Below are 110389 nucleotides of genomic sequence, written 5' to 3'. Positions count from 1 at the left end.
TACCGATGACGACGAGATCGTAGGACATGAGGCTTCGCTTCCGCTCGGTCGTGCCGCGTGTGGGACGGGCAGGGAATGTCAGGTCGGGCTGAGGCTCAGCGGCCGCCGCCGATGTCGAGGATGGCGCCCGTGGTGTAGGAGGCCTCCTCCGAGAGCAGCCACACGATCGGTGCGGCCACCTCCTCCGCGGTGCCGGCCCGCTTCATCGGGACGCCCGGGCCGAGGCGCTCCACCCGGTCGGGCTCGCCGCCGCTGGCGTGGATCTCGGTGGCGATGATGCCGGGCGCCACCGCGTTGACCCGGATGCCCTCGGCGGCGACCTCGCGGGCGAGCCCGACCGTCAGCGAGTCGATGGCGCCCTTGGAGGCGGCGTAGTCCACGAACTGACCGGGGCCGCCGAGGCGCGCCGCCACCGAGGACAGATTCACGATCGCGCCCCCCGCCCCGCCGCGCTTGGTCGACATGCGCCGCACCGCCTCCCGCGCGCAGAGGAAGCTGCCGACCACGTTGGTGGTCATCATGCGCTGCAGGCGGGTGACGCTCATGTCGGCGACGTCCGACTTCACGTCGACCACCCCGGCATTGTTGACGAGCGCCGCGAGGCGGCCGAGGCCGTCGGCCGCCTTGAACAGGGCGATGACGTCGGCCTCGTCGCCGACGTCGCCCTTCACGGCGAGCGCGTGTCCGCCCTGGGCCGCGATCGCGTCCACCACGTCCTGCGCCGCGGCCGCGTCCGACACGTAGCTCAGGCACACGGTGTAGCCGCGCTCCGCCAGGAGCAGCGCCACCGCGCGGCCGATGCCGCGGCTGCCGCCGGTGACGATCGCGACCCTGTTCTCAGCGCCCGACATGGCTGCCTCAGAGGTCCAGCACGAGGCGCGCCGGATCCTCCAGCGCCTCCTTGACCCGCACCAGGAAGGTCACGGCCTCCTTACCGTCGACGATGCGATGGTCGTACGACAGGGCGAGGTACATCATCGGCCGCGCCTCGATCTTGCCGGCGCGGACCACCGGGCGCTCCTCGATGCGGTGCATGCCGAGGATGCCCGATTGCGGCGCGTTGAGGATCGGCGTCGACATCAGCGAGCCGTAGATGCCGCCGTTGGTGATCGTGAAGGTGCCGCCCTGCATCTCCTCGATGGACAGCTTGCCGTCGCGGGCCTTCTTGCCGAAGCCGGCGATCTTCTTCTCGATGCCGGCGATCGACAGGTCGTCGGCGTCGCGCACGACCGGGACGACGAGGCCCTTATCGGTGCCGACCGCGATGCCGATGTGGTAGTAGTTCTTGTAGACGAGGTCCTGCCCGTCGATCTCGGCGTTGACCGCCGGCACGTCCTTGAGGGCGCCGATCACCGCCTTGGTGAAGAAGCCCATGAAGCCGAGCTTCGTGCCGTGCTTCTTCTCGAAGATGTCCTTGTACTGGCTGCGCATCGCCATCACGGCCGACATGTCGACGTCGTTGAACGTCGTCAGCATCGCCGCCGTGTCCTGCGCGTCCTTGAGGCGGCGCGCGATGGTCTGGCGCAGCTTCGTCATGCGCACGCGCTCCTCGCGCGCGGCGTCGTCCGGCGCCGAGGGGGCCCGCGGCAGGGTCGGGCGCGCTTCCTTGGCAGGGGCGGCGGTCGGTGCCGGGCCCTTGGCGATGGCGCCGAGCATGTCGCCCTTGGTAACGCGGCCGTCCTTGCCGGAGCCGTTCACGCTCGACGGATCGACACCGGATTCGCGGGCGAGCTTCGCCACCGCCGGGCCGTTGTCGCCGACCGGGCGCTGCTGGGCCGCGGGGGCGGCGTCGCCGTGGTTGCCGTAGCCGGCAGAGGATTCCTGGGCCGGCGCCTCGGCTTTGGCGGGCGCTGCGGCCTTCGGGGCCTCGCTCCGGCTCTCGGCCTTGGTCTCGGCGGCCTCCTTCGGGGCGGCCTTCTTGCCGGCGCCTGCACCGGCACCGGCCTCGACGATCGAGCCGAGCAGGGCGCCGGGCTCCACGGTCTCGCCGTCCTTGACCAGGATCTCGCCGAGCTGGCCAGCCGCCGGGGCGTTCACCTCCAGCGTGACCTTGTCGGTCTCGAGCTCGACGATCGGCTCGTCGGCCGCGACCGTGTCGCCGGGCTTCTTGAACCAGCGGCCGATGGTGGCCTCGCTCACGGATTCGCCGAGGGTCGGGACGAGGATGTCGGTTGCCATGCTCTTCTGCCCCGCGGGGGGCCTCCTCTGGATGTCGGGCCGCGACGTCAGCGCCGCAGGATCAGGGATGGAACGGGCGAGACGGTGTACCGGAAGCCTGCCTGCGCCATCAGGACGGGATCTGCTTCGCCGAGCGCCTCGGCCCCGGCCGCGTCGTCGGCCTCGACCAGGGCCAGGCCCCAGGTGCCGCCGGACTCGAAGACGGGCCCGACCGCGATGGCGGCTCCACGGGCCGCCTGCTCCATCCAGTAGCCGGAATGCGCCGAGAACAGCGCCTTCTCGGCCTCCGTCGCGTCGAACGGGAAGCTCGGGCGGGGCGGTTCCAGACGGAGCAGGAAGTAGGCCATGGCCGGACGATCAGACCGCCAGGGCCTCGTTGAGGAAGGCCTGGAGCTGCGCCTGGTGCTTCGACATCTGGCCGACCGCCGTGGAGGCGGAAGCCGGACGGCCGACGTAGCGGGCGCGCTTCACCGCGGAGCCGGCCTGGCCGAGCACCCACTCGAGATAGGGCTCGACGAAGGACCAGGCGCCCATGTTCTTGGGCTCCTCCTGGCACCAGATCACGTCGGCGTTGCGGAAGCGGCCCATCTCGTTGGCCAGCGCCTTCAGCGGGAACGGGTAGAGCTGCTCGACGCGCATCAGGTAGATGTCGTTGAGGCCGCGCTTCTCCCGCTCCTCCAGGAGGTCGTAGTAGACCTTGCCGGAGCAGAGCACGACGCGGCGGATCTTGTCGTCGCGCACGAGCTTGTTCTGCGCCCCCTCCTCCTCGGCGTCGTCCCACAGGACGCGGTGGAAGGTCGAGCCCTCGGCGAGCGCGTCGAGGTTCGAGACGGCGCGCTTGTGGCGCAGCAGCGACTTCGGCGTCATCAGCACCAGCGGCTTGCGGAAGTCGCGCTTCAGCTGCCGGCGCAGGATGTGGAAGTAGTTCGCCGGCGTCGTGACGTTGGCGACCTGCATGTTGTCCTCGGCGCAGGCCTGGAGGTAGCGCTCCAGCCGGGCGGACGAGTGCTCGGGCCCCTGCCCCTCGTAGCCGTGCGGCAGCAGCAGGACGAGGCCGGACATGCGCAGCCACTTGCGCTCGCCGGACGCGATGAACTGATCGATCACCACCTGGGCGCCGTTGGCGAAGTCGCCGAACTGGGCTTCCCAGAGGACCAGGGCGTTCGGCTCGGCGAGCGAGTAGCCGTACTCGAAGCCGAGCACCGCCTCCTCGGAGAGCATCGAGTTGATGATCTCGATCGAGGCCTGCCCCTCGCGGATCGAGTTGAGCGGCGTGTAGCGCTGCTCGTTCTCCTGATCGATCACCACCGCGTGGCGCTGCGAGAAGGTGCCGCGCTCGACGTCCTGGCCGGACAGCCGGACCCGGTTGCCGTCGAGGAGCGTTGCCCCGAAGGCCAGGGCCTCGGCGGTCGCCCAGTCGACGCCGATCCCGGTCTCCACCGCCTTGGCGCGGTTGTCCATGAAGCGCTGGATCGTGCGGTGCAGGTGGAAGCCCGGCGGCACCTGGGTAATCCTGCGGGCGATCTCCTGCAGGGTCTCGGCCGGAACGGCGGTGCGGCCGCGGCGCGGATCGTCCACGTCCTCGTGCACGGCCTTCACGCCGGACCAGCGGCCGTCGAGCCAGTCGGCCTTGTTGGCCTTGTAGTTGTTGGCGACGTCGAGCTCGCTGTCGAGCATCCCGCGGAACTCGGCCTTGCGGGCGTCGAGCGCCTCCTGGGTCACGGAGCCGTTCTCGACCAGCTTGCGGCCGTAATTCTCCAGCACCGACGGGTGCTTGCGGATCCGCTGGTACATCTTCGGCTGGGTGAAGGCCGGCTCGTCGCCCTCGTTGTGGCCGAAGCGGCGGTAGCACAGCATGTCGATCACGACCGGCTTGCCGAACTTCTGGCGGTACTCGACCGCGACCTTCGCCGCGAAGGTGACGGCCTCGGGGTCGTCGCCGTTGCAGTGGAAGATCGGCGCCTCGACCATCTTGGCGACGTCGGACGGGTAGGGCGACGAGCGGGAGAAGCGCGGATCGGTCGTGAAGCCGATCTGGTTGTTGATGATGAAGTGGACCGATCCGCCGGTGCGGTGGCCCTTCAGGCCCGACAGGCCGAAGCACTCCGCGACCACGCCCTGGCCCGCGAAGGCCGCGTCGCCGTGGATCAGGAGCGGCAGCACCGTGCGGCGCTCGATGTTGGGCTTGGCCCACTGGTCCTGCTTGGCGCGGACCTTGCCGAGCACGACCGGGTCGACGATCTCGAGGTGCGACGGGTTGGCGGTCAGCGACAGGTGAACGTTGTTGCCGTCGAAGGCGCGGTCCGAGGACGCGCCCAGGTGGTACTTCACGTCGCCCGAGCCCTCGACCTCGGCCGGGGAGGCCGAGCCGCCCTTGAACTCGTGGAACACCGCCCGGAACGGCTTGGCCATCACGTTGGTGAGCACGTTGAGCCGGCCGCGATGGGCCATGCCCAGCACGATCTCGCGGACGCCCAGCGCGCCGCCGCGCTTGATGATCTGCTCCAGCGCCGGGATCATCGACTCGCCGCCGTCGAGGCCGAAGCGCTTGGTCCCGGTGTACTTGAGGTCCAGGAACTTCTCGAAGCCCTCGGCCTCGATCAGCTTGTTGAGGATGGCGCGCCGGCCCTCGGGGGTGAAGGAGATCTCCTTGTCCTTGCCCTCGATGCGCTCCTGGATCCACGCCTTCTCGGCGGGGTCGGAGATGTGCATGAACTCGACGCCGAGGGTCTGGCAGTAGGTCCGCTCCAGGATGTCGACGATCTCGCGGATCGTGCCGAACTGGAGGCCGAGCACGTTGTCGAGGAAGATCGGGCGGTCCCAGTCGCTCTCCTGGAAGCCGTAATGCTGCGGGTGCAGCTCCTCGTGGTCGCCGCGCGGCGCGAGACCCAGCGGGTCGAGCTTGGCGTGCAGGTGGCCGCGCATGCGGTAGGAGCGGATCAGCATGATCGCCCGCACCGAGTCCTTCGTCGCCTGCTCCACCGAGACGCCGGTGGTCGCCGTGACGCTGTCCTGCGGCTTGCCGGGCTTGGCGTCCTTGCCCTCGCGGGCGACGATCTTGTCGCCGATCGCCTTCTCCAGGGCGCCCCAGTTGCCGTCCAGCGCCGAGACCAGCTCGCCGTTGAGCGGCACCGGCCAGTTCGGCCGCTCCCAGGAGGCGCCGGCGGCGTTCTTCTCGACCAGGGTCTCGTCCTCGCCGAGCCCCTTGAAGAAGGCCTGCCACTCCGGATCCACCGAGGACGGGTTGCGGGCGTAGGCCGCCTGCAATTCCTCGATGTAGGCGGCGTTGGCGCCGTAGAGGAACGAGGTTTCGAGGAGCGCTTCGTTCACGTCCTGGCGTGCCATGGTGCGTCCATCCTGATCGCGCGGGCAGGCTCCCCTGCCCTCCGGGCTCCCCGTCCGCGCGGCGGATCGCCCTCAAACCGAAACGGGGCGGGTGACCGCCCCGCTGAAATCGTCTGCACGCCCGATATGGGCGTCGCGGCCCTGCGATGGCCGCAACGCAGGCGCGCTTGCCTCAGCCCTTCAGGACCTCGACGAGCGTCGAGCCCAGCCGGGCCGGCGACGGCGACACGCGGATGCCCGCGGCCTCCATGGCGGCGATCTTGTCCTCGGCGCCGCCCTTGCCGCCCGAGATGATCGCGCCGGCATGGCCCATGCGGCGGCCCGGAGGCGCCGTTCGGCCGGCGATGAAGCCGACCATCGGCTTCTTCCGCCCGCGCTTGGCCTCGTCCTTCAGGAACTGCGCGGCCTCCTCCTCGGCCGAGCCGCCGATCTCGCCGATCATCACGATCGACTCGGTCTTCGGGTCGGCGAGGAACAGCTCCAGCACGTCGATGAACTCGGTGCCCTTCACCGGGTCGCCGCCGATGCCCACCGCCGTGGTCTGGCCGAGGCCGGCATTGGAGGTCTGGAACACCGCCTCGTAGGTCAGCGTGCCCGAGCGGGACACGATGCCGACGGAGCCCGGCCGGAAGATGTTGGCCGGCATGATGCCGATCTTCGACTCGCCGGCCGTGACGATGCCGGGGCAGTTCGGCCCGACGAGGCGCGACTTCGAGCCGGTGAGCGCCCGCTTCACCCGCACCATGTCGAGCACCGGGATGCCCTCCGTGATGCAGACGATCAGCGGCACCTCGGCGGCGATCGCCTCGCAGATCGCGTCGGCGGCGCCGGGCGGCGGCACGTAGACCACCGAGGCCTCGGCGCCCGTGGCCTCGCGGGCCTCCGCGACCGTGTCGAACACCGGCAGGCCGAGATGGCTGGAGCCGCCCTTACCGGGGCTCGTGCCACCGACCATCTTGGTGCCGTACGCGATGGCCTGCTCGGAGTGGAAGGTCCCGTTCTTGCCGGTGAAGCCCTGGCAGATGACCTTGGTGTTGGCGTCGATCATCACCGACATGGTCAGGCTCCCTTCACGGCGGCGACGATCTTCTGGGCGGCGTCGTCGAGGTCGTCCGCCGGGATCACGTTGAGGCCCGAGTTGCGGATGATGGCCTTGCCCTGCTCGACGTTGGTGCCCTCGAGGCGCACCACCAGCGGGACCTGCAGGCCCACCGCCTTCACGGCCGCGATCACGCCGTTGGCGATCACGTCGCACTTCATGATCCCGCCGAAGATGTTGACGAGGATCCCCTTCACGTTCGGGTCGGCGGTGATGATCTTGAACGCCGCCGTGACCTTCTCCTCCGAGGCGCCGCCGCCGACATCGAGGAAGTTCGCCGGCTCCTCGCCGTAGAGCTTGATGATGTCGAGCGTCGCCATGGCGAGGCCGGCGCCGTTGACCATGCAGCCGATCGTGCCGTCGAGCGCGATGTAGGCGAGGTCGTACTTCGACGCCTCGATCTCCTTGGCGTCCTCCTCGGTCTCGTCGCGCAGGGCGACGATGTCGGCGTGCCGGTAGAGGGCGTTCGAGTCGAAGGCCATCTTGGCGTCGAGGCACTTGAGGTGCCCGTCGGCGGTCAGCACCAGCGGGTTGATCTCGAGGAGGCTCATGTCCTTGGCCACGAAGGCCGCGTAGAGCTTCTCGGTGAGCGCGGCGGCCTCCTTGGCCTGGGCGCCCGACAGGCCGAGCGCCTTGGCGACGGCGCGGCCGTGGTGGGGCATCACGCCGGTGGCCGGATCGACCGCGATCGTGTGGATCTTCTCGGGCGTGTCGTGGGCGACCGCCTCGATGTCCATGCCACCCTCGGTGGAGACCACGAAGGCGACGCCGCCCGTGGCGCGGTCGACCAGCATCGAGAGGTAGAATTCCTCGGCGATCTGGGCGCCTTCCTCGATGTAGAGGCGGTTGACCTGCTTGCCGGCCGGGCCGGTCTGGATGGTCACCAGCGTCTGGCCGAGCATCTCGCCGGCGAACTGCTTGACCTCGTCGATCGACTTGGTGACGCGCACGCCGCCCTTGGCGCCCTCGGGCGCGCCCTTGAAGGTGCCCTTGCCGCGGCCGCCCGCGTGGATCTGGCTCTTCACGACCCAGACGGGACCGCCAAGCTCCTTGGCGGCGGCCTCGGCCTCCGACGGGTTGAAGATGGCCACGCCGCGGGAGACGGGCAGGCCGAACTCCTTCAGCACGGCCTTGGCCTGATATTCGTGGATATTCATCGGAGCCTCGTAGGGAGGAGCGAATAGGTGGCAGCGGGCGGCGCGTAGAGGTATCGAGCGATCGAGAGTCGAATCTCCGAACGCTACGCGCTGCCCGGTATCCGCTTACCGGTCAGGCGAGGTTGCTGTCGACGCCCTTGCAGGCCTCGATGAGGCCCGTCACCGAGGCGACGGACTTGTCGAACATGGCCTTCTCGGCGTCGTCGAAGGTCACCTCGAGCACGCGCTCGACGCCGTTCGCGCCGATCACGATCGGCACGCCGATGAACATGCCCTTCACGCCGTACTGGCCGTCGAGGTAGGCCGCGCAGGGCAGGACCCGCTTCTTGTCGCGCAGGTAGCTCTCGGCCATCGCGATGGCGGAGGCGGCGGGCGCGTAGAAGGCCGAGCCGGTCTTGAGCAGGTTGACGATCTCGCCGCCGCCCTTGCGGGTGCGGTCGACCATGGCGTCGAGCTTCTCCTGGGTGGTCCAGCCGAGCTTGACGAGGTCGGTCAGCGGCACGCCCGCGACCGTGGAGTAGCGGGTCAGCGGGACCATGTCGTCGCCGTGGCCGCCGAGCACGAAGGCCGTCACGTCCTCCACCGAGACCTTGAACTCCTCGGCGAGGAAGTGGCGGAAGCGCGCCGAATCCAGCACGCCGGCCATGCCGACGATCTTGTTGGTCGGGACGCCGGAGAACTTCTGCAGCGCCCAGACCATGGCGTCGAGCGGGTTGGTGATGCAGATCACGAAGGCGTTCGGCGCGTGGGTCTTGATGCCCTCGCCGACGGCCTGCATCACCTTGAGGTTGATGCCGATCAGGTCGTCGCGGCTCATGCCGGGCTTGCGCGGCACGCCGGCGGTGACGATCACCACGTCGGCGTCCTTGATGGCGGCGTAGTCGCTGGCACCCGCGTACCGCGCGTCGAAGCCCTCGACCGGGGCGGCCTCGGCGATGTCGAGGGCCTTGCCCTGCGGCACGCCGTCGACGATGTCGAACAGCACCACGTCCCCGAGATCCTTGAGGCCGGCCAGAAGGGCCAGGGTGCCGCCGATCTGGCCGGCACCGATGAGCGCGATCTTGTTGCGAGCCATGTCGGATGTGTCTCCGCTGCGTTCGACTTCGGTGATGCGTTGCGCGAGGCCGGGGCTGCTCGTCCGTCAGGGTCCGAGGCCGGATTCGCCACTCTGAAATCTGCGCGGCTGTGTGGCCGAAAAGCACCGTGGCTTCAACCCGATGCGGGCCGCGCGAGCGACCCGTCCGGGACGCCGGAGCGCCACCGGGGAGCCCGACGGTCCTTCGGAAACGTCAACGTCGCGAAGGTTTTAGGTGCAGTGCACCCTGCCGCGCGGCCGCTCCAAAGGCGCGATGACAGATCTGAAAACCTGTCATTTCGGTTCGCGCCGGGCGTGAAGAAGCGCGTCGGGCCGCGCGAACGACGAAGGCCCGGACGGGGTGTCCGGGCCTTCGGAATATCCTGTTCTGGGAGCGGCGGATCAGAGGATGCCGGAGCGCAGAACCCGCTGGATCGCGTGGATGACGGCGCCGAACCGGGCCTCGATCAGGTCGCGCGGCACCTCGGCATCGTGCTGGATCGCCAGGGGATGGGTGAAGCGGTAGCTCGCGTCGAAGATGTAGGCGATCGCCCGCTCCCGGTCCCGGGCCGAGAAGATCCCGGAGGTGATCCCCTCCTCGACCACGCGCTCGACGAGGCTGCGCAGGCGCACGCGGTGCCGCCGGGCGATCGGGCGGGCCGACACGGTGGCGTCGAGATGGACCGCGAACAGGTTCGGCTCGTCGAACAGGGCGTCCCGCTGGACCGTCGCCAGGGCGGTCAGGAGCCGCTCGATCTTGTCGTCGGCGGGGTCGGGCGCGTCGGCGATGCCGGCGAGCCGGGCCTCGACCTCGCGGAGCCAGCGGCCCGCCACCGCGTCGAGGAGCGCGTCCTTCGACGGGAAGTAGCGGTAGACGTTCGCGTGCGTCATGCCGGCCTCGGCGGCGACGGCCACGACCGTCACGCGCTTGGGACCGAGCCGCGAGAGATGCTCGGTGGCAATCCCGAGCAGCCGCACGTCGGCCGCGACCGGCGCCCGCGGGCGGGCAGGACTGACCGCCTCACCCGTCTCGCGGAGTGTGCCGGATTCGGCGTCGGCGACGGTAATCTTGGCCTTGGCGCTGAGCGCCTCCTCCTTGGACCCGTCGGACTCTGGCTTGAGGAAAGGAAGCGGAAGGCGGGAAGTGGACAGGTGGTAGGGCGAGACGGACCCCCATCATACCGGCTGAAGCGTCCCGGCGCTTCGCGTTGACGTTACGGCTTCCCCCCGGGAGCCCGGTTACCTGAGCGGATTAGGACCGCTTAAACACCCCTATGTGTCAGTTTGCCTTGAGAAGGCAACAAATTTTTCTCGTTATCACCTGCGTCAGAAGCGGTTCTTCCACGCCCGCAAGGCGACGAACACGGCCTCGGGATCGCTCTGCGGCGGCAGGTCGACGGATTTCGCGAGGGCCGGCTGCCCGCTCCGCAGGAACGGGTTGGTCGCCCGCTCCGCACCCATGGTCGAGGGGATGAGGAAGCGGCCCTCGGCCTGGGCGCGCTCGGCCTCGGCGAGGCGCGCCCTCAGGTCCGGGTTGTCGGGATCGGCCGCCAGGGCGAAGCGGGCGTTGGAGAGTACGTAGTCGTGGCCGCTGAAGACCTGCGTCGCGTCGGGCAGGTCGTCGAAGCGGCGCAGCGAGCGGTAGAGCGTCTCCGGCGGGCTCTCCATCACCCGGCCGCAGCCCAGGGTGAACAGGGTGTCGCCGGCGCAGACGAGGCCGGCCTGCGCGAACCAGTAGGTCACGTGGTCGGCGCAGTGGCCGGGCGTCTCCCAGACCTGCGCCTCGAGGCGGCCGACCGTGACCGTGTCGCCCTCCCGCACGGTCACGTCCACCTGTGGGACCGCGTCGCCGGCCTTGGCGGGGGCGACCACCCGGGCGCCGGTCGCCCGCTTCACCTCCGGGATGCCCTCGACGTGGTCGCCGTGCCGGTGCGTCACGAGGATGTCGGTCAGCCGCCAGCCGGTCTCGTTCAGGGCCCGGAGGACCGGTCCGGCTTCCGGCACGTCGATCGCCGCGCAGGCGCCCGTCTGCGGATCGCGGATCAGCACGCCGATATTGTCGCTGCGGCAGAGGAAGGTGCGAATCTCGGTCTCGGCGGCCATCGGACGGAGTCTCCCAGGAGCGCGAACGGGCGCGGGGCGGCGCGAAAACTGTTGCCGTGAACAGGTGATGGTCCGGCCGGGTTCCTCCGGCGCTTGCCGCGGCGCGCGCGGCTCACCATTGAGTACGACGACCGTTCCGTCCGCGATCTCCTGTTCCCTCATGCGTCTCGACGTCAACGGCTTGCGGGCCTTCTACGCCAGCCCTCTGGGCCGCACGACGCACCGCGTGGTCGGCCGCGCGCTCCACGACTTCCTCGGCTCGGTCTCGGGGCTGCGCGTCCTCGGGATCGGCTACGCCACGCCGTATCTCGGGCCGGTCCACTGCATCGCCGAGCGCACCCTCGCCTTCATGCCGGCCTCGCAGGGCGTGGTGAACTGGCCGAGCACCGGGCGCTCCTGCGCGGCGCTCGCCGATCCCACCATGATGCCGCTGCCGGAGGCCGCCATCGACCGGGTCATCCTGGTCCACGCCCTCGAATCGGTGGAGAGCCCGACGGAGCTGCTGCAGGAGGTCTGGCGGACCCTCACGCCGGGCGGCCGCATGATCCTCGTGGTGCCCAACCGCCGGGGCGTCTGGGCCCGCCGGGAGGCGACGCCGTTCGGCCACGGGCAGCCCTACAGCCGCTCGCAGCTCGGGCGGCTCATGCGCGAGACGCTGTTCTCGCCGGTGAGCTGGGCCGAGACCCTGTACATGCCGCCGGCCCGCTCGCGCCTGATGCTGCGCACCGGACCCGCCTGGGAGTGGCTCGGCACCGGCCTGTCCCTGCCCTTCGCGGGCCTGCACGTGGTCGACGCGACGAAGCAGCTCTACCGGCCGGTCGCCGTGCAGCAGGTGCGGCGCGCCCGCCGCCTCGCGCCGGCCCGGGTGCTGGTGCCGGCCCCCTCCCCGGGTTGACCCCGATGAGCCTCGACTTCACCACCCAGCAATTCCTGCTGGCCCTGTCGGCCCTGTTCTCGATCGTGAACCCGATCGGGGGCGCCTTCATCTTCGCCCAGGTGGCGGGCGCCTTCAGCCACGCCGAGCGCGTGCTGCTGTCGCGCCGGATCGGCGTCTACGCCGCCCTGGTGATGCTCGGCGCCCTCTGGGCGGGCACGCCGATCCTGAACTTCTTCGGCGTCACCCTGGGGGCGCTGCGCATCGCCGGCGGCCTCGTGGTGATGTCGTCGGCCTGGACCCAGCTGAACCGGCCCGAGGCACGGGAGGCGCGCAAGCAGGCCGAGGCCTCGGGCTCGGCGGGCCGCGGCGCGGCTCCGGCGGAGCCGCCGGGCGATCCCGCGCCCGGTCCCCTCGCCGACATCGCCTTCTTCCCCCTGACGCTCCCGTTCACCACGGGGCCGGGGACGATCGCGGTCGCCATCACCCTGGGGGCCAACCGGCCGGCGGCCTACGCGGAGCGGTTCGGCTTCTACATCGGCGTCACGCTGGCGGCCCTCGCGGTCGCCGCCACGGTCGCGGTCCTCTACGCCTCCGCCGACCGGGTGGTGGCGTTCATCGGCCCGGCCCGCGCCCGGGTGATGGGCCGCCTCTTCGCCTTCCTGCTCCTGTGCGTCGGCACGCAGATCCTGGTGAACGGCCTCGTCGACGTGTTCGCCCCCCTCGCGGCGGCGCGCTGACGTCCGGAAGACTGCCGGAGACGGCCGACCGCGACCGTCGGCCTGTCGAGCAGATCGGGCCTGAGGACCACGGCGCGGCACGCGTTCCCGTTTTCCGGCCAGGCGAATCGCTCGAATTGCCCGGTACGTCCGCGATGTTCCGTATTAAATCGCAGATACTGGCCAATATCGGCTAATATTATCGAGTTTTACAAATATATAAGTTTGTTAAGGATCTCATTTTAGAGCATCCGCCGGGATCAAATCTGATCTGATCGGGCTTGCGTCCGGCAAGGGACCGGGCAACATCTTGCCGGTACTCGGCCGCAGTGGGGAAAGCTTCCGGCCGATCCGCCGGCGAAGCAGATCCAGCAACGGAGTGCAGATCGTGGCGACGGACGTCATCGCGAGCCCCCATCGTCGGCGGTCCGCGCCCGGGCCCCGACCGAGAGGCGGCCGAACGGCCGCGACGCCGTCGGCGGTCGATCGGCAGGCCCGCGACCGCGGCCCTGCCCGTGCCGGCCCGGGCCCGATCGGATTCCGCGCTTGAGAAGACCCGGCAGCCCCGTGCGCGATCGCGCCGTCGAGGATTCCGGCCCGCCGCCGCGGACCGTGCGTCCGGGCCCGGCCCCGTGAGCCCTCGAGATCCCGCAGGCCGGTGCCGCGCGCGCCGCGGCCAACAGGCACGTATCAGCAAGGAGACACCGCATGACCGACACGACGCAGATCAAGGTTCCGGCCTGGTACAGCCCGGACGAGATCCAGGACATCCAGCGCGATCTTCTGGGCGCCGCCGCGAAGGTTCTCGTGCTCTGCCTCGGCGGCAAGGGCGGTGTCGGCAAGACGACCATCGCCCTCCAGGTGGCCGATCTCTGCGCGGAGGTCGGTCCGGTGCTGGCGATCGACACCGACCCGGCCAACCGGCACTTCCACACCGCGCTCATGCAGGAGACCATCCCCGGCAGCGACAACTTCGTTCCGCGCCGCCCCGGACTCACCGCCGTCCGGCAGCGCCTGCGCGCCGAGGACAGCACGGGCCGCGTCGACCCGACCCTGTGCCAGGACCTGATCGAGCGCGTGACCGAGGCGGCCGAGCGCTTCGTCGTGGTCGACTTCCCGGCCGGCGACACCGAGACGACCCGCCGCTGCACCGAGATCATCGTGGAGAGCTGCCGGGAGGCGAATGTCCGCCTCGCCGTGGTGGTCGCGGCCGGCGCGGTGGATCCCACAGCCCTGGAGGTCCTGCGCGAGCTCCGGCCCATGCTTATCGAGTGCGACCGGGCGATCCTGGCGAAGAACACCGCCCAGGCGACCAATTTCGACTATCTCGAATCGTCCGACCTCGTGCGAGCTCTGCGGAAGCAGTCGAACTTTCGCGTCATCGAGATCGAGCGGATCGGCGAGCGGCTGATCGAGGCCCTGCGGGTTCAGAACATGACCTGGCAGGCCTTGGCGAACAGCGCGCCGATGCGCCTGCGGGTCGAGGGCCGCCGCCTGCGGCGCAACTTCCACACGGCGTGGCGGGATGCCCTCCGGCCGTGACCAACCTCGAGCGGTTCTACCGGTCGGTCCACGGCCGCGATCTCCAGCCCTGGGAGCGTCAGCTCGCGGTGCGGATCGCGGCCGCCTTGAACACCACGACGGACGACGACTTCGTCGTCCACCTGTTGCTGGTGTACATGTCCACCAACGCCATCACGAACATGTACAACGAGCTGGTGGCGGCGCGGAACGGTCTCGCCGAACACAACCGGGACCTCATCCAGGCGCTGACGGCCGATCTGCGGCGCAACCGGCTGGTCACCGCCGTGCTGCTCGGCGCGGCAGCCCTCGGCGTGCTCGTGAGCGTCGGGATCCTCGGCACCGTCCTCAACCTGTCTTACGGGTCCGCCGCCAGCGCGGCGCGCCTCGCCGCGGCGCTGGAATCCTGCGAGTCGCGCGGCCCGGCCGGCGCCCAGCGCGGCCTCGGGATCGGTCGCTGAGCCGAGGGACCCCGCCGTGGGCTCACTCCAGTCGGACGGACACGCTGTCGCTGGCGCCGGTCGCGTCGAGGACCGAGATCCGCGCGAAGCCCGCGCCGCCCGGGGCCCACTCGGCCCGGCGCCGCGGCGTCTGGACGACCGGCTGACCGTCCACCAGCCACGTGAGCGGCGGCACGCCGCCCAGGGCCTTGAGGGCGAGGCCCGGGCCGCCCTCCGCGGCGCCGTGCCGGTCCGCCGCGAGGCCGAGATCGATCCGCGCCCCGTCCGGCGGATAGGCGATCCGCAGCGCCGGTCCCGCCGCCTCGGCCGCCTCGCGCCGCAGGTGCCGCAGCGGCGGCGGCAGGCTCCCCGTCCCGACCACCAGCGCGTCCCGCGGCTGGGGGACCGGCTCGGGCTCGGTCCCGAGGCGCGCGAAGGCGTCGAACAGGATCGGCGCCGCGACGGTGCGGCCCACGAGCCCCGGCACCGCGGCCCCGTCCGGGCGCCCGGCCCAGACGACGATCGTCGCGTGACGGTCGAAGCCGGCGGCCCAGGCGTCGCGGTAGCCGTAGGACGTGCCGGTCTTGTAGGCGATGCGGTTCGGCAGGGCGTTCTCCGGCGGCGGCGTGCCGCGCAGGATGTCGGCGACGTACCAGGCCGCGACGGGCTCCGCGACGCGGTGCCGGGATTCGGCCGCGACCCCGTCGGCGCGGCGGAGCAGGTCCGGAACCGCGCCGCCGCGCGCGAGTCCGGCGTAGAGCCGCGCGAGGTCGGTGACCGTGATGCCGAGGCCGCCGAGCGCGACCGGCAGCCCCGGGGCAGCCTCCCGCGGGAGCTGGACCCCGGCACCCGCGGCGCGCAGCCGGGCGATGAAGCGGGCGGGACCCACCGCATCCATCAGCTCGACCGCGGGCACGTTGAGCGAGAGCTGCAGGGCCCGCCGGGCCGTGACTGTACCCTGGAAGGTCAGGTCGAAATTCTCCGGCGCGTAGCTCGCCGAGAAGCGCGCCGGACGATCCTCCAGCAGGGTCTCGGGATGCGCGAGGCCGTCCGCGAAGGCCATGGCGTAGACGAAGGGCTTCAGCGCGGAGCCGGGCGAGCGCACCGCCAGGGTCATGTCGATGGCGCCGCGCCGCGCCGGATCCAGGTAGCCGGCGCTGCCGACCTGGGCGAGCACCCGACCGTCGCGGTTGTCGAGGACGAGGATCGCGGCCGAGAGGTCCGGACCGGCGGCGGCGGCGCGCTCGGCCGCCAGGACCTCCAGCCGCTCCTGCAGGCGCCCGTCGATCGCGAGGCGGATCGTGGCGGCACCGGGATCGGCCGCCACCGCCTCCTCGGCGGCGTGCGCCGCGAGCATCGGGAACGGCCTGCGCGCCGTCGGCACCGGCTCGGCCCGGGCGGCGTCGGCCTCCGCCGCCGTGAGGATGCCCCGCGCGACCGCCACCGCGAGGACCCGGTCGCGGGCGGCGCGGGCGCGCTCGGGGAACCGGTCCGGACGGCGGGTCTCGGGCGATTGCGGCAGTGCGACGAGCAGGGCCGCCTGCGCGGCGGTCAGCCGGACCGGCTCGCGCCCGAAATACGCGACGCTCGCCGCCCGGACGCCCTCGAGCGGGCCGCCATAGGGGGCCAGCGCCAGGTAGAGATCGAGCAGCCCGGCCTTGCCGAGGCGCCGCTCCAGCGTGACCGCCCGCACCATCTGGCGGAGCTTGGCCTCGAGCGACCGCTCGCGCCGCGGCTCGACGAGGCGTGCCACCTGCATCGACAGGGTGGAGGCGCCGGACACGATGCGGCCGCGGGTCAGCCACTGGCCGGCGGCGCGCAGCACGGCGGCCGGATCGATGCCGGGATGCGCGGCGAAGCGGCGATCCTCGTAGGCGAGCAGCATCGCCCGGTAGCGCGGATCGACCGCCTCCGCGGTGACCGGCAGGCGCCAGCGCCCGTCCGCCGTCGCGAAGGGGCGCAGCAGCGTGCCGGACCGGTCCAGCACCACCGTCGAGCGCGATTCGGCCCCGGCCAGGTCGAGGGGCGGCAGCGCCTCGGCGTAGCGCCAGAGCGCAACCGCGCCGGCCCCCAGCAGGCCGAGCCCGAGCGCCGCCGCTCCCAGCGCCGCGCGCAGGCCCCTCGCCCGCTTCCGAGGAGGCGCCGGCGCGCGCGGATCCGACCCGTCCTGCGGCACGCATCCTCCCGGTCTCGGCTCCGACAGCGCAGGATCCCGTGTTCCCGCGCGATCGACAAGCCCCCGGACCAATCGGCGTCCCGGGCGCCGGCCCGGCTGCGGCCGGACCCTACGCCGTCCCGACGCCCCGCAGGTCCTCGAAGGCGGGGCGATCCGGGCGATTCACCCGGACCGGGAACGGCACGACGTTCGAAGGCATCGGGGCGGTCGCTGTCTCAGGGGGCTGCGCCGCCTTGTGCGCCTTGCCGGGCTTCGCCCACCGCTCGATCCGCTTGAAGTAGGTCCGCCTCGCCAGCCAAGCCGGAACTCGCCTGCTCTTCCGCATGATCTGTCCCTCGCCGTTGCGCCCCGAGCCCCCTCCAGCCCCGCGCCCCGAACGCGTCAAGCGGTTCGAATCGCGGCTGTATTCACGATACGAGCGGATCCCGGGGAGCCCCGCATCCCCCGTTTGGGTGACGCGCGCGCGGGCGCGACCGTCAGGCCGCCGCGTTCTCCTTCGCCCGCTCCAGCGCGAGCTTCGTGACGGCCACCTGGTCGACCTTGCCGGTGCCGAGCATCGGGATCGCGTCCAGCACCGCCACCTCGGCGGGGATCGCGACGTCGGAGGCGCCGCGACCCTTGGCGAAGCTCTGGTAGGCGGCCCGGGTCGCGCCCTTCTCCTGCGTGAACAGGATCAGCCGCTCGCCCTTGCGCGCGTCCGGCACCGCCGCCACCGCGCTCGGCCGGTCGGGCCAGAGTTCGGCGGCCAGCGCCTCGATGCCGGCGAGCGACACCATCTCGCCGGCGATCTTCGCGAAGCGCTTGGCCCGGCCCTTGATGGTGACGAAGCCCATCGCGTCGATCGCCACGATGTCGCCGGTGTCGTGCCAGCCGCCCGGCGGCGGCTCCAGCACGCCGGGCTTCTCGGCGCGCAGGTAGCCCAGCATGATGTTCGGCCCGCGCAGGGACAGGCGGCCGCCCTCGTCGATCCCCGGCACCGGCTCGAGGCGGGTCTCGATGCCGGGCAGGATCCGCCCGACCGTGCCGAAGCGGTTGAACATCGGCGTGTTGAGCGCCACGACGGGCCCGCACTCGGTGACGCCGTAGCCCTCCAGGATGCGCAGCCCGAACTTCTCCGCCCAGGTCTTCCGGGTGGTCTCCTTCACGGCCTCGGCGCCGGCCACGACGTAGCGCAGGGAGCGCAGGTCGTAGGAATGGGCCGCGCGGGCGTAGCCCGTCAGGAACGTGTCGGTCCCGAACAGCACCGTGCTGTTCGAGCCGTAGATCAGCTCCGGCACGATCCGGTAGTGGAGCGGTGACGGGTAGAGGTAGACCGGCACCCCCGAGACCAGGGGCAGGACCAGCCCGGCCGTGAGCCCGAAGGCGTGGAACACCGGCAGGACGTTGAACACCTTGTCCATCGGTCCGAAATCGATCCGGGCCGCCACCTGCGCCACGTTGGCGAGCATGCAGCGGTTGGCGAGCACCACGCCCTTCGGCGTGCCCTCGCTGCCCGAGGTGAACAGGACCGCCCCCGGATCCTCGCCGGAGCGCGCCACCAGGGGACGGCGCGGCGCCAGGAGGCCGCGGATCTTGTCCCCCGTCGTGATCCCGGCCCGCACGTCCTCCAGGTAGATCAGCTCGACCGATCCGCGGATCGCCTCCACGAGCGGCCCCAGGCGCCCCTTCTCGATGAAGGCCCGCGAGGTCAGGATCTTGCCGACCTCCGCTGCCCGGCAGGCCGAGAGCACGTTGGCGGGGCCGGCGGAGAAGTTGATCATCGCCGGCACCCGGCCCGCGGAGGCCAGGGCGAACAGCGTCACCGCGGCGCCGTTGGCGTTCGGCAGCATGACGCCGATCCGGCCGCCCACGGGCGCCAGCGGCATCAGCTTGCGGCCGAGCACGTTGGCGCCCATCACGAGCCGGCTGTAGCTGAGGCGGCCGCCGACCGGGTCCTCCAGGGCGTTGCGGCCCCAGCCGTGGCGCTCGCCCGCCTCGATCAGCGCCGCCATCAGGCCGCGGTCGATGTCCGCGGTGCGGAACACGAGGTCCGACATGATCCCGTAGAGGGCGGCGCCCGCCGCCTGCCGCCGCGCCTTGCCCTTGAGCGCGGGGTCCACGGTCAGCCGCACCGGCGGCATGACCGTCACGGTCACCTTGGGCCACCAGCGGCGGCGCACCTGCCCGCGCGACAGCCGCGAGAAGACCGTGCGCTCCAGGCCGTCGAGCTTCACCGGGACGACCATCGCGCCCGACTTGTCGGCGATCAGCCCGGCGCCGTCGTAGACCTTCATCAGGCTGCCGGTGACCGTGAGCCGGCCCTCCGGGAAGATGATCAGGGTCTCGCCGCCCTTGACCGCGTTGATCAGCGTCCGGGTGGCGAGCGGCCGGGTCGGGTCGAGCGGCATCGCCTTGGTGACGCGCAGGAACGGCCGGACCCACCAGCGCTGCGCGATGCCGCTGTCGATGGCGAAGACCGGCTCCTGGTCGAGGAGCGACAGGGCGAGCGGCGCGTCGAGGAACGAGACGTGGTTGAGGGCCACGATGGCGTTCGGCCCGGCCGCCGCGAGGTTGTCGAAGCCGCGCACCTCCAGCCGGTAGAACGCCCGGAACAGGATCGACAGGGCGTCGCGGAACGGGCTGGTCGGCAGGGTCGCGAACACGACTGCGCCGACGATCAGGTTCAGCACCGCCACCACGGCGAGCAGGCTCGCGATCGTGAGGCCCGCGCCCTGCAGCGCCGCCAGTGCCAGGGTGCCGGCGACCATGAAGGCCGCCGTCATGACGTTGACCGCGCCGATGATCCGCGCGCGCATCGCCTTCTCGGCCCAGGCCTGCACGGCCGCGAAGGACGGGACGATGTAGAGGCCGCCGGAGATCGCCAGCCCGAGGAAGTCGATGCCGGTGCGCAGGCCGTGGCCGGTCTGCAGGAAGCCGAGGGGGCCGATCGGCTCGGCGGGCGGTGCCGGCAGGTGGCCGACCGTCCAGGCGAGGTCGAGGCCGAACAGGCCCATCAGCACCGCGCCGACCGGCGTCGGCAGCAGCACGATCCGGCCGCTGGCGAGCCACGAGGCGAGGCCGGACCCGACGGCGATGCCGATCGAGAACAGCGCGAGCAGCAGCGTGATCACCGTCTCGGTGCCGTTGAAGGCGCCCCGCACCAGCACCGGCAGCAGCGACAGCACCACCACGCCGACCAGCCAGAACCAGCTCACCGTGAGCGAGCCGCGCCACAGCCGCGTGTCGGCCCAGAGGTCGCGCAGCAGCGCGTAGGTCGAGCGGGCGACGTTCGGGTCGACGCGCAGGTCCGGCGCCCCCTCCCCGGTCGGCGGAATCATCCGGGCCGAGAGCCAGCACAGGACGGCGAAGCCCATCACCAGGGCGCCGAACAGGAGGCCCGAGCCGCCCATCGCCGAGGCCGCGCCGGCCGCGATCGTGCCCAGCAGGATCGCCAGGAAGGTCGCCGCCTCCACGAGGGCGTTGCCGGCGGGCAGCTCCTCGCGGCGGAGATGGTCCGGCAGGATCCCGTACTTGATCGGGCCGAACAGCGCCGCGATCGTCCCGAACAGGCCCAGAGCCACGAACAGGACCGGGATCGAGTGCAGCAGGAAGCCGAGCACCGCGGTGCCGGCCGCGAAGATCTCGGCGAACTTGAGCCGCCGCGCCATGAGGGCCTTGTCGTAGCGGTCGGCCCACTGGCCGCCGAGACCCGACAGGATGAAGAACGGCCCGATGAACACCGCGCTCGCGAGCGTCACCAGGACACCGGCATGGGCGTCCGCCTGGCCGCCGATCCCGAACAGGATCAGGAAGGCGAGCGCGTTCTTGAGGAAGTTGTCGTTGAACGCCGAGAAGAACTGGCACCAGAACAGCGGCGCGAAGCGCCGCGCAGTCATCAGGGTACGGAACATGGCGATCTCTCGGTTCCGAACCTGACTGGCCCACGAGAGACGGTCAGGTCAAATCGGACCGAGACGAACGCACAGGGATCGCGGGCGTCGCGTGGTCGAGCCGTGCGGGCCGGCACCGCCGGCCGCCGCGCCGCCCGGCCGCGGATCGGCGCCCGCGCCGTCAGGCCTTGTGGACGAGGCGGCCCCTCCGCGCGGCGGCGGCCCCGGCGTGCCGGGCGATGAACGTGTGCAGGGCGGCGCCGAGATCGTAGGACCAGTAGACGTGGGCCGCGACGGCCGAGATCACGAGGAGCGCGGCACCGACCGCGCAGGCCGGCACGAGCAGCAGGCCGGTCAGGACCATCCCGACGGCGGTCCGCTCGGCCAGGGACGCCTGCGGCCACGGATCGATCGGGAGCGAGAGCAGGGAGAAGCGTCGTCCAGTGCGCATGGCTGCGACCCTCGATGGTTCGGCATGACGCGGTACGACCAGTCAACAGCGGCCACCGTCGGACGTTGCGTCCCGGACCGCGAAATCGGCGGCCCCCGTGACGTTCCGGACCGGTCCGGCGGCGCAACCGAGCGCGCCGCACCGGGTTGCCGGTTCGGTCTCTCGAGGATGAGGTGGGTATGGCACGGGTTGCGGTCGTTACCGGGGGCACGGCCGGAATCGGTCTCGCCACCGCGCATGAATTCGCCGCGCGCGGCTGGTCGGTGGCGGTGATCGCGCGGGATCCCGGCCGTCTCGCCGCCGCCGAGCGGGCGCTGGCCGCCTACGGCCAGCCGGTGCTGGCGATCGGCGCCGACGTCGCCGAGCCGGAGGCCGTGGACGCCGCCGCCGAGCGGGTGGAGCGCGAACTCGGCCCGATCCGCGCGTGGGTCAACAACGCCATGTCGACGGTGGTGAATCCGGCCGACCGAATCACTCCGGACGAGTACCGGCGGGTCACCGAGACCACCTATCTCAGCCAGGTCTACGGGACGCTCGCCGCCCTGCGCTTCATGAAGCGCCGCGACCGCGGCGCGATCATCCAGGTCTCGTCGGGACTCGCGATCCGGGCGGCGCCGCTGCAGGCACCCTACTGCGCGGCGAAGTTCGCGGTCTCGGGCTTCACCGACGCCCTGCGCTGCGAGCTGCTGCACGACCGGGTCAATGTCAGCCTCAGCGTGATCTACCTGCCGGCGGTCAACACGCCCCAGTTCAACTGGGCGCGCAACCGCACCGGCCACCGCCAGTACGCGCCGGATCCGGTCTTCGACCCGCGGCTCTGCGCCGAGGCGATCCTGTACGCGGTCGAGCACCCGCGCCGCGAGGTCTGGGTCGGACGGTCGTCGGCGATGATGGCGGCTGCCCAGGCGCTGGCGCCGGCGCTCGCCGACCGCAAGGCCGCCTCCATGTGGGCGGCGCAGCTCTCCGACGAGACCATCCCCGAGATGGACGGCAACCTCTACGAAGCTGTGCCCGGCCCGGTCGGGATCGACGGGCGCTTCATCGGCCGGACCAAGGCGAGCCGCGGAGAGTTCGTCACGAGCCGGACCCGCGACGTCGTGGTCGGCGGCCTCGTCGGGCTGGCCCTCGTCGGCCTCGCCGGCACCGTCCACGCCGCCCGCTCGGCGCGCCGGCGGCCGGAGCGGATCTGACGGCTGCGCCCGTGCGCGCCGCCTGCTAAGCCCGTTCCGATCGATAGGCCCGCCGCCGTCGTCGCGAGCGGTGCGAAGCCATCCCGTTGCGCCGCCCCCGCCGAGGTCGCGCTGCCCTGGGTCGCTTCGCTCCGCTCGCGGCGGCGGAGAAGGCGACTGCGACTGCGGCCGCATCACACGCGCCGCCCCCGAAGAGGTCCACGACGATGCCCGGCTATCTGCCCTTCGCGGGCGCCCTGAAGCTGCCCGCCTATACCTGCGACAATTGCGGGTTCTGGCAGCGGCACTTCGAGGCGCCGGCCGCCTGCCCGATGTGCCTCGACGCCCGCCACGTCGTGCCGCAGGACGGGTGGCGCTTCCGCACCGCCCGCGAGGCGCAGGAGGCCTTCCCCTGCCACTGGCAGGAACTCGAGCCCGGCGTCTGGCGCTTCTGGAACGAGCCGGTCTCCGGCATCGGCCCGTCCGCCTACCTGATCCAGACCGAGCACGGGAACATGGGCTTCGAGGGCTGCCCGGTCTTCAGCGAGGCCGCCCTCGACCAGATCGAGCGGCTCGGCGGGATGGCCGTCCTCTCGGCCTCGCACCCGCACTCCTACGGGGCGCTGCCGCAGCTCCAGGACCGGTTCGACCCGGAGCTGTGCCTGCCGGCGGCCGACTTCACCTGGAGCGCCGCGCTCCAGGTGAGCTGGCCCTACGACGATTTTCTGGAGCCGCTGCCGGGGTTGGAGCTGCACCGCACCGCGGGTCATTTCGATGGCCACGCGATCCTGTACGACCGTGGGCGAAAAATCTGCTTCTGCGGCGACGCGCTGAAGTTCGAGCTCGACCCCGCGGATTTCCGCCGGGCCACCACGATCTCGGCCCACAAGGCCTTCGTGCGCGGGGTGCCGCTCACGCCGAGCGAGCGCTGCGCCGCTACCGCGACGTGTTCGAGCGCCTCGACTTCGCCCAGACCTGGACGCCGTTCGAGCCCGCCCGGAATTGCGGGCGACCCGAGGTCCTGGCCCTGCTCGACCAGCTGATGAGCGGCCGGTCGCACGCCGCGCCGGTGCCGCTCGACAGCCTGCGGGTTCAGGGCCGGTAGAGCGGGTCGTTCTCCAGGCGGATCGGCTGGCCGTGGGGCGTCGCCTCCGCGGCCCGCAGGAAGGCCTCGGTCCGCGCCGCGACGCTCTCGGGTCCCGCCACGCCGCGCTCGGCCAGGAGCGCCTCCAGCGTCGCGAGCCACGCGCCGTAATCGGCCGCCTGCTCGGGAGACTCGGCCGGCCGGATCTGCCGGCCGAGCCGGTCCGCCCATTCCGACCACGTGAACAGCCCGGATTCGCGCAGGGAGACCACCAGCGCGAAGACCTGCGCCTCCCAGGGCGCCGCGAAGGGGCTGGGCGACGGCGCGGTCACGCGGGGTCCAGGTACGGTTCGAAGGCCGCCACCGTGACGACGCCCCCCGGGTCGCCGCTCTCGCCCCACAGCTCCCGCGCCGTGAAGGCGACCGTGTAGAGCCAGGTCGGGTTCTCGCCCGCCCGGTAGGCGTTGGTGTCGGGGAAGACGAAGACCCCGTCGACGCGCACGATCCGGCCGCGCTTGCCGCGCACGTAGCGGGGCAGCCGCGTGTGGCCGGTCGGGTGGATGTTGCGGGCCAGGACGGCGTCGTCCACCGCGAAGCGCGCCGGGGCGTCGGCGGCGCGGCTGCTCGGGAAGCCGGCCCGGAAGCGCTGTTCCAGGCCCTCGCGGGCCAGGACCCGCGCGACGGGCTTGGCCGGCTCCGCGGAGCGGCCGGACTCGATCTCGGCCGGCGTCGCCAGCCCCGTGGCGACGACCTGCTTCTCCAGGGCCTTGAGCCAGATCTCGTAGTAGCTCGACGCGAGGTATTCCGCGGGCGGCAGGGATTCGCGGTTGGCCCGGCTGCCGTCGAGGTTCCAGGCGCCCGTGTAGCCCATGGCCATCGCCAGCGCGAAGACGCGGCGCTCCCACGCGGCGTGGAAGACCGGCTCGTCCGGCTCCGGCACCACCGGCCCGAAGCCGTGCGCGCCGCCGAGATCCTGGGCCCCGTTCATACCGGCATCTCCGCGGGGGCGGCCGGGATCGCTTCGGGCAGCCCCGTGCCGATCATGGAATCGCGCGTGACGAGGGCGGCCAGGGCCTCCTCTGAGAAGCCGTCGGTCCCGGCCGGCCGCATCGGCAGGACCATGTAGCGGGTCTCGGCCGTCGAGTCCCAGACGGTGATGCGGGTCGTTTCCGGCAGCGTCACCCCGAACTCGGCGAGCACGCCGCGCGGGTCGATCACCGCCCGGGCCCGGTAGGGCGGCGCCTTGTACCAGACCGGCGGCAGGCCGAGCACCGGCCACGGGTAGCAGGAGCACAGGGTGCAGACGACGAGGTTGTGGATCTCCGGCGTGTTCTCGACGACCACCATGTGCTCGCCGCCGCGGCCGCCGATCCCGAGTTCGGCGATGGCCGGCGTGGCGTCGGCCAGGAGCCGCGCCCGGAAGGCGGGATCGGTCCAGGCCCGGGCCACGACGCGGGCGCCCGCGTGCGGGCCGACCTTGGTCTCGTAGAGCTCGATCAGGGCATCGAGGGCCGCCGGGTCGACGTAGCCCTTCTCGGTGAGCAGCGATTCCAGGGCGCGCACCCGGGCCTCGACCGGCGACAGGTCGCTGCCGTGGTGGTGATCGTGATGATCATGCGAGTGCTGCGCGTGATCGTGACTCATCCCGCTCTCCTGACTGCCCGCAATCTGCATCGCCCGGCCCGCCGCCGCCAGCCCGGGAAGGCGGATCCGGCCGGCGTTGTCACCCCGGGCACTCTGCCTAAATTCCCTGTCACACTCGGGAGCGTTTGGCATAGGTTCAGAATTTTATCGCTACCGACGTTAGAGCTATTCTAGTATGCCAGCGTGGGAGGCGGAAACGTTCATGACTGAGGACGTTGCGGACCGGCCAGATGCAACTGCGGGCACCCGGGACGGGGCCGGCTACGCCGCGTCCATCGGCCAGCACCTCGCCCTGCCGATCCGGGAGTATTTCAAGGTCGTCGAGCTGGAGCCCCTGCCGGCGCAGCTCGCCGCGCTGGTATCGCGGTTCGAGGCGGCGGTCACGGCGCACGGGGAGACGGTGCCCTTCGACTTCCGCGGCGACATCATCAAGGCGCTGCCGGCCCTGCGCACCTTCGCCCTGTCGCTCGTGGGCGACGTGAGCCGCGCCGACGACTTGGTGCAGGAGACCTTCGTGAAGGCCTGGGCGAACCAGGAGCGGTTCCGGCCCGGCACCAACTTCACCGCGTGGCTGTTCACGATCCTGCGCAACCAGTTCTACACCGATCTGCGCAAGACGCGGCGGGAGGTGGAGGACGTGGACGGGACGCATGCCGGTCAGATGACCAGCCCGTCCGATCAGGAGGATGCCAGCACCCTCAAGGTCGTCTGGGAGCGTCTCGGCGACCTGCCGTCGGCGCAGCGCCAGGCGCTGCTGCTGGTGGGCGCCGAGGGCCACACCTACGAGGAGGCCGCGATCATGCTCGGCTGCCAGGTCGGCACCGTGAAGAGCCGCGTGAGCCGGGCCCGGTCGTCGCTCCTCGATACCCTCGGCGTCGTCGTGGCTGGGCAGGCTCCGGCCGCGTGATCGGCCGAGCCCCCGGCGGCACGGCCTGACGCGGCCTCGTTCCGGCGCCGCCGCACCCTGGACGTGGATCAACCGCAGGACCTGCGCCGGTCCTGTGCGCGTCCTCACGATGGCCGGAAGTCGCGGCCCGTAGGATCGATGTCAGTCATCGATTCGAGGTGGGCCCATGCAACACTCGTCAGCAGAGAACGGCCGGGTGGCGGCGTGGTGCGCGAAGCATCCGGTCTTCCTCGCCTTCGGTCTGTGCGCCTTCGGCCTCGCCGTCGCCGCCGCGGTCTGGGGGCTCGGGATCCTCTCGTCGGCCACGGCCACGGTTGTTGCCGCCCTCTATGGTGTCTTCCTCGGCGCCTTCCTCATGGAGTACTTCAGGATCAACGAAATCGTCAGAGCGGTGCGATCGATCTGGTCCGCACTGACGGGCCTCTGGTGGCTGTTGACCTTCTGGCGGGCGTGACGGGACCGCGGATCCCGCCTCACCATCAGCGGACGCCGGAGGCGAGAGCCTCGCGAGTCTCAGACCGGGGGCCGACGCAGGTGCCAGTCCGTCACCCTCTGGTAGGCCTGTCCGATCCGCAGGGCCGTCGTCTCCTCGTAGCCGCGGCAGACGATCTGCAGCGAGAGCGGCAGCCCGGACGCGGTGAAGCCGTTCGGCAGCGCCAGGGCGCAGAGGTCGAGCAGGTTGCCGAACCGGGTGAAGCGCGACGGCAGGTGCGCCTCGTCGACGGCGTCGAGCGCGACGGCCGCGCTCTCCGTGGTCGGCGTCAGGAGGGCGTCGATGCCCGCGAGGGCGGCGTCGTACTGCTGCTTCATCGCGGCCCGGCGGTGGAGCGTGCCGAGATACTCCTGGGCCGAGACGTTCGCGCCGGCCAGGATCCGCGCCCGGACGGCGTCGCCGAGCTCTGCGGAGGGATCCTCCGCCAGGGTCCCGTTGACGAAGTAGGCCTCCGCGTTGGTGATCTGGCTCATGGCCACGCAGTCGCTGAAGCGGAACGGCAGGGCGACGTCGACGATCTCGGCGCCCTGACCGGCCAGGAGGTCGAGGGCCGCGTCGTAGGCGGCCAGCATGTCGGGGGCGACCCCGTCCCGCTCCGAGGCCGGCATCCGGCCGAGGCGCAGGCCGCGGACTCCGCGGTTCAGCGCCGGCCAGGGCGCGTCCGGCGCCACCCCGCGGGTCGTCGGATCGCGGGGATCGGGGCCGGAGATCGCCTCGTAGAGCAGCGCGGTGTCCTCCACGGTGCGGGCCAGCGGCCCGGGCGTGTCGAGGGTCATCGAGAGCGGCACGATCCCCCAGGTCGAGACGCGCCCGACCGTCACCTTGAGGCCCGTCAGCCCGCAGAACGAGGCCGGCAGGCGCACCGAGCCGCCGGTGTCGGTGCCGATGCCCCAGGGCGCCATCCGGGCCGCCACCGACACGCCGGTGCCGCTGCTCGACCCGCCGGGGGTGCGCGGCGTCTCCGGATCCCAGGGATTCCACGGCGTGCCGAGATGCTGGTTCGTGCCCCAGCCGCCGTAGGCGAACTCGACCGTGTGGGTCTTGCCGAGCACGATCATGCCCTGGCCGATGAGGCGCCGGGCGATCGTCGCGGTGCGCTCGGCCCGGCGCGCCCGGTGGGCGGCCGAGCCGCCCATGGTGATCCGGCCCTCCAGGTCGATCAGGTCCTTGAGCACGACGGGGACGCCGTGGAGCGGCCCCACGGCGTGGCCCGACCGGATCGCCCGGTCGGCCCCCTCGGCGGCGAGGCGGGCGTCGGCGGCGAAGACCTCCGTGAAGGCCTGGAGCCTCGGCTCCAGCCGCTCGATCCGGCTGAGGAGGGCCTCGACGGCGTCGACCGGCGAGAGGGTCCGCGCCTGGAGCGACCGGGCGAGCTCGGCCGCGGAGGCGTGTACGGGATCGATGTCGGACATGGGTTCTACTGCACGCTGACGAGGGTGAGGTCGACGAACCAGGATTGCGGCGAGACGAATCCCTGGACCTTCTTGGACATCCCGCGGGGATTGAGGTCGTGGACGACGAACAGCCACGGCGGATCGTCCACGAGGCGCTCGTGGGCGGCCTTGGTCTGCGCGTCGATCACCTTCGCGTCGGTGGTCTCGGCGAGCGCCTTGAGGGCGGCGTCGAACTGGTCGTCCTTCCAGGTGGGGAAGTTGAAGCCGTTCGGCGGGAACCGGTCGCCCGCGAAGTAGCGCGCCATCACGGCGGCGTCCGACGAGGGCGAGGAGACGTTGAGCGCCATCGCGCCCTGGAGGCTCGGGGCGTCGGGGAGAGCCCGGCCGGCGTTCAGGAGGACCTGCCACTCGACCACGTTGAAGGTGAGATCGACGTTGCAGGCCTGCTTCAGGTTCTCCTGCAGGTACTCGTTCATCGGCATCGGCAGCATCTGCCCCGAGCCGGAGGAGGAGATCATCACCTTGAGGCTCACGGGCTTCTTGTCGGTGTAGCCGGCCTCGGCGAGCAGCGCCTTCCCCTTGGCGGCGTCGAAGGTGTAGCGATTCTTCGGGCTGCCGAAATTCGGGTCCTTGTCGTTCAGCCATCCGCTCGCCGGCTCGGCGGTGCCGTTGAGGAGCTCGACGATGCCGGCCCGGTCGATGCAGTAGTTCAGGCCCTGCCGGACGCGCACATCCTTCAGCGGGCTGTCCTTGGCGCCCATGTTGAAGAAGTAGGGCCAGACGTGCGGGTACGAGCCCGTGGTGATGGTGAAGCCCGCCTGCTTCAGCGACGGGATCGCGTCGGGCGCCGGCACCTCGATCCAGTCGACCTGGCCGGCCCGCAGGGCGGCGACGCGGGCATTCGCCTCCGGGATCGGCAGCAGCCGGACCTTGTCGACCTTGGCCATCCGGTTCGGATCCCAGTAGCCGTCGAACTTGGCGAGATCGACCGCCTCCCGCGGGGCCACGCGGGTGATCCTGAACGGGCCCGTGCCGGCCGCCGGCAGCGCCGCGACCTTGCTCCAGTCGCGCCCGGCCTTCTCGAAGGAGGCGGGCGAGGTGAAGAGCAGGTAGACCACCATGTAGGGGAAGTACGAGGCGACCTGGGTGGTGGTGATCTGCACGGTCGAATCGTCGACCTTCTTGTAACTTCCGACCAGCGGCGCCCGGGCCCGGGAGATGCCGGCGCCCTGCGGCTCGAACTGCGGGCTGTCGTTCTTGAAGTAGCGGTCGAGGTTCCAGATCACCGCGTCGGCGTTGAACGGCGTCCCGTCGTGGAACTTCACGCCCTGGCGCAGGTGGAAGGTCCAGACCGCCTTGTCGTTCGGATCCTGCTCCCAGCGCTCGGCCAGCGCCGGAATGATGCCGGCGAGCTTGGTGGTGCTCTTGAGGTCCCACTGCACCAGCCCCTCGAAGATCGGGTAGCCGAGGAAGCGCATCCCCTCGAAGCCGTTGTTGGGCATGCCCGTCGTGGTGGGGATGTCGCTCGCCGTCATGGCGATGCGCAGGACGCTCTCGGCGCTGGCCGACCCCGTCAGGGCTACGGTACCCGCCAGGGCGGCGGCAATCAGGCGGCGAAATGTCATCCGGATCCCAATCGTCGAAGTTGCGGCGCGCCAACCGCAATTCCCGCGCCACGCCCAGGCTTAGGCCCTGCGTTCGGCGAACAGAAGATGCCGGACGTCGCCTCTTGCGCGTGGCGCCGGCTGCGTCACGATAATACAAAATGCGAGTCGCCAGCCGGGACGGCCGGCCCCTGAAGGAGACGCCCGTGACCGACGAGACGCCGCGCGCCATGAACGGGGCCGAGAGCTTGGTCCGGACCCTGGTGGAGGGCGGCGTCGAGGTCTGCTTCACCAATCCCGGCACCTCCGAGATGCACTTCGTCGCCGCCCTCGACCGCGTCGAGGGCATGCGCTGCGTCCTGTTCCTGTTCGAGGGCGGGGCGACCGGCGCCGCCGACGGCTACGCCCGCATGGCCGACAAGCCGGCCTCGACCCTGCTCCATCTCGGGCCCGGCCTCGCCAACGGGCTGGCCAACCTCCACAACGCCAAGAAGGCGCGCACGCCCGTCGTCAACATCGTCGGCGAGCACGCGACCTACCACCGGGAGTACAACGCGCCGCTCACCTCGGACATCGAGGGGCTGGCCCACCCGATGTCCTCCTGGGTGCGGACCGGCATGAGCGCGACCGAGATCGGCTCCGACGGCGCCGCCGCCATCGCGGCCGCCCGCACCGCCCCGGGTCAGGTCGCGACCCTGATCCTGCCGGCCAACACCGCCTGGGATCCCGGCACCGGCCCCGAGCCGGTGCCGCCGATCCCCGAGCGGGCGCGGGCGAGCGACGACGCGATCGCGGCGGCCGTGCGGGCCCTGCAGAGCGGCGAGCCCGTGCTCCTGCATCTCGGCGACCGGGCCGTGCGCGGCGAGGGCCGGGTGATCGCCGACCGGATCGCCCGCAAGACCGGCGCCCAGCTGATGGCGATGACCTCGAACGCCCGGATCGACCGCGGCGCCGGCACCGTGCCGATCGAGCGCCTCCCCTACCCGATCGACCAGGGGATCGCGGCGCTCAAGGACTTCCGCCACATCGTCCTGATCGGCGCGACCCCGCCGGTCGGCTTCTTCGCCTACCCGGGCAAGCCGAGCCTGCTGGCGCCGGAGGGCAGCACCACGATCACGCTGGCCACGCCCGAGGAGGACCAGATCGACGCCCTGGAGCGGCTCGCCGAGGCCGTCGCGGCCCCGCCCGCCGAGCCGGTCGCTATCGGGCCGCGGCCGAAGCTCCCGACCTCCGGTCCCCTCGACCAGGACACGATCGGGCAGGTGCTCGGCGCGCTGATCCCCGAGGGCGCGGTGATCTGCGACGAGTCGATCACCACGGGCCGCAACTTCTTCGCCCTGACCCGGGACGCCGCGCCCCACACCTGGCTGCAGCTCAGCGGCGGCTCGATCGGCCTCGGCATCCCGATGGCGACCGGCGCGGCCGTGGCCTGCCCCGACCGCAAGGTCATCAACCTGCAGGCCGATGGCAGCGGGCTCTACACGGTGCAGGCGCTCTGGACCCAGGCGCGCGAGCACCTCGACGTGGTGACGCTCGTCTGGTCGAACCGCTCCTACGCGATCCTGCGGGCGGAACTCACCAATGTCGGCGCGCTCAATCCCGGCCCGAAGGCGCTGGGCATGCTGAGCCTCGACGATCCGGCCGTGGATTGGGTGAGCCTCGCCCGCGGCTTCGGCGTCGCGGGACGGCGGGTCGAGACCCTGCCCGACTTCATCGAGGCGTTCCAGCACGCGCTGGCCAACCCGGGACCGCACCTCATCGAAGTGGCTCTGTGAGCGTGGCGACCTACGCCCTCCCCGGCCTCGACGGGCCGGTGGAGATCCGCGTCGACCGCTGGGGGCTGGCGCATATCCGCGCCGGCACCGCGCTCGACGCCTTCCGCGCGCAGGGGTTCAACGCGGCGCGGGACCGGCTCTGGCAGCTCGACCTGTGGCGCAAGCGCGGGCTCGGCCTGCTGGCGGCGGATTTCGGACCGGGCTACCTCGCCCAGGACCGGGCCGCCCGGCTGTTCCTCTACCGCGGCGACATGGCGGCCGAGTGGGCGGCCTACGGGCCGCAGGACACGCGGGCCATCGTCGCCGCCTTCGTGTCGGGGATCAACGCCTACGTCGCCCTCGCCGAGGCGCGGCCCGACCTGCGTCCGCCGGAATTCGCCCTGACGGGCACGCGCCCGGCCCTGTGGCAGCCGGAGGACGTGGTGCGCATCCGCAGCCACGCGCTGATCCGCAACGTCCTGTCCGAGGTCGCCCGCGCGCGGGTCCTCGCCCGCGGTCGCAGCCCGGCGGACGGGCTCGCCACGGACGATCTGCGCAAGCGGATCAGCCCGCCCCATGAGCCGGTCGTCCCGGACGGCCTCGACGCCGCCGACTGGCCGGACGACCTCCTCGATGCCTTCCGTCTCGCCACCGCGCCGGTCGGGTTCGGCCCGGACCGGGTGGCGGCGACCCGCGCGGAGGCCTGGGACTGGTCGAGGGTCGACGCGCACGGGGCCGTCACGCGCGGTCCCCGCAGCGCGCCGAAGGAGCCGGCCGAGGGCTCGAACAACTGGGTGGTCGGGCCAGCCCGCACCGCCACCGGCCGGCCGATCCTGGCGAGCGACCCGCACCGGGTCTACCTGCAGCCCTCGCTGCGCTACGCCGTCCACCTCACCGCGCCGGGACTCGACGTGATCGGGGCCGGCGAGCCGGCCCTGCCCGGCATCTCCATCGGCCATAACGGCCACGCCGCCTTCAGCCTCACCATCGCGCCGATCGATCAGGAGGACCTGTTCGTCTGCGAGACCGACCCGGCCGATCCCGACCGCTACCGCTCCGGCGACGGTTGGGAACCGATCGCGCGCGTCGCGGAGCGGATCCCGGTGCGCGGCGGGCCGGACGAGACCGTGATCCTCGGCTTCACCCGGCACGGGCCGGTCCTCCGCGAGGAGAGGGGCCGCGCCTTCGCGCTGCGGACCGTCTGGTCGGAGCCCGGCGCTGCCGCCTATCTCGGCAGCCTCGCTTATCTCGGCGCCACGACGCCCGAGGCCTTCGGCGACGCCCTGCGCCACTGGTCGGCGCCCTCGGTGAACCAGCTCTACGCCGACGCGGCGGGGCGGATCGCGTGGTTCATGGCCGGCAAGGCGCCGGTGCGGCCCGGCCATGACGGGTTGCTGCCGGTGCCGGGCGACGGGCGGTACGACTGGGCCGGCTTCCACGATCCCGGCGCCCTGCCCCGGAGCGTCGATCCGGAAGCGGGCTGGCTCGCCACCGCCAACGAGATGAACCTGCCGCCGGACTATCCCGCGGAGGACCGGAGGGTCGGGTTCGAGTGGGCCGAGCCCTGGCGGGCCCGCCGCATCCGGGCCGTCCTCGGTGGGCAGGACCGGCACAGCCTCGCGGATTCGCGGGCGCTCCAGGGCGACGTGGTCTCCGAGCCGGCCCGGCGGCTGGCCGACCTGGTGCGCGCCCTGCCGGCGGCGGACGATCCCGACGCCGCCGCGGCCCGGGCCGTGCTGGCCGCGTTCGACGGCGCGCTGCACCACGGCTCCGCGGCGGCCGCCCTCATCGAGGTGGTCTGGGTCCGGCACCTGCGCCCGGCCCTGCTCGCGGCGCTCGTGCCCGATGCCGGCACGCGCCGCCTCCTGCCGCCCGGCGACACGCAGAGCCTGCTCGAGCGGCTGGAGACCGGTCTCGACCCGGCGACGCGCGCCGGCCTGATCAGCGACGCCCTCGGCGCCGGCCTTCGCACCTGCCGGGAGCGGATGGGCGCCGACCCGGCGCACTGGTCCTGGGGCCGCCTGCACCACGCGCTGTTCGCGCATCCGCTGACGGCCCAGGCGCCCGGATCCGGCTGGGACGTCGGCCCGCTGCCGGTGGGCGGCGCCGCGGCATCGGTCATGCACGCGGAGTACCGGACCGACACGTTCCGGCTCACCCACGGCGCCTCGTTCCGCATGGTCGTGGACGTCGGGGACTGGGACCGCTCGGTCTTCATCAACGTGCCGGGCCAGTCGGGAGACCCGGGAAGTCCGCACTACGCCGACCTGGCCCCGGTCTGGGGGCGCCAGGACTACGTGCCGATGCTCTACGGCCGCGCGGCCGTGGACGCGGCGACCGAGACGGTCATCACGCTGACCCCGAGCCCCGCCTGACCCGGCGGCCGGGACGGATTGGGACAGGACCTTGAAGATCTTCATCGCCGGCCTCGCCACCGAGACCAACACCTTCGCGCCGCTGCCCACCGGACGGTCGGCGTTCCACGCCGACTACGCCCGCCGGGACGGCAGCCGGAACCCGCCGAGCCTCAGCAATATCGGCCTCAAGGCCTGGCGCACGATGGCCGAGGCGGACGGGCATACGGTCGTCGAGAGCCTCTCGACCTTCGCGCAGCCCGGCGGGATCACCCTGCGGGGCGTCTACGAGGAGCTGCGCGACGCCCTGCTGGAGGACCTGGAGGCCGCGATGCCGGTCGACGCGGTGCTGCTGTTCATGCACGGCGCCATGGTGGCCGAGGGGTACGACGACTGCGAGGGCGACACCCTGGAGCGGGTCCGCGCCGTCGTCGGCCCGGACGCCACGATCGGCGTCGAGCTCGATCTCCACTGCCACCTCACCGAGACGATGCGGACCAGCGCCGACGTCATCGTGATCTACAAGGAATACCCGCACACCGACATCGTCGACCGCGCCCGCGACCTGTATCCGCTGGTCGTCCGGACCGTGTCGAAGGACATCCGGCCGGTGATGGCCTACGCCGACTGCCGGATCGTCAACATGTGGCGCACCAGCCGCGAGCCGGTCGCGGGCTTCGTGCGTCGGATGGAGGCGCTGGAGGGGCGCGACGGGATCCTGTCGGTCTCCTTCGGGCACGGCTTCCCCTGGGGCGACGTGGCGGATGTGGGCGCCAAGATGCTGGTCGTCGCCGACGGCGATGCCGCCCGGGCGCAGGCGCTGGCCGACGAGCTGGCCGGCGCCGTCTGGGCCATGCGGGAGGAGGCGGCGAGCCGCTGCGATACGATCGACGCGGCGATCGATCGCGCCCTCGCTTCCGACGACCCGCGCCCGATGGTGCTCGCCGACTTCGCCGACAATGCCGGCGCGGGCGCCCCCTCCGACAACACCGCGATCCTCGCCCGCCTCGCCGAGCGGGGCATCGCGGACGTCGCGCTCGGCCTGATCTGGGATCCCGGCGCGGTCGGCATCTGCCACGAGGCCGGCCTCGGGGCGACCTTCACTCTGCGGATCGGCGGCAAGTGCGGCGTGGCCTCCGGGGACCCTGTGGACCTGCGCGTCACGGTCCGCGGCCTCTCGGACGACCACAGCCAGACCGGCCTCAGCGGCGGCCGGGCCCATCTCGGCCCCGCGGCCTGGGTGGAGGCGGACGGGATCCACGTGGTGCTGACCCACAAGCGCCAGCAGGCCTTCGCGCCCGACGCGTTCACGGGCCTCGGCCTGAGCCTCGACGACAAGCGGATCGTCGTGGTGAAGTCGATGCAGCACTTCTACGCCGCCTTCGCGCCGATCGCGAGCGAGGTCCGCTACGTCGCGGCGCCGGGCGCCGTCCCGCCGGATTACGGCGCGATCCCCTACACCAAGCGGTCCGGCCTCTACTGGCCGCGGGTCGCCGATCCGTTCGCCGAGGAGAAAGCCCGATGATCCCGGAGATGATCCCGGAGATGATCCCGGACCTGCGCTTCGACGCGCGCGACATCCTCGCGACCCTGGAGCCCTGGGTCCTGTGCGAGAGCCCGACCCACGACGCGGCGGCGGTCAACCGCATGATGGGCGTGGCCGCCCGCGATCTCGCGCTCCTCGGGGCCACCGTCGAGACGATCCCGAGCCGCATGGGCCTGAGCGACTGCGTCCGCGCCCGGTTCCCGCACCGGGACCGCGACGCGCCCGGCATCCTGGTGCTCGGCCACCTCGACACGGTGCATCCGGTCGGCACCCTCGGCAGCCTGCCCTGGCGGATCGAGGGCGACCGCGCCTACGGTCCCGGCATCCTCGACATGAAGGGCGGCAACGTCGTCGCGCTGGCGGCGATCCGCGCCCTGGCGGCGGCCGGGATCGAGACGCCGCTGCCGGTGACCGTCCTGTTCACCGGCGACGAGGAGGTCGGCAGCCCCTCCACCCGCGACCTGATCGAGGCGGAGGCCGCCCGTCACGCCTTCGTGCTGGTGCCCGAACCCGGCCAGCCCGAGAACGGGGTCGTCACCGGGCGCTACGCCATCGCCCGCTTCGAGCTCGAGGCCCTGGGCCGCCCGAGCCACGCCGGCGCCTCGCCCCACGAGGGGCGCTCGGCGATCCGCGCGATGGCGCGGAAGATCCTCGCCATCGACGCGCTGTCGGATGCCGACTGCACCGTCTCGACCGGGGTCGTCTCGGGCGGGCAGTGGGTGAACTGCGTCCCGACCGTCTGCCGCGGGCAGGCGCTCAGCATGGCGAAGCGGCAGGCCGACCTCGACCGCGGCGTCGCGCGGATGCTGGCCCTGTCGGGCGAGGAGGACGGCGTCCGCTTCACCGTGACCCGGGGCGTGACCCGGCCGGTCTGGGAGCCGGATGCCGGCTGCATGGCGCTCTACGAGCGGGCGCGCGCGCTGAGCGAGGCGCTCGGGCAGCCCCTGCCGCATCGCAGCGCCGGCGGCGGCTCGGACGGCAACTTCACCGGCGCCAACGGCATCCCGACCCTCGACGGGCTCGGGCCTCTGGGCCAGGGCTACCACACCCTGGAGGAGCACGTGCTGATCGAGAGCCTGCCGCGGCGGGCGCGGCTGTTCGCGGCCCTGCTCGCCAGCCTCGGCGCCGCCGGCCGGGCGTGAGCCCGGCCGCGCCGCGGTCAGGCGCGACCCCGGCCGAGGGCCGCGACCGCCAGCGCGCCCAGGAGCCCCCCGGCCGTGCCGCCGCCGAAGAAGCCCGCCAGGGCGAGGAGCGGCCCCGACGGCAAGGCCAGCAGACAGGTCAGGGTGCTTCCGAGGCACCCGCCGGTGGCGATCATCGACATGCCGCGCTCCATGCCGCGCTCTCTGCAACCAATGGTTGTAAAAGCGGGGCCGCCACGGTTCGGTTCCGGCGGAGGCGGTTCGGCGTCAGGCCGGGTCGACCGGCATCTCCGGCACGCCGCCGGCCTCGATCGCCGCGCCGGCCGCGAGGCAGAGGTCTTCGCGGTAGCGGGCCGCGACCAGCTGGACGCCGACGGGCGTGCGCCCGACGAGGCCGGTCGTCACCGTGAGCGCCGGGACGCCGATCGGCGCCAGCCCGACCTGCAGCAGGTTCGCCTCGAAGGCCCGGGCGATCCCGGCATCGCCGGTGCGGTCGAGCCCGTCCGGGAAGGGCAGCTCGCCCGACACCGGGACCAGCAGCACGGGGTTCTCGGCGAGGAACAGCGCCCATTCCCGCGCCAGCGTCGCGCGCCGCGTCAGCGCCCGCGCGATGGCGTCGGGCGCCATCGCCTCGGCCCGCGGCCGGAAGCTCTCCAGGAGACCGATCGCCGCCGGATCCCCTTCCCGCTCGGCCGCGGCCCGGACCGCCGCGTAGCCGTCGCCGAGCCAGAGCTGGAGCTGGAGTTCGCTGGCCTCCCGGATCGGCGGGGTGTCGGCGATCTCGGTGACCGCCCACCCGGCCTCGACGAGGCGCCGCGCGGCCTCGCGCAGGGCGGTCTCCACTTCCGGTGCGGTGGCGAGTCCCCCGGGCCGCACGCAGAGGGCGACCTTGCGCGCGACCGGCGGCCCGTCCAGCGGTGCCGGCACCCACCACGGGTCGCGCGGGTCGGGCGCCGCCATGACCTCGAGGCCGAGGCGCACATCGGCGATGCTGCGGGCGAGCGGACCGGAGACCGCCATCAGCTGGGGGCCGATGCCGCGCTCGGGCGAGGACGCGTTCCAGGCCGGGATCCGGCCCAGGCTCGGGCGCAGCCCGTGCACCCCGCAGGCGTAGGCCGGGTAGCGCACCGAGCCGGCGATGTCGGTGCCGTGCGCGATCGCCCCGATCCCGGCCGCCACCGCGGCGCCGGCGCCGCCGGAGGAGCCGCCGGGCGTCAGCGCCGGGTCGCGGGGGTTCTTGGTGTCCCCGTGGAGCTGGTTGGTGGTGAACCAGCGGAGCGAGAAGGCCGGCGTGTTGGTCCGCCCGAGCAGCACGGCGCCGGCCCGGCGCAGGTTGGCGACGACGGGGTTGTCGTCCGTCGCCACGAGGTCGCGCTGGAGGCGCAGGCCGTTCGTCGTCGCGAAGCCGCGCTGGTCGGCGTTGACCTTGATGGTGACCGGTACGCCCGCCAGCGGCCCGGGGGCCTCGCCGCGCGCGCGGGCGGCGTCCACCGCCTCCGCCTGCGCCAGCACGTCCTCGGGGCGATGCTCGACCACGGCGTTGATGCGCCCGTTGACGGCGTCGAGCCGGTCGAGGGCGTCCCGCGCGGCCTCCCGGGCCGAGACCTGGCCGGAGCGGATCAGGGCCGCGAGGTCGGTCGCCGTGAGACGCCAGAGCTGCATGGGTGTTCCTTTCGCGCGCCCGGACGGGCGGGATCCATCCTACGATTCGCACCGCCCGAGCGGCTCTCGGCCGGCGCGCGCAGCATATTCAAAATGCAAGACGCCGGCCGCTTTTTTGCGCATCCGCGGATCGCGAGCCCGGCCAAGGCTTTGCCGCATTGCAGCGGAAGGGCCTAAGCATTTCGACGTATACGACCCTTGCCACCCTCGGAACGACTGATAACCTCGCCCTCGTTCGCGCGTTCGACCGGCCAATCCAGCGAGAAGGGACGATTTCCTCAGACGAAAGCAGGCAACCTCCAGCATAAGGCAGGCTCCCATGGCAGAGGTGATTCGCGTCAGGCCGACTCACGACGGCACCTATACCGTGTATCGCGGGACACTCGCGTTGATATGCGGTCTCACCCGCCTCCAGGCCGAGCGCTACGAAGCAAGTCTCAGCCGACAGCAGCGCGCCGACCTCGCGGTCGCCGGCATCTGAACCGCATCCGTGCTGAACATTGACCCGGCACGGCCGTGATCGCGGCCGCGCCGGGTCGCGCCCTCAGGCGCGATCCGGCGCGTCGAGGTCCAGCGTGCCGAGGTCGGTCACGGTGCCCGACGCGTCGAGGCCCCGCCGGCGGGCCGTGACCTCGTATCCCTGTTCCGCCCGGCCGATCTCGAACAGCAGGTAGGACGCCCGGCGCGACGCGATCGCCCCGTGCCCGTCCGGGCGCGCCGAGGCGGAGGGGGCGCCGATGACCGGAACGGTCCGCCCGTCCGGCCCCGCGATCCGGGCGGTGCTGGTGACGTGATTGTGACCGTGCAGGATCAGGTCCGCGCCGGCCCGCCCGACCATCGCGGTGAACGCCGCCGCGTCCTTGAGCTCGCGCCCCGGCGAGGCTCCGCCGGGCTGCGGCGGATGGTGGATCATCACCACCCGGAACGGCCGACCGGGCTCGGTGGCCAGGGCGCGGAGCAGGGTCTCGGCCGCGGCGAGCTGCGACGCGCCGAGGCGGCCGGTCGCCACGAAGGGCTTCGTCGGGATCGCGCTGGACAGGCCGACCAGGGCCAGGGGCCCGCGCCGCCGCAGGTACGGGAAGTGGCCCCACGAGCCCGAATCGTCCCCCGTGTAGCGGCCGCAGGCGGCGAGCAGGCCCTCCAGGGAGCCGCGGACATAGGCGTCGTGGTTGCCCGGCACGAAGCTCACCGCTTCGGGGGAGCCCAAAGCCTCCAGGAAGGTGCGGGCGGTCTCCCACTCGCTGGGCAGGCCGATGTTGCACAGGTCGCCCGTACAGGCCACGTGCCCGGCGCCCTGCGCCTTCAGGTCGGTGACCAGCGCCTCCAGCACGGTCATGTCGTGGCTGCGCGAGCGCCCGCGCCGCCAGTTGGCGTAGCCGGTGGCGCGCTTGCCGATGAGCTGGCGGAGGCGCACCCGGCCGAGGGGGCCGACATGCGGGTCGCTGAGATGGGCGAGGCGGAAGGTCAACGCCGGTGGTCACCCTCGACACGGGGAAAGGCGCCCCGCATCGCGGGCGCGGCGCGTCCCGTCAAGCGCTTCCGATCAGCATCCCGACGACCAGCACCAGCGCGCCGCCGAGCATGACCTGCAGGGCCGCGCGCCAGAACGGCGTCGCCATGAAGCGCGTGCGGATCGCCGCGATGACGGCGAGTTCCACGATCACCACCAGGATCGCGAGGCTCGTCGCCAGGACGAACGGGTTCGGCCAGCCGGCCGGGAGCGTGTCGGGGATCGCGTAGGGCAGCGTGTGGCCGAGGCCGCCGAGGGTTGTCATCGCCCCGCAGACCAGGCCGCGCAGCCACGGGTCGCCGCGGCCCGTGACGGCGCCGTCGTCCGACAGGGCCTCGGTGAACCCCATGCTGATGCCGGCGCCGACCGAGGCCGCGAGCCCCACCAGGAAGGTCGCGCCGTTGTGACCCGTGGCGAACGCCGCCGCGAAGATCGGCGCGAGGGTCGAGACCGAGCCGTCGATCAGGCCGGCGAGGCCGGGCTGAACGTAGCGCAGCACGAAGGCGCGGCGCGCTTCGGCGTGCAGTTCGGCAGCGCTGTTGAGAGCGGCAGCCATGGGAAGCTCCTTCTTTTGATCCATTCCAATCTATACTCTGGAATTGATCTAAACAAGGAGCGCTGCCGTGTTTTCGCCGCGCCGCGGGAGCATCCGCGGCGCCGCGATGCCCGCCGACCCCGGCGGCCTATCCGTGTGGTTGTGGACGAGGCCGATTGTCTCGTCTCCGGAGCGGGGGCTAGACCATGCGCGGTCGAATTCGATCCGGACCCGATCGGGCGGCGGCGCGCCGGCCCGACCCAAGCGTGACATGAGCCTCGGTAAGCGTCTCCTCCGTAACCCGCCCGTGCAGCGCCTCCTCGGCCGCCTCGCGGCGGCCTATCTGCGGCTCGTGCGCCTCACCAACCGCTTCGAGATCCACGCGGGCGAGGCGCCCGCGGGCGCGGCGGACGGGTGGATCGACGCGCGCACGCCGCTGATCCTCGGCATGTGGCACGGCCAGCACATCATGATGCCGCTCCTGCGCCGGCCGGGCGACCGCGTCGCGACGATCATCTCGCGGAACCAGGACGGGAACATCAACACCATCGCGCTGGAGCGATTCGGCGTCCGCGTCATGCGCGCCTCGGGCGCCCGCGGCCGCGGGCGCGCCACCGATCAGCGCGCCAAGGGCGGCGCGGAGGGCCTGCGGGCGATGCTGCGGGCCCTGAAGGCCGGCGAATCCGTGGCGTTCAGCGCCGACGTGCCGAAGGTCTCGCGCCGGTGCGACGCCGGGATCCTCACCCTCGCGCGCTTCTCCGGCCGGCCGATCGTCCCGGCGGCCGTGGTGACGAGCCGGCACCTGCGCTTCAACTCGTGGGACCGGGCCTGCCTCGGGCTGCCCTTCGGCCGCGGCGCGATCGTGCTGGGCGACCCGATCTACGTCCCGCGGGACAGCGAGGGCGAGGCGTTCGAGGCGCTCCGCCGCTTCGTCGAGGCCGAGATGAACCGGGTCCACGCCCGCGCCTACGCGCTCGTCGGGCGCGCCGACCGGGCGGCGCTCTACCGCGACCCGCTCCCCGAGACGCGGCGCGCGCCGGTGGGAGACCTCGCGTGAGGCGCCCCTCCGTGACCCTGCCGCTGCAGGCCTACCGGACCGGCCTGCGCATCGGCGAGCCGGCGCTGACCGGTCTGCTCGCGTGGCGCGCGCAGCGCGGCAAGGAGGATCCGCGCCGGCTGCCGGAGCGGCGGGGCCTGCCGGGGCGGGCCCGGCCGGTCGGGCCGCTCGCCTGGATGCACGGCGCCAGCGTGGGCGAGGCCCTGTCGTTGATCGGGCTCGTCGAGGGCATGATCGCCCGCGGCTTCTCGGTCCTCGTCACCACCGGCACGCGCGCGGCCGCCGAGCTGGTCGGCGGCCGGCTGCCCCCGGGCGCGGTGCACCAGTACATGCCCCTGGACGCGCCGCGCTGGGTCGGACGGTTCCTCGATCACTGGCAGCCGGACCTCGCGGTGATCGCCGAGTCGGAGATCTGGCCGAACACGATCCTGGCGCTCGACGAGCGCGAGATCCCGCTGATCCTGGTCAACGGGCGCATGTCGGAGCGCTCGTTCCGGGGCTGGGAGCGCTGCCCGCGCACCGCGAAGGCGCTCCTGGCGCGGATCGCGATCTGCCTCACGCAGACCCAGGAGGACGGCGAGCGCTTCGCCAAGCTCGGCGCGCCGCGCGTGAGCATCGCCGGCAACCTGAAGTTCGACGCGTCGGTGCCGCCGGCCGACGCGCAGCAGCTCGCCTATCTGGGATCGATGGTGGCCGGCCGGCCGGTCTGGGTCGCGGCGAGCACGCATCCCGGCGAGGAGGCCATGGTCGCCTACGCGCACGCGATGCTGAAGGCGCAGTTTCCCCAGCTCCTGACCATCATCGCCCCGCGCCACCCGGCGCGGGGCGGCGAGGCCGTCGCCTGCGCGAACGCCGTCGGCCTGCGCAGCGCGCTGCGGTCCACCGGCGGGCGGCCCCATCCCTCGATCGAGGTCTACGTCGCCGACACGATCGGCGAGCTGGGCCTGTTCTATCGCCTCAGCCCCCTGGTGTTCCTCGGCGGCTCCCTGGTCCCGCGGGGCGGCCAGAACCCGATCGAGCCGCTGCGTCTCGAATCAGCGGTGCTGCACGGGCCGCACACCGAGAATTTCGGCGTGATCTACCAGGCCCTCGACCGCGCCGGCGGCGCCGTGCCGGTGCGCGACGGCGTCGAGCTGGCGGCGGTCGCCGCCGAACTTCTCGGTGACCGGCAGCGCCTCGCCGACATGGCCCGCGCCGGGCAGCGCGCCCTGGAGCCGTTCGAGGGGGCGGTGGCGCGCACGCTCGCGGTCCTCGACCCGTTCGTGGCGCAGATGAAGCTCCAGCGCCTCGACCGCGGCAGCCCCGCGCGCCCGCTCGCGCGGGCCTGATGCGACCGCCGGCCTTCTGGGCCGCGGGGCCGGACCATCCGGCCGCGCGCGGGCTGGGGCCGCTCGGCGCGGTCTACGGGGCGCTGGCGGCGCGACGGATGGACCGACCCGGCGCGCGGGCCGGCTGCCCGGTCCTGTGCCTGGGCAACTTCACCCTCGGCGGTGCCGGCAAGACGCCGGCCGCCCTGGCGGTGGCGGCCCTCGTCGCCGAGCTCGGCGCCGCGCCGGCCTTCCTGTCGCGCGGATACGGCGGCCGGCTCGCGGGTCCGGTGCGGGTCGATCCCGCGCACCACGCCGCCGCCGAGGTCGGCGACGAGCCGCTGCTCCTCGCCCGCCGCGCCCCCGCGGTCGTCGCCCGCGACCGCCCGGCCGGGGCCGCCCTGTGCCGGAGCCTCGGCGCCGACGTCATCGTGATGGATGACGGCCTCCAGAACCCGAGCCTCGCGAAGGACCTCAGCCTCGCGGTGGTCGACGGCCCCGCCGGCCTCGGCAACGGCCTGCCGTTCCCCGCGGGGCCGCTGCGCGCGCCGCTCGCCCGGCAATGGCCGCATGTCGGCGGCCTGATCGTGATCGGGAACGGGGCCGGAGGCGACGCGGTCGCCCGGGCGGCCGAGCGGCGCGGCCTCCCGGTCCACGGGGCGCGCCTCGTCCGTGAGGCGGACGATCTGGCCGGCCGCCGCTGCCTCGCCTTCGCGGGGATCGGCCGCCCGGAGAAATTCTACGCGACCCTGGCCGAGGCGGGGGCGGTGATCGTCGGGACGCGCCCCTACCCCGACCATCATCCCTACCGGGCGCGCGAGCTGGCGGCCCTTGCCGAGGCGGCCCGGCGCCTCGACGCCGAGCTCGTCACCACCGAGAAGGACGCGGTGCGCCTGCCTCGGGCCTTCGCGGCGGGCGTGCGGGTGCTGCGCGTCCGCCTCGCGTTCGACGACGCGGAGGCGCTGCGCCGGCAGATCCGCGGCGCGCTCGGTGCGCCGTGAGCGTCAGGGGCGGCCGGTTTCCTTCAGCCGCTTGAGGATCGCCTCGGGGGAGACGTACGCCTCCTGGCGGGCGGCGCTCCAGTAGCGCAGGGCGTCGAGCGGGATCGGCTCGCCGGTCACCGCGCAGCGCACGAAGCTGCCGGGCTTCACCACCCGCATGGTGCCGTCGCCGTACTCGACGACCGCCTCGCCGTTGTTCGCGCGCTCGTAACGACCCAGCACGTCCGCCTCCTGCTCGATGGTACCTTCTACACGATCCGCGCGCCCCGCGATGCCCGCAAGGCTCAGGTCAGCATCGACGGGGTCTCGTCCCGCGCGAGCATGGCCCGGGCCGCGGCCGCATCGACGTGCATCCGCTCGACGAGCGCCTCGGCGCTGGCGAAGCGCTCCTCGCCGCGGATATAGCCGACGAACTCCACGGCGACGTCCTGCCCGTAGAGATCGCCGGAAAAGTCGAACAGGTAGGTCTCCAGCAGCGGCGCCCCGTCGTCGAAGGTCGGGCGACGCCCGTAGCTCGCCACGCCGTCGCGGAACGCGCCCGAGGCCAGGCGGACCCGCACCGCGTAGATGCCGTGCGCGAGCCCGCAATCGGGCAGCATCACGTTGGCGGTGGGGAAGCCCAGCTGGCGGCCGCGCTTGTCGCCGTGGCGGACCGCGCCGAGGACGAACCAGCGATAGCCGAGAAGGGCGTTCGCGCGGGCGACGTCGCCGGCCGCGAGGGCCGCGCGGATCGCGCTCGAGGAGACCGGCGCGGTCTCGCCGCCGAGGGCGACCGGCGCCACGATGCGGCAGCTCATCCCCGCCTCCCGGCACAGGTCGGCCAGGATCGCGGGCGTGCCCTCGCGGCCGCGGCCGAAATGAAAATCGTGCCCGACGACCACGCCGGACAGGCCCAGGGATCCCTTCAGGAAGTCGAGCACGAAGGCGCGGGCGCCGGTCTCGGCCAGGGCCCCGTCGAAGCGGCGCACGATCAGCCCGTCGAGGCCGAGATGCGCGAACACGATCTCCTTCGCGGCGGGGCCGGTCAGCCGGAACATCGGCGCGTCGGGCATGAAGTACGCCCGCGGGTGCGGCTCGAAGGTCAGGATCGCCGACGGGCGGCCGGCCGCGCGGGCGGCGGCGCGCACGCTGTCGACGAGCGTCCGGTGCCCGAGATGGACGCCGTCGAAGTTGCCGATCGCCGCCACGGCCCCGGCCAGGGCGGGTGGGACGGGGGCGTCGGCGCGGCAGATCGTGAAGGGTCGCGCGGCCGTGTCGTCGCCTGGGGCCATCGGTTCGGGGTCGAGTGCTCGGAAGGGTCGGATGGGGTCGCCTGACATGTCCGCGAGGGGCCCGACGCGGCCGGACCCTGCCCAAAGGCGCCCGGAGGGTCAAGCGACCGAACCCCGGTCGCCTGCCGGCCACGCGCCGGCCACGCCGATTAACGGCTTCGCAATGCGCATGCCCTATTTGAAATGCTGTGCAGCGCAGCTAAATTGCAGCGTTAGCGAAGCGTTAATCTATCCGGGAGCCGCCGCGGCTTCCCGCCGGGCAATACGGAGCAGTTGTTCGATGGCTCTCGACCTGAGCATGCCGATCCTCGTTGTCGACGATTACCAGACGATGGTCCGCATTATTCGCAATCTACTGAAGCAGCTCGGCTTCGAAGAGGTCGACGACGCTTCCGACGGGACCGAGGCCCTCGCACGGCTGAAGGGTCGCAAGTACGGGCTGGTCATCTCCGACTGGAACATGGAGCCGATGACCGGCTACGAGCTGCTCCGTCACGTGCGGGCCGACGAAAATCTTCGCACGACGCCGTTCATCATGGTGACGGCCGAATCGAAGACCGAGAACGTGATCGCGGCCAAGAAGGCCGGCGTGAACAACTACATCGTCAAGCCCTTCAACGCGGCCACGCTGAAGTCGAAGATCGAGGCGGTCTGCGGGAGCTGATCGCTCCCCGTCTTCGTCCCCCGCACCGTCCGGGCGGATCGCTCCGGCGCCGCTGGGCGCCGAGACGTGGCGTGGCCGGCCAGGACGGCCACAGATCCGAGGAGGAGAGCATGTCGACAGCCGCCGCGCGGCAGACCGATCTGCGGCTTCGGGAGCCGCAGACGGTCATCGCCGAGCTGATCGAGATCGCCGATTACATCGCCCATCTCCGCGAGGAGATCGGGGCCTTGCGCGCGAACGAGATGAGTCGCGACCGGATCCCCATGGCGCACGAGGAGCTCGGCAGCGTCGTGCAGGCGACGGCCGGCGCCACCAACACGATCATGGAGGCCGCCGAGGCGATGCTCGGCCTACCCGACGGGCCGGGCTACCGCGACGCGGTCGAGGAGCGCATCAACACGATCTTCGAGGCCTGCGCGTTCCAGGACATCACCGGCCAGCGGATCGCCAAGGTGGTCGAATCGCTCCGCCTGTTCGAGCAGCGCCTCGCCCGCTTCGTCGGCGCCGTGAAGGCCCGCGACGCGGCCTCCATGGATCCCGCCGAGCGCGCCCGGCGGACCCGGGCCGAGGACCTCATGCTGAACGGCCCGCAGGCCGTGGAGGCCATGCCTTCCCAGGACGACATCGACGCGCTGTTCGCCTGACGCGATCCGGGCCGGCACGGGGCCCGTCGTCCGGAGGTCGGCCGCCGGCGCGGCGGTCGACTCGGCGGCCGCCTGCCGGCTAGATCGCCTCCCGGACCCGCCCCGACGCGGGTCGGGAGGAGGCCGCGGCAGGATGACGGCGCAGTTCTGGTCCGAGCTGACCACCGATGACTTGGCCCGACGCGACATGGGCCGCGCGATCGCCGTCCTGCCGGTGGCTGCCACCGAGCAGCACGGTCCCCACCTGCCCCTCGCGACCGACACCCTCATCGCCGAGGGCTACCTCGCCCGGGTGCGCGACGGCGTGCCGGCGGATCTCGACGTGCTGCTGCTGCCGGTCCAGCCCGTGGGCAAGTCCGACGAGCACGACGCGTTTCCCGGCACCCTCTCTCTGGAGACCGGCACCGCCCTCGCCGCCTGGACGGGGATCGGCGCGGCCGTCCACCGCGCCGGCTGCCGCAAGCTGGTGATCGTCACGAGCCACGGCGGCAACAGCGCGCTCATCGATCTCGTGGCGGGCGAGCTGCGCGCCCGGTTCGGCATGGTGGCGGTCACGACCTCCTGGGCGCGGCTCGGCTATCCCGACGGCCTGTTCCCGGCGGACGAGATCGCCCACGGGATCCATGCCGGCGGCATCGAGACGGCGCTGATGCTGGCCCTGCGGCCGGATCTCGTCCGGACCGACCGGGTCGCGGATTTCCCGCCCCGCACGCTGTCGATGATCCGCGATTTCACCCACCTGCGCGCCGGCCGCCCCGCGGCCTTCGCCTGGAAGGCCGGCGACCTCCAGGCTTCGGGTGCGATGGGCGACGCGCGGCTCGGCACCGCCGAGGCCGGCCGGGCGGCGCTCGACCACGGCGCCCGGGCCTTCGTCGCCCTGCTGCGCGACGTCGACGCCTTCGAGCTCGCGCCGCCGGTGTAACCGCCGCCGCGCCGCCGCCGAAGGAGCCGGTACGCCGGGTACGAAGCGCCGGCGTGCGGGAGTTCCGGCCATGCGCCCTACCCTCTTGATCGCCGCCGCCCTCCTGTGCGGCGGCCTCTATCGGGCCGACGCGGCGGAGCGCCCCGTCGTCGTCGAGCTGTTCACCTCGCAGAGCTGCTCCTCGTGCCCGCCCGCGGAGGCGCTGATCGGCCGCCTCGCCCGCGAGCCGGCGGGGGCGCGGGGCGACGTCCTGCCGCTCGCGTTCCACGTCACCTACTGGAACCATCTCGACTGGCGCGATCGCTACGCCCTGCCGGCAGCCACCGCGCGTCAGGAGGCCTACGCGGACCGCCTCGGCGGCTCCACCTACACGCCGCAGGCGGTGGTCGACGGGCAGGTCGGGCTGGTCGGCTCCGACGAGGCGGCCCTGCGCGCCGCGATCGCGCGCGCCCGGCAGGCCGGGCCCGGCATTCCCGTGACGCTGGCCCGCGACGGCGAGCAGGTCGTCGCGCAGGTCGGGGCCGGGGCGGAGGGCGGCGGCTCCGCGGGCCGCGTCCTGCTGATCGGGTACGATCCGAGCCACACCACCCGCGTGCTGCGCGGCGAGAACGCCGGTCGCACCATCGAGCAGGCCAACATCGTCCGGTCGGTGCGCGATCTCGGGCGCTGGTCCGGCTCCGCCGCGACCTTCGCGTCGGCGCGTCCCGAGGGCGAGGCGGCCGCCCTGCTGCTCCAGTCCGATGACGGGCGCATCCTCGGCGCCGCGCGCCTCGCCCCTTCCCCCGCCGCTTCCCCCGCTCCTTCCCCCGCCGGGGCGGTCCGGGAGGCCGTGCGATGATGCTCGCCGTTCCGGGCGGGATGCCCGCGCGCGGCTGGGCGCTGGCGTCGGGATCGGACCGTGGGGTAGATACGCCGCGTGCCGGGGGACGGAACGACGGCGGAGCCCGGATGGCGCTCGAACAGGAACTGGCGACCCTGATGACGGCGGCCCAGGGCGGCGACGCGGCCGCCTATCGCGCGCTGCTGAAGGCCTGTCTGCCCGTGGTCTCGGCGATCGCGCGGGCGCAGGGCGTGCGCGGCGAGGCGGTGGACGACGTCGTGCAGGACGCGCTGATGACCATCCACCGGGCCCGGGCGAGCTACGATCCCGCCCGGCCGTTCCTGCCCTGGCTGCGCGCCATCACCCAGCGGCGCGCCATCGACCGGCTGCGCCGCGCCGGGCGGCGCCCGCGGGAGGTCAACGACCCGCTGGCCTACGAGGCGGAGGTCGATCCGGGGCCGGCCCCCGGCCAGGGGCTGGAGGCGCGGGACCGGGCCGCCGCGCTGGCCAGGGCGGTGGCGGCCCTGCCCGACGGCCAGCGGCAGGCGGTGGAGCACCTGGGCCTGCGCGAGCTGTCGCTCGACGAGACCGCGGCCCTCACCGGCCGCAGCAAGGGGGCCCTCAAGGTGAACCTGCACCGGGCGCTGAAGGCGCTCCGGGCCAGCCTGACGCAGGAGCGGGAGTGATGCCCGGAGAGGGGAGCAACTGGGCCGGCGGCGACCTGTCCCGTCACGAGCGGCTCGTCGAGGAACTCGCGGGCGGGCTCGAACCCGTGCGGCCGCTGCCGGCGCCGGAGGCCCGGGCGGCCCTCTGGCTCGGCGCGACGCTGGTGATCGGCGTCGTCCTCGCGGCCTGGATCGGGACCGGCGGCTTCATGCTGCGCATGCATGTACCGGATCTGGCCCTCGCGGCGGTCGGCGCCGTGCTGACGGCGATCACCGCGGCCTTCGCGGCCTTCGTCACGAGCGTGCCGGGACGGTCCGGCCGCTGGGCGCTGCTGCCGCTTCCGCCCCTCGCCCTCTGGGTCGGCGCGAGCGGGCTGGGCTGCCTGCGCGACTGGATCGCGCCCGGGGCCGACATGCCCGGCGAGCACGCGATCACGGGCTGCTTCAGCTTCCTGATCTGCGTCTCGGTGCCGCTGTCCGTGCTGATCGTCGTGATGCTGCGGCGCGCCTGTCCCCTGCGACCGAACCTCACGGCGGCCCTCGGGGGGCTGGCGGTGGCCGCCGCGGCGGCGGCGCTGCTGATGCCGGTTCACCCGCACGACGCGACCGCCACGGACCTGCTGTTCCACGCGGCGGCGGTCGCCATCGTCATCGCGGCGAACGGATTGGCCGGCGGCCGGCTGCTCGGCCGGGACTCCGGGGTCGGCTAGGGCGTGCCGGTCGAGGCGGCGCGGCCGCTCCGGCGTGAGCGGGGCCGCGGGCGTCGGGCGCGGGCGCCTCAGGCGGCGCTCGGATCGAGGCCAGGCCAGTCCACGATCCGGTCCGGCAGCTCGTCCTCCGAGAATTCCTCCTCGTTGCCGCTGAGCCGGCCGCGGACCGAGATGCCCGCCTCGTGCACGCTCGCGGCCCGGCCGGAGACCAGGGGGTGCCACGGGTAGAGCGGCTGCCCGTCGCGCACGAGCCGGTACGCGCAGGTCGGCGGCAGCCACCCGATCGACCGCACCGCCTCGGGCGTCAGGCGCACGCAGTCGGGCACGCGCTTCTGCCGCCTTGCGTAGTCGCGGCACCGGCAGGTCAGGCCGTCGAGCAGCGTGCAGCCGATATCGGTGTGGTGGACCGCGCCGGTATCCTCGTCCTCGAGCTTCATCAGGCAGCACCGGCCGCAGCCGTCGCACAGGCTCTCCCACTCGGACGGGGTCATGGCTTCGAGCGTCTTGGTCCGCCAGAACGGCTCGACCGCCCCGCGGCGCGGCGCCTCGGGCTTGGGCATCGGAAAAGTCTCTCGACTGGGAAGGCGCCTCTCTGCCCGAGGCGCGGCACCGCTGCAAGCGCGGCCGCCGACGGGTCCCATGCGACCGGATCGCGCCGCCGCGCGTTACGTCCGGGCTCGTCCGCGGCGAATCGCGAGACTGCGCAGAGCCTCGCCGCCGGTTCCGGATCCTGCTATGGACGTCGGATGCCGTGCGGCGGCGCCGGCGCAGGGTTCGTCTCCGCGGCGCGGGCGCCCGACCATCCGCCGCCAGGATCCGCCGCAGAGGCGCTCGACAAGCCGGGTTCGACATCGTGCGCCTGCCGACGTTCACCGAGATCAAGGTCCGCCTCGAACGCGCCGCCCTCGCCTTCGACGCCTGGGTCAACGCGAGCCTGTACGACGGCGGCCAGTCGACCGGTCAGGCCTACGAGCGCTTCCAGCGCGTCATGAGCCGCTTCGCGGTGCGCGGCTGGAAGCGCGCCGCCCTCGACCTGACGAGCGAGGGCGTCACCATCGGGACCGGCGGCGCCATCCTGATGCTCGCCCTGGCGCAGCCCGCCTTCCAGCTCACCAGCGAGAACTGGCTGAAGCAGCAGGACCTCGCCGTCACCTTCCTGGACCGTTACGGCACCGAGGTCGGGCGCCGGGGCATCAAGCACGACGACTCGCTGAAGCTCGACGAGTTTCCCGACATCATGATCAAGGCGCTGGTCTCCACGGAGGACCGGCGCTTCTACGAGCACTGGGGCATCGACCCGATCGGCACGCTGCGGGCGCTGGTGAACAATTCCCGCGGCGGCAGCGGCACGCAGGGCGGGTCCTCGATCACCCAGCAGCTCGCCAAGAACCTGTTCCTGACGAACGAGCGCTCCCTGGAGCGGAAGATCAACGAGGCCTTCCTGGCCCTGTGGCTCGAGAGCCATCTCACCAAGAACGAGATCCTGAAGCTCTACCTCGACCGCGCGTATATGGGCGGTGGAACCTTCGGCGCGGTGGCGGCCGCGGATTACTATTTCGGCAAGCCGCTCAAGGACATCAGCCTCGCGGAGGCCGCCATGCTGGCGGGCCTGTTCAAGGCGCCGACTAAGTACGCCCCGCACGTCAACCTGCCGGCGGCCCGCGCCCGGGCGGCGGACGTGCTGCACAACATGGTGGAGGCGGGCTTCGTCACCGAGGGCCAGATCCAGACGGCGCTGCGCAACCCGGCGACGCCGGTGACCCGCACCCGCGACATCACCGCCGACTACTACCTCGACTGGGCCTTCGGCGAGATCAAGGCGATGGCCGACGCCGGCAAGCTGCGCAACGACCGCGTGCTGACCGTGAAGACGCCGCTCGACCTCGCGATCCAGAAGCGCGCCGACGAGGTGGTGGCCGACATCCTGCGCAAGTCCGGCGACGCCTACGACGTGGACGAGGCCGCCATGGTGATCCTCGATCCCGACGGGGCGCTGCGCGCCATGGTGGGCGGTGCCGATTACGGCGAGAGCCAGTTCAACCGTGCCACCGACGCGCTGCGCCAGCCCGGCTCCTCGTTCAAGCCCTACGTCTACTCGGCCGCCCTGAACTCGGGCCTGTTCAAGCCCGACACGACCGTGGTCGACAGCCCCGTCTGCATCGGCAACTGGTGCCCGCAGAACTACGGCCGCTCCTATGCCGGCCGGGTGCCGATGTGGCTCGCGGTGGCCAAGTCGATCAACACGATCCCGATCAAGATCTCCATCGCCCTCGGCAAGGCGATGGGCATCACCCACGAGGCGAAGGCCGCGAAGGCGGGCCGCGCGAAGATCATCGAGCTCGCCCACAAGATGGGCATCACCTCGAACCTGATCGACACGGTCTCGATGCCGATCGGCTCGGACGAGGTGACGGTCATCGACCAGGCGGCGGGCTACGCGGTGTTCGCCAACGGCGGCTTCCGCGCCAAGCCCTACGCGGCCATCGAGGTGAAGAACTCGTCCGGCGAGGTGATCTACCGCCACGCCGACGAGGCGCCCGAGCGGGTGCTCGCGCCCCAGGTCGTGGCGGACATGAACTTCATGCTCAACAAGGTCGTCGAGGAGGGCACCGGCAAGCGGGCGCAGCTCGAGGGCGTGAAGGTGGCCGGCAAGTCCGGCACGACGAACGCCTACCGGGACGCGTGGTTCGTCGGCTACACCGGCAATTACGTCGGCGCCGTCTGGTTCGGCAACGACGACCACACCTCGACCAACAAGCTCACCGGCGGCTCCCTCCCGGCTCAGCTCTGGCACGACGTGATGGAGCCGGCCCACCAGGGCATCGAGATCAAGGGTCTGCCCGGCCTGAAGGAGAGCCCGCGCGCCGCCCAGCAGCAGGCCTCCGGCGGCCCGACCGCGCCGACCGATCCCAATGCCAGCGCGTACGGCAAGCTCTCCCGCCGCTCCTTCGAGGTGATCAGCGGCCTGAACGGCCTGTTCCGCACCGTCGAGCGCGCCCCCGGATCCGCCGCGGACGCGCCCGCCAACGCCGGGGACGCGCCGAAGACGGGCCGGAAGCCCGGCGACCGGGCGGCGGCGCCGTCGGGTCAGCTGCGCGAGGTCGCCGAGGGCGCCCGCCCGGTCGGCGGCTTCACCGAGGTCCGGTGAGCGCATGAAGCTCACGATCCCCGACGCGTTCGGCCGGACCGCCGCGCTCGCCGGCGCCCCGCGCGGCGGCGCCGCCCGCCTCGTCCTGCGCCTCTGGCGCAAGAGCTCGATCGCCGGCCTCGCCGCCTACGCCCTGGCGCTGGGCGCCGTGCTGGGACTCGCCAGCGCCGACTGGGCCACGAGCGGCGGCTACCCGTTCGGCGGCGTGCAGGTCGGCGCCTGGACCGCGTGGCCGCGGGCCGGCGCCGCGAATGCCGATCCCTACACGCGCGCCGTCAACGCGCGCCGCGGCGAGATCCCCCTGGCGGTCGGTGAGGGCCTGCTCCTGACGGCGGCGGTCGACGATTCCGGGCAGGCGCTCGACGCCACCTGCACGTACCAGATCGGCGGCGCGACGCCGCCGGCCCGCGCCTGGACCGTCACGGTGGCCGGGCGCGGCCCGCGCGAGCCCGGCCGCGCGCCCCTGCGCGAGGGCTTCACCTCCACGGAGGTGCTGCGCGCCGCCGACGGGCGGTTCACCATCACGCTCGCGCCGGATGTCCAGCCGGGCAACTGGCTGCCGAGCCCGCGGGCGAGCGGGCCGGTCCGCCTCGCCCTGCGCCTGTACGACACGCCGGTCGCCGCCAGCGTCGGGTCCCTCGACCGGAGCTCCGTGCCGGCCATCACCCGTCTGGGATGCGCCCCGTGAGCCTGCGCTTCGTCTACGCCACGCTGATCGGCCTCGTGCTCGCCGGGATCGTCCACATCGCGGCGGTCCTGGCGATCCCCGCCCTGTCGGAGACCGACGCTGTCTCGCGGGCCCGCACCAGCGAGAACCTGGACCATCCGCAATCGATCTACGCGGTCGCGACCCTCGACGACCCCTCCCCGCCCGAGGCGTGGCTGCCGATCCCGGATCCGGCGGTCGCCGTGGGCGTGTGCGCCTACAACCTCGCGGACGGGCCCATGCGCGTCTCGGCCCGCACCGGGCCGCTGTCCCTCTCGCTCGCCGCGCATGCCCGCCGCGGGGCCTTCTACGCGGTGACCGATCAGGCCGCGGTCCGCGGCGCCCTCGACCTCGTGATCCTGACCCGCGCGCAGTACGACGAGGCGCTGGCCGACGACGACGAGAACGATCCGAGCCGCGACGTGCGCATCGTCGCGCCCGACACGCGCGGCTTCGTGGTGGTGCGGGTGATCGCCGGTCTCCCGAGCCAGCGTCCCGCCGCCAACGCCGCCGTCCAGGCCGTCTCCTGCACCACCGACACGCCGACGGACGACGCGCCGGCCGGCAAGGATGCGTCCGGCAAGGATGCGTCGGGAAGGGGATCGGGACGCTGAGGGCGGACCTTGCACGGGTTCGCCGCGTCGCTCGGCCGATGTTGAGCCTCCGCGGCCCCGCGCTCTCCCGGCCGGCGGAGCCCGCCGCGCCGTCGCGATGACCGGATCCGCCGCGACCGCGCCCTCCCCGGTCGCCGGGCTCGCGCCGTCCGCCCTCGATCTGCTGGGCAACGCGCTGCTCGTCGCCCTCGACCGTGTCCATGCCGGTTCCGGCCGCGCATCCTCGCGAAGGCCGAATTCATGCGGCCCGGCGGCCGCGCCGCTGTCGTCCGGGCGTCTCCCCCCGCGAACCGACCGCCGTGACCGTCCACTGCGACACCGGGCTGAAGGGCTCGGGCCGGCGAAGTCCGGCTTCGGGGCATCCGCGAAGCGCGAGCTTCGTCCTGGGGCGGCCTCGGCCGCTCAGTATTTGACCACCAGCGGCTCCGCCTGCGCAACCAGCGGCGGGGGCGGCAGCGGAATCGGCCCGAGGCCGCACCGGGCGGCCGCGTCCGGCGGGAGGAGCGGGTCGAGCAGGTTGCGGCGCGCGGCCAGCATCATGATGGATCGCTCGGCCGAGACCGATTCCGACGCCGGTGCCGCGGCGAACAGGTGCTCCAGGGCGAACCGGTACCGGGCGAGCCGCAGGCCGGCCTCGAAGCGCACCCAGGCGATCAGGCAGCGGTTCTCGGCGACCCGCTGGACGGCATCCCGGACGGCCGCGTCGTCGAGGGTCTTGGCGAAGGGTAGGCTGCGCAGCCGCGCGGCATCCGCGTCGATGACGCGGGCGGCGAGCGCCACGAAGATCGGGATCAGCCGGGCATCGGCGGTCGCGTCGTCGCTGAGCTTCCGATAGCGGGAGACCGGGGAGCGGGACGGCTCCGCCGTCAGGGCCTCGTAATAGGCGCCGACCTCCTCGTAGCGCCACGTCGGCGGGAGCGTGTGGGCGCTGGCGAGGCCGAACACCGTGTCCTGGAAGGCCGCGAAGCTGCTGGCAGGCTCGACGAACCGCCACGCGCGGTCGCGCAGGGCCTGCTCGTCGTCGGTCAGGCCGGATTCGAGCAGGAGGCGCCCGCGATCCCGGGTGCTGAAGCTGCCCGTCGTGTCGATGAGCCCGTTCCAGACGCCCGTGCGCGGCCGGCCGAAATCGCCGCTCTGGGTGCAGGCCGCGAGCAGGGCCAGCGCGGCGCCGGCGGGGGCGAGGCGCAGCGCGGTGCGCGCGTGGCCGAGCGGCCGGCGATCCGGGGCAGGCATGGGAGAACCGTCGGTGGTGTCGCGCGGCCGGGACGACATGCGCGGGTCTGTCCTCAGGACGCCAGGCGCTCGTAGCGCACGCCGAGGAACAGGAGGATCTCGCCGCGCCGCTCGTCGGAGCGCGGGATCCGGCAGGTCCGCCGCGCCTCCGCGCCGGGGAACGGGATCAGGGTGGCGGACGCCGCCGGGGCAGCTCTGCGCGCGGACTCGGCGGCGAGCGTCGACGGACGGGTTCCGCCGGTCTCCTGCGGCTTGAAAAGGGTCATGGTCTCCGGCTCCTGTCGGCGGTCCGAGCATCTGGCCCGGGCCCTTCGGAGGGCGTCGGCAAGGGCTACCGAAACAATCCAGCACGACGTGGTTAACGGAGTCTTGCCGCGGCAGGACCGCGAATTGCGGCGCCTCCGGAAGTTGGCGCGTGAATTGCGTAGCTGTCTCTGCCCATGGCGGGCGTTTCCTCCCTTCGACTTGAGGCCCTGTCCGATCCCGGACGGGGCCTTCTTATCTCCGGCCGGCCCCGCCGGGCGGGGACGCTGTGCGACCCGCGCGCCACACCGCGGCGAAGCGTGGCCGCGACGTTCCCGCGCGGAACCCGTCGGGACCCTCGGCGCTTGCCTACCGCCCGGCCCGACCGATATGCCGGACTCGGGCGATGGCGGGACTGCCGCGTCGGTTCTCCGCCCGATCGAGATTGAGGACACCGCTGAATGCGACTGGTTCCGGAACGATCCCTGCGCGCCTCCCGCCGCCGCGGGCTGGCTACTGCGGCGCTGGCGCTGTTCGCGCTGACCGCCGGCCCCGCCTATGCCCAACGGGAGGACCAGGGCCTGCAGCTCGGCTGTGCCAACGACTATTTCCGCCTCTGCGCGGGCGTCGATCCGAACAGCCAGGACGCGGATCGCTGCATGATGCGCAACCGCAAGCGCCTGTCCCCCGAGTGCCGGTCCGCGATCGGCGACTACGACAAGCGCACGGGCAGCAAGTCTCTGTCCGACGATTGAGACGGGACCCGGTCGAGTTGCCCGCCGTTGGCGAGAGGCGTTTCGTATGAGCCTGACCGTCGCGGTTCAGATGGACCCGATCCAGAATATCCGGATCGCGGGTGACACCACCTTCGCCCTGCTGCTGGAGGCCCAGCGGCGGGGGCACGCGCTCGTCTACTACACGCCGGACCGGCTCTCGATGCAGGGCCGGCGCGTGACGGCCCGCGTCGAGCGGCTGAAAGTGCAGGACGTCGAGGGCGCGCATTTCACCCTGGCGCCGCCGGAGCGGCTCGACCTCGCCGAGGCGGACGTGGTGCTGATGCGCCAGGACCCGCCCTTCGACATGGCCTACATCACGGCCACCCACATGCTCGAGCGGATCCATCCGGAGACGCTTGTGGTCAACGACCCTTTCGAGGTGCGCAACGCGCCCGAGAAGCTGTTCGTCCTCGACTTCCCCGAGTTGATGCCGCCGACCCTGATCAGCCGCGACAAGGCGGAGATCGAGGCCTTCCGGCTGGAGCACGGGACCGTGGCGATGAAGCCGCTGCACGGGCACGGCGGCGCGGCCGTGTTCAAGGTCACCGAGAAGGATCCGAATTTCGGCTCGATGTTCGACCTGTTCGCCACGACCTTCCGGGAGGCCTGGGTCGTGCAGCGCTACCTCGACCGGGTCACGGAGGGCGACAAGCGCATCATCCTGGTCGACGGCGTCGCGATGGGGGCGGTCAACCGCGTCCCGGCCGCGAACGACATCCGCTCCAACATGGTCCGCGGCGGCGCCGCCTCCGCCTCCGAGCTCACCGACCGCGAGCGCGAGATCTGCGCCACGATCGGCCCGGAGCTGGCGCGGCGAGGCCTGATCCTGGTGGGCATCGACGTGATCGACGGGCACCTCACCGAGATCAACGTCACCTCCCCCACCGGCATCCGGGCGATCCAGCGGCTCGGGGGGCCCGACCTGTCGGTCGCCGTCTGGGACGCGATCGAGGCCCGGATCGCGGCGCGCAAGGGCGTCTGACGGGGCGCGCCCTCACGTCTCCGCGCGCGGGGTCGCGCTGAGTTCGGCCCAGTCGAATTCCTCCTCCAGCAGGTAGTAGGCGTCGTCGCCGATCCGACCCTGGCGGCGCAGCGCGAGCACCGCGTCGCGGGCGGCCTCGACAGCGCGCCGCCGCGCGGCATCCGCCGGCAGGCTCTCCGGCGCCAAGCCCTCGTCGTGCGCCTCCGCCTCCGCGAGCGCCGCGCGGAACTCGGCGCGCAGGGCGTCCGTCGCCGGCTCGTTCTCGGCGTCGGCGAGGCTCTCCAGAGCGGCCTCGTAGGCTGCCGCCCGGGCCCAGCCGGTCTCCCGGCCGACCGGGTCGTCGTCCTCCAGCCGCAGACGGGCGAGCAGCGGCCGCAGGGTCAGGCCCTGGACGATCAGGGTGCCGAGCACCGTGACGAAGGCCGTGACCACCACGAGGTCCCGGTGCGGGAACTCGGCGGGCAGCGCCAGGGCGGCCGCCACGGTGACGATCCCGCGCATGCCCGCCCACGACAGGGCGATCCCCGGGCCCAGCCGCGCCGGGGCGCCGGCCTGCCGGAGGCCGAACCCGCGGATCCCGGTGGTCGGCAGCACCCAGGCGAGGCGGGTCAGCACCACGGTGGCGAAGGTCGCGCCCGCGAGGATCAGGGCCTGCCACGCGTCCGCGCCGCTCAGCCGCTCCCGGATGGGGTCGATCTGGATGCCGATGAGCACGAAGGCCAAGACGTTGAGCACGAACACCGCCGTGTCCCAGACCGCGTAGGAGATCACCCGGGCGCGGGGCGCGGTGATGCCGGGTGCCCGGCGGGCGACCGTCACCGCGAAGGTCACGATGGTCAGGACCCCCGACAGCTCCAGCCGCTCGGCGGCGAGCCAGATTCCGAAGGCGGCGACGAACTGCAGCACGATCGCGCTCGCCGGATCGGTCACGCGCCGCGTCAAGGCCACGAACAGCAGGCCGAGGCAGGGGCCGACCACGAGGCTCGCGACGACGCCCAGGAGGAACGCCGGCGCCACCTCCGCCGGGTGGAACGTGCCGGCCATCGCGGCCGTCACGCCGAGCCGGTAGATCAGCAGCGAGGCCGCGTCGTTGAGGAGGCTCTCGCCGCGCAGGATCGTGGCGAGCCGGTGCGGCATCGGCGCGTGCTTGAGCACCGCCAGAGCCGCCACGGCGTCGGGCGGCGCGACCACGGCGCCGAGCACGATGCAGGCGGACAGCGGCATGTCCGGCACGACGAGCCGCGCCACGACCGCGACCGCGGCGGTCGTCACGGCGACGGCTCCGACCGCGAGCCCGAAGACCGGGCGCCAGTTCTCCTTCAGGTCCCGCACGGAGGCGTCGAAGCCGGCGTCGAGCAGGACCGGGGCCAGGAACAGGGCGAGCGCCAGTTCGGGATCGAGGCGCAGGTTCGGGACGCCTGGGACGAAGGCGAGGCCGACGCCGCCCAGCGCCAGGAAGGCGGGATACGGCGCGCCGAGCCGGCGCGCGACGCCGGCCAGGAGGACGGCGCCGAACAGGACGCCGACGACCCACTCGAAGATCAACATGCTGCTGAAAGAGGCGGAGGCCCGGGACCGTTCCGGGTGCCGCGGTCGCAGGCCCGCTCAGTACTGCACGGTCGCGCGCAGGCCGAGCACCGCCGCGTTGCGCAGCCGGCGGCCGTCCGGACCGGCGATGCCGGCGCCGGGCCGGATGACGTACTGCGCGTCGGGCTGCACCGTGAAGCCCGGCACCACCACCGCCTGATAGGTCGCCTCGATCACCGCCTCGGCGCGGCGGCGCGGCATCGGCAGGCCCGTGTAGAGGATCGTGTCCCGGTCGGCCCGCTGCGCCTCGTCGCCGATGCGGGCGTAGGCGAAGCTGAGGCCGATCGTGTCGTCGTCGCGCCCGTCGAACAGGCCCTTGTAGGCGAGGCCGGTATCCACGTAGGCGTCGATCAGGCTGGAGCGGGTCGGCGACCACGCGGCGCGCACGAAGAAGCCGAGACCCTCGTCGTCCTTGCCGGATTCGCGGTACAGGGTCTGGTCGTAGATCGCGTAGAGGCCGGCATTGCCGCGCACCGGACGGCCGATCCCGGTGGCGTTCGGGTCGGCGAGCGGCACGCCGGTGATGTCGAAGCGCAGGCTGTCGAACCGGCCGAAATGCTGCCAGCCGCCGAGGGTAATGTCGCCGGGCAGGCCCTTCGATCCGGGGGCGATGTTGTACGCGTAGGTTGCCTCGGCGATGACGAGGGCCGGATCGCGCAGGCGGAAATTGGTGCCCGTGCGGTCGAGACGCTGCGCTTCCGGGTCGTCTCCCGGGCGATTGGCGCCCGCCGGATCGCCGTCGTAGAGCCCGATCTGCAGGGAGAAGCCGTCGCCCGGCACGTACTTGGCCCGGATCGCCGGCGCCGCGAGCGGGTAGGCCGGTCCGCCGCTCGGCAGGTCGAGCCCGGTGATGGCCGGCCAGCCGAAGGTGGAGTTCACGAACAGGGTCGCGGTCTGGCTGACGAAGAACTCGGTATCGGCGGCCTGCTGGCCGATCCGGATCCCGAGCTGGCCGTCCATCAGGCTCTGGTCGAGCCAGAGCACGTAGAGTCGACTCGAGGGCAGCGCCTCGATGACGCTCGTCGTCAGCAGATTGCCGACATAGTAGCGCGACAGGCCCGTGCCGTGGATGAAGTAGGCGTTGGCGTGAACCGTGGCGCCCTGCCAGCCGACGAGTCGGTCGAGGTCGAGATTGAGGCGGAGGTTGAGGCGATCCTCGACGATCGCGCCCTGGCGAAGGCCGCCGACCGGATTGCCGAGGACGTCGACGATGTAGGTGAGGCTGTACTCGATGCCCCGCGCCTTCAGGGCGGGGCGGAGGGCCAGCGGATCGCCGAGCGGTCCGAGATACGGCTCCACCGACCGGACGTAGCCGCCGGAGGCCTGGCTGGTCGTCTCCGGCTGTGAGACCGAGATGCGGGGATCGGCGCCCGCACCCTCGAAGGCCGACGGGACACGTTGCTGAGCCGTGGCAGGCACGACCGACAGGCCGAGGGCGATCCAGGGAGTGAGCTTCGGGACCATGGGCCGCTTCTGGGCGACAGCGCGCGCGCAGCATAGCACGGCGCACCGCTTGTACACGGCCGGCCTTTGCAGGAGGCACCGGCTCGCCTAACCCTGCGGCCGGTACAGCACAGGACCGTCGATGCCCGAGACTCCCGTCTTCACGTCCGCCGCCGTCGCCGCGCCCCACAGCCTCGCCGCCCAGGCCGGCCAGACCGTCCTGGCGCAGGGCGGCAACGCCATCGAGGCGATGGTGGCGATGGCCGCCTCCATCGCGGTGGTCTACCCGCACATGAACGGTATCGGCGGCGACGGCTTCTGGCTGGTGCGCGAGCGCGGCGGTCGGGTGCGCGGCATCGAGGCCTGCGGTCCGGCCGGGCGCCTCGCCACGATCCCGCGCTACCGGGAGAAGGGCTACGACGCGATACCGGCCCGCGGCCCCGACGCGATGGTGACGGTCGCGGGCGCGGTGGGCGGCTGGCGCCTCGCCCTCGAGCTGGCGCGGGCGCTCGGCGGCCGCCTTCCCCTGGAGACCCTGCTCGCCGACGCGATCGCGCAGGCGCGCGGCGGCGTCCCGGTCTCGCCCTCCGAGGCGCGCTACGTGCCCCAGGAGCTCGATACCCTCCACGACGCCCCGAACTTCGCGGGGACGTTCCTGAAGGACGGCAAGCCCTACCCGGCCGGCGAGACCCGCGCCCTGCCGCTGCTCGCCGCCACTCTGGAGCAGCTCGCCCATGCGGGCCTCGGGGACTTCTATCGCGGCGATATCGGCCGGGAGATCGCCGCCGACCTGGAGCGCCTCGGCGCGCCGGTCACCCGGGCGGATCTCGAGGCCTTCGCGGCGGTGGAGCGGGCGCCCCTGTCGATCCGGCGCCGCGACGCGACCCTCTACAACTTCCCGCCGCCGACCCAGGGGCTCGCCGCCCTGCTGATCCTCGGGATCTTCGACCGGCTGAACGTCACGGAGCCCGAGACCACAGCTCATTACCACGGCCTGATCGAGGCGACGAAGCGGGCCTTCGCGATCCGCGACCGGGTGGTCACCGATTTCGCCCGCTTGCGGCACGACCCGGCCACCTTCCTCACGCCGGAGCGGCTCGCCCGCGAGGCCGCACTCGTCGACATGGGCCGCGCCGGTCGGGTGCCCCTGCCCGACCCGGGTCACGGCGACACGGTGTGGATGGGCGCGATCGACAAGGACGGCCTCGCGGTCTCCTACATCCAGTCGGTCTACTGGGAGTACGGCTCGGGGACGGTCCTGCCCGCCACCGGCATCTGCTGGCAGAACCGGGGCATGTCGTTCTCCCTCGACCCGAAGGCCGTGAACCCCCTGGAGCCGGGGCGGCGCCCGTTCCACACGCTGATCCCCGCGCTCGCCGCCTTCGACGACGGGCGGGTGATGAGCTACGGCAGCATGGGCGGCGACGGGCAGCCGCAGTTCCAGGCCCAGATCTTCACCCGCTACGCCGATTACGGGCTGTCGGTGGCGGATGCCGTCGACGCGCCGCGCCTGCTCTACGGGCGCACCTGGGGGGCGCCCTCGCTCAGCGTGAAGGTGGAGGACCGGTTCGATCCGGCCTGCATCGCGGCCCTCGGCCGCCTCGGCCACGAGATCGAGGAGCTCGGCGGCCCCTACATCGACTCGCTCGGGCACGCGGGCATGCTGGTCCGCCATCCCCGGAACGGTCGGATCGAGGCGACCCACGACCCGCGCTCGGACGGCGGCGCCCTCGGGCTCTGAGAGGACGCGCCGCCCGCCCGGCGGCGCGGGACGCCGGCTCAGCCCGCCTGCACGAGCCAGCACGCGGCGCGCAGGCGCACGGCGCCGCCCGACGCGTGCCGCGCGAGGGCCTCCGCCACGGCCGCCTCGGCGCGCCCTCTGAGATCCGGTGCGGCCTCGCGCACGAGGTGGGAGCTCGGGCCGAGGTTCAGGGAGACGTGGGTGGCCGCCGCGGCCGCCGCCGCGTCGGTCTCGCCCTCCCCGACGACGATGTCGCGGTCGAGGGCGTCGCAGGTCACGGCGTCGAACCCGGCACCGCGCAGGAGCGCGACGAGCGGGTCGGCCTCGGCGAAGCGGAACGGCCCCGGCGTGTCGGGCTGCGGCGGTGGCGGCACTTCCGGGAGGAGCGGCAGCACCGCGTCGCGCGGCACGCCCACCCACGGGTTCTCGGACAGGGCCCGCCAGCACAGGAAGGTCATCCGGCCCCCCGGCCCGAGCATCCGGCGCACGTTGGCGAAGGCGCGGGCGGAATCCGCGAAGAACATCACGCCGAACCGCGACACGATCCGGTCGTACCGGCCGAGATCGGCCGTCTCGACATCGGCCTCGACGAAGCGGATCGGGGCGGCCCCGGGCGGCTCCGCCCCGGCGCGGTCCCGCCCCACGGCGAGGAGCGGCGCCGAGATGTCGGCGCCGGTCACGCCGCCGCCGGGTCCGACCCGGCGCGCGGCCTCCAGGGTCGTGGCCCCCGCGCCGCAGCCGATGTCGAGCACCGTCTCTCCGGCGGCGAGCCGCGCGCGGGCGAAGAGCGCCTCCGTCAGCGGCACGAACATCGCGTCGAGGACGGCCTGATTGCGCGCCCAGCGCGTGCCGACCTCGCCGTTCCAGTACTCGGCCTGGGTGACGCCGCCCGCCATGGTGACCCCCGTCAGGCCGTCGTCGCAGCGACCGACAGTTCCGGCTTGTGGTTGAGGGTCTGGAAGACCACGCAGTAGCGCTCGGTCAGCTTCAGGAGCTGCGCGAGCTTGTCCTCCGGCGCGTCGGTGTCGAGTTCGAAGAACAGGCGGATGCTGCGTAAGCCCACCGGCGCCTCCTTGTCGACCCCGAGGGTGCCGCGGAAATCGAGGTCGCCCTCGGCGCTGACCGTGCCGGCGCGCAGCGGGATCTCGAGGGCGGTCGCCACCGCCTTGAGCGTCACGCCCGCGCAGGCGACGAGCGCTTCCAGCAGCATGTCGCCCGAGCAGAGCTCCGCGCCCGAGCCGCCCGTGGCCGGATGCAGCCCAGCCTCCGCGATGGCGCGGCCCGTCTCGACCTTGCAGGCGATCTTGGTGTCGTCCAGCGTGCCCCTGGCCTTCAAGGTGATGACCGCCGCGTCCGGCGCGGTGCGGTACTTGTCCTTGATCGGAGCCTGGAGGGCTCGCAGCGCGGTGGCGTCCATGGCGTCGTCCTCTCGATCCCGGGGCCGTCCCGCTTCTCGGCGGCGGGCCGGCCGGAGCGCTCCGGCTCCGTCAGGGCCTCGGTATAGGTGCGCGCCGCGCGGACGGGAAGCGGCTCTCAGGCGCGCCCGGTGAGGGCGGCCACCGCCTCCGCCAGGGCGTCGACCTGGGCCTCGTCGTGGGCGGCCGAGAAGGCCACCCGCAGCCGCGCGGTCCCGGCCGGCACGGTCGGCGGGCGGATCGCCACCACCAGGAAGCCGGCGGCCTCCAGCGCGGCCGAGATGTCGAGCGCCGCCTGCGCCTCGCCCACCAGGACCGGCACGACCGCGCTCTCGGCCTCCGGGAGGCCCAGACGGGCGGTGAAGCGCCGGGCCAGGGCGAGCGGCCGGGCCCGGCGCTCGGGCTCCGCCTCCAGGATCGCCAGCGCCTCCAGGGCGGCGGCGGCGGAGGCCGGGGGCAGGCCGGTGGTGTAGACGAAGCTGCGGGCGCGGCTCGTCATCAGGTCGACGACCGGGCGCGAGGCGCAGAGATAGCCGCCGTACGAGCCGAGCGCCTTCGACAGGGTGCCCATCTCCAGGGGCGCCCGCGGTCCGTCCTCGACCACGCCGATGCCGTGGGCATCGTCCACCAGCGTCCAGGCGTCGTAGGATTCGGCGATGCCCAGGATGTCGCCGAGCGGCGCCCGGTCGCCGTCCATGCTGAACACCCGCTCGGTGAGCACGAGGGCGCGGCCGTGGTGGGGCCGGTGCTCGGCGAGCCGCGCCGCGAGGTCGCCGGGATCGTTGTGGCGGAAGGTCATGACCTGGGCGCCCGAGAGCCGCGCGCCGGCCCACATGCAGGCGTGGGACAGCTCGTCCAGCAGGACGAGGTCGCCCCGCCCGGCGAGCGCCGGGGTGATGCCGAGATTGGCGAGGTAGCCGCTGCCGAAGACCAGGGCGGCCTCCGCGCCCTTGTGGCGCGCCAAGCCGTCCTCCAGCGCGCCGAGATAGGGGTGGTCGCCGGTCACGAGCCGCGACCCGCCCGCCCCCGCGCCGTGGGACGCCGCGGCCGCCTGAGCCGCCGCGATCACCCGCGGGTGGTGCGAGAGGCCGAGGTAATCGTTGCACGAGAAGGAGACGAGCGCCCGCCCCCGCCGCGCCGCCGCGGCGCCGGAGCCGCGCTCCGTCGGCACCAGCTTGCGGCGCAGGCTGCCCGCCTCGAGGGCGTCGAGTTTCCCGGTGGCGAAGGCGTCGAGGCTGTCCATGGGGACGGGGATGGGCGGTGCCGCGCCGGCAAAGTCAAGCGGCGGGTGCCGGACCCTTGACCCTCGTCCGAGGCGCCCCCATGCCGGAGGCATGACCCTCGCGACGCCCGCAGGCCATCTCTGGCGGCCCTACACCCAGATGCGACACGCGGCGGCGCCCCTGGAGGCGGTCGCGACCCACGGCACCCGCATCCGCCTCGCCGACGGTCGCGAGCTCGTGGACGGCATCGCTTCCTGGTGGACCGCCGTGCACGGCTACAATCACCCGCACATAGCGGGCGCGGTGGCCGAGCAGCTCGCGCGCATGCCCCACGTGATGTTCGGCGGCCTCACCCACGCGCCGGCGGAGGCACTGGCCCGGCGGCTCGCCGCCCTGCTGCCGGGCGATCTCGACCACGTCTTCCTCAGCGATTCGGGCTCGGTCGCCGTGGAGGTCGCGCTCAAGATGGCGGCGCAGATGTGGATCAACCGCGGGGTGAGCGGTCGGACGAAGGTCCTCGCGTTCCGCGGCGGCTACCACGGCGACACGATGGGGGCGATGTCCGTCTGCGACCCCGAGGAGGGCATGCACCGCCGGTTCGGAGCCTACCTGCCGAGCCAGATCTTCTGCGACCTGCCGCGGGGCGCGGCCGAGACCGCGGCGCTCGACGCCGCCCTGGCGGCTTATCGCGACACCCTGGCGGCGGTGATCGTCGAGCCGCTGGTGCAGGGGGCCGGCGGGATGCGGACCCACCCGCCGGAGGTGCTCGCGACGATCGCCGGGCTGGCGCGCCGCCACGGCCTGCCGCTGATCGCCGACGAGATCTTCACCGGCTTCGGGCGCACCGGCACCCTGTTCGCCTGCGAGCAGGCGGGGATCGTGCCCGACATCCTGTGCCTGTCGAAGGCGCTCACGGGCGGCACGATGGCGCTGGCCGCCACGGTCGCCCGCACGGAGGTGTTCGCGGCGTTCTGGTCCGAGGATCCGGCGGCGGCGCTGATGCACGGCCCGACCTTCATGGCCAATCCCCTCGCCTGCGCGGCGGCCAACGCCAGCCTCGACCTGTTCGAGACCGAGCCGCGCCTGAGCCAGGCCCGCGCCATCGCGGAGCGCCTCGCCGCGGGGCTGGCGCCGCTGCGGCGCGTGCCCGGCGTGGCGGATGTCCGCGTCCTCGGGGCCATCGGGGCGGTGCAGTTCGCGCGGGCGCCCGACCTGGCCGTCCTGAAGGCGGAGCTGCTCGCCCGCGGCGTCTGGGTGCGGCCGTTCGGCGACATCGTCTACCTCACCCCCGCCCTCACGATCGACGCGGTGGATCTCGACCGGCTGATCGAGGCCGTCGCCGGGGTGGTGACCGAGCTGGCGCCGGGATCGACATGACGCCCGCGCGTTCCACATTCCCGTGACCGGCCCTGGCGCCGGCCTGCAACCCGGGACCGTTTCTGCCGTTGGGCCTACGGCTGGAGATGCGTGCGGCGGCCCGCGCGGCCGGGCGCTGCCGAAGGGAGTACACAGTGGCGAGCGAGCAGACGGGTTCGAGCGGCGACCGGCCGGTAATCCTCCTCGTCGAGGACGAGGCGCTGACCATCATGGACCTCGGCGACGTGCTGGAGGAAGGCGGCTACGACACCGTCCAGTGCGCCTCGGCCGAGCGGGCGCTCAGCATCCTGCAGGCGCGCCCGGACATCTGCGGGCTGGTCACGGACGTGCAGCTCTCGGGAAAGACCGACGGCTTCGACCTCGCGAGTTCCGTGGCCGAGGCGCGGCCGCAATTGCCGATCCTGATCGTGTCCGGGCGCGCGGCCCCCGACCCGGCCCGCATGCCCAAGCACGCCGAGTTCATCGCCCGGCCCTGCACCGGCGAGGACATCCTGGACCGTCTCCAGCGTCTCATGCACTGCTGAGCGGACCTCCGCGCCGGCCCCGTCATCCCACCGTCACCGGTCGTCGCCACAGGGACCTGGGCGGCCGCTTGATGGGGGTGGACGGTGCAGATTCAGGATCGTCCGGCGGCCGCCGGCACTAATTCGGGCGCTCCGGTGGGCGACAAGCAGAAGCGCGATCATCGGGACGAGGCGGCCGCCGTGCTCGGCCTCCCGTCGAAGAAGCTGAGGCCACCCGGCGTGCGCAGCGTCGGCTGGGCCCTGGTCCAGGCGGCGCGCCTGCACCGGGCGCGGACCGGCGACCGCTTGGCCAAGCTCGGCCTGTTCGCCGGCCAGGAACAGGTGGTGCAGGCGCTGGCCGCGGCCGGCACGATGACGATGGGCGATCTCGCCGCCCTGCTGCGCGTCCGACCGCCCACCGCCTCCAAGACCGTCACGCGGCTCGCCGCCCTCGGCATCGTCGAGCGCCGGGCCGAATCGGGCGACGGCCGCGTGGTCCGGGTCCAGCTCACGGAGGCCGGCATGGCCAAGGCCGAGGCCATCGAGCGGATCCAGGAGGAGGTCGAGGCCGAGCTGCTCGACCACCTCGACAAGACCGATCGCCGCCGGCTCCGGAAGCTTCTGCGGAAGGCGGCCCGCGGCCTCGCCGAGGCGGCCGGCGCCTCCGGTCAGACGACCGAGGCAGACGCCGAGATCGAAGCCGAGGACGAGGCCGAGGCGCTGGCGACCTGACCGCCGGCCTCAGGCCGCGCGGCGCCACGCCGGGAACGGGTCCGGCAGGCCGCGATAGGGCGCGGGATCGAACGGCTCCCGGTCCGCACCGGTCTCGATCAGGCAGGCGTCCAGCGCCGCCGTGAGGGCCGCCGCGTCCATGCCGGCGCCGATGAACACCAGTTCCTGGCGCCGGTCGCCCCAGACCTCGCTCCAGACGTCCTGGAGCCGCGTCCGGAACTCGGGCGCCTCCGGCCAGCGCCGCCGCGGCACGGCCGACCACCAGAACCCCATCGCCGAGACCCGGGCCACGGCGCCCGCCAGGGAGAACTCGCCCACCCAGTCGGGCCGGGTCGCGAGCCAGAAGTGGCCCTTCGCGCGGATCAGGCCCGGCCAGGTGGCGTTGACGAAGGCGTTGAAGCGCTCCGGGTCGAAGGGCCGCCGGGCCCGGTAGACGAAGGAGGCGATGCCGTACTCCTCCGTCTCCGGCACGTGCTCGTGGGCGCCGTAGAGTTCCTTGAACCAGAGCGGGTGCTGCTGGGCCCTGTCCTCGTCGAACAGGCCGGTGTCGAGGATATCGGCGAGCGGCGCGCGCCCGTGGTCGGTCTCGAGGATGCGGGCATCGGCGTTCAGGCCGCGCACGACGGAGCGCACCAGCGCGAGATGCTCGGCCGACACGTCGCGCGCCTTGTTGATCACCACCACGTCGGCGAACTCGATCTGCTCCACGAGCAGGTCCACGAGCGTGCGCGTGTCCTCGGCGCCGGCCGTCTCGCCGCGCTCGCGCAGGAAGGCGGCCGAGCCGTAATCCTTGAGCAGGTTCACCGCGTCGACCACCGTGACCATCGTGTCGAGCCGGGCGAGATCCGCGAGGGAGCGGCCGGCCTCATCCCGGAACGAGAAGGTCGAGGCGATCGGCAGCGGCTCGGCGATGCCGGTCCCCTCGATCAGCAGGTAGTCGAACCGCCCCGTCTCCGACAGCCGCCGGACCTCGGCGAGCAGGTCGTCGCGCAGGGTGCAGCAGATGCAGCCGTTGGTCATCTCGACCAGGGTCTCGTCGGTCCGGGACAGGTCGGCGCCTCCGGCGCGGACCAGGTCGGCATCGATGTTCACCTCGCTCATGTCGTTGACGATCACCGCGACGCGGCGGCCGTCGCGATTGTTGAGCACGTGATTGAGGAGCGTCGTCTTCCCGGCTCCGAGGAAGCCGGACAGAACGGTGACGGGAAGGCGGGTATCGCGCTGGGTCATGACGCTATCAAAACGTTATAACATTTCATAGTCAACCTGGGTTAAGGGGCCGACCTGCCGCACGGAACGAGCGGCTGTTGCAACGATGTAACGTTTCTCGACCGTGTCCGGCGCGCGCGGGATTAACGCTTGCACCCGGGCGACGCGCCGCAACAATGAAACGATATAACACTGTGTGAGTCTCGATGCCTCCCTCGCGCCGCTTCGGCTTCCTCGCCAGCACGGTCCTGTCCTCGACTGTCTGCGCCGGCCTCCTGACACCGTCCGCCTTGCGGGCGCAGCAGGCCGTCGCCCTCGACGAGATCAGCGTCACCAGTCCGAGCCCGATCCAGCCGTCGCGCGGCGCGGTCGCGGCGGACGCGGCGGTGCCGATCGGCGTCCTTCCGGTGGCGACCAACACGTTCTCACCGGTGACGGTGGTGACCCAGGATCAGATCGCGCGCGATCAGCCCCGGACCCTGGGCGACGCCCTGTTCGACAGGCCGGGCATCTCGGGCACGACCTACGCGCCGGGGGCGGCGTCCCGGCCGATCATCCGCGGCCTCGACAATGCCCGGGTGCGGATCCAGGAGAACGGCATCGTCAACGGCGGCGTGTCCGACCTCGGCGAGGACCACGCCGTGCCGGTCAACCCGCTGGTCGCCGACCGGATCGAGGTGATCCGCGGCCCCGCGACCCTGCGCTACGGCTCGGGGGCCATCGGCGGCGTCGTCTCGGCCGACAACAACCGGGTGCCGACCTTCATCCCGGCGAACGGGGTGCAGGGCCAGGTCACCAGCGGCTTCTCCAGCGTGGATAACGGCCGGCTCGGTGCCGCCACGGTGGATGCCGGCGGCGACGGCATCGCGGTCCATGCCGACGGCTTCAAGACCGCGAACGACAGCTACGCGATCCCCGGCGGGATCCAGCGCAATTCCTACAACGAGTCGCAGGGCGGCGCGGTCGGCATCTCGGCGATCGGCGACCGCGGGTTCGTGGGCATCTCCTTCAGCCACTACGACGCGGTCTACGCGATCCCCGGCGGCGTTGCCGAGCAGGACCGGACCCGCCTGACCCCCAACCAGGACCGCGTCCTGTCGCGGGGCGAGTACCGCCCGCTCGACGGACCCTTCGAGGTGATCCGCTACTGGGCGGGCTACTCGGTCTACCGCCACAACGAGGTCGGGATCGGCGACGACGGGATCGAGGGCGTCCAGGCGATCTTCAAGAACCGCGAGGCCGAGGGCCGCTTGGAGCTCCAGCACGTCCCGGTCTTCACCGAGTTCGGCAAGCTCACGGGCGCGCTCGGCTTCCAGTCGGATCGGCGCGTGATCAACACGCAGCTCGAATCGTTCCTGCCGAAGACGGAATCCCGCGCGAACGCGGTCTACCTGTTCGAGGAGCTGGAGCTGCAGCCGGGCACGCGGCTGCAGGCGGCCGGGCGCTACGAGGTCGACCGGCTGTCGAGCACGGCGGCGCAGTTCCCCGCCGACTACGTGCCGATCGACGGGCAGGAGCCGTTCCAGTACGCGCGGACCCGGCGCTTCGCCCCGAAGAGCGCCAGCATCGGCGCCCTGCAGGACCTGCCCTACGGCTTCGTGGCGAGCCTCACCGGCTCCTACGTCGAGCGCGGGCCCACGGGCTACGAGCTGTTCTCGCAGGGCCCGCACGACGCCACCGCGACCTTCGAGATCGGCAACCCGAACCTCAAGAAGGAGCGCGCCCGGACCATCGAGGCCAGCATCCGGCGGGCCGAGGGGCCGTTCCGCCTCGACGCCACCGGCTACTTCACCCGCTACACCGGCTTCATCTACCGCAACTACACAGGCCTGACCTGCGACGACGACTTCGCGTCCTGCGGCACCGGCACCGACAACCGGCAGATCGTCTACCAGCAGCAGAACGCGACCTTCTACGGCGCCGAGATCATCGGCCAGTACGACCTCGTGCCGGTGGGCAACGGCTTCGCCGGCGTCGAGGCGCAGTTCGACTTCGTCCGCGCCCAGTTCGACAACGGCACCAACGTGCCGCGCATCCCGCCCTACCGGCTCGGCGGCGGCGTCTACCTGCGGGCCGACGGGTGGTTCGCGCGGGTGAACCTGCTCCACGCCTTCAGCCACGACGCCACGGCCGTGTACGAGACGCCGACCCCCGGCTACGACGACCTGCGCGCCGAGCTGAGCTACACCAAGGCCGTCGATCCCGCGGTCTACGGGGCGAGCGCGATCACCCTCGGCGTCCAGGGCCGCAACCTGCTGAACGACGACATCCGCAATTCGACCTCGTTCAAGAAGGACGAGATCCTGCTGCCGGGACGGAACGTGCGCCTGTTCCTGACGGCGCGGTTCTGAGCGCCGCGTCGGTCATCGAAGGTCCTATGCCGAGAGGGTCCGGCGCAGCCTGCGCGAGCCCGCGACTAGCCCCGTCAGGGCGATGCCGGCCGCCGGGAGGTTCAGGAGCCACTGCGCCGCGTCGTGGAGCGGGCGGCTGCCGGTGAGCCCGGGCAGGTCGAGGCGGTGCGCGGCGTCGAACAGCCAACGGTTGATCCGGCCCGAGCGGTCCAGGCGCTGGAGGATGCTCCCGTCCCGGGGATCGACGTGCAGCCAGGTGGCGTCCGGGTCGCCGAACCGCAGGCGCAGCACCGGCAGCGGGCGCGGATCGGACCCGTGCGGGTACCAGTAGAGATCGTAGGCGCTCAGGTCCGCGACCGCCCGCAAGCCGCCGGGCAGCGCCGGGCCGGCGGCCCGCGCGATCGCGGCCGCGTCGAGGGCCGCGCCGTCATCCGCGCGGCGCGCCGGGACGCCGGCCGGGCCGTCGGCGACGATCCACCACGAGCCGCCGATGGCAACGAAGCGCAGCACCCGAGTCCCGGGTCCGGCGAAGCCGCTGAGAGCCTCGGCGGCGAGGCCGAGGGCCGGCGGCTGTCCGGCGTAGGCGGCGCGGATGGCGGCGGGCGCCGCGGTCGACGAGAACCAGCGGTTCGGGTTCATCGAGATCCAGCCGCTGAGGATGAAGGTGCTGAGCCCGATCCCGCCGGCGAGGCCGAACAGGTGGTGGAAGCGGGCGAGCCCGCGATAGGGCGTGACCGCCCCGCCCGCGTAGCGCCGCCGGAGTCGCAGGCGCCAGATCCCGATCGCCAGCCCGCTCAGCGCGCCCAGGGCGGCGAAGCCCGACAGCCACAGCAGGACCGTCCGCCACAGCTCGGCCCGGGCGCGCAGCGGCGTGAGGTAGATCCAGTGCACCACGGCGCCGACCCAGTTCCACGCCCGCTCGGACCGGGTCGTGTCGAGGGCGATCGCGCCGGTGACCTGCGAGACGTAGAGCTCGGTCCCTGCCGGGTTCCCGAGGGCGACCTTCAGGAAGGGGCGGAGCGGGTCGTACCGGGCCGTGACGGTCCACTGGTCGCGCTCGACCGGCGCGACCCGAGCATCCGGAGCCCCGTCCGGGATCCCGTCGGTCGCGAGACGCAGCGCGTCTTCGGGCGTCACCGGGCCGAGCCGCGCACCGGTCCGCGCCGAGACCGTGGCCCGGGCGCCGTCGCGGTCGGCGATCCGGTAGACCGCCTCGCCGCCCCGCATCTCCAACGCGAAGGCGGCCGGCGCGCCGCCGAGCCCGCCGGCCCGCAGCGCCGCCTCGGGCGCGACCGTGACCTGATCCCAGGCGATCGGGGCGAGCCGTGACAGCCGCTCGGCCCCGGTGAGTGCCGGGAACGGCACGTAGAGCATCACCAGCCCGGATCCGATCCACAGGGCGAAGAACAGCCCCGCGACGATCCCGGCCCAGCGGTGGAACAGGAGCAGCCAGCGCCGTCCCGCCTTGCCGAACCGCCGCGGCCGGCTCACCACGTCACCGTGTAGGCGACCTCGACCGAGCGCGGGCGCCCGAGCAGCCAGTTGGTGCCGACCCCGTTCACCGCGTTGCCCGAGATCGCGTAGACCTTGTCGAACAGGTTGTAGACCCGCACGGACAGGCGCGAATCCGCCGTCACCTGATGGTCCAGGACCGCGTTGACGAGGTTGTAGGCCGGGCGCCGCGCCGTGTTGCCGAAGTCGCTGTAGACCTGCCCGACGTTCTGCAGCCCGACCCGCGCGGTCCAGTCGCGGGTGACGTCCCAGGTCAGCCAGAGGTTGGCCACGCGCTCCGGCACGTCGATCGGCTGGTTGCCGGCATACGAGACCGTGGCGCCGTTCACCGTCTGGTCGAACCGGTCGTACTGCGCGTGCAGGAGCGCGAGGTTGCCGTCGAGGCGCCAGCCCGGCGCGAAGCGCCAGCCGAGCGCCAGCTCGAAACCCTGCGAGGACTGGCTCCCGACCTGCGTCGAGAGCGTCGGCTGTCCGGGGATCGCCGAGATCAGGTTGTCCTTGACGATCCGGTAGCCCGCGACGGTCCATTCCAGGGCGCCGTCGAAGGCCAGACCCTTGGCGCCGATCTCGACCTGATCGCCGGTCGCGAGCTTGAAGCCGGCCAGCGACTGCGACAGCGTGATCAGGCTGTTCACCGGGTCGGTGGCGAAGCTGTACTGGGCGTAGAGCGCGCTGTCCGGCGTCGGGTTGTAGACGAGGCCGAACCGGTAGCCGAGCGCCCGGTAGGTCCTCTCGAACCGCGATCCCGTCTGCAGGTCTTCCCGATTGAGCGTCGGCACGTCGAGGCGCACGCCGGTGAGGAACGAGAGCTTGTCCGACAGGATCAGCCGGTCCTCGGCGAAGACCGAGGCCTGGCTCGTCTGCGTGGCGTAGGCCGGACGGGCCCGCCCGTTCTGCGGGAACAGGCCCGGATCGTAGCCGGTGAGCGGCACGCTGGTGGTCTGGTCGAAGTAGAAGTTGTTGGTGTGGCGGAAATCGATGTGGTTCACGTCGAACCCGGCCACGAACTGGTTCGGCAGCCCGAACAGGCTCCCGCGGAACGTCGCGTCGAGGCGGTCTCCGACCTGCTCCTGGCTGTGGTAGATCTCCAGGTAGTCGCCCCGGTCCACGAGCCCGGTGCCGCGGTTGTAGCTGTACTGCTCGACGTCGAGCCAGTGGCGCCGGCTGGTGAGCCGGTAAGCGGTGTTGCGGATCGTGATGTCGGCCGAGGGGGACCACTCGGTCTTGAGCTGGGTCCAGTTGTCGGCCCAGGTGATCTTCGCGTCGCGGACGTTGTAGTTGTTGAACCGTATGAGGTCCGGGATCCGTCCCGCGACGAGCGGCGTGCCCCAGTAGCGGGCGGGCTCCTGGTAGCCGAGATCGTGGCTCAGCGTGAACGCGAGGTCGGCGCTCGGCCGGAACAGCAGGGCGGCGGAGACCGCGAGGTTGCGGAAATCGCCCTCCGGCCGGATCCAGCCGTCGGCGCGGTTGCCGCTGACGTTGAGGCGGTACGCGAAGGTGTCGCCGTACTCCGCCTGGCCCAGCGGGCCGCCGGAATCGAGGGCGAGGCGCGCGACCCCGTCGGTGCCGATGACCGCGCGGGCGGCGTTGACCGGCACGAAGACCGGCTTCTTGGGCACCACGTTGATGACGCCGCCGATGGCGCCGTCGCCGTAGAGCACCGAGGACGGCCCGCGCAGCACCTCGATCCGCTCGACGTTCCACGTGTCGAACGGGAAGGTCACGGTGTTGGCGCCGACGTAGAAGCGCGTGCCGTCGTAGAGCTGCTGGATCGAGTTCGGCCCGGCGAAGCCGCGGGACGTGAACGCGCCGTTGCCGTTGCCGGGCGCCGCGATGGTGGTGATGCCGGTCGCGTCCTGGGTCACGGCCTCGGCGATCGTATCCTGTCCGCGGAGCCGCGCGGTCTCGCCCGACACGATGTCGAGGCTGGCCGGCGTCTCCAGCGGCGTCAGGCCGAGGCGACTCGCGGTCCGGTCGGGCGTGCGCAGGTTGAGGCCGTTCGGCGGGAGGCGGCTCGGGTCGCCGCCCGCGCCCGCGACGGACAGCTCATCCAGGGTGACCGCCTCCTGGGCGGCGGTCGGGCCGGCGAGGAGCGCGAGGAGAACGCCGCAGAGCGGGGCCCGCCCGCCGAGGCGGGAGCGATAGGTCGAGAATGACATGGGAGAAGCGGTCCGTGCACGGCGCGCGCCGGCCCCCGCGTCGTACACGCATTGTAATAACATTACAACGCATCGGCCGTCCGGATGGCTCAGCCTGTGCGGGCGCGCGACGGCGTCCCGGGACAGGGCTCGAGGGTCTCGAGGCGGCGGAGACGGGCATGGGAAACGGCGTCGCGGGCGCGCTTGCTGTGGCACGTCACCGCGAACGAGGCCTCGGCGACCGCCTCCCCTCGGGACTGGCGGCGCCTCGACACCCGCCAGGACACCCCGCCCGGCGCGTTTCGCGTGTGACCACGGCTGACGGCAGGTCTCCTGGCTCGCGGGTCGCCGCCCTCGCACCGTCTTCCCGGGGTGACCCAGTGACGTGGTGGTGAAGGGCTCGCCGCTCACAGTTGCGGGGGCAGCCGCGGCTTCGGGGCGAACCCCTCACCGCGTTCCCTTTTGATCCCCGAGGGGAACCGTCGAGCACAGCTTGGCCGTAGCGGGCCCGGGCGTCAACCGTGTGTCCGGTTGTTGCCGTGGATCGGCGCGCGGGGCACCGAGCCGTTGCGGCCTCGCCGACGACGGGCTAGCCGGTGCGGGATGACGGTCTGGCGGCCCCCTGCGGAGATTCGCGTGAAGGCGCTGGGCCTGCCCCGGCGCGGCAACAGCCTGCTCGTGGCGGAGGTCCGCGCGGATGACGGGCGCCTGAAAGGCGTCCGGCCCCTCGGCGGCAGCGTCGCCTTCGGCGAGCGGGTCGAGGACGCCCTGATCCGGGAGTTCCGGGAGGAACTCGGCGTCACCGTCTCGGTGCTCGGCGGCCCCCGCGTCATGGAGAACATCTTCACGCACGAGGGGCAGGTCGGGCACGAGGTGCTGTTCCTGTTCCCCGTCGCCCTGCCGCCGGGGCTGTTCGACGGGCCGGAGCGCTTCGTCTTCCACGAGGATTCCGGCACCGCCTGCGTGGCCCGGTGGTGCGATCTGGACGGGCTCGACGTCCCGGGCGGTCCGGATCTCTTCCCCGCAGGCCTGAAGGCCCGGCTCCGCGACGCGTGGGACGCGGAGCCCTGACGGACCGAGCCGGCCCACCGCCTTTGCCGCTCGGCGCGGGCGATGCTACAGCCGGGCAATCCCATCGGTCCGGACGTCCGCGACGCCGCGGCCCACGCGCCCGGACGCTCCGTCCGACGCGAAGACGGGTGCCGGCGGAAGCATGACGACACGACCTCCCAGAAGCGGCGGGCCGAAGGGGCGCAAGCCCCAGGCCGGCAAGTTCGATGCGGGCAAGTTCAGGGGCGGCAAGGCCCAGGCCGACGGCCGCGCCCGCACGGGCCCGCGCACCAGCGCCCGCGACGCCGCCGAGCGCGCGGCCCGCAACCGCGGCGAGGATGCCGGCACCCGCGATCCCTGGGGATCGCAGGGCGCTGCGGTCTCCGCGCCGGCCCGGCCCCCGAAGCCGCGCCGCGACGCCGCCGCACCGCGCGACGACGCACCGCGGGACGCCGCCGCGGCCAAGCCCGGCAGCCGGCCTCCGGCCAGGCGCTCGGCGGCCCCCTCCCCCGCCCTTGCCGCCGCCCCCGCGCCCGGTCCGACCCGGCGCGAGCAGCGCGCCGCCGCCTCCGCGACCCTCGCCTCCGGCGTGCAGACCCTGACGGTCGAGCCGGACGAGGCCGGGATGCGGATCGACCGCTTCCTCACCGCCCGCTTCCCGCTCCTGCCCTTCACCCGCGTGCAGACCATCGTGCGCAAGGGCGAATTGCGGGTCGACGGCAAGCGCGCCAAGCCGAACGACCGGCTGGAGCCGGGCATGAGCGTGCGCGTGCCGCCGCTGCGCCTGGACCAGCCTACCGAGCGGCCGCGCAGCGCCGCCCGCGAGCAGGACGACGCGGCGTTCATCCGGTCGCTGATCCTCTACGAGGACGCCGACATGATGATCCTCAACAAGCCCTTCGGCCTCGCGGTCCAGGGCGGTTCGGGGACGGTCCGCCACGTGGACGGCCTGCTCGCCGCCCTCACGGGTCCGGACGGCCAGAAGCCGCGCCTCGTCCACCGGCTGGACAAGGATACGGCCGGCTGCCTGATCATCGCCAAGACCCGGCTCGCCGCCGCGACGCTGGCTAAGAGCTTCCGGTCCCGGGCGGCGCGGAAGATCTACTGGGCGCTCACCGCGGGCGTTCCCCGGGTGCGGCAGGGGCGCGTCTCGACCTACCTCGCCAAGGAGGAACCCACGGACGCCGACGCGCGGATGCGGGTCGCCAAGCACGGCGACGAGGGTGCGAGCCACGCGCTGACCTACTACGCGATGGTCGATCAGGCCGCCCAGAAGCTGTCCTGGCTGTCGTTCAAGCCGGTCACCGGCCGCACGCACCAGCTGCGCGCCCACGCGGCCCATATCGGCCACCCGATCGTGGGCGACCCGAAATACTTCTCGGTGGAGAACTGGGAGCTGCCGGGCGGCATCCAGAACCGCCTCCACCTGCTCGCCCGGCGGATCGTCATCCCGCATCCGCGCACCGGCAAGCCGGTCGACGTGAGCGCGCCGCTCCCGCCCCACATGGCCCAGAGCTGGAACCTCCTGGGCTTCGACGCCGCCCGCTACGACCCGATCGTCGAAGCCCCGGAGGCCTGAGCCCGCAGCCAGGGCACGATCGCGTCCGCCAGGGCGTCGGGGGCTTCGAGCGGCAGCATGTGGCCCGACCCGTCGATCACCGTCAGGGTCGCGCCCGGGATGCCGTCCCGGAGCTCCCGCGCCTCGTCGAGGCTCCGCAGGGCGTCCTGGGCCGCCGCCACGACCAGGGTCGGGCATCCGATCGCGCCGAGGCGGTCGCGGTCGGAGTCCCGCGCCTGCCCGGCCTGGCGCAGGAAGACCTCCCCGCCGAGCCGGTCGCCCATCTGCCGGATCCGTGTCAGGAGCGCGCCGTCGCCGGCCCGGTCCGGGTGCACCGACTGGACGATCGCCGCGCGGCTGAGGCCCCGGTAGCCCTGCTGGCGGATATGGGCGACGGCGGCGGCCTTCCGGCGCGCCTGGGCGAGCGTGTCGGCGCGCGACGAGGTGGCGACGAGGACGAGCGCCTCCACCCGGTCCGGCACGAGCCGGGCGACCGCCCGGGCGACGTAGCCGCCCATGGAGAAGCCGACGAGCCCGAAGCGCGCGGGCGCCTCCGCGGCGACGCGGCGCGCCATGTCGGCGATGGCGGCGTCCCGCGCGAGGTCGCCGTGCGCGATCGGGCCGACCTCGGCGAGACGCGCGACGATGTCCGACCAGAGGTCGGTATCGGTCATGAAGCCGGGCAGCAGGACGAGGTTCATCACCGGATCACCTTTTTCGTCACCGCAATAACCGTCCCGCGCGCCCTGCCGCGCCGCGGCATGTTTGTGAAACCGGGGCGCGATCCGGAGGTCCCGCGTGACGCATGCCTTGGCAACCGGCCGCGCCGCCTCATATGCTGCCCCGCGCCCCGCCGATCCGCCGCGGGGCGTTTTCCCGGCGGTTCGAGACCCTGACACATGAAGCTCGCGATGCTGGCCTGCCTCGCCGCCCTGTGCCTCACCGGGCCGATCGCGCATGCCGCACCGGGCGAGACGACCAAGGCGGCGCCGGCGGCGAACGGCACTCACCCGCCCGAGACGGCGGCCCCGCATCCGGCCGCCTCGCCCGCACCGGGCGCGGCGCCCGCGCAGGCCGCCCCGCGGACGGCCAACAATGCCCGCGCGGAGCGCCGGCGGCGCTCCTACGCGGCCTGCAACCGCGCCTCGCACCAGCGCGGGTTGCGCGGCGGCAAGCGCCGGCGCTTCCTGATCCGCTGCCGGCTCGGCTACGAGCGGACCCGCGTCCCCGGCGGGCAGCCCGCCGCGGCCGCGCCGGCACAGCCGGGCCGGAAGCCGTGACGGAGACCAGGATCTACCCACCCGCGCCGTCGGGGCGGCTCTCGGCACGTCGGCCGCGATGAGGCTCGTCGTCTTCGACGTCGACGGCACCCTCGTCGACAGCCAGCACCTGATCGTGGCGGCCCAGGAGGTGGCTTTCGCGGAGAACGGTCTGCCGGCACCGGGGCGGCGGGAGGCCCTGTCGGTGGTCGGCCTGTCGCTGCCGCAGGCGTTCCGGCGCCTGGTCGGCGAGGACGGCCCGGTCGCGGAACTCTCGGAGAGCTACAAGCAGGCCTACAACCGCCTGCGGCTCGACCCCGCGCACGAGGAGCCCCTGTTCCCCGGCATGGCCGACCTGCTCACCCGGCTGCGCGGGCGCTCCGACGTGCTGATCGGCCTCGCCACCGGGAAGTCGCGGCGCGGTGTCGACCGGCTGATCGCGCATCACGGCTGGGCGGGCTGGTTCGCCACCACCCAGAGCGCCGACGACGCGCCGTCGAAGCCGGATCCGACCATGCTGCAGCAGGCGATCCGCGAGGCCGGCTGCGAGCCCGAGGCCACCGTGATGGTCGGCGACACCACCTTCGACATCGCCATGGGCGTGGCGGCCGGCGCCACCGCGATCGGGGTCGCCTGGGGCTACCATCCTCCGGACGCGCTCTACGGGGCCGGGGCCGTGACGGTGGTCCCGAGCGCCGCGGCGCTGGAGGCGCTGCTTCTGGAGGGGCTCGCGACGGGCGCCTGATCGCGAGAGGCTCGCGCGCGGGGCCGGAAGCGCCTATCTCGCCTCCATGAGCGATCAGACGACAGACTGGCTCGGGCAGCCGAGCGACGGTGAGAAGCCCGATCCGGTGCGGGCAGCCCGCGGCCACGCCAAGCCGGCCCTGCCCCGGCGGTTCTACGACGAGGCCGCCGTCGCCGAGGACCAGGGCGGGTACCGGCTGACCCTGGACGGACGTCCGGCCAACACGCCGGCCCGCAACCCGCTGAGACTCCCCAGCCGGATCCTGGCCGAGCGTGTCGCGGCGGAATGGGGCGCCCAGGACACCGCGATCGACCCGGCGCGGATGCCGCTGACCCGGCTCGCCAACACGGCGATCGACGGTGTGACGCCCCGCCTGGCCGAGGTCGCGGCCGATCTCTGCGCCTACGCGGGTACCGATCTCCTGGCCTACCGCGCCGGCGACCCGGAGCGCCTCGTGGCGGCCCAGGCGGAGGCCTGGGATCCCATCCTCGCCTGGGCGCGGGACGCGTTCGGTGCGCGGGTGATCCTGAGCGAGGGCGTCATGCACGTCGCGCAGCCGGCCGACACGATCCGGGCCCTCTCCGAGGCGGTGAACGCGGTGACCGACCCGTTCCAGATGGCGGGCCTGCACACGCTCACGACGCTGACCGGCTCCCTGTTGATCGCCCTGGCGGTTCTCAAGGGCCGTCTGACGCCGGCCGAGGCCTGGGCCGCGGCCCATGTCGACGAGACCTACCAGGCCGCCGTCTGGGGGCGCGACGCCGAGGCGGAGGCCCGCCTCGAAGCGCGCCGGACGGAGTTCGAGGCGGCCGCCGCGTTCGTCGGGGCCGGCGACTGAGACCGGGCCGCCGGCCGGGGCCGTCGCGCAGATGCAATTGGGCAACAACCCCGCATTCGCGACGCCCGCCCCGCGCGGGCTGCTGACAAAGTGCGAACACTGTTTTAGGGTCGACGCACATTGTGTTCGAGTCGATGATGCGTGCCGATCAGCCTGCCCGATGCAGTTTTGAAGGCGAACTGGCTAGTTTGATCGCGACGAAGCAGTCTTCCCGGGATCTCGACGCGCGGTGCGCTCTCTTCGACGCCCTGTCGGATCTTGAGCGCCGTGCTCAGAGCGCGGGAGCGCCCGACATGACCTTGCGCAAGATCGCCGAGATCCGGTTCCTGACCGGGATCCTGCGCGAGTCGGTGCGTCCGTTCCCGATCGCGCCGCTGCGGACGGTGCTGCGCGCGCGTGAACGGGGCGACGCGTGCCGCGTCGCCTCCGCCGCGGCCGCGGATATCGACGCGGTCTGACGCCGGCGCGGCTCAGGCGGCCAGGGCGGCCTGGATCTTCGCCTCCAGGGCCGCGGGCTTCGTCCCGGGGGCGAACCGGGCGATGACCCGGCCGTCGCGCCCCACCAGGAATTTGGTGAAGTTCCACTTCACCGCCCGCGTGCCGAACAGGCCTGTCCGGGCCCGGGTAAGATGGGCGTAGAGCGGATCGGCTCCCGACCCGTTCACCGCGATCTTGGCGAGCACCGGGAAGCTCACGTCGTAGCGCAGGGCGCAGAAGCTCGCGATCTCGGCGGCGTCGCCCGGTTCCTGCGCGCCGAACTGGTTGCAGGGGAAGCCCAGGACTGTCAGGCCCGCTTCCCGGTGCCGGCGCCAGAGCGCCTCGAGCCCCTCGTACTGCGGGGTGAAGCCGCAGCGTGAGGCCGTGTTCACGATGAGCAGCACCTGACCGCGATGCTGCGCGAGCGGGTACGGTGTTCCGTCGGCCGCGGAGACGCTGAAATCGTGAACGGTCGTCATGCCGGATCACTCGGGCAAACCGGCCGGAACCGCAAGGCGCGCGCGTCGCGACATCGCGTCGGCCGCGATCCTAACGCCGTATATGGTCGATCGGGCGCGCGTGGCGTAACAGGTCCGTCAATCGCGGCGACGAGACTCGGCAGGGCCGCGAGTGAGGGGTACCGTCATCCCCCGCCTGGACCCGCCCGGGACGTGTGGATGCCGCGCTACCACTTCCACATCCACGACGGATCCACGATCCTGGACACCGCGGGGACGGACCTGCCGGACTGGCAATCCGCCCGGCTGGAAGCCGTCCGGCGCGCCGGCGACATCCTGAAGCAGGACGCCCAGCGCGTCGCCCTCGGCGAGGATTGGCGGATCGAGGTGACGGACCAGACGGGGCTGATCCTGTTCCAGATGACGTTCCTGGTGGTCGAATCCCCGGTCATGCGGCGGCACTCCGGCACCGAGCGCTGAGCCGGCCCGGATCCCCGAGCCCTGCCGGTCGGCCGTCGGCCGGTTCAGGCCGGCACTTTCCGGACGTCGAAGCTCGGGCCCTGGGGCGTCATCCGGTCGGTGGTGACGATGCGCTCGTCGGCGCCGACGATCCCGAGGCCGACGTCGCGGTCGGGCAGGATGACGGTGGTGCTCTTGTTGACGTGGACCAGCACGTGCCGCCGCAGGGGCACCGAGGCCACGGCCCAGCGCTTGAGCTGGCCGTAATAGGGCTCGCGCCGCCACGCGCCGGCCTGTCCGGGATCGACCTGCACGTTCATGTTGCGGGTGAGCGGGTCGAGGCTCAGCACCATCTTGGCGCGATCCGGCTTCCATTCCGGGCCGAGCCAGCCCTCGGTCATCCAGAGGCAGTGGAACGCCCGGCAATGGTCCGGGCGGGTGGCGTGGATGGCGCAGCCCTGGCCGGCCCTGGTGTGCCGGCACCACGTGCCCGCGACGCTCTCGACCGCGGGCACGTCGTAGACCTTGCAGCACAGCGTGCAGGCGCCGCAGGCGCGGCCGGGGGCGGGTTGTGCGACGTAGGCTTCCGGGTTGAGCATCGGTCGGGCGCGGCGAGGGGCGGTGCTGGGGGCGGTCTGACGGCATGCGTGCGGCAACGGCCGGACGCGGATCCTGTGGGCTACCTGCCGGGGCATCGGGTCGGTAGTGTGGCGGCGGTCACCCGCGCACGAGGACCTTGCGAACCATGCTCTCGAACCTCGCGACCCGCGACGTCGAAACCCTCCTGCATCCCTACACCAACCTGTCGGCGCACCGACAGACGGGCCCGCTGGTTCTCGAGCGCGGCGAGGGCGTGCACGTCTACGACACCGAGGGGCGCTCCTACATCGAGGGCATGTCCGGCCTGTGGTGCACGGCCCTCGGCTACTCGAACGCGGAGCTCGTGGAGGCGGCCCGGGCGCAGATGGCGCGCCTGCCTTTCACGCACCTGTTCTCCGGCCGCAGCCACGATCCGGGTATCGAGCTCGCCGAGACGCTCAAGGAGCTGATGCCGGTCCCGACCTCGAAGATCTTCTTCACCTCCTCGGGGTCGGAGGCCAACGACACGCAGGTCAAGCTGACTTGGTACTACAACAACGCCCTGGGCCGGCCGAAGAAGAAGAAGATCATCGCCCGCCAGAAGGGCTACCACGGCGTCACGGTAGCCAGCGCCTCGATGACCGGGCTCGCGGCGAACCACGCCGACTGGGACCTGCCGCTGCCGGGCTTCCTGCACGTCTCGCCCGCGCACCACTACCGGGGCGCGGAGCCGGGCGAGAGCGAGGAGGCCTACTCGGCGCGCCTCGCCGCCGAGCTGGAGGAGACGATCCTGCGCGAGGGCCCCGACACCGTCGCGGCCTTCATCGCCGAGCCGGTGATGGGCGCGGGCGGCGCGATCGTGCCGCCGCGGGGCTACTTCTCGGCGATCCAGGCGGTGCTGGCGAAGTACGACGTCCGCTTCATCGCCGACGAGGTGATCTGCGGCTTCGGCCGGCTCGGCACGTGGTTCGGCAGCGAGGCGGTGGGGGCCCGGCCCGACTCCATCTCCTTCGCCAAGGCCCTGACCTCGGCCTACATGCCGCTCGGCGGCGTCAGCATCGACGAGCCCCTCTACGAGGCGCTGATCGGACAGAGCGAGAAGATCGGCACCTTCGGCCACGGCACCACCTATTCCGGGCACCCGGTGGCCGCCGCGGTGGCGCTGAAGGCGATCGAGATCTACCGCCGCGAGCGGGTGATCGAGGGGGCGGCCGAGAAGGCGCCCCAGTTCCAGCGCCGTCTCGCGGCCCTCGCCGGGCACGACATCGTGGGCGAGGCGGGCGGGCTCGGGCTGATCGGCGGCCTGGAGATCGTCGCCGACAAGGCCACCAAGCGGCAGTACGACCCGAAGAAGGGGGTGGCCGCCCGCTGCGTCGCCTTCGCGCAGGGCGAGGGGCTGATCGTGCGCGCGCTCGCGGGGGACCGCGTCGCCGTCTGCCCGCCGCTCATCATCGCGCCGGACGAGATCGACGCCCTGTTCGACCGGCTCGGCCGCGCGCTGGACCGCACCCGCGACTGGATCCGCGCCGAGGGGCTGGAGGCGATGCCGGGCTGAGGACCGCCCCGCGCGCGTGGCGGCGCGGGCGCACATCGCGGCCGCGCTCGGCGCGCGCCGCCGTCACACCGCGTCGCGCGGCGCGTCCGGCAGCGCGGCGGCCTGGATCCCCGCCGAGGTCAGCGGCGTGATGCGCAGCGTGGTGATGCGGTTCTTGGCCTTCCGCAGCACTTGGAAGCGGAAGCCGTGGAAGTTGAAGGCCGTTCCCTGATCCGGGATGGTCCGGGCCTCGTGGATGACGAGGCCGGCGATCGTGGTCGCCTCCTCGTCGGGCAGGTTCCAGTCCATGGCCCGGTTCAGGTCGCGGATGGGCACGCCGCCGTCGACGTTCACCGACCCGTCCCCCTGCGGGCGCACGCCCGAGACGGTGACGTCGTGCTCGTCGGCGATGTCGCCGACGATCTCCTCCAGGATGTCCTCCAGGGTCACGAGCCCCATCACCTCGCCGTACTCGTCGACCACCAGGGCGAAGTGGGTCTTCTTGGTCAGGAAGGCCTTGAGCTGGGCGCGCAGCGACGTCGTGCCCGGCACGAACCACGTCTCGAGGGCCAGCGCCTCGACCTTGAGGCCGGAGGCGTCGCCGCCCGCGGCGTCGAGCGCCCGCAGCAGGTCCTTGGCGTGGAGGACGCCGACGATGTTCTCGGGCGTGCCGCGCCACAGCGGCATGCGGGTGTAGGGCGAGGACAGCACCGCCCGGACGATGTCCTCGGAGGGCTGGCCGGCGTCGATCGCCCGCATCTTGGTGCGGTGGACCATGACGTCGGAGACCGACAGGTCCGACAGGTCGAGCAGGCCGCCCAGCATGTCGCGCTCGGCCTTGGCGACGCCGCCCTCCCGGTGCATCAGCGCCACCTGGCCGCGCAGCTCCTCGGCGGCGGTGAGGATCGACTGGTGCTCGCCGATGGTGACGCCGAACGGCTTCAGCATCACCCGCACGACCTGCTCGATGGCGAGCGCCAGCGGGCCCATCAGCGCCACCGCGAAGGCCACGGGCCGGGCGGTGAGCAGCGCGGTCTTGTCGGGCTTCGAGATCGCCAGCGTCTTCGGCAGCACCTCGGCGAAGACGATGACCAGCACCGACATGCCGACCGTCGCGTAGATGACGCCGCTCTTGCCGAACAGCGCGGTGAGCACGCTGGTGGTGAAGGCCGAGGCGCCGATCGCCACGATGTTGTAGCCGATCAGCATCGCGCCGATGAAGCGCTCGCGGATCGCCAGGATGCGGTTGACGATCGCGGCGCGCGGGTCGCCCGCCTGCTCGAGGGCGTGCATCCGGGCCCGCGAGGCGGCCGTGAAGGCGGTCTCCGCGCCCGCGAAGAAGGCCGAGAGCAGCAACGAGATCGCCACGATGCTCGCGGCGAACCACAGGTCGATATGGGTTTCCATCGGGTCCGTCAGGCACGCCTCGCGCGGCTTGTCGGCCGCCCATATAGCGCCTCCTGCGACTTATTGCGCGCCGATCGGGCGCACCGTCCACGTCGCCCAGTAGACGGGCCGCCCGTACAGGCTCGACGCGTCGCGCCCGGAGGCGGTCGGGGCGAGCCGGTCGAGCCAGGTCAGGAAGCCCGCCTTGTTCGGGTAGATCGCCGGCGTGTCGAGGTTGCCCTCCGCGTCGGTCATCCAGAAATGCGCGCTGCGGTCGTACCGGCCGCTGCCGTCGCCCCCCGAGCGCAGCCCGAGATAGGCGGCGGAGCGGCCCGCTTCCACCGGATCGGCATAGAGCTTGAGGGCGCCGATCCCGTCGAGGTTCAGGTCGGCCGTGTACTGCAGGCAGATATCCGCCACCGGGCCGCCCGGGGCATTGGCGGGCCGCTGGCACGTGTAGGACACGGCCCAGCGCTGCATGCCCTTGGCCCGGGCCACCCGCACCAGGGTTCCGGGCGGCAGCGGCCCGGCGAGCTTGCGCGCCGTCGACCAGACCTTCGGCCCCGACAGGTCCTGCGCCGTGCGCAGGAACAGCCCGGTGCGGCGCTTCTCGGGGGCGAGGCCGCAATCCTCGGGCAGCACGTCGGTGTAGACGTAGTGATAGGTGCGGTCGACGACGCTGATCGAGCCAGCGAGGCCGTGGGTCTCGAAGGCGGGCGCCGCGCAGGCCGACGTGACGGGCTTGCCCGCCTCGTCGACCACCGCGGCGGGGACGGGCGGGTCGGCGCGCCGGCCGCGGCCGGCGCCGGCCTCGAACGGCGTCCAGGTCAGCCCGTAGCCGTCGGCGGTGCGGGTCCGGATCTCGAAGGTCTGGAAGTCGAGGGTGCGCGCCTCGATCTGGACGCGGCGCCGGACGTCCGCCGGCCCCGTGGCAGGCTCGTCCCGCTCCGTCCGCCGGCGCCGGCGCCGGCCGCGGCGCTCGGTGTCGGCCCCGTCGCCGCCGGTGACGCCCACGCGCTCCTGCCCGAGCAGGAAGACGTAGCTGTAGGCCTCGCCGGCCCAGGTCCGGCCCGTCACCGCGATCGGGTCGCGCGGGCCGATGCCCTCGGCGGACGGCGTCGGTTCGGACCAGCCCCGCGTCCGCGCGCGCTCCTCCGGCAGGTCGACCCAGAACCGGTCGGCCGAGGGCGGCAGCGTCGTGACCAGGGCCTCGAAGGTGCGGCCGGTGCGCAGGGCGCCGCCGTCGCGGCTGTCCGTGGCGCGCCGCTTCGGGCAGGGCTCGTCCCGGCGGGACGCCGCCGGGGTCTGGCCCTGGAACACGGCCTGGAGCGGGCCGGGCGCCTCGGAGCGTGCGAGCCGCAGGATCTGCACGCCGCGCACGAAGGCGCAGGGGGCCGGCGCGATCAGGACGCCCTCGGCCTCCGAGCCCTCGCGGCAGATCTCGAGCGCGCCGCCGCCGGTCAGGAAGCAGCTCGGGGCGCTCCCCTCGTAGCCGGTGGGCCGGGCCTCGGCGGATCGCGTCCCGATGAGCGCGGATCCGGCCAGCGCCGCGAGCGCCGCGAGGTGCAGGCGGCCGCCCGACCGCCGGGACGCGACGCCGCGTGCAGGAGGAATGACGGTATCGGCCGGCGACGTCCTGACAGTCTTAATAGAAATCACGTCTATCGCCGATGTCGATCCGGGTGTCGGATTAGTCTCGCAGCCTCTATCCCAGGGGCGCTGAGCCGGAAAGTGGCGCGGACCACGCAACCCACCTTCGATGGGGACGGGGCGAACCCGGCGCCCGCTCGCCCGTTGTCGCGGCTTGAGGGCCCCGCTTGCCCGACCCCGTCAGCGTCCGGAGATCAGCGCATGGATATCGCCGTCGAAACCGTCACCGACATCGTCATGCGGCTGCGCGCCGTCGAGGTGAAAGAGGGCAACACCGACCCGGATTCTGGCTCGAACCCGATCGACGACGGCGCCACCGACGTCCTGGTCTCCGGCACCGACGACGCGACGGAATCCGAGGTCCGGGGCATGATCGCCGGGCTCGACGACGATTCCCGTGCCGAACTGCTCGCCCTCCTCTACGTCGGGCGCGGCGACATGGAACCGGAAGAGTGGAGCGAGGCGGTGCGCTTCGCCCGCGAGCGCGAGGCCGCCGGCGAGGGCGCCGTGCGGGAACTGCTCGGCAGCCCCGATGCCGGCGATCTCCTGGAGGAGGGCCTCGACGCGATGGGGCTCAGCCCCGAACTGCCGCAGGCCTGAGCGCCTGACGGCGGCCGGTCGCCATGGTCTCGCGCGCGCGCAGGGGCGCCACCAAGGCCCTGCGGGTCCTCACCCGGCCGGTCCGTCGCGCGCAGGGGCGTGGCGGCAAGGGCCGGGGCGGGCTCGTGGTCGAGCCGTACCGCGGCTACGGATCCCGCGACGAGGTGTTCCTGATCGGCCGCGTCTTCCGGCAGTCGCCGGGGATCCCCGGCGAGGATCCCGAGTCCCTGCGGGCGCAGTGGCGCGACCTGCGCCGCCGCATCGCCCGGCGGACGATCGCCGGTGCGGGCGTGACCGCCCGGTTCGGCGACGACGCCGTGCGGGTCGAGACCGACCGGGACGGCTATTTCCGCGTGCACCTGCACCCGCGGACGCCCCCCACCGAGGCGGGTGACTGGCACGCGGTCGACCTCCTCCTCGATGCCGATCCGCCGATCCCCGCCGAGGGCGCGGTGTTCATCCCGCACGACCGCTGCCGCTGCGTCGTGGTCAGCGACATCGACGACACGGTGATGCGCACCGGCGTCGCCAACAAGCTGAAGATGCTCTGGCGCCTGTTCGTCGAGGATGCCGAGAGCCGGGTCGCCTTCCCGGGCGTCGCCGCCCTCTACCGCGCCCTCCACGCGGGCGCCGGAGGCGACGAGGGCAACCCGATGCTCTACGTGTCCCGCGCGCCCTGGGGCCTCTACGAGATGCTGTCCGAGTTCTTCCAGCGCCACGGCATCCCGGCCGGGCCGGTGCTGTTCCTGCGGGAATGGGGCCTGTCCTGGACTCACCCGCTGCCGCGCCGGGCCACCGACCACAAGCAGGCGCTGATCCGGCACATGCTTGCCCTCTACCGCGATCTGCCCTTCGTGCTGATCGGCGACAGCGGCCAGCACGACCCGGAGGTCTACGCGCAGATCGTCGAGGAGAATCCCGGGCGGGTGCTGGCCGTCTACATCCGCAACGTGTCCCGCGACGCCGCGCGGGTCGAGGAGATCGTCCGGCTCGCCGGTGCCGTCGCCCGGGCCGGATCGAGCCTCGTGCTCGCCGCCGACAGCGTCGCCATGGCCGAGCACGCCGCCGCCATCGGGCTGATCGCGCCCGGGGCGGTGGCCGGCGTCGCCGACGAGCACGCCGCGGCGGCCGAGACCGGGCCGCGCCGGGAGACTGCGCGGATCACGCCGGAGCCATCGGGCGTTGCCGACGCGACGGATGACCCGATCGGGCCCGAGGCGATCGCCGAGGCGCTCGCCGGCGACGGCACCGTGCCGGCGACCCTGGTGGTCGAGCCGGAGACGCCGGCCGCGCTCCCGCGGCTCGGCGCGTGAACGCGCGGCCACGATCGTAACCCGGGCCGCTGTCGCGCTCGGCCCCGTCCCATAGTTTCCGAGCCGGCGCAGCGGGCACCCGCCGGGACGGGTTCGCAGGCCGGGCTGCCGCTGGAGGAACCGAGATGCGTTCGAGCCTGTCCGCGCTGCTGATGATCGCCTGCGGCACCCAGGTCGCCTTCGGGCAGGCCGCGCCGGCGGAGAGGCCGGCTCCGGGTTTCGAGCAACTGGAAGCCGAGATGGGTGCCGCCAACGCCGCCCCGGGTCCGCGGACGGTCCCGGCCAAGGTCGTGCCCGTGCCCGACACGACGAGCCCGCAGTTCCGAACCGCCGTGGCGGCGCCCTACCGCGTGCCGGCCTGGAACGCGAACCCGCCGGACGCCGCGGCCTGGAAGGCGCTGGTCGACAAGCTCGCTGCTGCCGGAGCCGCCACCCTCCCGGCCCTGCGCGAGAAGCTCGGCGTCACCAGCGAGGCCGCGGTGATCGGCGGCGTGAAGGCCTTCGTGGTCCAGCCCCGGCAGATACCCGAGGCGAACCGCAACCGGCTGCTCCTGCACATCCACGGCGGCGGCTACGTCTACAATCCCGGCGAAGCCGGCACGCTGGAGGCGATCCTGATGGCCGGCCTCGGCGGCTACAAGGTCATCTCGGTCGATTACCGCATGCCGCCGGATGCCCCCTACCCGGCGGCCATGGACGACGCCACCGCCGTGTGGCGGGCGATGCTGTCCATGCAGAAGCCCGGGAACATGGCGGTCTTCGGCACTTCCACGGGCGGCGGCATGACCCTGGCCCTGATGCTGCGCGCCAAGGCCGAGGGTCTGGCGCTGCCGGCGGCGATCGGCCTCGGAACACCCTGGTCGGACATGACCGAGACCGGCGACAGCTACCGGACCAACGAGTGGCTCGACAACGTCCTCGTCAGCTATCACGGCTACCTGACGCCGGCCGCGAAGCTCTACGCCGCCGGCCGCGACCTGAAGGACCCGCAGCTCTCGCCGATCTACGGCGACTTCACCGGCCTGCCGCCCGCGATCCTGGTCACCGGCACCCGCGACCTGTTCCTGTCGAACACGGTGCGCACCCACCGGAAGCTGCGCGCCGCCGGGATCGACGCGTCGCTGCAGGTGTTCGAGGGCATGTCCCACGCCCAGTACCTGTTCACGCCGGACGCGCCCGAGACCCGGGAGGTGTTCGGCGAGATGGCGCGCTTCTTCGACGGGCATCTCGGGCGCTGAGGCGCGGCGGGGCGGGCTTGCGCGGAGCTTGCGCTCACGAAATGGTGCAATGCAGCATTTCGGTGGGATGGGTTCACATCGCGGCCGCGATGCCTAGGTTCGGGCGCTCGCATGCCGGTTCACGCTCCTCGAGCCTCCTGGAGGCCATCCGTGCAAACCTACACCCTCGCCATCGCCGACGGCGTCCTGTTCGCCTGCCTGCCCGACGAGGCCGACATCTCGGCCGCGATCACGGACGCGACCGCCACCAATTACGGGTTCGGACTCAGCCTCGACATCGTCCGCGGGGCGACCCTCACCGACGCGGCGGGTCCAGAGGACGAGGTCGTGTGGCAGGAGGGGCCCGACAGCGAGCTGCTCGACGCGCAGGGACGGCGCTACCGCTACGCCGTCCGCCGGCCCTGCTGAGAACGCCGTGCCGAGCCGCTGACGCGGGCCCGTCCCGCAATGCTAGGCTCCGCCCGTCCGGGCGGGAGACTGTGGCGTGCGGGACTTTGCTCGAGGACTCGCTCCGGGCGCCGTCGTCCCGGGCAGGCCGTCCCCCGCGCGGAATGACGGGGTGAAGACCCGTCCGGTGCGAACATCCCGATGAGGGCCGAGGGGAGCAGCGCGGAACGGCGCGGCGGGCTCGCCCGGTTTCTCGCCCTGTACGCGGCGCTCTACGGCGCCTACGGCGTCCTGTCGCCGGTGCTGCCGGGCTTCCTCGCCGCGCGCGGTCTGACGCCCGGCGAGATCGGTCTCCTCCTCGCGGCCGCGGGCGCCCTGCGCCTCGGGATCGGGCCCCTGGCCGGCGCCTTCGCCGACCGCCACCGGGCCGGCCGATCCGTCCTGGCAGCGAGTCTCGCGCTGGCCGGGCTCAGCGCCCTGGCGCACCTGCCCGGCGCCGGGCTGGCGCAATTGATCGGTCCGGCGCTCCTCTACGCGGCGGGCACCGCGGCCCCGGCGCCCCTCGCCGACGCGCTCGCGCTGGCCGCCGCACGGGGCGGTGCGGCGTTCCAGTACGGCTGGGTCCGCGGCGCGGGCTCGGCCGCGTTCATCGCCGGCACAGCCGCGGCCGGCTGGCTGATCGGCCTCTACGGCCTCGCCGCCGCCCTCGTGGCGAGCGGCAGCCTGTTCCTGGCCGCCGGCGCGGCGGCCCTGGCCCTGCCCGCCGGCCCGGGCGTCGCGGCTCGGGCCGGGGCGCCGTGGCACGGCTTCGCCGCCCTGGTCGCCCTGCCGCGCTTCCGCCGCACGGTGCTCGTCGCCGGCCTGGTGATCGGCGCGCACGCGATGCACGACGGCTTCGCCATGATCCTGTGGCGGTCCGCCGGGATCGCGGCGACCACCGCCGGCCTGCTCTGGTCGGTCTCGGTGGCCGCCGAGGTCCTGGTGTTCCTGCTGGTCGGGCCGCCCCTGCTGGCGCGGATCGGCCCCGCGGCCGGCGTCGCGGTGGCGGCCTGCGCGGGGGCCCTGCGCTGGGCGGTGCTGGGATCCACGACCGCGATCCCGTGGCTCGCCGCCGCCGAGTCCCTGCACGGGCTGAGCTTCGCCCTCCTGCACCTCGCCTGCCTGAGGCTCATCGAGGCGTCGACGCCGGCCGATCTCAGGACGACCGCGCTGGCGCTCTACGGGACGCTGGGCCTCGGCCTCTCAGGGGTCGCGGCGACCCTGGCCTCCGGGGCTCTGTACGGCGCGTTCGGCGCACCGGCCTTCTGGGCCATGGCGGCGCTGAGTCTCGCGGCCCTGCCGCTCGTGCCGGCGCTGCGGGATCGCTGAAGCGGCGGGTTCTTTTCCCGCGCCTATGGTACGGACCCGGAACGGACCCGCCCGAAAAGCCCCGCATGCCCGTCGTCGCCGAGATCCTGATCCCGCTCGCCCTCGATACGCCCTACAGCTACGTGGCGCCGGCCGGGCTCGACCTCGCCGCGGGCGACGTGGTGCAGGTGCCGCTCGGCCCGCGCGAGATCGTCGGGGTCGTCTGGGGCGTCGCCGAGACGCCCGGCGGCTCGAACCTCCGGCCGGTGACCGGCCGCCTGCCCTACCCGCCCCTCTCGGACCCGCTGCGCAGCCTCGTCGACTGGATCGCCCGCTACACGCTGGCGCCCAAGGGCTCGGCGCTGGCCATGGTGCTGCGGCTGCCCGACGAGGCGGCGGCCGGCGAGACCGCCCGGGTCGCCGTGCGCCTCACGGACAAGCCCCCGTCCCGGCCGACTCCGGCCCGCACCAAGGTGCTCGCCGCGGCGGCCGACGGCGCCCTGCGCGGCAAGAGCGCGCTCGCCAAGGAGGCCGGCGTCTCGCTCTCGGTGGTCGACGGGCTGATCGACGACGGCGTCCTCGAGACCGTCGCGGTCGAGCCGGAGCCGGTCGCGCCGCGGCCGGACCCGGACTTCCCGCGGGCGCCGCTCTCGCCCGCGCAGGCCGAGGCCGTGTCGGCCCTCGTCGCGCCCTTCCCGTGGGACCGGCCGCAGCCGCAGGAAGCCGACGATCTCCGCCCGGTCCTGCTGGAGGGCGTCACCGGCTCGGGCAAGACCGAGGTCTACTTCGAGGCGGTGGCGGCCTGCATCCGCGCCGGGCGCCAAGCACTGATCCTGATGCCCGAGATCGCCCTGACGGCGCAGTTCCTCGACCGGTTCGCCGCGCGGTTCGGGGTCCGGCCGGCCGCGTGGCATTCGGGGATCGGCGGCAGGCGGCGCGAGCGCCTGCGCGCCGCCGTGGCCGAGGGCGAGGCGCTCGTCGTGGTCGGCGCGCGCTCGGCCCTGTTCCTGCCCTTCGCGCGGCTCGGCCTGATCGTGGTCGATGAGGAGCACGAGACCGCCTACAAGCAGGAGGACGGCGTCCATTACCACGCCCGCGACATGGCGGTCGTGCGCGGACGCCTCGAGGGCTGCCCGGTCGTCCTGACCTCGGCGACGCCCGCCATCGAGACCCGCGTCAACGCCGCGCGGGGGCGCTACCGGCACGTCCTGCTCCCCGAGCGCTTCGGCGGGCGGCGACTGCCCGACATCGCCGCCATCGACATGCGCCTCGACCAGCCCGAGCGGGGCCGCTTCCTGAGCCCGCCGCTGGTCAACGCCGTGAAGAGCACCCTGGAGCGCGGCGAGCAGGCGCTGCTGTTCCTCAACCGCCGGGGCTACGCGCCGCTGACCCTCTGCCGGGCCTGCGGCCACCGCTACCAGTGCAAGAACTGCTCGACCTGGCTCGTGGAGCACCGGTTCCGCCGGGCGCTGGTCTGCCACCAGTGCGGCTACGCGGAGCGCCGGCCGGAGGCCTGCACCGAGTGCGGGACCTTCGACAATCTCACCGCGTGCGGGCCCGGTGTCGAGCGGATCGCCGAAGAGGCCGCCGAGATGTTCCCCGACCGGCGCATCGTCGTCCTGTCGAGCGACTTCCCCGGCGGCGCCGAGCGTCTGCGCCAGGAACTCGACGCGGTGGCGGCGGGCGAGTGCGACGTCGTGATCGGCACGCAGCTCGTGGCCAAGGGCCACAACTTCCCGTTCCTGACCCTGGTCGGCGTCCTCGACGCCGATATCGGCCTGACATCGGGCGACCCGCGGGCAGCCGAGCGGACTTTCCAGCTGCTCCAGCAGGTCACCGGGCGCGCCGGACGCGGCGAGAAGCCCGGGCGCGCCCTGGTCCAGACCTACCAGCCGGACCACCCGGTGATCGCGGCGCTCCTCTCGGGCGACGCCGAGCGCTTCTACGCGGAGGAGATCCAGGCCCGCGAGGCGGCCGGCCTGCCGCCGTTCGGGCGGCTCGCGGCCCTGATCGTCTCGGCGAGCGAGCGCGAGGTCGCGGAGGCGCACGGTCAGGCCTTGGCCCGCGCCGCCGAGCCGCCGGAGGGCGTGATGGTGCTGGGGCCCGCCGAGGCGCCGCTCGCCCTGGTGCGCGGCCGCTACCGCTTCCGGCTGCTCGTGAAGACCGAGCGCAACGTCGATCTCCAGGCCTACCTGCGCGCCTGGATCGCCCGGGGCCCGAAGGTGCGGGGCAACGTGCGGGTCGCCATTGATGTCGACCCGCAGAGCTTTTTGTAGGAGACTTCGCGGACCCCCCCGGCCTTGTGAACGCCGGTTCGCCGTCGGGAGGCACGTCAGAGCGAGGGTCCGGGGCCATACCGGTTCGTCCCGCGATCGGGTATGGCTCAGGTCACGGGCGGCGGACCCTGGTCGGAGACCGGCTACGGGACGCGTGCGGTTCCCGGAGGAGCGATCAGTGCTGACCTACACCAAGACGCCGGATTCGAATGTCGCCGAGATCGTGGTCGACGGGAAGATCACCGACGAGGAGATGAACGCGGCGATGACCGCGATGAAGGCCGACCTCGACAAGGGCGGCAAGATCAAGCTGCTCGAGGATATCCGCGCCTTCGAGGGCATGGAGCCGGCGGCCTTCTTCAAGGACCCGCGCTTCGGGTTCTCGATGATGAAGAGCGTCAGCCACGTCGCCCTGGTCACGGACGCTCCCTGGCTGAAGGCGCTCGCCGAGACCTTCAACTTCGTCTCGCCGACCCAGATCAAGGTGTTCGAGCGCGCCCGCATCGACGAGGCGCGCAGCTGGCTCGCCGCGGCGGCCTGAGCGACCTCAATCGGCCTGCGCGGTGCGGGTGTCGCTGCGCCGCGCGGTCCAGTGACCGGAGCACAGGGACGAGACCTTCCAGGTGCCGGCGCCGCTGCCGGCCTGGAGCCGCCCGGTGCCGGTGCCGCTCGCCGTCCCGTTGCTGACGGTGATGCCGACGCTGCCGTCGGGCCGCACGTGGCCGTTCACCTGCGCCCCGGCGCTGCCGGAAATGAGCTGCACCTGCCCCTCGCGGATGGCGAGCGCGTAGGTGTAGCGGGCGCTGCACAGGCCGCTCTCCGTCACGAGCTCCACCGACCACCGCCCGTTATGCGTGCTCGGCCCCGCGCTGGCGGGCAGGCACGTCGGGAGGGACAGGCCGGCGGCGAGAGCCGCGACCGCGGTCAGCTTAATCATGCGATGCAATCTTTCAGCGAAGCGAGCGCCGCCCGGAGCGGCGTGCACGGTCACAATCATCGATCGAGGATGACCCGACGCTGAACGATGGAAGCGGCAAGAGTATGGCCGCCTCCCGCCTGTTCAAGATAGATTACGGCTGAGGAGCCCGCGAAGAATGGTCAAGCTCGACGCCGCCGATGCTGTCGCCTGATCTGCCGATCGGGCCGTCCAGGTCTCCGCTCATCACGGACACGCGCGGAGGTAGCCCAGCATCTCAACGGGGAGGACCGGAGCCGCCGGGCCCGCGGACGAGCGCCTTCGAACTGTTCCTGATCCCCTCTCCGCGGGCGTGCCCCGGGCGCCGGAGGCCGAATAGGCTCTCGGCGAAATAGCATCGGAAGGTCCGGGCCGGCCGCGTTCGGATCTGCCAGCGGGCGCGGGCAGCATTCCAGTCCCCCGCCCGTCCCGCGCGTCGTGTCAGGCCGCTCCGCCGCGCGACGGCCGGAGCGGCCGGTGGCGCTCAGTCAATCAGCGGACGGGCTTCCTCGGGCAGCATGATCGGGATCCCGTCGCGGATCGGGTAGGCGAGCTTCGCCGAGCGGCTGATCAGCTCCTGCCGGGCCGAATCGTATTCGAGGGTGCCCTTGGTCAGCGGGCAGACGAGGATCTCCAGGAGCTTCGGGTCGACGCGGGTCGCCTCGACGGGGGCGGTGAGATCGTTGGACATCGGTGAGGCAACCTATTGCATCGGCGACTCGGGGCCCGAGCCGCGAACCAGTTCCATCTGCGTGACCGCGATCAGGATCTCGGCCCGGGTCTTCAGGTCGGGAGCCTCCAGCATCGCCTGCTTTTCGCGCACCCCGAACGGGCTCATCATGCACAGGGCGTTGACCAGCGCCTCGTCGGGCGCCTCGTCGATCCCGGCCCAGTCCACCTTGAGGTCGTTCGACTCCACGAAATCGCGCAGCGCCTTGAGGACGCCGTCACGGTCAACCTGCTCCTCGCCCGCCCGCGGCTCGAAGTCCACCGCGAACTCGTCGTAGGAGACGTGGCAGCGGCGATAGGGGCCGATCGAGGCCAGCTCGCTCTCGACCCGGAACCGGGTGACACCGGTGAGCGAGATCAGGTACCGACCGTCGCCGGTCTCGGCGTACTGGGTCACGCGGCCCGCGCAGCCGACGCGGTAGAGCTTCGGGTTCGCCCCGCTCGAACCTTCGGGATCGGGCTGGATCATGCCGATGATCCGGTCGGTGCGCATGGCATCGTCGACCATCGCGAGGTAGCGCGGCTCGAAGATGTTCAGCGGCATCTGTCCCCGCGGCAGCAGCAGCGCGCCGGACAGCGGGAAGACCGGGATGACGGGAGGGCAGTCCGCAGGGCCCTTGTAGCTCGCATGGGTGCTCATGGCGCCTCCCAGAGGGGCCGATCGGTGGGCCGGGGTGCGAGCCGGTGCCTCACGAGAATAGAAGCGCCGAGAGCTTGCGGCGGCCGCGGATCGTGTCCGGGTCCATCACACCCCAGGCCTCGAAGAACTGCAGCAGCTGCTTGCGCGCCCCGTCCTCGTTCCAGTCCTTGTCGCGCTTGCGCAGCTCGATCAGGTGATCGACGGCCAGGCCGCGCTCACCCCGGGCGGCGAGCCCGAGCGCGAGGTCGAACCGCGCCTGATGGGCGTCGGGGTTCGCCTCGACCTCCCGCTGCAGGCCCGCGAGATCGCCCAGCGACGCGGCCTGCTCGGCGAGTTCCAGGGCGGCGCGGATGCCGACGAGGGCCGGGTCGCCGGCCTTCGCCTCCGGAACCATCGCCAGCACGCGCTTGGCGTTCTCGATCTCGCCCGCGTCGAGCTGCATCTTCGCGAGGCCGGCCAGCGCGGTGACGTTGTCGGGCTGCTGCTCCAGCACGGCCGCGTAGATCTCGGCGGCGCCGGCGAGGTCGCCCTCCTGGATCAGGGCGGCCGCGTCGGCGAGGGCCGCCTCCAGCGGGTCCTGCTGCGGGCCGGCCACGCGCCCGATCAGCTCCTTGATCTGGCTCTCCGGAACCGCGCCCATGAAGCCGTCGACCGGCTGGCCCTTCTGGAAGACGATCACCGCCGGGATCGACTGGATGCCGAGCTGACCGGCGATCGAGGGATGCTCGTCGATGTTCATCTTGGCCAGGACGACCGCGCCCGCGGCCTCCCGGACCACCTTCTCCAGAACCGGCGTGAGCTGCTTGCACGGCCCGCACCAGGGCGCCCAGAAGTCGACCAGGACCGGCCGGTGCATCGACTCGGCGATGACATCCTGACGGAAGCTCGCCGTGGTCGTGTCCTTGATGAGGGAGCCGGTGTCGCCGGCCGGGGCACCGCCCGCGGCGAGGGTGTCGTTGAGCATCGGTCTGGCTTCGGAACCTTTTTCGTGGAGCCCCTTAAATGGGGCTTCCGCCCCGATCTGACCAGCCCATAGACCGGTATCCTCAGCGCGGCGGCGCGGCGGCCGGCGCTCCTGCCGCCGCCTTGGCGGCGGTCACGAACGTGCCGGCGAAGGGGCGCCCGTCGGCGGTGCTGGCCTCGCAGGTGATCGCGGTGCGCCCGGGCTCCGGTGTCGAGAAGCGGCAGGCACCGATCGCGAGGATCGGGGCACCGTCCTTGCCCGTGGTGACGACGTTGATCGGCTGCAGCGGATCGGTCTCCTCGGTGGCTTCCTGCTGGGCGCCGTTGCCGCTGAAGCTGAGGGTCTGGCCGTCGGCGGTGGTGAAGTCGAAGCTCGTGCGGTTGCGGCTGACCGCGTTCGTCAGGACGTTGCTGCAGGCACGGCTCAGGTCCTGCGTGCCGATGACGAGCTTCTCGCAGGTCCCCTCCAGCCGCAGCGCCGCCTGGGCGTGGGCCGCGGAGGGCAGGCTGACGAGGGCGCAGAGCAGCGCGAGGCGCAGGCGGTCGGTCATGGCGTGTCGGGCATCCTCCGGTTGAGAGCCGAACTAGGCGCGCGGCGACTGCCGTCGAGGGTCTCCGCCCGAGAACCGGCTCGACGGCGGGTGAGTCGGGGGCCCGCCGGGCGGAACGACGCGCGGATCCCCCGCTCCCGCAGGGGAGAGGGGGCATGTCGCGGCCGTCCGGACCGGAGAGGCCGGTCTTGCAGGCCGTCGCAGCACGATCGGGGCCGGCCCTAGCCCGCGAACCGCAGGGCCCGATCGTTCGGCGCGGCGAAGTCCAGCTCCGGCCCGAGGGGCACGATTCCCGTCGGATTGATGGTCGGATGGCTCTCGTAATAGTGCCGCTTGATGTGGGTGAGGTTCACGGTCGGCGCGACGCCGGGCAACGCGTAGAGGTCGCGGAGATAGTTCGACAGGTTCGGGTAGTCGGCGATCCGGCGCTTGTTGCACTTGAAGTGCCCGACATAAACGGCGTCGAACCGCACCAGGGTTGTGAACAGCCGGATGTCGGCCTCGGTCAGCCGATCCCCGCAGAGGTAGCGGCTCCGGTCGAGGCGCGCCTCCAGCGCGTCGAGTTCGGCGAACAGGGCCTCGAAGGCCTGGGCGTAGGCCTCCTGCTTCGTCGCGAAGCCCGCCTTGTAGACCCCGTTGTTCACGCGGTCGTAGACGCGGGCGTTCACGGCGTCGATCTCGGCGCGCAGGTCCGGCGGATAGAGGTCGGGGCCGGTCCCTCCGAAGGCGTCGTTCAGCATCCGCAGGATCTCGGCGGATTCGTTCGACACGATGGTGGCGCGCTCCCGGTCCCAGAGGGTCGGGACGGTGACGCGGCCGCTGTAGGACGGATCCGCCGCCAGGTAGACCTCGTAGAGGCGCCGGGCGCCGTGGATCGGGTCCGGCGTCGCGCCCGGCGTGTCGCCGAAGACCCAGCCCTCCGCGCCCATGTGCGGGTCGACCACCGAGACCGAGATCGCGTCCTCCAGCCCCTTCAGGGCGCGGCCGATCAGCGTGCGGTGCGCCCAGGGGCAGGCCAGGGACACGTAGAGGTGGTAGCGCCCCGGCGCGCCGCGGAAGCCGCCCGCGCCGGATGGACCGGGCGACCCGTCGGCGGTGACCCAGTTGCGAAAGACGGAGGCCTTGCGCTCGAAGCGGCCGCCCGTCGCGGCGGTGTCGTACCACTGGTCGCACCAGATGCCGTCCACGAGGAGGCCCATCGTCGTCTCCGCTTGCTCGAATTATCCGACCAGATGGGCTTCGCGCGGCCGGTGTGAAGGCGCGTGCGGAGCGGCACGCGACGCGCCATGTCGATCCGGGGTCGCGCCGCCCTCGGGCGGTCCCCCGTAGCCCGCGAACGCCACGCAAGGCAGGCCTGCGCTCGCCCGTCTGTTGCGGTGCAGCAAACTCGGCCATCTGTCGCGTCACCCGCCCGTCGCCGTGCGCGTGCCGCAGCTGCCCGACCCGGTGGGGGATCGATGGAGGTGAAGTGATGTCGTTCGCGCTGGTGCCCGTCGCCGAGGCGGCCCTGTTCACGTTCGGGTGCCTGGTGATCCACGCCCTGCGGCGCCACGCCGACGTGGTCACCGCGACGCTCGCGTGCCTCGCGACGCTCCTCGTCCTGATGATCGGCATCGCGTGCGCGCCGGAATCCTTCGCGAAGTACCAAGCGGCGAGCGTCGCCGACTTCGCCCGTCTGGATCCGGCGATCTACTGAGGCGGCGCCCCGCGTCCGACGGCGCCGAGGCCGCCGGTCCGGAGCTTCGCGAGGCGGCCGCCGGTCCCGCGCTGGCCGGCGACGGCCACGTCGAAATCGTCCTTCGGCAGCTTGGCGAGGAAGCGCTCGGCCAGCTCGAACAGCAGGATGTCGGCCCTGACCCGCTCGATATAGGCCCAGTCGAGGCTCGACGACCAGACGAAGTGCACCTCGCTGAAGCTCTCGGCGAGCAGCCCGGTCAGCAGGAACGGGTCGAAATGGGCGCAGGAATCGCCGAACAGGACGAGCCGGCGCGGATCGGCCGTCGCTGACGCGTTCCGGTAGACGACATGCGCGCCGACATGCACCTCCCGGTCGCGCCCCTCCGCCTCGTAGGCGGCGAGCAGCGGCCCGGTCTCCACCCGCGTCGCGTCGCGCTGCAGCATGAACCGCTCCAGGCGCTCGCGCGGCCGATCGGGCAGCTTCTCGCCGAGGTCCATCAGCTGGTCCGAGACGATGCCCGGACGCGCGCCGATATCGGCCGGCGGGATCGCCCCGAGCGCCCGCATGATCTCGCGGTAGGCCAGCAGGCAGCCCTGCGCCGTCCAGTGGGTGTCGGTGCGCAGGTAGAGCGGCACCGGTCCGTTCCGGGCGGCGCGGAGCGGGGCGAGGAGATCGAGATAGGCCGGGTCCCGGGCGAGGCTCCGGGCCAGCCGCCGGGTCGAGGCCTTGCCGGGGGCGTAGCGCAGGCCGTCGGTCTTGTCGTCGTAGACCGACAGCTTCTCCGGCACGATCACGTGGAGGCAGCGGATGCCGAGGCCCTCGGCCCGCCGCGCGCGGGCCCTGATCAGCCGCGTCCAGCCGCGCAGCAGCAGCCAGTGCCGCAGGCCGCCGCGATACCGGTCCATGACCCGGTTGGTCCCTCCGGTGAGGAATAACCAGCCGTCGCGGCCGACATGTACGCTCTCCCTGCCTGCAGCCATGACGGTGCTTTAGCCGCACCGCGACCGGGCGACTAGGCCGGACCCGGTGCCGGTACCGCGCGTTCGTCAGGCATGCCGCCCTCGCCCGCCCCGGCCGTTGAGACCCGCGATCGCCCGGAGCGCCCGGGCCCGGCGCCCGATCGCCCGGCGCGCCTGTGGCGCCCGCGCCGGGTGCTGGTGATGCCCGCTGCCCTCGAGCACGCTCACGGGCGGGCCATGCTGGCCCGCGCCGAGGCGCTGGGCCTGCCGGTGGAGCGGCTGCCGTCGAACCGCCTGCCGAGCCCGCGCGAGGCGGATCCTCGCCGGGCCTACGCGGCCGCCAAGGCGACCCTCGCGCTCACGGTCGCGCCGCCGACCAAGCTGCGGCTGCAGCCGATCCCGCCCTCGGCCGACTGGCGCTTCGACCTCGCCGAGGGCTGCCCAGCCCACTGCCAGTACTGCTACCTCGCGGGCTCGCTGTCCGGGCCGCCGGTGACCCGCGCCTACGCCAATCTGGCGGCGATTCTCGGCAGCCTCGCGGACTACGCGGGGCGCGGCGCGGTGACCTCGGCCTCCGCCGAGCGGGCCCAGGAGGGGACCACCTTCGAGGCGTCCTGCTACACCGATCCCCTCGGCATCGAGCACCTCACCGGCTCGCTCTCGGCGGCGATCCGGCATTTCGGCGCCTGGGACGCGCCGGTGCAGCTGCGCTTCACCACCAAGTTCGCCGCGGTCGAGCCGCTCCTCGACCTGCCGCATAACCGGCGCACGCGCATCCGCTTCTCGGTCAATCCGCGGGCGGCCGCGCATTACGAGGGCGGCACCGATCCCCTCGACGCGCGGCTCGCCGCCATGGCGGCGGCGGCGCGGGCCGGCTACCCGGTCGGCCTCACCGTCGCGCCGATCCTGCCCGTCCCGGACTGGGAGGGCGCCTATGCCGGACTGATCCGCGCCGCCGCCGACGCGCTGGCCGGCGTGCCCGATCTGGACCTCACCGCCGAACTCATCACCCACCGGTTCACGCCGGGCTCGAAGGCGGTGCTGCGCGGCTGGTATCCCGGCTCGGACCTGCCCCTCGACGAGGCGGAGCGCGTCGAGAAGCGCACGAAGTTCGGCTCGGTGAAGCACGTCTTCCCGAAGCCCCTGATGCAGGCCATGCGCGCCCATCTCACCGCGTGCCTCGCCCGCGACCTGCCGGCGGCGCGGATCCTGTACTGGACCTGAGACCCGCGGGCGCCATCTGGCCCCGATGATCGACGCGGACCCCCTGATCCTGACGCTCGCCTTCGACGAACCGACCTTCGCGCGGTTCGACGGCGAGCGGCGGCGCCACTTCCCCGAAGCCCTGAACCGCATCCCGGCGCACGCGACGCTGTTCCACCACCTGCCGGGGGATCGGGAGCGGGGCGTGATCGAGGCGATCACCGCCCTCGCCCGCACGGTGCCGCCGCCGGAGGTCGCGGTGACCGGCCTGCGCTTCACCGGCCGCGGCGTCGCCTACGCGCTCGACTCCGACGCGTTGGCGCGGTTCCGGGCCCGTCTCGCACAGGAATTCGCCGCCCACCTGACCGCCCAGGATCGGCAGGGCTGGCGCCCGCACGTCACGGTGCAGAACAAGGTGTCGCCGGACACGGCCCGGGCACTGCACGCAGACCTCTCGGCCGGGTTCGCGCCGTTCCGCTTCACCGCGCCCGGCACCCTGCTCTGGCGCTACCGCGGCGGCCCCTGGGACGCCGTCGCCCGCCTGCCCTTCGGAGAGAATACCTGATGGTTATCGACGCGCGCCGGAGGACGGCAGCATGAGGGCGCCGGGCAACCTGCGGCAGAACCGGCTGATCGAGCCCGCCCTGGCAGTGTGGCTGCGGTTGCGCCTGAACGAGGTCGGCCCCCTCGTCGCCCTGCTCTGCCTGAGCATCCTCGGTTACGGCTTCTTCTACCTCGCGCACGAGGTCGGCGAGGGCTCCACCGCGGCCCTCGACCGGCGGATCCTGCTCGCCCTGCGCAACCCCGCCGATCTCGCCGACCCGATCGGGCCGCCCTGGCTCGAGGAATCGATGCGCGACATCACCGGGCTCGGCAGCGTCTTCACCGTGCTGTTCCTGACCTGCGCGGTGGCGGCCTATCTCGGCGTGTCCGGGCGCCGGCGCATCGGCCTCTACGTCCTCGCCGCGGTGGGCAGCGGCGAGCTGGTCTCGACGGTGCTGAAGATCTTCTACCATCGGCCGCGGCCGGACCTCGTGCCCCACGGCATGGAGGTGTTCACGGCGAGCTTCCCGAGCGGCCACGCCACGATGTCGGCGATCGCCTACCTGACCCTGGCGACGCTGATCGCCCGTGTCGAGCGCAACCGCCGCGCCAAGGCGCTGGTCCTCGCGCTCGGGGTGAGCGTGACGCTCCTCGTCGGCATCAGCCGCATCTATCTCGGCGTGCACTGGCCGAGCGATGTCCTGGCCGGCTGGTGCATCGGCGCCGCCTGGGCCTCCCTGTGCTGGTTCGTCGCCCTGCAGCTGCAGCGCCGCGGCGAGGTCGAGGCGCCCGACCCGCCGCCGCCCGCCTGAGCCCGGCGTTAAGGTAAACGCGCGGTTAAAGTGGACGGGCGAGGCTCGTCCAGGCTGGATGGTGGTTGTCCCCGCAACCGGAACCACCAGGGTCAAGCGATCGTGCCCGAGCGCCGCCGTACTGCCCGACGCCGCGTCTGCCTGGGCGGTCGGCTGCGCGTCGCGGCCTTCCTGCCGGAGATCGACTGCACGGTCCGCGACGTGTCCCTCGACGGGGCGCGAGTCCGGCTGCCGGCGGAAGCCGTGCTCTCCGACTGCGTCGAGCTGTTCATCCCCTGTCGCGGCGAGGCCCGGCGCGCCTTCGTGGCCTGGCGGTCGGGCGAGTCGGTCGGCCTCGGCTTCGCCGAGACCCGCGCGGCGACGGAGCCCGAGGCGATCGCGCGCCGGCTCGCCGCCAGCGAGGCGGAGGTGGCGCGTCTGCGCGCCGCGCTGCTCGACGGAAACAGCCCGGAGCCGGGTCGCGTTCACTGAGGGCGCGGTCCCGCCACCCGGCGGTTCCCGGCGCGGGCGGCGCCCCGGGCGCGGCCCTCCCGATCCGGCAACACGGCGAGGCACATGGCGGACGACACCCGGCTCTCACGACGCACTCTCCTCGCGGCCGGAGGCGCCCTGGCCGGCGCCGCGGTGGGCGGCGGCGCGCAGGCCGCCCCGCCTGGCCCCTCGGTTCCCGCCGATACCGGCGCCGTTCAGGGCGGACGGGTGATGTTCCCGAACTGGCGCGGGCCGGGCGACAGGCCGCCCGCCCCGAGCCCGGCGCCGCAGCCGCCGGCCCAGCGCGTCGGCTACTGCGTCGTGGGTCTCGGGCGCCTGAGCCTCGACGAGATCCTGCCGGCCTTCGGCGAGACCAAGCGCGCCCGTCTCGCGGCGGTGATGTCGGGCTCACCCGACAAGGCGAAGCTCGTGGCGCGGCAGTACGGGCTGCCGGAGGACGCCGTCTACGGCTACGACGCGTGGGACCGCCTGAAGGCCAACCCCGATGTCCAGGCGGTCTACATCGTCACGCCGAACGGCGTGCACCGGGACAACGTCGTGGCGGCCGCGGCGGCCGGCAAGCAGGTCCTCTGCGAGAAGCCGATGGCCGTGAACTCGGACGAGTGCCGGGAGATGATCGCGGCCTGCGCGAAGGCCGGCGTCAAGCTGATGATCGCCTACCGGTGCCAGTACGAGCCCCACAACCGGGCCGTGATCAAGCTCGCCCGCTCGGGCGAGTTCGGCCGGCCCCGGCTGATCCAGGCGTTCAACGGCCAGACCACGGGACTGCCGGAGCAGTGGCGCCTGCGGAAGGCGCTGGCGGGCGGCGGATCCCTGCCGGATATCGGGCTCTACTGCCTGAACACCGCCCGCGCGGTGCTCGGCGAGGAGCCGAACCTGATCCAGGCCCAGATCCACTCGCCGCCGGACGATCCCAAGTACCGCGAGGTCGAGGAGACGGCGAGCTTCACCCTCCACTTCCCGTCCGGCGTGATCGCCCAGTGCCTGTCGAGCTACGGGGTCTACGAGGCGCGGAGCCTGACCCTGCACACCGGGACCGCCTCCGTCGATCTCCAGAACGCCTTCGCCTACCAGGGCCAGCGTCTCTATGTCGGCCACCGCGACGGCAAGAATGCCGCCCGGGACGAGAAGGTCCTGAGCCCGAAGAACCAGTTCGCCCTGGAGCTGGACCATTTCGCGCGGTGCATCCAGGAGAACCTGCGGCCGCGCACGCCCGGCGAGGAGGGGCTGCAGGACCAGGTCCTGATGGAGGCGATCTACGAGGCGGCCCGGACCGGCACGCCCGTCAAGGTCGGGCCGCCCCCCGGCGCCGGTTCCGGCCTCGACGTCACGCGCGGGCCGGAGCCGGAGGAGCCGGGCTGAGGGGCCTCAGAACGGCAGCAGGATGTCGACGATCTGCTGGCCGTAGCGCGGCTGCTGCACGTCGGTGATCTGGCCCCGGCCGCCGTAGGCGATGCGGGCCTGGGCGATCTTGGCCGAGTCGATGGTGTTGTCGGACTCGATGTCCTCGGGCCGCACCACGCCGGCGACGATCATCTCGCGCACCTCGAAGTTGACCCGGATCTCCTGCTTGCCCTCGACCACGAGGTTGCCGTTGGGCAGGACCTGGGTCACCACCGCGGCGACGTTCGTGGTGACGGATTCGGTGCGCTGGACCGACCCGGCCCCGTCATTGGCGGTGGCCGAGGTGGCGGAGAGCAGCGCGGTGCTGCCGACGCCGAAGGACTTGCCGACCGTGTTGTTCTCCAGGCCCAGGGCGTTGGGCAGGCCGAAGCTCTCGGTGTTGGCCCGGGAGCGCTTGGTCTCGTTGCTGATGTTCGCCTGGTCGGTGACCTTGACCTTCACGGTCAGGATGTCGCCGAGCTTGGCGGCACGCTGATCCTTGAAGAACGCGCGGGAGCCCGTGCGCCACAGCGAGTTCGGGGCGTAGGAGACCGGCTGCACGTCCGGCATCGGCATCCGCACCGGCTTGTAGCCCGGCTGCGCCGTCGGGTCCTCGATCGCCGACAGCGCCGGGGTCGCGCCGACCTGCGAGAGGCGGTCGGCGGTGTTGCAGGCCCCGAGCGCGCCGGCGATCAGAGCGGCGGCGAGCGGGTTCAGGACGGTGCGACGGGCCATCGGGCAATCACTCTTCGACGCGTGCAGGGCGGGCGGTCAGCGCAGGGACGCGGTCGCCTGGACCGGGGCGGCGGCGGCCTGCTGAGCCGCGGGGCTGGGGCTCACCGAGACCCGGCCGGGGCCGATCACGGTGGCCTGCAGGATCTTCTTGGAGGCGACGTTGACGACGTTGACGACGGCGCCCATGCGGCCGGAATCGTTCGACAGGCCGCGCATCGACAGGCTGATGCTCGGCGTCTCGTAAACGATGGTCACGGTCTCGCCGCGCGCCACCAGCTCGGGCGGAGCCGTGTCGGTGACTCGCAGCACGGTGCCGGCCATCAGCGTGTTCTGGGCGACCTCGCCGAGGATGGTCGTCACGCTCCCCTGCGCGTCGGGCGCGACGGAGTCGCGCGGGCGCTGCTCCAGGGCGACGTCGCCCTCCTTCACCGGCTCGCCGCGGTTGAGGTTCCGGGTGAGCACCGCGACCTCGCGCAGCTCCATGACCACGCCGGAGACGCGCAGCGACGCCTGCCGCTCGCCGAGGCTGACGAGGCCCGCAACGCGGCGCGTCCGCGGGTCGTAGGTCAGGTCCAGGGCCACGGCCTGCCCTTCGAGGTCCACCGGCGCCAGCAGGGTCGGGCCGTCCCCGTCGAAGCGAACCGCGATGTTGCGCACGTTGAGCCCGTAGCCGGCCTCGAGGCCGCGCTTGAGCGCCGCCTCGATCTCCGGCGGGCCGATGCGGCGGGCGGCGCGCTGCACGGCGATCTGCAGCCGACCGCCGGTCTCAAGGCCGGTGAGGCCCAGGGCGGACGCCGCGTCGAGGATGCGACGGGTCTGGATCGTCCCGGTGGCGCCGAGGGCGGGCGCGCGGAACAGGGGGCGCGTGGAGAGGCGATCGGGTGCGCCCTCGACGAGATCGGCCAGAGTCAGGACGTCGCCGCGGGCGGTGACGTCGCCGCGCAGCCGCAGGACGTCCGCCCGCGCCATGGCGGGGATCGCCAGGGCGCCGAGGACCGCGAAGGTCAGGAAGGCCAGCACCGCGCGCAGGATGACGGCGCCGCCGAGGGGCATCACCCGCGGCGGGACGCGCCGGACGATCGGGCTGATGTCGTCCCCGTCCCCCGCGGCGACGCGGGGCAGGTCGAGGGTCTCGAAATCGGGATCGAGCGGGTCGGGATGCATGCCGGCATACATGGTCAGGGGCCTGAAGCGGGGTGCGGGTCGCGCGATTAGCTGCGGAACATCTGCGTGGTGGTGGAGAGCATCTGGTCGGCGGCGGTGACGACCTTCGAGTTCATCTCGTAGGCGCGCTGCGCGGCGATCAGGGACGAGATCTCCGTGACGGCGTTCACGTTCGCCTCCTCCAGGTAGCTCTGCTGGAGGTTGCCGAAGCCGTCGGCGCCCGGCAGGCCGCTGATCGCCTGTCCGGAGGCGGCGGTCTCGACGAACAGGTTGTCGCCGATCGACTCGAGGCCGACCTTGTTGACGAAGCGCGACAGCTGGAACTGGCCCAGCGCCTGCGGCGCCGTCTGGCCCGGGATGTTCGCCTGCACGGCGCCCGTGGCGCTGATCGTCACGGACGTCGCGTTCTGCGGCACGGTGATCGCCGGATCGAGGAGGTAGCCGTCGCGGGTGACGAGCTGGCCCTGGGCCGAGAGGTCGAAGGAGCCGTCGCGGGAATAGGCGGTGCGGCCGTCCGGCAGCGTCACCCGGAAGAACCCGTCGCCGCGGATCGCGACGTCGTAATCCTTCTCGGTCGAGGAGAGCGTCCCCTGCGACATCACGCGGGCCGTCGAGGTGGTCTTCACGCCCGAGCCGAGGCTGAGCCCGGCCGGGAGCTGGGTGTTCTGCTGCGAGGTCGAGGCGCCGGCCCGGCGCAGGTTCTGATAGAGCAGATCCTGGAAGTGCACCTGCTGGCGCTTGTAGCCGGTGGTGCGCAGGTTCGCGATGTTGTTGGAGATGACCTGGACGTTGAGTTCCTGGGCCGCCATGCCGGTGGCGGCGGAGTAGAGGGCGCGCATCGGTCAGGCCTCCTCAGGCGACGTCGGCGAGGCGGCGGATCGCCGTGCCCCGCAGGTCGTCGAGGCGCGAGATCATGCTCGACACCATGGCGTAGGACCGATTCACGTCCATGAGCCGGGTCATCTCGATCACCGGGCGGACGTTGGAGCGCTCCAGCGACTCGGGCTCGAGGCGCCCGTCGATCCCTGCGGCGCGCGCGGGCTCCGGCGAGGCGTAGAGGTTGGCCCCCTCGTTGGTCAGCCGCTGCGGGTTGGCGAAGGTCACGAGCTTGATCCGCCCGCGGATGCCGAGATTGGTCGAGACGGTGCCGTCGGGCCCGATGGCGAGGCCGGTCTCCTGCGGGTTGATGCTGATCGGCCCGCCCTCGCCCACGACCTTGTAGCCGTCGCTGGTGACGAGCGTGCCCTGCGCGTCGAGTTCGAAGGCGCCGTTCCGAGTGTAGCGCTCGCCCTGGGGGGACTGCACGGCGATGAAGGCCGAGCCTTTGACCGCCACGTTGAGCGGGTTGCCGGTCTGCTCGATCGGGCCCTGCCCGAGGTCGAGGGTGGTGCCCTGGTCGATGACGTAGGACAGGCGCCGGTCGGGCCGGGCGAACGAGTCCGCGCTGGCCACCGGCATGAGGTACTCCTCGAAGCGGGTGTTGCGCGCCTTGAAGCCCGTGGTCGAGACGTTCGCCATGTTGTTGGCGATCACGTCCAGCTCGCGCTGGAGCGCCATCTGACTCGACACGCCGACGAAGAGGGCATTCTGCATCGTGGACTCTGGGACTCGCGGGCCGCGGAGGCGGCAACGATCCATTCAGCATCCGCTGTGCCAACCTCAATCGCGGCAAATTCTATCGCTGTGACAGAGACTTGATTAGCTTTGCCGGGGACTTCCGGCCGCGCCGGGGCTGCGCCGCGGCAAACCTGACCCGGCAGGAATTGCCTCCTTAACGGCACGTTAACCGTGATGCTCCGATATCCAGGTGTACCTGGCGCGCAGTCTCCCGCGAGAGAGCATTATTCCATGGCCAAGAAGCCGAAGAAGGCCTCCGCCGAGGAAGGCGAGACCGGAGCCGAGGGCGCCCCGAAGGGCAAGAAGAAGCTCATGATCATGGTGGCCGTCGCGGTCCTGGTCGTGGGCGGCGCCGGCGCTGGCGCGTTCGTGATGATGGGCCGCGGCGACAGCAAGCAAGCCGCGCAGGGCGGCGACCACGGCGGGGGGCACGGCGGCGGCGACGCCAAGGGCGCCGGCCCGGAGGGCAAGAAGCCCGTGGTCTTCGTCGACGTGCGCGAGATGCTCCTCAACCTCTCGCCCGAGCTGCCGCAGGACAAGGGCCGGTTCGCGAAGGTCCGGATCTCCCTGGAGCTGAAGGACGCCAAGGTCGAAGAGGAGGTGCGGCCTCTGATGCCCCGGGTCGAGGACGCGCTGCAGGTCTACATGCGCGAGCTGCGCGCCAGCGACATCACGAACTCGGTGGGCCTGTTCCGGCTGCGCGAGGAGCTGCTGCGCCGGGTCAACATCGCCCTGTACCCCGCCAAGGTCGACGCGGTGCTGTTCAAGGACGTGATCGTCCAGTGAGCGCGCCCGCGATTCCGGTCCTCTCCTCGAGCGCCGCGCCGCGCCGGGCCCCGATCGAGCACGCCTGATGGAACCCGAGGACGAACTCCCCGAGGACGACTGGTCGGCAGCACTCCTGGAGCAGGGTGCCGAGGGCGGCGACACGTCGCTGGCCGAGGAATGGGGCGCGGCTCTCGCCGAGCAGGGCACCACGCGCAACGCGGGCGACGTCGCCGCCGAATGGGCGACGATGATCGAGGACGGGGAGAGCGACAACCTCCCCGAACTCGCCGGCAACGACCGGGTGCTGAACCAGGACGAGATCGACGGCGTCCTCGGCTTCTCCATGCGCGAGCTCTCGGCCTCCGGGGCCGGGGGCGTGCAGGCCATCGTCGATTCGGGCGTCGTCCAGTACGAACGCCTGCCGATGCTGGAGATCGTCTTCGACCGGATGATCCGGTTGCTGTCGACCTCCTTGCGCAACCTGTTCCAGGACAACGTCGAGGTGACCCTCGACAACATCACCTCGGTGCGCTTCGGCGACTACCTGAACGCGATCCCGCTGCCGACGCTGCTCGGCGTGTTCCGGGCCGAGCAGTGGGAGAACTCGGGCCTCGTCACGGTCGACTCGAACCTCGCCTACGCGACCTTCGACCTGCTGCTCGGCGGCAAGCGCGGCGGCTCGTCGAGCCGCCTCGACGGGCGGCCCTTCACCGCCATCGAGATGACGCTGGTGCGCCGCCTCGTGGAGATCGTGCTGGGCGACCTGGAGATGTCGTTCCAGCCGCTCTCGCCCGTGAGCTTCGGCATCGACCGGATCGAGACCAACCCGCGCTTCGCCACCATCACGCGGCCGGGCAACGCCGCGATCCTGATCAGCCTGCGCCTCGACGTCGACGGGCGCGGCGGCATGCTGCAGATCCTGTTCCCCTACGCGACGATCGAGCCGATCCGGGAGCTCCTGACCCAGAGCTTCATGGGCGAGAAGCTCGGCCGCGACCACGTCTGGGAGGGTCACCTCGCCACCGAGATCTGGCAGGCCGACGTGACCATGGACGCGGTGCTGCACGAGATGATGCTGCCGCTGAAGCAGGTCATGAGCCTGAAGGTCGGCGAGACGCTGATGTTCGACGCCAAGCCCTCGGACCTTATCACCGTGCGCTGCGGCGACTGGGCGCTCACCCAGGGGCGGATCGGCCGGGTCGACGGGCATATCGCCGTCCAGGTCACCCGGCCGCTGCGCCGCTCCCGCACGACGATCCAGGCCTACGAGGCCTCGATGAACAACCGCTCGGACAGCTAGTGCCGATGAGGGTCCGGTCATGAGTCTCTTCGTCACCCTCGCGGCCGACATCCTGGTCGCCGTCCTCCTGGCGGCGACCATCGTCACGTCCCTCCGGCTCTCGCGCCGCATCGGTCAGATGAAGGGCGACGAGGCCGCGCTCCGCCAGACCATCGGGGACCTGATGGTCGCGACCGGAACGGCCGAGCGGGCGATCGCGGGCCTGCGGGCGGCGATCGACGAGGGCGACCGCACCCTGAACGCGAGCCTGGAGACCGCGACGATCCGCGCCGGCGAGCTGCGGCTGCAGGTCGAGGCCGGCGAGGGCGTGATCACCCGCATCGGCGCCATCGTGGCGCAGATGCGCGCCGTGCCGGTCCGTCTTGAGCCCGCGCCGGAGCCGAGGCCCGCGCCGCAGGCCGTCCCCGAGCCGACGCGCGCGCCGGAGATCCCGGCCGAGCGCCGGCCGGAGCACGCCGGTCCGAACGGGGAGCGCCTCGGCGTGGCGGCCGCGGCGGCCCTCGCCATGAGCGAGCGCGCCCTCGCCCGCGTCCGGGCGCGCGCCGCGTGACCGGGGTCAAGGCCCCGAAGATCCCGCCGCCGAAGCCGGATCCCGAGGAGAGGATACGCCGCGCCGCGACGCCGGAGCGGCGCGCGCGCCGGAAGCCCGTCCGGCAGTTTCGGCTGCGCCTCATCGACGCCGTGGCGCTCGCGGCCGGCGGGCTGCTCGTGCTCAAGCTGCTCAGCCTGCTGCAGGCCGGCCTGCCGGAGAGCGCCGCGCTGCCGGAGTACGGGCGCGCGGTCGCCCGGGCGCGCACCGGCTACGAGCCCTTCGACCCGGTGACGACCGGATCGGTGGGCGCCAAGGAGGCGCCGGCCGCCGCGACCGAGAAGGCGCCGGAGCCGCCCCCGCCGCGGCCCGGACCGCCCGCGGCCGGGAGCCCGGCCTCGCCGACCGAACGCCT

At 72.7% G+C, this 110389-nt stretch carries 107 protein-coding genes, 2 pseudogenes and 1 riboswitch (2 of these 110 running past the window's edge); of the genes and pseudogenes, 57 read left to right on the top strand and 52 right to left on the bottom strand.

Features of this window, described 5'->3' with window-relative positions; all coding sequences use genetic code 11:
• The 10 genes from lpdA to gloB all read right to left on the bottom strand — a co-directional run.
• Positions 1–28, bottom strand: the 5' end (the start) of a protein-coding gene (lpdA, locus tag J3A75_RS08570; RefSeq protein WP_012317929.1) for a dihydrolipoyl dehydrogenase. 1376 nt of this gene lie to the left of the window's left edge; only the first 28 of its 1404 coding nucleotides appear in the window; its start codon is at positions 26–28; its stop codon lies beyond the left edge, outside the window.
• 67 nt (positions 29–95) lie between these two features.
• Positions 96–851 carry an SDR family oxidoreductase gene (locus J3A75_RS08565; protein ID WP_012317928.1) on the bottom strand — a complete coding sequence of 252 codons (756 nt, stop codon included), beginning with the start codon at positions 849–851 and terminating at the stop codon, positions 96–98.
• A gap of 7 nt (positions 852–858) precedes the next feature.
• Positions 859–2178 (bottom strand): 2-oxoglutarate dehydrogenase complex dihydrolipoyllysine-residue succinyltransferase, encoded by a 1320-nt coding sequence (odhB, locus tag J3A75_RS08560; RefSeq protein WP_209649985.1) that lies wholly within the window; start codon positions 2176–2178, stop codon positions 859–861.
• A gap of 47 nt (positions 2179–2225) precedes the next feature.
• Positions 2226–2525, bottom strand: coding sequence for a YciI family protein (locus J3A75_RS08555; protein ID WP_012317926.1), 300 nt, complete (start codon positions 2523–2525; stop codon positions 2226–2228).
• A 10-nt stretch (positions 2526–2535) separates the two neighbouring features.
• Positions 2536–5523 carry a 2-oxoglutarate dehydrogenase E1 component gene (locus J3A75_RS08550; protein WP_012317925.1) on the bottom strand — a complete coding sequence of 996 codons (2988 nt, stop codon included), beginning with the start codon at positions 5521–5523 and terminating at the stop codon, positions 2536–2538.
• 172 nt (positions 5524–5695) lie between these two features.
• Positions 5696–6580, bottom strand: coding sequence for a succinate--CoA ligase subunit alpha (sucD, locus tag J3A75_RS08545; RefSeq protein WP_012317924.1), 885 nt, complete (start codon positions 6578–6580; stop codon positions 5696–5698).
• A gap of 2 nt (positions 6581–6582) precedes the next feature.
• Positions 6583–7779, bottom strand: coding sequence for an ADP-forming succinate--CoA ligase subunit beta (sucC, locus tag J3A75_RS08540; protein ID WP_012317923.1), 1197 nt, complete (start codon positions 7777–7779; stop codon positions 6583–6585).
• A 112-nt stretch (positions 7780–7891) separates the two neighbouring features.
• Complete coding sequence (gene mdh, locus J3A75_RS08535) at positions 7892–8854, bottom strand: malate dehydrogenase (RefSeq protein WP_043073226.1); 963 nt, start codon at positions 8852–8854, stop codon at positions 7892–7894.
• A 402-nt stretch (positions 8855–9256) separates the two neighbouring features.
• Entirely contained in the window at positions 9257–9832 is a 576-nt protein-coding gene (locus J3A75_RS08530; RefSeq protein WP_012317921.1) for a TetR family transcriptional regulator, read from the bottom strand.
• Positions 9833–10180: 348 nt separating this feature from the next.
• Entirely contained in the window at positions 10181–10957 is a 777-nt protein-coding gene (gene gloB / locus J3A75_RS08525) for a hydroxyacylglutathione hydrolase (protein WP_024830893.1), read from the bottom strand.
• A 160-nt stretch (positions 10958–11117) separates the two neighbouring features.
• Here gloB and J3A75_RS08520 point away from each other — a divergent pair, with 160 nt between their 5' ends.
• The 4 genes from J3A75_RS08520 to J3A75_RS08505 all read left to right on the top strand — a co-directional run bounded on the left by J3A75_RS08520 (position 11118) and on the right by J3A75_RS08505 (position 14532).
• On the top strand, positions 11118–11852 hold the full coding sequence (locus tag J3A75_RS08520) for a class I SAM-dependent methyltransferase (protein ID WP_012317919.1): 735 nt from the start codon (positions 11118–11120) through the stop codon (positions 11850–11852).
• A gap of 5 nt (positions 11853–11857) precedes the next feature.
• Positions 11858–12571: a MarC family protein gene (locus tag J3A75_RS08515; protein WP_012317918.1), complete on the top strand. Its 714-nt coding sequence runs from the start codon at positions 11858–11860 to the stop codon at positions 12569–12571.
• Between the two features lie 687 nt (positions 12572–13258).
• The gene (locus tag J3A75_RS08510) at positions 13259–14092 is read left to right on the top strand and encodes an ArsA-related P-loop ATPase (RefSeq protein WP_012317917.1); all 834 of its coding nucleotides are present in this window, start codon (positions 13259–13261) and stop codon (positions 14090–14092) included.
• Positions 14089–14532 (top strand): hypothetical protein, encoded by a 444-nt coding sequence (locus J3A75_RS08505; protein WP_012317916.1) that lies wholly within the window; start codon positions 14089–14091, stop codon positions 14530–14532. Before J3A75_RS08510 ends, J3A75_RS08505 begins: the two co-directional genes overlap by 4 nt.
• Positions 14533–14554: 22 nt before the next feature.
• On the opposite strand, the gene pbpC is transcribed toward J3A75_RS08505, so the two are convergent.
• The 4 genes from pbpC to J3A75_RS08485 form a co-directional block, all read right to left on the bottom strand.
• Positions 14555–16687, bottom strand: coding sequence for a penicillin-binding protein 1C (gene pbpC / locus J3A75_RS08500; protein ID WP_209649983.1), 2133 nt, complete (start codon positions 16685–16687; stop codon positions 14555–14557).
• Between the two features lie 109 nt (positions 16688–16796).
• Positions 16797–17012: a hypothetical protein gene (locus tag J3A75_RS08495; protein WP_209649981.1), complete on the bottom strand. Its 216-nt coding sequence runs from the start codon at positions 17010–17012 to the stop codon at positions 16797–16799.
• 151 nt (positions 17013–17163) lie between these two features.
• Positions 17164–20577 (bottom strand): acyl-[ACP]--phospholipid O-acyltransferase, encoded by a 3414-nt coding sequence (locus tag J3A75_RS08490; RefSeq protein ID WP_024830897.1) that lies wholly within the window; start codon positions 20575–20577, stop codon positions 17164–17166.
• A gap of 160 nt (positions 20578–20737) precedes the next feature.
• On the bottom strand, positions 20738–21007 hold the full coding sequence (locus tag J3A75_RS08485; RefSeq protein WP_012317912.1) for a hypothetical protein: 270 nt from the start codon (positions 21005–21007) through the stop codon (positions 20738–20740).
• Between the two features lie 179 nt (positions 21008–21186).
• Between J3A75_RS08485 and J3A75_RS08480 the strand changes: the two genes are divergently transcribed.
• A complete protein-coding gene (locus J3A75_RS08480; protein ID WP_012317911.1) occupies positions 21187–22197 on the top strand; it encodes an SDR family oxidoreductase in 1011 nt (336 codons plus the stop codon).
• Positions 22198–22403: 206 nt separating this feature from the next.
• Positions 22404–23281 (top strand): annotated as a pseudogene (locus tag J3A75_RS08475) (MBL fold metallo-hydrolase).
• Here J3A75_RS08475 and J3A75_RS08470 read toward each other — a convergent pair.
• Genes J3A75_RS08470 through nthA form a run of 3 tightly spaced genes read right to left on the bottom strand, consistent with a single transcriptional unit; the run spans position 23269 to position 24904 of the window.
• A complete protein-coding gene (locus J3A75_RS08470) occupies positions 23269–23592 on the bottom strand; it encodes a nitrile hydratase accessory protein (protein ID WP_012317909.1) in 324 nt (107 codons plus the stop codon). The pseudogene J3A75_RS08475 and the gene J3A75_RS08470 overlap by 13 nt on opposite strands.
• Complete coding sequence (gene nthB / locus J3A75_RS08465; RefSeq protein WP_209649979.1) at positions 23589–24248, bottom strand: nitrile hydratase subunit beta; 660 nt, start codon at positions 24246–24248, stop codon at positions 23589–23591. The genes J3A75_RS08470 and nthB overlap by 4 nt, the downstream gene beginning before the upstream one ends.
• The gene (nthA, locus tag J3A75_RS08460) at positions 24245–24904 is read right to left on the bottom strand and encodes a nitrile hydratase subunit alpha (protein ID WP_209649977.1); all 660 of its coding nucleotides are present in this window, start codon (positions 24902–24904) and stop codon (positions 24245–24247) included. Before nthA ends, nthB begins: the two co-directional genes overlap by 4 nt.
• Before the next feature lie 202 nt (positions 24905–25106).
• On the opposite strand from nthA, the gene J3A75_RS08455 reads away from it, so the two are divergent.
• Both J3A75_RS08455 and J3A75_RS08450 read left to right on the top strand, forming a co-directional pair.
• On the top strand, positions 25107–25811 hold the full coding sequence (locus tag J3A75_RS08455; RefSeq protein WP_012317906.1) for a sigma-70 family RNA polymerase sigma factor: 705 nt from the start codon (positions 25107–25109) through the stop codon (positions 25809–25811).
• A 196-nt stretch (positions 25812–26007) separates the two neighbouring features.
• Positions 26008–26265 carry a hypothetical protein gene (locus tag J3A75_RS08450; RefSeq protein WP_312892339.1) on the top strand — a complete coding sequence of 86 codons (258 nt, stop codon included), beginning with the start codon at positions 26008–26010 and terminating at the stop codon, positions 26263–26265.
• A gap of 59 nt (positions 26266–26324) precedes the next feature.
• Here the strand turns inward: J3A75_RS08450 and J3A75_RS08445 are convergent, their stop codons facing one another.
• Both J3A75_RS08445 and J3A75_RS08440 read right to left on the bottom strand, forming a co-directional pair.
• Positions 26325–27716, bottom strand: coding sequence for an amidase (locus J3A75_RS08445; RefSeq protein WP_209649975.1), 1392 nt, complete (start codon positions 27714–27716; stop codon positions 26325–26327).
• 5 nt (positions 27717–27721) lie between these two features.
• The gene (locus J3A75_RS08440) at positions 27722–29323 is read right to left on the bottom strand and encodes an ABC transporter substrate-binding protein (RefSeq protein ID WP_209649973.1); all 1602 of its coding nucleotides are present in this window, start codon (positions 29321–29323) and stop codon (positions 27722–27724) included.
• A gap of 209 nt (positions 29324–29532) precedes the next feature.
• On the opposite strand from J3A75_RS08440, the gene J3A75_RS08435 reads away from it, so the two are divergent.
• From J3A75_RS08435 to J3A75_RS08420, 4 genes are read left to right on the top strand one after another with little or no spacing between them, the layout of a single operon-like run.
• Entirely contained in the window at positions 29533–31077 is a 1545-nt protein-coding gene (locus J3A75_RS08435) for an acetolactate synthase large subunit (protein ID WP_209650913.1), read from the top strand.
• A complete protein-coding gene (locus J3A75_RS08430) occupies positions 31074–33431 on the top strand; it encodes a penicillin acylase family protein (RefSeq protein WP_209649971.1) in 2358 nt (785 codons plus the stop codon). Before J3A75_RS08435 ends, J3A75_RS08430 begins: the two co-directional genes overlap by 4 nt.
• A 31-nt stretch (positions 33432–33462) precedes the next feature.
• The gene (locus tag J3A75_RS08425; protein ID WP_209649968.1) at positions 33463–34935 is read left to right on the top strand and encodes a M81 family metallopeptidase; all 1473 of its coding nucleotides are present in this window, start codon (positions 33463–33465) and stop codon (positions 34933–34935) included.
• Between the two features lie 20 nt (positions 34936–34955).
• Positions 34956–36098: a M20/M25/M40 family metallo-hydrolase gene (locus J3A75_RS08420; RefSeq protein WP_209650912.1), complete on the top strand. Its 1143-nt coding sequence runs from the start codon at positions 34956–34958 to the stop codon at positions 36096–36098.
• 17 nt (positions 36099–36115) lie between these two features.
• On the opposite strand, the gene J3A75_RS08415 is transcribed toward J3A75_RS08420, so the two are convergent.
• Together J3A75_RS08415 and J3A75_RS08410 are read right to left on the bottom strand one after the other, a co-directional pair.
• On the bottom strand, positions 36116–36280 hold the full coding sequence (locus tag J3A75_RS08415) for a hypothetical protein (protein ID WP_012317898.1): 165 nt from the start codon (positions 36278–36280) through the stop codon (positions 36116–36118).
• An 85-nt stretch (positions 36281–36365) separates the two neighbouring features.
• The gene (locus tag J3A75_RS08410; protein WP_012317897.1) at positions 36366–37760 is read right to left on the bottom strand and encodes an amidase family protein; all 1395 of its coding nucleotides are present in this window, start codon (positions 37758–37760) and stop codon (positions 36366–36368) included.
• 319 nt (positions 37761–38079) lie between these two features.
• Between J3A75_RS08410 and J3A75_RS08405 the strand changes: the two genes are divergently transcribed.
• Positions 38080–38241 carry a hypothetical protein gene (locus J3A75_RS08405; RefSeq protein ID WP_012317896.1) on the top strand — a complete coding sequence of 54 codons (162 nt, stop codon included), beginning with the start codon at positions 38080–38082 and terminating at the stop codon, positions 38239–38241.
• Between the two features lie 63 nt (positions 38242–38304).
• Here the strand turns inward: J3A75_RS08405 and J3A75_RS08400 are convergent, their stop codons facing one another.
• Together J3A75_RS08400 and J3A75_RS08395 are read right to left on the bottom strand one after the other, a co-directional pair.
• A complete protein-coding gene (locus tag J3A75_RS08400) occupies positions 38305–39228 on the bottom strand; it encodes a metallophosphoesterase family protein (RefSeq protein WP_209649966.1) in 924 nt (307 codons plus the stop codon).
• Between the two features lie 61 nt (positions 39229–39289).
• Positions 39290–39805, bottom strand: a pseudogene (locus J3A75_RS08395) (VIT1/CCC1 transporter family protein); the annotation flags it as partial.
• Positions 39806–40076: 271 nt separating this feature from the next.
• On the opposite strand from J3A75_RS08395, the gene J3A75_RS08390 reads away from it, so the two are divergent.
• The 3 genes from J3A75_RS08390 to lpxK are packed head-to-tail and all read left to right on the top strand — an operon-like array spanning position 40077 to position 43170.
• Entirely contained in the window at positions 40077–40862 is a 786-nt protein-coding gene (locus J3A75_RS08390; RefSeq protein WP_012317893.1) for a lysophospholipid acyltransferase family protein, read from the top strand.
• A complete protein-coding gene (locus J3A75_RS08385; protein ID WP_059409135.1) occupies positions 40859–42190 on the top strand; it encodes a 3-deoxy-D-manno-octulosonic acid transferase in 1332 nt (443 codons plus the stop codon). Before J3A75_RS08390 ends, J3A75_RS08385 begins: the two co-directional genes overlap by 4 nt.
• Positions 42190–43170, top strand: coding sequence for a tetraacyldisaccharide 4'-kinase (lpxK, locus tag J3A75_RS08380; protein ID WP_012317891.1), 981 nt, complete (start codon positions 42190–42192; stop codon positions 43168–43170). The genes J3A75_RS08385 and lpxK overlap by 1 nt, the downstream gene beginning before the upstream one ends.
• A 3-nt stretch (positions 43171–43173) precedes the next feature.
• On the opposite strand, the gene J3A75_RS08375 is transcribed toward lpxK, so the two are convergent.
• Both J3A75_RS08375 and J3A75_RS08370 read right to left on the bottom strand, forming a co-directional pair.
• Positions 43174–43392: a DUF2093 domain-containing protein gene (locus J3A75_RS08375; protein WP_012317890.1), complete on the bottom strand. Its 219-nt coding sequence runs from the start codon at positions 43390–43392 to the stop codon at positions 43174–43176.
• Between the two features lie 62 nt (positions 43393–43454).
• On the bottom strand, positions 43455–44441 hold the full coding sequence (locus tag J3A75_RS08370; RefSeq protein WP_029360162.1) for a bifunctional riboflavin kinase/FAD synthetase: 987 nt from the start codon (positions 44439–44441) through the stop codon (positions 43455–43457).
• A 280-nt stretch (positions 44442–44721) separates the two neighbouring features.
• On the opposite strand from J3A75_RS08370, the gene J3A75_RS08365 reads away from it, so the two are divergent.
• The 6 genes from J3A75_RS08365 (at position 44722) to J3A75_RS08340 (ending at position 48866) form a co-directional block, all read left to right on the top strand.
• Positions 44722–45105 carry a response regulator gene (locus J3A75_RS08365; protein ID WP_012317888.1) on the top strand — a complete coding sequence of 128 codons (384 nt, stop codon included), beginning with the start codon at positions 44722–44724 and terminating at the stop codon, positions 45103–45105.
• Positions 45106–45215: 110 nt separating this feature from the next.
• On the top strand, positions 45216–45749 hold the full coding sequence (locus tag J3A75_RS08360; RefSeq protein WP_012317887.1) for a protein phosphatase CheZ: 534 nt from the start codon (positions 45216–45218) through the stop codon (positions 45747–45749).
• A 133-nt stretch (positions 45750–45882) separates the two neighbouring features.
• Positions 45883–46671 (top strand): creatininase family protein, encoded by a 789-nt coding sequence (locus tag J3A75_RS08355; protein WP_012317886.1) that lies wholly within the window; start codon positions 45883–45885, stop codon positions 46669–46671.
• 70 nt (positions 46672–46741) lie between these two features.
• Entirely contained in the window at positions 46742–47509 is a 768-nt protein-coding gene (locus tag J3A75_RS08350; protein ID WP_012317885.1) for a DUF1223 domain-containing protein, read from the top strand.
• Between the two features lie 110 nt (positions 47510–47619).
• The gene (locus J3A75_RS08345) at positions 47620–48177 is read left to right on the top strand and encodes a sigma-70 family RNA polymerase sigma factor (protein WP_209649964.1); all 558 of its coding nucleotides are present in this window, start codon (positions 47620–47622) and stop codon (positions 48175–48177) included.
• Positions 48177–48866 carry an NrsF family protein gene (locus tag J3A75_RS08340; protein ID WP_024830915.1) on the top strand — a complete coding sequence of 230 codons (690 nt, stop codon included), beginning with the start codon at positions 48177–48179 and terminating at the stop codon, positions 48864–48866. Before J3A75_RS08345 ends, J3A75_RS08340 begins: the two co-directional genes overlap by 1 nt.
• 68 nt (positions 48867–48934) lie before the next feature.
• On the opposite strand, the gene J3A75_RS08335 is transcribed toward J3A75_RS08340, so the two are convergent.
• Entirely contained in the window at positions 48935–49426 is a 492-nt protein-coding gene (locus J3A75_RS08335) for a YcgN family cysteine cluster protein (protein ID WP_209649962.1), read from the bottom strand.
• 293 nt (positions 49427–49719) lie between these two features.
• Here J3A75_RS08335 and J3A75_RS08330 point away from each other — a divergent pair, with 293 nt between their 5' ends.
• Genes J3A75_RS08330 through J3A75_RS08320 form a run of 3 tightly spaced genes read left to right on the top strand, consistent with a single transcriptional unit; the run spans position 49720 to position 53334 of the window.
• Positions 49720–52014: a transglycosylase domain-containing protein gene (locus tag J3A75_RS08330; protein ID WP_024830916.1), complete on the top strand. Its 2295-nt coding sequence runs from the start codon at positions 49720–49722 to the stop codon at positions 52012–52014.
• A gap of 4 nt (positions 52015–52018) precedes the next feature.
• Complete coding sequence (locus J3A75_RS08325; RefSeq protein WP_012317880.1) at positions 52019–52702, top strand: DUF1214 domain-containing protein; 684 nt, start codon at positions 52019–52021, stop codon at positions 52700–52702.
• Entirely contained in the window at positions 52690–53334 is a 645-nt protein-coding gene (locus tag J3A75_RS08320; RefSeq protein WP_209649960.1) for a hypothetical protein, read from the top strand. The genes J3A75_RS08325 and J3A75_RS08320 overlap by 13 nt, the downstream gene beginning before the upstream one ends.
• Positions 53335–53736: 402 nt before the next feature.
• Here J3A75_RS08320 and J3A75_RS08315 read toward each other — a convergent pair whose 3' ends face one another.
• Both J3A75_RS08315 and J3A75_RS08310 read right to left on the bottom strand, forming a co-directional pair.
• Positions 53737–54567, bottom strand: a complete 831-nt coding sequence (locus J3A75_RS08315; RefSeq protein ID WP_076730313.1) for a hypothetical protein — start codon at positions 54565–54567, stop codon at positions 53737–53739.
• A 53-nt stretch (positions 54568–54620) separates the two neighbouring features.
• On the bottom strand, positions 54621–54833 hold the full coding sequence (locus J3A75_RS08310) for a hypothetical protein (protein WP_209649958.1): 213 nt from the start codon (positions 54831–54833) through the stop codon (positions 54621–54623).
• Between the two features lie 438 nt (positions 54834–55271).
• On the opposite strand from J3A75_RS08310, the gene J3A75_RS08305 reads away from it, so the two are divergent.
• Together J3A75_RS08305 and gshB are read left to right on the top strand one after the other, a co-directional pair.
• Positions 55272–55565, top strand: coding sequence for a hypothetical protein (locus tag J3A75_RS08305; protein ID WP_024830920.1), 294 nt, complete (start codon positions 55272–55274; stop codon positions 55563–55565).
• 46 nt (positions 55566–55611) lie between these two features.
• The gene (gene gshB, locus J3A75_RS08300; protein WP_012317875.1) at positions 55612–56568 is read left to right on the top strand and encodes a glutathione synthase; all 957 of its coding nucleotides are present in this window, start codon (positions 55612–55614) and stop codon (positions 56566–56568) included.
• 12 nt (positions 56569–56580) lie between these two features.
• On the opposite strand, the gene J3A75_RS08295 is transcribed toward gshB, so the two are convergent.
• Both J3A75_RS08295 and J3A75_RS08290 read right to left on the bottom strand, forming a co-directional pair.
• The gene (locus J3A75_RS08295) at positions 56581–58116 is read right to left on the bottom strand and encodes a cation:proton antiporter (protein WP_063111912.1); all 1536 of its coding nucleotides are present in this window, start codon (positions 58114–58116) and stop codon (positions 56581–56583) included.
• A 57-nt stretch (positions 58117–58173) separates the two neighbouring features.
• The gene (locus tag J3A75_RS08290; RefSeq protein ID WP_209649956.1) at positions 58174–59619 is read right to left on the bottom strand and encodes a carbohydrate porin; all 1446 of its coding nucleotides are present in this window, start codon (positions 59617–59619) and stop codon (positions 58174–58176) included.
• Between the two features lie 121 nt (positions 59620–59740).
• Here J3A75_RS08290 and J3A75_RS08285 point away from each other — a divergent pair, with 121 nt between their 5' ends.
• Complete coding sequence (locus J3A75_RS08285) at positions 59741–61339, top strand: gamma-glutamyltransferase family protein (protein ID WP_029360173.1); 1599 nt, start codon at positions 59741–59743, stop codon at positions 61337–61339.
• 38 nt (positions 61340–61377) lie between these two features.
• Here the strand turns inward: J3A75_RS08285 and J3A75_RS08280 are convergent, their stop codons facing one another.
• From J3A75_RS08280 to J3A75_RS08270, 3 genes are all read right to left on the bottom strand, one after another.
• On the bottom strand, positions 61378–62235 hold the full coding sequence (locus tag J3A75_RS08280) for a class I SAM-dependent methyltransferase (RefSeq protein WP_029360174.1): 858 nt from the start codon (positions 62233–62235) through the stop codon (positions 61378–61380).
• Positions 62236–62246: 11 nt separating this feature from the next.
• The gene (locus J3A75_RS08275; RefSeq protein WP_209649954.1) at positions 62247–62756 is read right to left on the bottom strand and encodes an OsmC family protein; all 510 of its coding nucleotides are present in this window, start codon (positions 62754–62756) and stop codon (positions 62247–62249) included.
• A 116-nt stretch (positions 62757–62872) separates the two neighbouring features.
• A complete protein-coding gene (locus J3A75_RS08270; RefSeq protein ID WP_012317869.1) occupies positions 62873–63997 on the bottom strand; it encodes an aminotransferase class I/II-fold pyridoxal phosphate-dependent enzyme in 1125 nt (374 codons plus the stop codon).
• Between the two features lie 91 nt (positions 63998–64088).
• On the opposite strand from J3A75_RS08270, the gene J3A75_RS08265 reads away from it, so the two are divergent.
• From J3A75_RS08265 to J3A75_RS08255, 3 genes are all read left to right on the top strand, one after another.
• Positions 64089–65354, top strand: coding sequence for an adenosylmethionine--8-amino-7-oxononanoate transaminase (locus J3A75_RS08265; protein ID WP_053620722.1), 1266 nt, complete (start codon positions 64089–64091; stop codon positions 65352–65354).
• A gap of 134 nt (positions 65355–65488) precedes the next feature.
• Positions 65489–65878: a response regulator gene (locus tag J3A75_RS08260; protein WP_012317867.1), complete on the top strand. Its 390-nt coding sequence runs from the start codon at positions 65489–65491 to the stop codon at positions 65876–65878.
• An 84-nt stretch (positions 65879–65962) separates the two neighbouring features.
• Positions 65963–66589, top strand: coding sequence for a MarR family winged helix-turn-helix transcriptional regulator (locus tag J3A75_RS08255; protein ID WP_012317866.1), 627 nt, complete (start codon positions 65963–65965; stop codon positions 66587–66589).
• Between the two features lie 9 nt (positions 66590–66598).
• Here the strand turns inward: J3A75_RS08255 and zigA are convergent, their stop codons facing one another.
• A complete protein-coding gene (zigA, locus tag J3A75_RS08250) occupies positions 66599–67819 on the bottom strand; it encodes a zinc metallochaperone GTPase ZigA (protein WP_053620723.1) in 1221 nt (406 codons plus the stop codon).
• A gap of 185 nt (positions 67820–68004) precedes the next feature.
• Between zigA and J3A75_RS08245 the strand changes: the two genes are divergently transcribed.
• The gene (locus tag J3A75_RS08245; RefSeq protein ID WP_012317864.1) at positions 68005–70149 is read left to right on the top strand and encodes a TonB-dependent receptor; all 2145 of its coding nucleotides are present in this window, start codon (positions 68005–68007) and stop codon (positions 70147–70149) included.
• A gap of 24 nt (positions 70150–70173) precedes the next feature.
• Here the strand turns inward: J3A75_RS08245 and J3A75_RS08240 are convergent, their stop codons facing one another.
• A complete protein-coding gene (locus J3A75_RS08240) occupies positions 70174–71643 on the bottom strand; it encodes a PepSY domain-containing protein (RefSeq protein ID WP_209649952.1) in 1470 nt (489 codons plus the stop codon).
• A complete protein-coding gene (locus tag J3A75_RS08235; protein WP_029360178.1) occupies positions 71637–73820 on the bottom strand; it encodes a TonB-dependent receptor in 2184 nt (727 codons plus the stop codon). Before J3A75_RS08235 ends, J3A75_RS08240 begins: the two co-directional genes overlap by 7 nt.
• A 284-nt stretch (positions 73821–74104) precedes the next feature.
• A riboswitch (cobalamin riboswitch) is annotated at positions 74105–74298 on the bottom strand.
• A 137-nt stretch (positions 74299–74435) separates the two neighbouring features.
• On the opposite strand from J3A75_RS08235, the gene J3A75_RS08230 reads away from it, so the two are divergent.
• A complete protein-coding gene (locus J3A75_RS08230) occupies positions 74436–74870 on the top strand; it encodes an NUDIX hydrolase (protein ID WP_012317861.1) in 435 nt (144 codons plus the stop codon).
• Positions 74871–75012: 142 nt separating this feature from the next.
• The gene (locus J3A75_RS08225; protein WP_012317860.1) at positions 75013–76428 is read left to right on the top strand and encodes an RluA family pseudouridine synthase; all 1416 of its coding nucleotides are present in this window, start codon (positions 75013–75015) and stop codon (positions 76426–76428) included.
• On the opposite strand, the gene J3A75_RS08220 is transcribed toward J3A75_RS08225, so the two are convergent.
• Positions 76395–77108: an alpha/beta fold hydrolase gene (locus tag J3A75_RS08220; RefSeq protein ID WP_024830930.1), complete on the bottom strand. Its 714-nt coding sequence runs from the start codon at positions 77106–77108 to the stop codon at positions 76395–76397. The genes J3A75_RS08225 and J3A75_RS08220 overlap by 34 nt on opposite strands.
• 198 nt (positions 77109–77306) lie before the next feature.
• Here J3A75_RS08220 and J3A75_RS08215 point away from each other — a divergent pair, with 198 nt between their 5' ends.
• The 4 genes from J3A75_RS08215 (at position 77307) to J3A75_RS08200 (ending at position 79707) form a co-directional block, all read left to right on the top strand.
• Entirely contained in the window at positions 77307–77687 is a 381-nt protein-coding gene (locus J3A75_RS08215; RefSeq protein ID WP_012317858.1) for a hypothetical protein, read from the top strand.
• 58 nt (positions 77688–77745) lie between these two features.
• The gene (locus J3A75_RS08210; protein WP_024830931.1) at positions 77746–78411 is read left to right on the top strand and encodes an HAD-IA family hydrolase; all 666 of its coding nucleotides are present in this window, start codon (positions 77746–77748) and stop codon (positions 78409–78411) included.
• A 46-nt stretch (positions 78412–78457) separates the two neighbouring features.
• The gene (locus J3A75_RS08205; protein WP_209649950.1) at positions 78458–79249 is read left to right on the top strand and encodes an ATP12 family chaperone protein; all 792 of its coding nucleotides are present in this window, start codon (positions 78458–78460) and stop codon (positions 79247–79249) included.
• A gap of 122 nt (positions 79250–79371) precedes the next feature.
• Positions 79372–79707: a hypothetical protein gene (locus tag J3A75_RS08200; protein ID WP_209650963.1), complete on the top strand. Its 336-nt coding sequence runs from the start codon at positions 79372–79374 to the stop codon at positions 79705–79707.
• A gap of 12 nt (positions 79708–79719) precedes the next feature.
• Here the strand turns inward: J3A75_RS08200 and J3A75_RS08195 are convergent, their stop codons facing one another.
• Positions 79720–80205, bottom strand: a complete 486-nt coding sequence (locus tag J3A75_RS08195) for a glutathione peroxidase (RefSeq protein ID WP_024830932.1) — start codon at positions 80203–80205, stop codon at positions 79720–79722.
• Positions 80206–80403: 198 nt separating this feature from the next.
• On the opposite strand from J3A75_RS08195, the gene J3A75_RS08190 reads away from it, so the two are divergent.
• Positions 80404–80664, top strand: coding sequence for a DUF6894 family protein (locus tag J3A75_RS08190; protein ID WP_012317853.1), 261 nt, complete (start codon positions 80404–80406; stop codon positions 80662–80664).
• 44 nt (positions 80665–80708) lie between these two features.
• Here the strand turns inward: J3A75_RS08190 and J3A75_RS08185 are convergent, their stop codons facing one another.
• Positions 80709–81242, bottom strand: coding sequence for a hypothetical protein (locus J3A75_RS08185; protein WP_012317852.1), 534 nt, complete (start codon positions 81240–81242; stop codon positions 80709–80711).
• A gap of 146 nt (positions 81243–81388) precedes the next feature.
• Here J3A75_RS08185 and J3A75_RS08180 point away from each other — a divergent pair, with 146 nt between their 5' ends.
• Positions 81389–82777 carry an aminotransferase gene (locus J3A75_RS08180; protein ID WP_012317851.1) on the top strand — a complete coding sequence of 463 codons (1389 nt, stop codon included), beginning with the start codon at positions 81389–81391 and terminating at the stop codon, positions 82775–82777.
• A 63-nt stretch (positions 82778–82840) separates the two neighbouring features.
• Here the strand turns inward: J3A75_RS08180 and J3A75_RS08175 are convergent, their stop codons facing one another.
• Positions 82841–84163 carry an HlyC/CorC family transporter gene (locus J3A75_RS08175; RefSeq protein WP_053620728.1) on the bottom strand — a complete coding sequence of 441 codons (1323 nt, stop codon included), beginning with the start codon at positions 84161–84163 and terminating at the stop codon, positions 82841–82843.
• Positions 84164–84223: 60 nt separating this feature from the next.
• The gene (locus J3A75_RS08170) at positions 84224–85801 is read right to left on the bottom strand and encodes a hypothetical protein (RefSeq protein WP_209649948.1); all 1578 of its coding nucleotides are present in this window, start codon (positions 85799–85801) and stop codon (positions 84224–84226) included.
• 192 nt (positions 85802–85993) lie between these two features.
• Between J3A75_RS08170 and J3A75_RS08165 the strand changes: the two genes are divergently transcribed.
• The 7 genes from J3A75_RS08165 (at position 85994) to J3A75_RS08135 (ending at position 93494) form a co-directional block, all read left to right on the top strand.
• The gene (locus J3A75_RS08165) at positions 85994–86392 is read left to right on the top strand and encodes a DUF3775 domain-containing protein (RefSeq protein ID WP_012317848.1); all 399 of its coding nucleotides are present in this window, start codon (positions 85994–85996) and stop codon (positions 86390–86392) included.
• A 23-nt stretch (positions 86393–86415) separates the two neighbouring features.
• A complete protein-coding gene (locus tag J3A75_RS08160; RefSeq protein ID WP_012317847.1) occupies positions 86416–87705 on the top strand; it encodes an App1 family protein in 1290 nt (429 codons plus the stop codon).
• A gap of 125 nt (positions 87706–87830) precedes the next feature.
• The gene (locus J3A75_RS08155) at positions 87831–88943 is read left to right on the top strand and encodes an alpha/beta hydrolase (protein WP_029360919.1); all 1113 of its coding nucleotides are present in this window, start codon (positions 87831–87833) and stop codon (positions 88941–88943) included.
• Between the two features lie 150 nt (positions 88944–89093).
• The gene (locus J3A75_RS08150; RefSeq protein ID WP_012317845.1) at positions 89094–89351 is read left to right on the top strand and encodes a hypothetical protein; all 258 of its coding nucleotides are present in this window, start codon (positions 89094–89096) and stop codon (positions 89349–89351) included.
• Between the two features lie 180 nt (positions 89352–89531).
• Complete coding sequence (locus tag J3A75_RS08145) at positions 89532–90698, top strand: MFS transporter (protein WP_070998645.1); 1167 nt, start codon at positions 89532–89534, stop codon at positions 90696–90698.
• A 65-nt stretch (positions 90699–90763) separates the two neighbouring features.
• Entirely contained in the window at positions 90764–92953 is a 2190-nt protein-coding gene (locus tag J3A75_RS08140; RefSeq protein WP_012317843.1) for a primosomal protein N', read from the top strand.
• Between the two features lie 178 nt (positions 92954–93131).
• A complete protein-coding gene (locus tag J3A75_RS08135; protein WP_012317842.1) occupies positions 93132–93494 on the top strand; it encodes an STAS/SEC14 domain-containing protein in 363 nt (120 codons plus the stop codon).
• Positions 93495–93500: 6 nt separating this feature from the next.
• Here the strand turns inward: J3A75_RS08135 and J3A75_RS08130 are convergent, their stop codons facing one another.
• From J3A75_RS08130 to J3A75_RS08105, 6 genes are all read right to left on the bottom strand, one after another.
• The gene (locus J3A75_RS08130; protein WP_012317841.1) at positions 93501–93890 is read right to left on the bottom strand and encodes a hypothetical protein; all 390 of its coding nucleotides are present in this window, start codon (positions 93888–93890) and stop codon (positions 93501–93503) included.
• A 502-nt stretch (positions 93891–94392) separates the two neighbouring features.
• Positions 94393–94599, bottom strand: coding sequence for a Trm112 family protein (locus J3A75_RS08125; RefSeq protein ID WP_024830940.1), 207 nt, complete (start codon positions 94597–94599; stop codon positions 94393–94395).
• Between the two features lie 12 nt (positions 94600–94611).
• Positions 94612–95277 carry an LON peptidase substrate-binding domain-containing protein gene (locus tag J3A75_RS08120; RefSeq protein WP_012317839.1) on the bottom strand — a complete coding sequence of 222 codons (666 nt, stop codon included), beginning with the start codon at positions 95275–95277 and terminating at the stop codon, positions 94612–94614.
• A 49-nt stretch (positions 95278–95326) separates the two neighbouring features.
• A complete protein-coding gene (gene trxA / locus J3A75_RS08115; RefSeq protein ID WP_076729466.1) occupies positions 95327–96241 on the bottom strand; it encodes a thioredoxin in 915 nt (304 codons plus the stop codon).
• Positions 96242–96323: 82 nt separating this feature from the next.
• The gene (locus J3A75_RS08110) at positions 96324–96791 is read right to left on the bottom strand and encodes a hypothetical protein (RefSeq protein WP_012317837.1); all 468 of its coding nucleotides are present in this window, start codon (positions 96789–96791) and stop codon (positions 96324–96326) included.
• 221 nt (positions 96792–97012) lie between these two features.
• A complete protein-coding gene (locus J3A75_RS08105) occupies positions 97013–97990 on the bottom strand; it encodes a glutathione S-transferase family protein (RefSeq protein WP_209649946.1) in 978 nt (325 codons plus the stop codon).
• Between the two features lie 272 nt (positions 97991–98262).
• On the opposite strand from J3A75_RS08105, the gene J3A75_RS08100 reads away from it, so the two are divergent.
• The gene (locus tag J3A75_RS08100; RefSeq protein ID WP_012317835.1) at positions 98263–98487 is read left to right on the top strand and encodes a hypothetical protein; all 225 of its coding nucleotides are present in this window, start codon (positions 98263–98265) and stop codon (positions 98485–98487) included.
• Here J3A75_RS08100 and J3A75_RS08095 read toward each other — a convergent pair.
• The gene (locus tag J3A75_RS08095; RefSeq protein ID WP_024830942.1) at positions 98481–99449 is read right to left on the bottom strand and encodes an alginate O-acetyltransferase AlgX-related protein; all 969 of its coding nucleotides are present in this window, start codon (positions 99447–99449) and stop codon (positions 98481–98483) included. The genes J3A75_RS08100 and J3A75_RS08095 overlap by 7 nt on opposite strands.
• Before the next feature lie 180 nt (positions 99450–99629).
• Between J3A75_RS08095 and J3A75_RS08090 the strand changes: the two genes are divergently transcribed.
• The 5 genes from J3A75_RS08090 (at position 99630) to J3A75_RS08070 (ending at position 103840) form a co-directional block, all read left to right on the top strand.
• Complete coding sequence (locus J3A75_RS08090) at positions 99630–100652, top strand: SPL family radical SAM protein (protein WP_085985332.1); 1023 nt, start codon at positions 99630–99632, stop codon at positions 100650–100652.
• A gap of 25 nt (positions 100653–100677) precedes the next feature.
• A complete protein-coding gene (locus J3A75_RS08085) occupies positions 100678–101196 on the top strand; it encodes a 2'-5' RNA ligase family protein (RefSeq protein WP_012317832.1) in 519 nt (172 codons plus the stop codon).
• Positions 101197–101227: 31 nt separating this feature from the next.
• Entirely contained in the window at positions 101228–101986 is a 759-nt protein-coding gene (locus J3A75_RS08080) for a phosphatase PAP2 family protein (protein ID WP_012317831.1), read from the top strand.
• Between the two features lie 102 nt (positions 101987–102088).
• On the top strand, positions 102089–102457 hold the full coding sequence (locus J3A75_RS08075) for a PilZ domain-containing protein (protein WP_024830944.1): 369 nt from the start codon (positions 102089–102091) through the stop codon (positions 102455–102457).
• Positions 102458–102541: 84 nt separating this feature from the next.
• Complete coding sequence (locus J3A75_RS08070; protein WP_012317829.1) at positions 102542–103840, top strand: Gfo/Idh/MocA family protein; 1299 nt, start codon at positions 102542–102544, stop codon at positions 103838–103840.
• 6 nt (positions 103841–103846) lie between these two features.
• Here the strand turns inward: J3A75_RS08070 and flgH are convergent, their stop codons facing one another.
• Genes flgH through flgF form a run of 4 tightly spaced genes read right to left on the bottom strand, consistent with a single transcriptional unit; the run spans position 103847 to position 107353 of the window.
• Complete coding sequence (gene flgH / locus J3A75_RS08065) at positions 103847–104596, bottom strand: flagellar basal body L-ring protein FlgH (RefSeq protein ID WP_012317828.1); 750 nt, start codon at positions 104594–104596, stop codon at positions 103847–103849.
• Positions 104597–104632: 36 nt separating this feature from the next.
• Positions 104633–105772 carry a flagellar basal body P-ring formation chaperone FlgA gene (flgA, locus tag J3A75_RS08060; RefSeq protein ID WP_127991462.1) on the bottom strand — a complete coding sequence of 380 codons (1140 nt, stop codon included), beginning with the start codon at positions 105770–105772 and terminating at the stop codon, positions 104633–104635.
• Between the two features lie 35 nt (positions 105773–105807).
• Positions 105808–106599, bottom strand: coding sequence for a flagellar basal-body rod protein FlgG (flgG, locus tag J3A75_RS08055; protein ID WP_024830946.1), 792 nt, complete (start codon positions 106597–106599; stop codon positions 105808–105810).
• Between the two features lie 13 nt (positions 106600–106612).
• Positions 106613–107353, bottom strand: coding sequence for a flagellar basal-body rod protein FlgF (flgF, locus tag J3A75_RS08050; protein ID WP_012317825.1), 741 nt, complete (start codon positions 107351–107353; stop codon positions 106613–106615).
• Between the two features lie 255 nt (positions 107354–107608).
• Here flgF and fliL point away from each other — a divergent pair, with 255 nt between their 5' ends.
• From fliL to J3A75_RS08030, 4 genes are all read left to right on the top strand, one after another.
• Positions 107609–108163: a flagellar basal body-associated protein FliL gene (gene fliL / locus J3A75_RS08045; protein WP_012317824.1), complete on the top strand. Its 555-nt coding sequence runs from the start codon at positions 107609–107611 to the stop codon at positions 108161–108163.
• 64 nt (positions 108164–108227) lie between these two features.
• Positions 108228–109445: a flagellar motor switch protein FliM gene (fliM, locus tag J3A75_RS08040; protein ID WP_085985309.1), complete on the top strand. Its 1218-nt coding sequence runs from the start codon at positions 108228–108230 to the stop codon at positions 109443–109445.
• Between the two features lie 19 nt (positions 109446–109464).
• Positions 109465–109995: a DUF6468 domain-containing protein gene (locus tag J3A75_RS08035; RefSeq protein WP_209649944.1), complete on the top strand. Its 531-nt coding sequence runs from the start codon at positions 109465–109467 to the stop codon at positions 109993–109995.
• A protein-coding gene (locus tag J3A75_RS08030) for a MotE family protein (protein ID WP_012317821.1) crosses the window boundary here: on the top strand, positions 109992–110389 show its beginning. 463 nt of this gene lie beyond the right edge of the window; the window shows 398 of its 861 coding nt (coding positions 1–398); its start codon is at positions 109992–109994; the stop codon falls past the right edge of the window. The genes J3A75_RS08035 and J3A75_RS08030 overlap by 4 nt, the downstream gene beginning before the upstream one ends.

The organism is Methylobacterium sp. PvP105, from assembly GCF_017876975.1.
In the GTDB taxonomy this organism is placed as follows: domain Bacteria; phylum Pseudomonadota; class Alphaproteobacteria; order Rhizobiales; family Beijerinckiaceae; genus Methylobacterium; species Methylobacterium radiotolerans.
Note: the sequence above shows the minus strand (reverse complement) of the source record. Positions and strands in the feature narration are given on the sequence as shown.

Bases quoted from the DNA above. Each gene is read 5' to 3' on its own strand.
- J3A75_RS08070 (WP_012317829.1), top strand. From the start codon at position 102,542: ATGGCGGACGACACCCGGCTCTCACGACGCACTCTCCTCGCGGCCGGA.
- J3A75_RS08555 (WP_012317926.1), bottom strand. From the start codon at position 2,525: ATGGCCTACTTCCTGCTCCGTCTGGAACCGCCCCGCCCGAGCTTCCCG.
- fliL (WP_012317824.1), top strand. From the start codon at position 107,609: ATGGCCAAGAAGCCGAAGAAGGCCTCCGCCGAGGAAGGCGAGACCGGA.
- J3A75_RS08210 (WP_024830931.1), top strand. From the start codon at position 77,746: ATGAGGCTCGTCGTCTTCGACGTCGACGGCACCCTCGTCGACAGCCAG.
- J3A75_RS08235 (WP_029360178.1), bottom strand. From the start codon at position 73,820: ATGTCATTCTCGACCTATCGCTCCCGCCTCGGCGGGCGGGCCCCGCTC.
- J3A75_RS08370 (WP_029360162.1), bottom strand. From the start codon at position 44,441: ATGGCCCCAGGCGACGACACGGCCGCGCGACCCTTCACGATCTGCCGC.
- flgG (WP_024830946.1), bottom strand. From the start codon at position 106,599: ATGCGCGCCCTCTACTCCGCCGCCACCGGCATGGCGGCCCAGGAACTC.
- J3A75_RS08100 (WP_012317835.1), top strand. From the start codon at position 98,263: ATGTCGTTCGCGCTGGTGCCCGTCGCCGAGGCGGCCCTGTTCACGTTC.
- J3A75_RS08495 (WP_209649981.1), bottom strand. From the start codon at position 17,012: ATGCGGAAGAGCAGGCGAGTTCCGGCTTGGCTGGCGAGGCGGACCTAC.
- J3A75_RS08325 (WP_012317880.1), top strand. From the start codon at position 52,019: ATGAAGCTCACGATCCCCGACGCGTTCGGCCGGACCGCCGCGCTCGCC.
- J3A75_RS08435 (WP_209650913.1), top strand. From the start codon at position 29,533: ATGAACGGGGCCGAGAGCTTGGTCCGGACCCTGGTGGAGGGCGGCGTC.
- J3A75_RS08485 (WP_012317912.1), bottom strand. From the start codon at position 21,007: ATGCGCACTGGACGACGCTTCTCCCTGCTCTCGCTCCCGATCGATCCG.
- odhB (WP_209649985.1), bottom strand. From the start codon at position 2,178: ATGGCAACCGACATCCTCGTCCCGACCCTCGGCGAATCCGTGAGCGAG.
- flgF (WP_012317825.1), bottom strand. From the start codon at position 107,353: ATGCAGAATGCCCTCTTCGTCGGCGTGTCGAGTCAGATGGCGCTCCAG.
- J3A75_RS08165 (WP_012317848.1), top strand. From the start codon at position 85,994: ATGGATATCGCCGTCGAAACCGTCACCGACATCGTCATGCGGCTGCGC.
- zigA (WP_053620723.1), bottom strand. From the start codon at position 67,819: ATGACCCAGCGCGATACCCGCCTTCCCGTCACCGTTCTGTCCGGCTTC.
- J3A75_RS08280 (WP_029360174.1), bottom strand. From the start codon at position 62,235: ATGGCGGGCGGCGTCACCCAGGCCGAGTACTGGAACGGCGAGGTCGGC.
- J3A75_RS08270 (WP_012317869.1), bottom strand. From the start codon at position 63,997: ATGGACAGCCTCGACGCCTTCGCCACCGGGAAACTCGACGCCCTCGAG.
- J3A75_RS08275 (WP_209649954.1), bottom strand. From the start codon at position 62,756: ATGGACGCCACCGCGCTGCGAGCCCTCCAGGCTCCGATCAAGGACAAG.
- gshB (WP_012317875.1), top strand. From the start codon at position 55,612: ATGAGCCTGACCGTCGCGGTTCAGATGGACCCGATCCAGAATATCCGG.
- J3A75_RS08455 (WP_012317906.1), top strand. From the start codon at position 25,107: ATGACTGAGGACGTTGCGGACCGGCCAGATGCAACTGCGGGCACCCGG.
- J3A75_RS08420 (WP_209650912.1), top strand. From the start codon at position 34,956: ATGATCCCGGACCTGCGCTTCGACGCGCGCGACATCCTCGCGACCCTG.
- J3A75_RS08480 (WP_012317911.1), top strand. From the start codon at position 21,187: ATGGCACGGGTTGCGGTCGTTACCGGGGGCACGGCCGGAATCGGTCTC.
- J3A75_RS08180 (WP_012317851.1), top strand. From the start codon at position 81,389: ATGCTCTCGAACCTCGCGACCCGCGACGTCGAAACCCTCCTGCATCCC.
- J3A75_RS08205 (WP_209649950.1), top strand. From the start codon at position 78,458: ATGAGCGATCAGACGACAGACTGGCTCGGGCAGCCGAGCGACGGTGAG.
- J3A75_RS08085 (WP_012317832.1), top strand. From the start codon at position 100,678: ATGATCGACGCGGACCCCCTGATCCTGACGCTCGCCTTCGACGAACCG.
- nthB (WP_209649979.1), bottom strand. From the start codon at position 24,248: ATGAACGGGGCCCAGGATCTCGGCGGCGCGCACGGCTTCGGGCCGGTG.
- nthA (WP_209649977.1), bottom strand. From the start codon at position 24,904: ATGAGTCACGATCACGCGCAGCACTCGCATGATCATCACGATCACCAC.
- J3A75_RS08175 (WP_053620728.1), bottom strand. From the start codon at position 84,163: ATGGAAACCCATATCGACCTGTGGTTCGCCGCGAGCATCGTGGCGATC.
- trxA (WP_076729466.1), bottom strand. From the start codon at position 96,241: ATGCTCAACGACACCCTCGCCGCGGGCGGTGCCCCGGCCGGCGACACC.
- J3A75_RS08140 (WP_012317843.1), top strand. From the start codon at position 90,764: ATGCCCGTCGTCGCCGAGATCCTGATCCCGCTCGCCCTCGATACGCCC.
- J3A75_RS08440 (WP_209649973.1), bottom strand. From the start codon at position 29,323: ATGACATTTCGCCGCCTGATTGCCGCCGCCCTGGCGGGTACCGTAGCC.
- lpxK (WP_012317891.1), top strand. From the start codon at position 42,190: ATGCGACCGCCGGCCTTCTGGGCCGCGGGGCCGGACCATCCGGCCGCG.
- J3A75_RS08185 (WP_012317852.1), bottom strand. From the start codon at position 81,242: ATGCTCAACCCGGAAGCCTACGTCGCACAACCCGCCCCCGGCCGCGCC.
- J3A75_RS08305 (WP_024830920.1), top strand. From the start codon at position 55,272: ATGCGACTGGTTCCGGAACGATCCCTGCGCGCCTCCCGCCGCCGCGGG.
- gloB (WP_024830893.1), bottom strand. From the start codon at position 10,957: ATGGCCGCCGAGACCGAGATTCGCACCTTCCTCTGCCGCAGCGACAAT.
- J3A75_RS08515 (WP_012317918.1), top strand. From the start codon at position 11,858: ATGAGCCTCGACTTCACCACCCAGCAATTCCTGCTGGCCCTGTCGGCC.
- J3A75_RS08195 (WP_024830932.1), bottom strand. From the start codon at position 80,205: ATGACGACCGTTCACGATTTCAGCGTCTCCGCGGCCGACGGAACACCG.
- J3A75_RS08130 (WP_012317841.1), bottom strand. From the start codon at position 93,890: ATGATTAAGCTGACCGCGGTCGCGGCTCTCGCCGCCGGCCTGTCCCTC.
- J3A75_RS08490 (WP_024830897.1), bottom strand. From the start codon at position 20,577: ATGTTCCGTACCCTGATGACTGCGCGGCGCTTCGCGCCGCTGTTCTGG.
- J3A75_RS08220 (WP_024830930.1), bottom strand. From the start codon at position 77,108: ATGAACCTCGTCCTGCTGCCCGGCTTCATGACCGATACCGACCTCTGG.
- J3A75_RS08080 (WP_012317831.1), top strand. From the start codon at position 101,228: ATGAGGGCGCCGGGCAACCTGCGGCAGAACCGGCTGATCGAGCCCGCC.
- J3A75_RS08035 (WP_209649944.1), top strand. From the start codon at position 109,465: ATGAGTCTCTTCGTCACCCTCGCGGCCGACATCCTGGTCGCCGTCCTC.
- J3A75_RS08335 (WP_209649962.1), bottom strand. From the start codon at position 49,426: ATGCCCAAGCCCGAGGCGCCGCGCCGCGGGGCGGTCGAGCCGTTCTGG.
- J3A75_RS08345 (WP_209649964.1), top strand. From the start codon at position 47,620: ATGGCGCTCGAACAGGAACTGGCGACCCTGATGACGGCGGCCCAGGGC.
- flgH (WP_012317828.1), bottom strand. From the start codon at position 104,596: ATGGCCCGTCGCACCGTCCTGAACCCGCTCGCCGCCGCTCTGATCGCC.
- J3A75_RS08390 (WP_012317893.1), top strand. From the start codon at position 40,077: ATGAGCCTCGGTAAGCGTCTCCTCCGTAACCCGCCCGTGCAGCGCCTC.
- J3A75_RS08090 (WP_085985332.1), top strand. From the start codon at position 99,630: ATGCCCGCTGCCCTCGAGCACGCTCACGGGCGGGCCATGCTGGCCCGC.
- J3A75_RS08405 (WP_012317896.1), top strand. From the start codon at position 38,080: ATGGCAGAGGTGATTCGCGTCAGGCCGACTCACGACGGCACCTATACC.
- flgA (WP_127991462.1), bottom strand. From the start codon at position 105,772: ATGTATGCCGGCATGCATCCCGACCCGCTCGATCCCGATTTCGAGACC.
- mdh (WP_043073226.1), bottom strand. From the start codon at position 8,854: ATGGCTCGCAACAAGATCGCGCTCATCGGTGCCGGCCAGATCGGCGGC.
- J3A75_RS08190 (WP_012317853.1), top strand. From the start codon at position 80,404: ATGCCGCGCTACCACTTCCACATCCACGACGGATCCACGATCCTGGAC.
- J3A75_RS08550 (WP_012317925.1), bottom strand. From the start codon at position 5,523: ATGGCACGCCAGGACGTGAACGAAGCGCTCCTCGAAACCTCGTTCCTC.
- J3A75_RS08565 (WP_012317928.1), bottom strand. From the start codon at position 851: ATGTCGGGCGCTGAGAACAGGGTCGCGATCGTCACCGGCGGCAGCCGC.
- J3A75_RS08520 (WP_012317919.1), top strand. From the start codon at position 11,118: ATGCGTCTCGACGTCAACGGCTTGCGGGCCTTCTACGCCAGCCCTCTG.
- J3A75_RS08145 (WP_070998645.1), top strand. From the start codon at position 89,532: ATGAGGGCCGAGGGGAGCAGCGCGGAACGGCGCGGCGGGCTCGCCCGG.
- J3A75_RS08290 (WP_209649956.1), bottom strand. From the start codon at position 59,619: ATGGTCCCGAAGCTCACTCCCTGGATCGCCCTCGGCCTGTCGGTCGTG.
- J3A75_RS08510 (WP_012317917.1), top strand. From the start codon at position 13,259: ATGACCGACACGACGCAGATCAAGGTTCCGGCCTGGTACAGCCCGGAC.
- J3A75_RS08160 (WP_012317847.1), top strand. From the start codon at position 86,416: ATGGTCTCGCGCGCGCGCAGGGGCGCCACCAAGGCCCTGCGGGTCCTC.
- J3A75_RS08355 (WP_012317886.1), top strand. From the start codon at position 45,883: ATGACGGCGCAGTTCTGGTCCGAGCTGACCACCGATGACTTGGCCCGA.
- J3A75_RS08155 (WP_029360919.1), top strand. From the start codon at position 87,831: ATGCGTTCGAGCCTGTCCGCGCTGCTGATGATCGCCTGCGGCACCCAG.
- J3A75_RS08410 (WP_012317897.1), bottom strand. From the start codon at position 37,760: ATGCAGCTCTGGCGTCTCACGGCGACCGACCTCGCGGCCCTGATCCGC.
- J3A75_RS08365 (WP_012317888.1), top strand. From the start codon at position 44,722: ATGGCTCTCGACCTGAGCATGCCGATCCTCGTTGTCGACGATTACCAG.
- J3A75_RS08320 (WP_209649960.1), top strand. From the start codon at position 52,690: ATGCGCCCCGTGAGCCTGCGCTTCGTCTACGCCACGCTGATCGGCCTC.
- J3A75_RS08120 (WP_012317839.1), bottom strand. From the start codon at position 95,277: ATGAGCACCCATGCGAGCTACAAGGGCCCTGCGGACTGCCCTCCCGTC.
- J3A75_RS08360 (WP_012317887.1), top strand. From the start codon at position 45,216: ATGTCGACAGCCGCCGCGCGGCAGACCGATCTGCGGCTTCGGGAGCCG.
- J3A75_RS08105 (WP_209649946.1), bottom strand. From the start codon at position 97,990: ATGGGCCTCCTCGTGGACGGCATCTGGTGCGACCAGTGGTACGACACC.
- J3A75_RS08350 (WP_012317885.1), top strand. From the start codon at position 46,742: ATGCGCCCTACCCTCTTGATCGCCGCCGCCCTCCTGTGCGGCGGCCTC.
- J3A75_RS08215 (WP_012317858.1), top strand. From the start codon at position 77,307: ATGAAGCTCGCGATGCTGGCCTGCCTCGCCGCCCTGTGCCTCACCGGG.
- J3A75_RS08110 (WP_012317837.1), bottom strand. From the start codon at position 96,791: ATGACCGACCGCCTGCGCCTCGCGCTGCTCTGCGCCCTCGTCAGCCTG.
- sucC (WP_012317923.1), bottom strand. From the start codon at position 7,779: ATGAATATCCACGAATATCAGGCCAAGGCCGTGCTGAAGGAGTTCGGC.
- J3A75_RS08340 (WP_024830915.1), top strand. From the start codon at position 48,177: ATGCCCGGAGAGGGGAGCAACTGGGCCGGCGGCGACCTGTCCCGTCAC.
- J3A75_RS08445 (WP_209649975.1), bottom strand. From the start codon at position 27,716: ATGTCCGACATCGATCCCGTACACGCCTCCGCGGCCGAGCTCGCCCGG.
- J3A75_RS08225 (WP_012317860.1), top strand. From the start codon at position 75,013: ATGACGACACGACCTCCCAGAAGCGGCGGGCCGAAGGGGCGCAAGCCC.
- J3A75_RS08095 (WP_024830942.1), bottom strand. From the start codon at position 99,449: ATGGCTGCAGGCAGGGAGAGCGTACATGTCGGCCGCGACGGCTGGTTA.
- J3A75_RS08245 (WP_012317864.1), top strand. From the start codon at position 68,005: ATGCCTCCCTCGCGCCGCTTCGGCTTCCTCGCCAGCACGGTCCTGTCC.
- J3A75_RS08265 (WP_053620722.1), top strand. From the start codon at position 64,089: ATGACCCTCGCGACGCCCGCAGGCCATCTCTGGCGGCCCTACACCCAG.
- J3A75_RS08285 (WP_029360173.1), top strand. From the start codon at position 59,741: ATGCCCGAGACTCCCGTCTTCACGTCCGCCGCCGTCGCCGCGCCCCAC.
- sucD (WP_012317924.1), bottom strand. From the start codon at position 6,580: ATGTCGGTGATGATCGACGCCAACACCAAGGTCATCTGCCAGGGCTTC.
- J3A75_RS08310 (WP_209649958.1), bottom strand. From the start codon at position 54,833: ATGACCCTTTTCAAGCCGCAGGAGACCGGCGGAACCCGTCCGTCGACG.
- J3A75_RS08415 (WP_012317898.1), bottom strand. From the start codon at position 36,280: ATGTCGATGATCGCCACCGGCGGGTGCCTCGGAAGCACCCTGACCTGT.
- J3A75_RS08315 (WP_076730313.1), bottom strand. From the start codon at position 54,567: ATGCCTGCCCCGGATCGCCGGCCGCTCGGCCACGCGCGCACCGCGCTG.
- J3A75_RS08125 (WP_024830940.1), bottom strand. From the start codon at position 94,599: ATGTCCAACGATCTCACCGCCCCCGTCGAGGCGACCCGCGTCGACCCG.
- J3A75_RS08295 (WP_063111912.1), bottom strand. From the start codon at position 58,116: ATGTTGATCTTCGAGTGGGTCGTCGGCGTCCTGTTCGGCGCCGTCCTC.